The organism is Serratia sp. GW822-FHT06E05 (genome assembly GCF_058799445.1).
In genome coordinates, this window is the sequence record NZ_JBXALM010000010.1 from 1 (window position 1) to 115,343 (window position 115,343).

Genomic DNA, 115,343 nt, shown 5'->3' on the forward strand with positions numbered 1-115,343 from the left:
CATTACCCCACCTACTAGCTAATCCCATCTGGGCACATCTGATGGCATGAGGCCCGAAGGTCCCCCACTTTGGTCCGTAGACGTTATGCGGTATTAGCTACCGTTTCCAGTAGTTATCCCCCTCCATCAGGCAGTTTCCCAGACATTACTCACCCGTCCGCCGCTCGTCACCCAGAGAGCAAGCTCTCCTGTGCTACCGCTCGACTTGCATGTGTTAGGCCTGCCGCCAGCGTTCAATCTGAGCCATGATCAAACTCTTCAATTAAAAGCTTGATTTGCTTCAACTCGTGAAGCGATGCTCGAAAATAACTTTCGTAATAATTCAACTAAATGAATTACTGCTTGGTCACTCTTCAAGACTTGATATTTTTTTGAACCCGAAGGTTCTGGATATCGTCTTGTGGAGTGCCCACACAGATTGTCTGATAAATTGTTAAAGAGCAGTGAGTTAGCCGCCGTAGCTTGCTATCTCGAGGTGGCGTATAATACGCTTTCCTCTTTCAGAGTCAACCCCTAAATTTCAGGATTTTTTCTCTTCGAACCCCGGAGACTCTGTGAAGTTGTTCACATGTTCCGTGTCGATGGAGGCGCATTATAGGGAGCCGGTTCAGAATGACAAGGATTAATATTCACTTTTTATCTGACAGCTCACTATTCATGCACAACGTCTATTAAACCCGCTTTTTGATGGCTTCTGGCAGGTCTGCCAGGCTATTTAGCACCCAATCCGCCAGTTTCTCACCTTGTTCAGTGACCGGCTTACCGGTGCGCACCAGAACTTTAGTACCGACACCTGCCGCTATTGCCGCCTGCATATCTTCCGGTTTGTCACCCACCATATAAGAAGCGGCCATATCAATGTTCAATTCTTGCTGCGCTTGCAACAGCATGCCCGGCTCAGGTTTACGGCAGTCGCATGTCTGGCGGTACTCTTCTATTACTGCTTCAGGATGATGCGGACAGAAATAGATACCGTCCAGGTCAACATCGCGATCGGCCAGCGACCAATCCATCCACTCCGTCAGGTACATAAATTGGTCTTCGCTGAACTTGCCACGCGCAATGCCAGACTGGTTGGTCACCAATACTAAAGCAAAGCCCATCTTTTTAAGTTCGCGACAGGCGTCGATCACGCCATCTATAAAGTGGAAATTATCGATTTCATGGACGTAGCCATGATCGACATTAATCGTGCCGTCACGATCGAGGAAAATTGCTGGAACGCTTTGTGTCACCGGTTTGCTCCTGAGGGCCTGAAAACCCGGACAGTATCGCATGTTTTACCCGGTACTGAGAACGGCAGAGAACAGCGTTGATCGTTGACTTAGACGTCTAGACGCCTTAACATCTGATTTATACCTTGGTCCACGCCAAGGTTTACTTTTATCTAGCCACGGGCAACCACGCTAAAATAAGAAGAATATGATTAAACTTTCTAACATCACCAAAGTGTTCCAGCAGGGTTCGCGCACCATTAGCGCGCTCTCTGACGTGACTCTTCACGTCCCTGCCGGGCAAATTTATGGCGTTATCGGTGCATCAGGCGCCGGTAAAAGTACGCTGATCCGCTGCGCCAACATGCTTGAGCGCCCGACGTCCGGCCAGGTGTTGGTTGACGGACAGGATCTGACCTCGCTGTCTGAAAGCGAACTGACACGCGCACGCCGCCAAATCGGCATGATCTTCCAACACTTCAACCTGCTTTCTTCCCGCACGGTATTTGGCAACGTTGCGCTGCCGCTGGAGCTGGACAACACCCCACGGGCTGAAATCAAAAAGCGCGTAACCGAATTGCTGGAACTGGTCGGGTTGTCGGACAAACACGACGCCTACCCGGCCAATCTGTCCGGCGGCCAGAAGCAACGCGTGGCGATTGCCCGTGCGCTGGCAAGCCAACCGAAAGTCCTGCTGTGTGACGAAGCCACCAGCGCATTGGATCCAGCCACTACCCGTTCCATTCTGGAACTGCTGAAAGACATTAATCGTCGTCTCGGCCTGACCATCCTGTTGATCACCCATGAAATGGACGTGGTGAAACGCATCTGCGATCAGGTTGCGGTCATCAGCCAGGGGCAGTTGATTGAAAAAGACAGCGTCAGCGAAGTGTTCTCTCATCCGAAAACGCCGTTGGCCCAGCAGTTCATTCAATCCACATTGCATCTGGATATCCCCGATGATTATGCCAAGCGTCTGGCTCCGGAACGCAGCGGTGGCCGTCAGCCGCTGTTGCGTTTGGAATTCACCGGCCAGTCCGTTGATGCGCCGCTGCTGTCAGAAGCGGCTCGCCGTTTCAACGTCAACAACAATATCATCAGCGCCCAGATGGATTACGCCGGCGGCGTTAAATTCGGCGTGATGCTGGCAGAGCTGCACGGCAGCGATGAAGATGCGCTGGCAACGATTAAGTTCCTGCAGGAAAATCAGGTAAAAGTAGAGGTTCTGGGTTATGTCTGAGGCAATGATTTGGCTAATGGCGCGCGGCGTGTGGGAAACCGTCATGATGACCTTTGTCTCCGGCTTCTTCGGTTTCGTACTTGGCTTGCCGGTTGGTGTGCTGTTGTATGTGACTCGCCCGGGGCAAATCGCCGCCAACAATACGCTATACAGGACGCTGTCCGGGTTAGTGAACGTGTTCCGTTCCATTCCGTTCATTATCCTGCTGGTGTGGATGATTCCCTTTACGCGGATGATCGTCGGTACCTCTATCGGCCTGCAGGCGGCTATCGTGCCGCTGACGGTCGGCGCAGCGCCCTTTATCGCCCGTATGGTAGAAAACGCCCTGCTGGAGATCCCTTCTGGCCTGGTGGAAGCTGCCCGCGCAATGGGCGCAACCCCGATGCAAATCATCAAAAAGGTGCTTTTACCGGAAGCCCTACCGGGCCTGGTCAACGCTGCCACCATTACCTTGATCACGTTGGTGGGTTATTCCGCCATGGGCGGTGCGGTAGGTGCCGGCGGGCTGGGGCAGATCGGTTATCAGTACGGTTATATAGGTTATAACGCCACAGTAATGAATACCGTATTAGTATTACTGGTGGTGCTGGTCTATCTGATTCAGTTCTGCGGTGATCGGATCGTCAAAGCCGTCACCCATAAATAGTTTTTACAGCAACTGCGCTCACACAGCGTATTTCAAATGCGAGTCTAATGAGGAAGGGATATGTCGTTAAAATTTAAATCCATCGCGGCAATCGGCGCACTGATCGGTACTCTGGCTCTGGCAGGCTGCGGTCAGGAAGAAAAAGATCCGAACCATATCAAAATCGGCGTCATTGTCGGTGCTGAGCAGCAGGTTGCTGAAATCGCGCAAAAAGTGGCGAAAGAAAAATACGGTCTGGACGTCGAACTGGTGACCTTCAACGACTACGTGCTGCCGAACGAAGCACTGAGTAAAGGCGACATCGATTTGAACGCCTTCCAGCACAAACCGTATCTGGATCAGCAGATCAAAGATCGCGGCTATAAGTTGGTACCGGTCGGCAACACCTTCGTTTACCCGATTGCCGGTTACTCCAAGAAGATCAAATCTCTGGACGAACTGAAAGACGGTTCTCAGGTTGCGCTGCCAAACGACCCAACCAATCTGGGCCGCTCTCTGCTGCTGCTGCAGAAGGTTAACCTGATCAAACTGAAAGACGGTGTTGGCCTGCTGCCGACCGTGCTGGACGTGACTGAAAACCCGAAAAACCTGAAGCTAGTCGAGCTGGAAGCGCCGCAACTGCCACGCTCTCTGGACGATCAGCAAATCGCGCTGGCGGTGATCAACACCACTTACGCCAGCCAGATTGGCCTGACACCGGCAAAAGACGGCCTGTTTGTTGAAGATAAAGATTCACCTTACGTGAACCTGCTGGTTGCCCGCGAAGACAATAAAGACGCGGAAAACGTGAAGAAATTCGTTCAGGCCTATCAGTCTGACGAAGTGAACGAAGCAGCCAACAAAATCTTTAACGGTGGTGCAGTTAAAGGCTGGTAATCATTAATTACCGAATTTATTCCTATAATTGCAAGACGGGCTCCGGCCCGTCAGACACTGTTAATAAAATCCTTTGCGACTAATGCAACCATTTAGTACTAATAAAAACAAAGGATTATATTCTCTGCATTACCCCAAACACCCGAAAACCACGTTTTTCGGGTGTTTGTCAGAAATCTAGACGGGCTCCGGCCCGTCTTGTTATTTCCACCATAGATTGCTTCAATAGCGCCACTCACATATTCCATCAAGGCAGAGGAATCTCAATGCGTGCTTTACCTCTCTGTTTGTTAGCGCTCGCGCTTGCAGGGTGTTCGTCGCAGCGTTTCGCGCCACCTTCAACAAGCAGCACCAGCAAACCGGTCTCGACCACACCCGCAAAAACCACGCCAGCAGCACGTCCGGCACCGGTTAAACTGTACAAAAGTGCAGAAGAATTAGTAGGTAAGCCATTCCGCGATCTGGGTGAAGTCTCCGGCGAATCTTGCCAGACGACAGTACAGGATTCCCCACCCAATCTGGCCACCGCCCGTAAGCGTATGCAAATTCGCGCGTCCTACATGAAGGCCAATGCCGTGCTGCTGCATGACTGCCAGATTGTCAGCGGCGTTGCCGGCTGTTACCAACAGGCCATTTGCCAGGGCTCTGCGCTTAACGTTTCGTCCAAATGACCGAGTTTGTTTTCAATCAGATCGGCACTATTCGTTCACCGTATAAAGAAAAATTCGCCGTACCCCGCCAGCCGGGGTTAGTCGAAGACGGTGGCGGCGAATTGGTGCTGCTGCCTCCTTATAACCAGCCGGAAGCAATACGCGGCCTTAGCGACTTCAGCCATCTTTGGGTAATGTTCATTTTCCATCAAACCCTGGAAGGTGGCTGGCGGCCAACCGTTCGCCCTCCTCGTCTGGGCGGTAATGCCCGGATGGGCGTCTTCGCAACCCGCTCGACCTTTCGCCCCAACCCGCTCGGCATGTCGCTGATCGAATTAAAAGGCGTGCGCATTCAAGGCGCTGAGGTAGTACTGGAATTAGGCAGCCTGGATCTGGTTGACGGCACGCCGGTGGTAGATATCAAACCTTACCTGCCGTTTGCCGAAAGCCAGCCGCAGGCACGCGCCGGATTTGCCCAAGCCGCACCAGCCGGCGATATGCCGGTGAGCTTTACGGCCGAGGCGGAACAGCAGTTGCTGCAACATCAGCAGCGTTATCCGCAGCTTCGTCGGTTTATCACTCAGGTGCTGGCTCAGGATCCGCGTCCGGCTTACCGCAAGGGGCAACAGGCGGAACGGGATTATGCCGTCTGGCTGCTGGATTTCAACGTGCGCTGGCGGGTGGTGGATCAGCAAACCGAGGTGTTGTCACTCGACCTGCGTTAAAATTCCACCGTCTCTCTTTTGACAACCTGCTCGCACTGGTAAACTAAATCACTTTCGAAAATTTTGGCTGCCCTACTACTGGCAGCCGGTTGCAATTTGCAGTTCTAACGGAACCAAAACACCATGCGTACTAGCCAATATCTGCTCTCCACTCTGAAGGAGACACCTGCCGATGCCGAAGTGATCAGCCACCAGCTGATGCTGCGCGCCGGGATGATTCGCAAGCTTGCCTCCGGTCTTTATACCTGGTTGCCTACCGGCCTGCGCGTTCTGAAAAAGGTTGAAAACATCGTTCGCGAAGAAATGAACAATGCTAACGCGATCGAAGTTTGCATGCCGGTAGTACAGCCTGCCGATCTGTGGCAGGAAAGCGGCCGTTGGGAGCAGTACGGTCCTGAACTGCTGCGCTTTGTCGATCGCGGCGATCGCCCATTCGTACTGGGTCCAACGCACGAAGAAGTGATCACCGATCTGATCCGCAACGAGATCAGCTCTTACAAGCAACTTCCGCTGAACTTCTTCCAGATTCAGACCAAGTTCCGCGATGAAGTCCGCCCTCGTTTCGGTGTGATGCGTTCGCGTGAATTCCTGATGAAGGACGCGTACTCGTTCCACACCTCGCAGGAATCCCTGCAGGCGACTTACGATGCGATGTACGAAGCCTACAGCAAAATCTTCAGCCGCATGGGCCTGGACTTCCGTGCAGTGGATGCCGATACCGGCTCTATCGGCGGTAGCGCCTCACACGAGTTCCAGGTACTGGCCGACAGCGGTGAAGACGATATCGTGTTTTCCACCGGTTCCGACTTTGCTGCCAATATCGAACTGGCAGAAGCGGTTGCCCCGGCTCAGCCACGTGCCGCAGCCAGCGAAGAACTGCGCATTGTAGATACGCCGAATGCCAAGACCATCGCCGAGCTGGTAGAGCAATTCCAACTGCCTATAGAGAAAACGGTCAAAACGCTGCTGGTTCGTGCTAAAGAAGAAAGCGGCCACAAGCTGGTTGCTCTGCTGGTGCGTGGCGATCACGAACTGAATGAAGTGAAAGCCGAGAAGCTGCCACAGGTTGCCGTTCCACTGACCTTCGCCACCGAAGAAGAGATCCGCGCCATTGTCGGTGCAGGCCCGGGTTCACTCGGCCCGGTCAATCTGCAGCTTCCGGTCGTAGCCGACCGCAGCGTCGCGGCGATGAGCGATTTTGGCGCCGGTGCCAACATTGACGGTAAACACTACTTCGGCATCAACTGGGAGCGTGATTTGCCGCAACCACAGGTTGCTGATATCCGTAACGTGGTCGATGGCGATACCAGCCCGGACGGTAAAGGGACATTGCTGATCAAACGCGGTATCGAAGTGGGCCATATCTTCCAACTCGGTACCAAGTACTCGGAAGCAATGAAGGCGACGGTTCAGGGTGAAGACGGCCGTAATCAGGTCCTGACCATGGGCTGCTACGGTATTGGGGTCACTCGCGTGGTGGCGGCGGCTATCGAACAGAATCATGACGATCGCGGCATCATCTGGCCAGATGCTATCGCCCCGTTCCAGGTTGCCATTCTGCCAATGAATATGCACAAGTCCTTCCGCGTGCAGGCGCTGGCGGAAGAGCTGTACAACACCCTGCGTTCCCATGGCATCGACGTGATCCTCGATGACCGTAAAGAACGTCCAGGCGTGATGTTCGCGGATATGGAACTGATTGGCGTGCCGCACTCTATCGTTATCGGCGACCGTAACCTCGACAGCGAAGAGATTGAGTACAAAAACCGCCGTGTCGGCGAGAAGCAAATGATCAAAACCGGCGAAATCGTTGATTTCCTGCTGGGGCAGATCAAACGCTGATCCGCAGAGACAGAAAGCAAAAACCCGCCTAGGCGGGTTTTTTTATGGTCGTTATTTGCTGTCGCAATTTTTGCTGCGGTCGAAAACGAGTTTACCGTCCGGCACCAGCGCCTTTTCAGTCTGCCCTTCTTCCATTGACGGCTGAACACTGAAGTGGCCATTCAACGTCAGGAAGACCGGTTCACCCGGCGTTTTGTAGGCTTTGGCATACCCTTGTTCCAACGCAATGGTATTGTCTACCGGGAACGTCTTGCCCGTGGCGCAGTCTTTAAACACCGCCGCATCCGCCATGTAGGTGTAGCTGCCTTTCAGCGCCATCGGCGTTTTAGGCAAGGCTTTCTCTACCGGATCCAGACGATAATTCAATTTGGACTCGATAACCGCACCGCTTTGGTCCAGCATTTCCAGGCTCTTGCCGGCGGGCCGGAAATAGCGTTTGTCGCCACGGCTGTCCGTCAGCACCAACTTATCGGCGGTTCGTGCCCACTTACCGTAGTCGGCGAAAGTCTGGTCGCCGTCTTTGGTATCACGATAGGTTTCCTGCAGCACGAAAGTGCCGTCTTCATCCAGGAACAGCGAAGTATCCAGGCCGCCGCAGTCTGCACAAGGCAACACGCCCTGATAACTTTGCTGCATTGCCTGTAGAGGCTGTTCCTTTGGCTGATATTGATTATTACATCCCAATAATGAGAGTGCCCCTGCCGCTAAAAACAGGGCTATTGTTATTTTCTTCACAGCTATTCTCCTACTGTGTCCATGTATCCTTAAGTGTGGATTTTGCCGCGCAGCGCTTTCGTTGCGCCTTTACGTACTTTGCCTTCCAGCCGACGTAATTTAGCCCCTTTCGTGGGCTTGGTCGCTCTGCGCGCTTTTTCCACCACCATCGCCTGCTGAATCAGCGCCACCAATCTGGCCAACGCCGCCTCACGGTTTAATTCCTGGCTGCGATATTCCTGCGCTTTAATAATCACCACCCCATCGGCGGTAATTAAATGATTATTCAGGGCCAGCAGCCTTTCCTTATAATACTCTGGCAGGCTGGATGCCCGGATGTCAAAGCGCAAATGGATGGCCGTTGAGGCTTTGTTCACGTGCTGGCCACCCGCACCCTGCGCACGGATCGCCGTCAATTCCAGCTCGTTATCCGGTATGGCAACGCTTCTCGACAGTTCCAGCACCGATCACACCTGCGCCTGTTGCCATTCGGCAAACTGGATTTCCAGACTATTCTGAGCGTCAGAAAGCCAGATAGTTCCCTCTTGCAGCGTGGCCTGCAGCGTCATATTACGGCTGGCCAAGGCCGCCAGCTTGCTTAATTGTTCATCATCCAGGAAACGGATGCTTAGGTTTTTGTGGTTTGCCACTTTGCTCTGCATCGATTGCCACCATACGTGGCCGGCACGCTCCCCGTAGGCGTAAAGCACCACTCGCGGAGACTGATTACAGGCTTTCTTGATGCGCTTCTCATCAGGCAGACCCATTTCGATCCACATTTCCAGCCCGTTATGGTCATTACGCTGCCAGATTTCCGGTTCATCTTCAGCACTCAGGCCTTTGGTGAATACCAGGCGCTCGTCGGCGTGGCAAATCCAGGCCAGCAGGCGCAGCATCATGCGCTGTTCGGTTTCGGAAGGGTGTTGGGCCAGGGTAAGCGTGGCGTCGTGGTAGAAATGACGATCCATATCAGCGATATTGACCGTGGCTTTATAAATGGTAGCTTTCAGCGCCATGGGTGACCTCATAATTATCAGGCGACAGTGTACTTGATTTGGCCCAACCGCTGCCAGGCAAAGCGCAGTGCGAAAGCCGCGCGCAGGTGCTAATAACTCCAGAATAGCTGTGCTATAGTCGTCTAGGATAGAGTCAAGCTCCGAGAGCCTGCGCCTCATCGCTAAAGGGTTTCGATGACGCAGAGGTTCTTAAGGGAGGAAACTGTGCAACAATACTGTGAGTTAGTACGCCGTTTTTACGCCGAGATCGGCAGTGGTGATCGCGGCTACGTGCCTGATGCGTTAGCATGTGTATTAAAGGCATTGGACGAAGTTGCTGCGGATAACGCGCTACCGTCCTCCGTTAGGGAACAGGCGGCTTTTGCTGCCGCTAACTTATTGGTGAGCGACTATGTTGATGAATGATGAGTACCAATCCATCAATTGCGATGACTATGAAAGCCTGGAACTCGCCTGTCAGCATAACTACATACTGAAGCTGGAGTTACGCGACGGAGATAAACTCGAAGGCAAAGCCACCGAGCTGAAATTTACCAAGGGCGTTGAGTACCTGATTATCGATCAGGCCGGCAATGCTATCAGCTTGCGTCTGGATCACATCCTCAGTTTCAGTCATCCGGAAATCGGTACCGTGGTCGTCAGCCTGTCTGACTGATTTTTCGGTAACGCCATCCCAACAGGGCAGCCCAACGGCTGCCCTCGTCATTTAGAGCTTCAGGCTGGTTAGGGTTTAAGGCTGGCATAGTAAGCTGCCAGATCGGCAATATCGTCATCGGACAGCGCTGAAACATAGGCTTTCATCACCTCTGCCTGGCCACCGTTACGTTCGCCTTTCTTATAAGCCTGCAGCGCATGCTCCAGGTACATGGCGTTTTGCCCAGCCAAATTAGGATACATTGGCACCGAGACCTTCCCTTCGGCGCCGTGGCATGCCATGCAACTGGCAGATTTGTCCTTGCCTGCCGCCGCATCCCCCGCCGCCATGGCCGGCAAACTGCACAAACCAACCAACACCGCTATTGCGCTCACAAATTTCATCATTGCTCCTTACGCTCTTATTATTTTTTACGCCACTGCAGCCGCAGGGGTTGCTGCCCCTCGGCGGGTTGTCCGGCCTCGCTGACAAAAACGCCCAGCGCAGCGATAAGTTGGTCATCATAATAGATCAAAGGAGTACGCTCACGCTGCCACGGTGGAATACCCAACTCTTGCCACAGTTTTTTGATCGGCCGGGAATGCGTGCGCCCGAGGATGCGGAGCTTGCCCTGAGCGCTAAAGCGAACGCTCACTTTTTGCAGTGGCTGCGGAGCGTGCAGGACAATATCGCCTTCCCCACTCACCAGCTCACCCAATCCATCCGGCAACATCAGCGGCTCTGATAACGACCACGGCAAGCAGGTTTGGCGTAGTTCGGCCATCAAAGGCAACAGGTATAGGCGCCGACGGAAACGACGGATCTGATATTGCCCCAGCTGTAGCTGAGGTTCGGCATCTTCACGGCTGAGCGCCACTTCGTCCCACAGACGCTGCAACTGTTCGCGTGAGGGCATGCTTGCGCCACGTGCTGCGATCCAACGGCGTAACAAAGCAAAACGTCGGGCCGGCGAGCATCCCAACAAACCGTCAATCGCCAGCGCATTTTCTTCATCGAGCAACGAGTGCAACTGCTCTGCCAGTAGCTCATCCAACAGTTGCTCTTGCTCGGCACACAGGCTGGCGCTACGCGCCGTCGCGGCAGCAAAATGCGGCCAGCGCTGATTCAACAGTGGTAATACCTGCAGGCGCAGAAAGTTGCGATCGAAGCGCGAGTCCTGGTTACTGTCATCTTCAATCCAACTGAGCTGATGCTGCTGGGCATAGGCTTCCAACTGCTGCCGGGAACTGCCCAGCAATGGGCGTAACAAGCCGTTATTTCCCAATGAGGTTTGCGCAGCCATTGCCGACAGGCCCGCCGGGCCGCTGCCGCGCTTTAACGCCAAAAGAAAGGTTTCACATTGATCGTCAAGGTGTTGCGCGGTGAGCAAGGTTTCATCCGCGGCCAGCGTGGCAGCAAAAGCGGAATAGCGCGCCGCCCGGGCCGCGGCTTCGATGCCGTCCTGACGGCTGTCGACCTGCACATATTGCACCGCCAATGGCAGTTGCCAGGCGGCACATTGTTGGCGACAGTGTTCTACCCACCGATCGGCAAAAGAACTCAGGCCGTGGTGCACGTGTACCGCGCGTAGCTGCAACTCCGGCAGCTGTTGACGCAACTGCACCAGCAAGTGCAGCAGTACGCTGGAATCCAGCCCGCCGCTGAATGCCACCAGCAAGTGCCGGCGCGCTCCCAACTGACGGGCAAGCTGTCCAGATAATTGATTGCTATTCATTGATTAGGCTTAATAACGTCCAGATAGCTGCACGTTACCCCCCGCAATACCATCAATCAAGCATTAACCGCACGCAGGTGGCGGCCGGTCAGCAACCACCACATGGCCAACACCGCAATCACTGCGGCAGTACAACCCAATGCCCACCAGCCGATTTGTGAGAACAGGTGCGCGTAGGCCTGTGCGGTCGCTCCGGTTGCCGGATCTTCCGCTGTTTGCCCCGCGATAATGCCCGCCAGATAATTTGCTATCGAGCCGGTGGTCAGCATATAGATCCCCGTCAGTACCCCGGTAGCGCCTGGGATATTCAACCGGGTGATTTGCGCCATGGCGACCGGGTCGATGAACAATTCGGCCAGCCCCATCACGGAAAGCCCGGCGATCATCAGGAACATCGATCCCTGACCGTAGCGGGCATTCAGCGCCATCAGGGTGAAACCGACGCCTATCAGCAGCAAGCCAAAGGCGAATTTCCCCCAAATACGCAGCGTACGGCTACCGCTGCCGTTGCCTCGTACAAGCCAGGCCAACATCACACCGCCAAACATCACGGCAAAGGCATTCACTGACTGGAACAATGCCGTCGGCACCGTCCAGGAAAACCATTGGCGATCGACATAGTGATCGATAAACAGGCTGATGGAACTGCCGCCCTGCTGAGCGAAAGCCCAAAACAAAGTACCCAGCAGCATCAGCATAACGATCTGCCACAGTCCACGGCGTTGCTCTCTCGTAGCCCGGATCATAATCCGCGCCACCATTACCACCGCAGCGGCACACACCAGCATCAGTAATTGCCCCGCCAGACCGTAAATAAACAGCGAGGTAAAGAACAAGGGGGCCAACAACAGCATGGCGCTTAGCCACACCCAGTTCGGTACCTTAAGGGTGTTGGCGCACATCTGCGCACGATCCACCCCGCGTGTATGGGTGAAATGACGGCTGCCAAACAGGAAGATGGCCAGCCCTGCCAGCATGCCGATCCCCGCCAGCGCAAAACCGACGTGCCAGCCATAGCGCTCTGCCGCCAGCCCACAAGCGATGGGTGCCAGAATCGACCCCACGTTGCCGGCGGCATACAGCAGCGAAAAGCCCCCTTCACGGCGCGAGTCTTGCGGTTGGTATAACTCGCCCAGCAGGCAGCTGATATTGGATTTGAACAGGCCGTAGCCGCAGATGATGATCGCCAGGGCCAGATAGAGTGAATGTGTCGAGACGGCGCTCAGACCGAGGACAATGTGGCCCAGCGTCATCAGTACCGCCCCGGCGATTACCGCAACGCGGTTGCCCAGCAGGCGATCGGCAAGCAGGCCGCCCAGGATCGGCGTGACGTAAACCAGAGAGGCATAGGCGCTATAAAGGCTGATAGCGCGGCTATCGGAATAACCAAGTTGATGAGTAAGATAGAGAATAAGTAATGCACGCATGCCGTAAAAGCTGAAATATTCCCAAATTTGTATGGCTACGACATAGTAGATTGCGCGCGGCTGTGAGGGTGTTTTCATGGTTTTCTCCCATCAGTCGGTGAACGACAAAAGGGAGGCGTAAACGCCTCCCCGTTATTTCAGTTATTTATCGTTTTTCAACACCTTCACGGTGTAACGTCCATCCGCCTGACGGTAAGCGCCGTGGATATCAGTTTCGAAGCCCGGATAATGCGCGCCGATTTCGCACAGCATTTGCAGGAACTCCAGTACCGGACGGCTTTCCTCGGTGAGCATTTCACCTGGCATCACCAGTGGAACACCTGGAGGATATGGCAGGATCATGTTGGCATTCACCTTGCCGACCATGTCTTCCAAATAAACCTCTTCCACTTCACCGTGCAGCTCTTTCTGGAACGCATTGAACGGGTTCATGACCAGGGTTGGCAGCACTTCAAATGCGCGGTACATCAGATCCGGCAGGTTGTGCTCAACCACCAGGTTGTGAATGTTCTGCGCCAGATCCTGAATGCGCATGTTTTCATAAAACTCAGGCGCCTCTTTGTACAGTGACGGCAGCATGTTTTTCACCCGCAGGTTCAGGTCGAACGAACGTTTGAAATCAGTCAGGCCGCGCAGCAGGCTGAGGGCTTTGGTTTTGTCGATACCGATGCTGAACAGGAACAGCAGGTTATATGGGCCGGTTTTCTCAACGATGATACCGTGCTCGTCCAGGTATTTAGCAACCAGGCTGGCCGGGATACCAAACTCCTGCATTTCACCCTCTTTACTCATCCCTGGGGTCAGGAGAGTGACTTTGATCGGGTCGAGATACATATGTTCATCGTCGATATTTTTGAAGCCGTGCCAGGCGTTGTCAGACTTCAGCGGCCAGCATTCAGCCTGATCGATGTGTTCTGGCTGCCAGACGTCAAAGAACCAACCTTCGGACTCAACGTTCAGCTGTTTGATTTCTTTACGGAACTTGATAGCACGTTCAATAGAGTCGTTAATCAAACGCTTACCGGCATTGCCTTTCATCATCGCCGCAGCAGTTTCGGTAGATGCCACGATACCGTAGTGCGGTGAAGTGGTGGTTTGCATCATGTAGGCTTCGTTGAAGGTTTCTTCGTTGATATCGCCTTTCACGTGGATCATCGAAGCCTGCGAGAACGCCGCCAGCAGTTTATGGGTGGATTGGGTTTCATAAATCACTTTCCCTTCCACACGGCCGCCGCTCATGCCGCATTTGCCTTTGTAGATCGGGTGGAAATTGGTGTAAGGCACCCAGGCGGAGTCAAAGTGAATAGATTTCACATCCAGCGCGTTCTTAATATGATCGGTGTTGTACAGCAGACCGTCATAGGTAGAGTTGGTGATTACCGCATGCACTGGCCAGGTCGCGTTTGGTGTTTCTTTAACACGTTTGGCGATGGTGTCACGGGCAAACTCACTCTGCGGGATACCACCGAGAATGCCGTAAGCATTACGGGTTGGGCGGAAGTAGATTGGCGTAATATCGCTCATCATCATCAGATGGGTCAGCGATTTGTGGCAGTTACGGTCAATCAATACGGTGCTGCCGGCCGGTGCGGAGTACATGCCGACAATTTTGTTGGCGGTAGAAGTACCGTTAGTCACCATATAGCTGCGTTCAGCGTTGAATACGCGGGCAATATACTCTTCAGCTTCTTTGTGCGGACCGGTGTGGTCCAGCAGTGAACCCAGCTCGGAAACCGAAATAGAAATGTCGGACTTCATGGCGTTGGCGCCAAAGAAATCGTAGAACAGGCTACCGACCGGGCTTTTCTGGAAGGCGGTGCCCCCCATGTGGCCTGGAGTACAGAAGGTGTATTTGCCTTCACGCACATATTTGAACAGCGCTTTGGTCAGCGGTGGCAGGATGGTATCGATGTACTCATCGGTGTTTTGTTTGATCTTGGCAGCGATATCGGTAGCCGCACCCAGCGCATATTCAAAGAAACGCACCTGCATGCGCAGATCGTTCAGGCTGACATCCAGGGTTGAATGCGTATTGGCAAATGCATACAGCGGCATATATTCATTCAACTGGCTGATTTCTTCACACAACTCGAGGTTGTATTTATCCCAGTCGAAAATCACCCCGCACAAGCGTGCATTATTCTCGATCAGCTTTAACAGGTCTTCGCGATCGTTAGGATAGACAACGCGGAAGTCCAGGCTTTCCAATGCTTTGTGCAGTTCGCGGATAGGCTCTTCTTTAAAGTAGACACCCATGTGGTTCATGATAGCTATAACGTTCATAATCATTTCTCCAGGTAAAGCGAGCCCCTTGCCATCACGAGTGACAATTACTGCAAGGGGCTAAATTAAGAAGTGGGTCAGTGCGTGCTTAGTGCGCTTTGGCCGTCGTGTTGCCGTCGAGGGCTACACCGTTGGCTTTGGCGGTCTGACGGGTATTCATTTTGCGGGCGTAGAACATCAGGATGATCAGGCTGATGATGAAGGTACCGGACAGTTCGAACGAGTCGGCACCCATCAGTGCGATGAAGCAGAAGCCACAACCCAGCACCGAGGCAATCAGGCTCAGCAGGTTACGGATATTGACACCTTCGAAGCGGATCAGATCTACGCAGGAGTAGAAGTAAGGCAGCATGGTCAGCAGTACCGCGATACCGGTCAACATGCCGAACAGGTCGGAAGCTTTACCGCCGCCGGAGCTCATGGCCGTAATCAGCACCATCAGCGCAGTCATTTTGCAGCTTGCCAGCAGCAGGCCTTTTTTCGGCACGCCGTTTTTATCGACTTCACCATAAACTTTCGGGAAGTTACCGTCGTTGGCGGCACGTACCCCAGCTTGACCAACCAGCATCATCCAGGAACCAAGTGAAGTGAGGCAGGCAAAGGCGGTGAAGGCAGAAACCATTGGCGCAGCCCAGCCACCCATGATGGTAGAGGCGCTGATAGCGAACGGTGCACCGGAAGCCGCCATCTCAGACGCAGGATACATACCGCTGATGACCTGAGTTGCTGCAACGTAGATGATCCCAGCCAGCGCAGTCCCCAGCATGGTTGCCAGCGGTACGGTACGTTTCGGGTTTTTCACCATGCCGGTGCTTACTGCGGCAGATTCCACGCCGATAAACGCCCACAGGCACAGCAGGATACTTTTGATTACGGCATGGAAATCAGTGGTACCGGAGGTATTCCAGTTAGCTTGATAGGTTGCAGCGTCGAACCAATGCCAGCCTGCTGTCGCAGTCACAATCACCGGGATCAGCACCAATACCAGTCCCATGGTCGTCAAACGACTGACCCATGAACCGCCCAGCAGGTTAATAAAGGTAAACACCCAAACAATAGCAATACAGGCAATACCTGCCGGTACCGGATTATTCAGTGCAGGGAAGAAGGTAGAAAGATAAGAAACCGCGGTGATGCCGATGGCCAAATTACCGATCCAGTTCGCATGGTAATAAAGCACACCGGTTTGGAAACCAAACGCCGGGGAAATTTCACCCGCGTAGGCAATGGGACCGCCCTGTTGAGGATTTTTGGTGGCCAGGCGAGCATATACATAGGCCAGCGACATCGCACCAATAATGGATATTACCCATCCCCAAATAGCGATAGATCCGAGACTTGCCAGGTTCGCGGGTAATAATGCAATGCCGCTCCCCATCATATTACCGGCAACAACACCGGTGCAGGCAATAAGCCCGATTTTCTTGGATGAAGCCATGGTCAGTTTCTCCTGATTTTGATTTCTTATAAGTCCAGGTCGTTATGCAGTTTTGCTAATGACCGGACTTGATGGTCAGGATGCTAAAGAATGGCGTCAGTAAAGTCCTAAAGATAAAGTGATATTACGGTCATGATCATACAAATGATAACTTGAGGTTTTCCATTAACAAATAAAGAGCTAAACACGGCATCAAAAAAAGATAAATATCATTAAAAAACAGCAGGGTAAGTGTGTTATTTTTCACCTACAAACGTGAACAACAGAGAATAAATCACCAACCGATACATTTATTTAATTTAACAAAATCGGCACAATAAATAACACCGCCACTCAAGATATTGAGTCAGCGGTGTTATCGAAGGTTATTCGCCTTGAGTATAGTTATTGAGATAGGGAACGACGGCGTTAATTGAGGTGTGAAATACGGCATTACTGATCCAATGCAGCGTATTTTCTCCAGGACGAAGATTAAAGGCGGTGATATAGGAATCAGCTGCCAGATGGTTATAGCCCTGCATTTCATAAACCTTACCCAGCAATACATAATTCATCCAGGACATCTGTAATTCAATGCCCTTATCAATTGCCTGGTGGGCCTCATCGGTATTCCCCTGCCCCAGCGCTTGTATCGTATGTATTTGCTGAATAATCGGGCTGTCTTTTAACGTCGGCAGCGTATTCAAACGAGCGATTTCAGCCTGCAATTGCGCCAATTGTACGCCGTCAAAGGGTTGATAAGAGTTACGCAATAAATCGGCCAGCGCTTTTTCTGCAGAGAGATAAATAAAATCCGGCGTAATTTTTATCATATCCGCCAGCATATTACTCGCATGGGTCAGTGAGTCGTTATCCCCCTGAATCAAGAGTTGGTGCGCCTGATAATACTGTTGCAAAGCCGGGCCGGAATTCGGCAAAAGCTGGGTCAGGCGCTGCTGCAACTGCGGCGGCCAGGGCTGCTTAAGAGCAGTAGACAGACTGCTGAGGAAATCTTCCTGAATTTTTAGCTGGTTGTCATCGGTCACAAAGTAACGCTTATCCAACATGATGGAACTGTCCGCGTTGTTCACCAGACGCACCGACAGGAAACACTGCTGAGCGCGATAATGGCGCTGATTGACGAACTCAATGGTCAGAGACTTACCCGAACTGCTGGGTCCGGTGTAGTTGTAATTGGTCTGATCATGCACCAGGAAGGTCGAGTAAGTATTCAGCGAGTCCGTCACCACTTCACTCAGGCCAACAACATAAGAGAGCTGCGGCGTCCAGTTGCTGCAACTGTTACCGCCCTGAATACGGATGTCGATATCACGCGGGTTCATCAGCACCGGCATGGTGGATTCCGGTATGCGCTGCGACAAGGTCGCGATGGCAACAAACACCACACAGGCGCTCAACGCAGCAAGAAATGCCAGCCATACCCAGAATGTTGATTGGCGATAAAAACGGGGGGTTGAGGTGACCGACGGCGTTTTTGTCTTGGTTGGTTTGGGCGGCTCATAGGCTACCTCGTCTTCTTCACTGCCGTCGCTGCCATCTTCCGGCTCATGCATGATCACCGCAACCTGCGGCACCGCAGGCGTTGCCACATCGTCCCCTTCACACCACATGACCGGTGCAGCCAGCTTATAGCCGCGTTTGGGTACGGTGATAATGTATTCCGGGCTATTGGTGTCGCCGTCTTTCAGGTATTTGCGCAGCTCGGAAATACTCTGGGTCACCACATGATTGGTGACGATGTTGCGTTTCCATACATTATCGATCAGCTCATCTCGGCTCAGCACCACATCCGGATGCCGGGCGAAATATTGCAGCATATCGATCAGGCGAGGCTCCAACGTCTGTTGGCGCCCGTCACGGCTTATTTTGTTGTCTGCGGGAGTAACTAACCATTCTCCAACGCGAAAAACAGGCTCTTGCATAGTGAACATAACTCAAAAGGGGCGTGCGGCAAGCGCGGGATGATAGCATATGCGGGTGCCGCCTGCGCCGCCTGGTCCCGATTAAGCATTCATAGCTCATATAATTCTAGAGGTAACCCATCCGGATCGCTGAAAAAAGTGAAACGTGACTGGGTGTAAGGATCGATACGCACCGGTTCGCAAACTACCCCAGCATTCTGCAAATGCTGGATGGCCTGCTCGATGTCGTCGACGCTGAACGCCAAATGACGCAAGCCGCAGGCTTCCGGGCGACTGACGCGGGCCGGCGGTGACGGGAAGGAAAACAGTTCGATGGTGTATTGACCGTTGAGCGCCAAATCCGCTTTCCATGAATCGCGCTCCGCACGGTAAAACTCGCCTAATAGGGTGAACCCCAGAATATCGCAGTAAAAATGCTTACTGGCTGCATAATCTGAGCCTATAACTGCGATGTGGTGTACCTGACGTAATGCCAACATTGTGATGCCTCATTGTCTGTCTGATGAGGCAAGGTATCCGGCAGCGGCGGTATCGTCAACGGCAAAAAGCCCCGCTGGATAAGACGGGGCTGTTATTGAGCTATCGGCAATGCAATAGGTCGATCAGGCTTTAAGATCCGCCAATGCCGCACCGTAGTTAATGTGCAGCACCTGCCCATCCACCACCAACGCAGGGACGCTCTGCACCCCGGCTTTTTCCGCATCGGCGATACGCGCCGGCGTTTCGCCCAGATGAACCACGTCCACCTGCACATCCTGGCTCAACAGGCCCAACAACTGCTGCTCTGCGCTCACGCAAACCGGGCAACCGGCATGATAGAAAACGGCCTTAGTCATGATAATTCTCCTTGGTTCTGACTGTTGTGGGTGAACTGCGCACCCATTTAGTTTCGAATCGAAACCAATAGCACAATAAATCCTCCACCATGCCTTGTCAATATAGTTTTTAATCGATACTATTTTACCACACTAGCGAGGATCCCATGTTGACACTGTTTGATTTACTGGAACGACTGAATAGCCTGCAACGCAGCTGGCTGCGGAGTCATGAAGAGCTGGAAAGCCTGCCGCCGGTGCAGCTGAGCGCCTTGTATTACCTGGCACGCTGCAACCATTACTCCAATACGCCGATGGCGGTGGCGGAATATCTCGGCCTGACCAAGGGCACGGTGTCGCAATCGCTGAAAAAGTTGGAAAGTAATGGGATGATCGCCCGTACGGCAGACGAGAAGGACCGCCGCAGCGTCAGGTTAAAGCTGACCGACAAATCGCGCTTGTTGATGGATGCCCTATTCCCGCCAGCCTATTTACAGCAGGCGCAGGATGCCATGCAGCAGGACGGCGGACAGTTGCTGGAATTACTGACGCAGTTGCTGCGTCAGTTGCAAAAACAGGATGATAATGTGGCACTGTTCGGCGAATGTCATCAATGCCGCTATCACCAGCGGCATGACGGGCAGCCATTTTGCGGCCTGACGCAGGAACCGCTGCCGACAAGCAGCGTGAACCTGATCTGCCGTGAGTTTGCTTAAGGCTGCGGTGCTTTGAGTACTTTCACCAGATAACGCCCGTCTTCGGTCAGCTTCGCGCCGTGGATATCGGTTTCAAACCCCGGATAGCGCTCGCCGATAGAACACAACATCAGCAAGAAATCGAGCACTGCTCGGCTCTCTTCGGTGATCATCTCCCCCGGCATCACCAGCGGAACCCCTGGCGGATAAGGCAGGATCATGTTCGCCGCGACTTTGCCGACCAGTTGATCCAACTCGCAGGTTTCCACGTTGCCACGCACCTGCTGCTGGAACATTTGGTGTGGCGTCAGCTTCATTTCTGGCAACACATCAAAAGCCCGCTGCATCAAACCCGGCAGATCGTGCCGACAGATCAAGCTATGGATCCCGGCGGCCAGATCCTGAATACGCATATTACGGTAGAAATCCGGATCCTCGGCATACAGGTCCGGCAGCATGTTCTTCACTCGCAGATTGAGATCGTAAGCGCGTTTAAAGTCGGTCAGGCCACGCAGCAAGCTCATCGCCTTGGTTTTATCAATGCCGATACTGAACAGGAACAGCAGATTATAAGGGCCGGTTTTCTCCACCACGATACCGCGTTCGTCCAGGTATTTCGCCACCAGCGCTGCCGGTATGCCGCTATCTTCTAGCGCGCCAAGCTCATTCATCCCCGGCGTCAGGATGGTGACCTTGATAGGATCGAGATACATGTGATCGCGGTCGGTATTGCCAAAGCCGTGCCAGTTGTCGTCCGGGTTTAGCGGCCAGCACTGCGCTTCGTCAATCTCTTCCGGCTGCCAGATATCGAAGAACCAGCTATCGCTTTCTTCCCGCAAACGCTGCACCTCACGACGGAAATGCAGCGCACGCTCCACCGAGCGGTTAATCAACCTGCGCCCCGGATTACCACGCAGCATCGCCGCCGCGGTCTCCATCGACGCCACGATGCCGTAATTCGGCGAAGTGGTGGTGTGCATCATATAGGCTTCGTTAAAGGTACTTTCGTCATAGTCACCCTTAATGTGGATCATCGAGGCCTGTGAAAACGCCGCCAGCAGTTTATGAGTCGACTGGGTTTCGTAGATCACTTTACCGGGTATACGTTCACCGCTCATGCCGCTCTTGCCGTCATAAATCGGATGGAAATTGGTATAGGGCACCCAGGCGGAATCAAAATGAATTGATGGGACGTCCAGCGTCTGCTTGATGTAATCGGTGTTGTACAGCAGGCCATCGTAGGTCGAGTTAGTGATCACCGCATGGACTGGCCAACTGGCGTTGGCCGTGTCAGCCACCCGAGCGGCAATGCTGTCATGGGTGAATTCACGCTGTGGGATCCCGCCAAGAATCCCGTAGGCATTGCGCAGCGGGCGCAAATAAATCGGCACGATATCGCTCATCATCAGCAGATGGCACAGGGACTTATGGCAGTTGCGGTCGATCAATACCGTGCTGCCAGTCGGTGCCGAATACATGCCGACAATTTTATTGGCGGTAGAGGTGCCGTTGGTCACCAGATAACTTTGCTCGGCGTTAAAGGTGCGCGCAATATACTCTTCGGCCTCCAGGTGAGGGCCAGTGTGATCCAGCAGCGAGCCCAGCTCGGTGACCGAAATCGACACGTCGGCTTTCAGAGTATTGGCACCGAAAAAATCGTAAAACAGGCAACCGACCGGGCTCTTCTGAAAGGCGGTACCGGCCATGTGGCCGGGAGTACAGAAGGTGTATTTCCCTTCATGCACGTAATTGAACAGTGCCTTGGTCAGCGGCGGTGTAATAGTATCGATGTATTCAGCGGTATATTGCTGGATGCGCTGCGCAATATCATCTGCCGCATTCAGGCCGTACTCGAAGAAATACAGCACCATACGCATTTCATGCAGGCTAACGTCAAAGGTGGAATGCGTGTTGATAAACGCATACAGCGGCAGATACTCGTTGAGCTCGTTGATCTCGCTGCACAATTCCAGGCTGTAGTCATCCCAGTCGAAAATCACGCCGCAAATGCGTGCGTTAGCTTCGATCAGCTTCAACAAATCGCCGCTGTTTTTGGGATACACCAGTTGGAAGTTCATCGCAGCCAGTGCGGTGTGAAGCTCGCGGATCGGCTCGTCTTTGTAATAAACGCCCGCTGGGCTCATGATCGCGATGATATTCATCGGCTGCTCCTGTCAGTTAACCACCAAACCTCTATAACAACATGAAAATACTGCGGTGTGTAGACAAAAAAAAACCGCCCGAAGGCGGTTTCTTGCAACGCGTGACAGCACTCAGCAATAGCCGTAGTTCATCAGGCGCTGGTAGCGGCGGTTAAGCAGCTCTTCGGTGTTCAGGCCGTCGAGATCTTTCAGATCGGCCAGCAGCTGCGCTTTCAGCGCTTCCGCCATCGCCGGCACATCGCGGTGAGCAGAGCCCAGCGGTTCCGGGATCACCGAGTCGATCAGCTTCAGCTCTTTCAGCCGCGGTGCGGTAATGCCCATGGCTTCTGCGGCAATCGGCGCTTTGTCGGCGCTTTTCCACAGAATGGAAGCACAACCTTCCGGTGAGATCACCGAATAGGTGCTGTACTGCAGCATGTTCACTTTGTCGCCCACGCCAATGGCCAATGCGCCACCGGAACCGCCTTCGCCGATCACCGTACAGATCACCGGAATTTTCAGGCGAGACATTTCACGCAGGTTATGGGCAATCGCTTCTGACTGGCCACGCTCTTCCGCGCCCACGCCCGGGTAGGCCCCAGGGGTGTCGATGAAAGTGATCAGCGGCATCTTGAAGCGAGAGGCCATTTCCATCAGGCGCAGCGCTTTGCGATAGCCTTCTGGTGCCGGCATGCCGAAGTTACGGCGGATTTTCTCTTTGGTCTCGCGGCCTTTCTGATGCCCGATGATCATCACCGGACGGCCATCCAGGCGCGCAATGCCACCGACAATCGCTTTGTCATCGGCATAGGTGCGATCACCCGCCAGCTCTTCGAAGTCGGTAAAGATGTGTTTGATATAATCCAGGGTATAAGGACGGCGCGGGTGGCGTGCCAATTGGGCAACTTGCCAGGCCCCAAGATCGGAGAAAATCTTGCGCGTCAGCTCAACGCTCTTTTCACGAAGGCGCTGAACCTCTTCGTCCAGATTAATATCTAATTTTTCGTCTTGACGGCTGACTGCAGTCAGCGAGTCAATTTTCGCTTCCAGCTCTGCAATCGGCTGTTCAAAATCAAGAAAATTCAGACTCATAGCATTCCTATTTTAGTCAAATTCCAGTTCCACCTGCTCATTACCTACCAAAGTCCGCAAATCTATCAATAAGCGGTCGGTGGGCGTCACGCGCCAGGTTGCGCCAAAACGCAGCTTGGCCCGCGCATCTTCCCGTTGATAGTAAAGATGCACTGGAATCGTCCCCGAGCGATGGGGTTCCAAAGACTGACGGAGACGGTTCAAAAGCTGGTCATCAATTTGCCTGTCCGTCAGCGAGATAGCAAGTCCGCGAGCGTATTTTTCACGGGCTTCACTGATATCCATTAGCTCGCGGGCGGTCATTTTAAGCCCGCCGCTAAAGTCATCAAAGCTGACCTGTCCACTGGCGATCAGGATACGGTCTTTTTCCAATAAATGCTGGTATTTTTCTAACGCATCGGTGAATAACATCACCTCCAGACGGCCAGAGCGGTCATCCAGAGTACAGATCCCGATGCGGTTACCGCGCTTGGTGACCATAACCCGCGAGGCGATCACCAGCCCAACGGCGGTGGTCATTTTGCCCCGATCCGTCGGGTGCATATCTTTCAAACGCTGGCCACCGGCGTAGCGTTCGATCTCCTTCAGGTACTGGGTGATTGGGTGGCCGGTGAGGTACAACCCCAACGTTTCCCGTTCACCGTCCAGCACCACCTGCTCCTGCCAGCGGGGCACGTTGGCGTAGGATTGCTCCACTTGCTCAGGCGCTTCCGCCAGTACGCCAAACATGTCCACCTGGCCGATCGCTTCGGCTTTGGCATGCTGATCGGCCGCTTTTAACGCATCGGGCAAAGAGTTCATCAATGCGGCGCGGTGTGGCCCAAGACGGTCGAACGCCCCGGACATGATCAGCTTTTCCAGAATGCGGCGGTTAATTTTTTTGATGTCAGAGCGCGCGCACAGATCGAACAGGTCTTTAAAGTAGCCCTGTTCACCGCTGTTGCGCGCTTCCAGAATGGCTTCAATCGGCCCTTCCCCGACGCCTTTGATGGCGCCGATACCGTAAACGATCTCGCCTTCATCGTTAACGTGGAAATGGTACTGGCCGCTGTTGATGTCCGGCGGCAGGATTTTCAGCCCCATACGCCAGCACTCATCCACCAGCCCCACCACCTTATCGGTGTTGTCCATATCGGCGGTCATTACCGCCGCCATAAACTCGGCCGGGTAGTGTGCCTTCAGCCACAGCGTCTGGTAGGACACCAACGCATAGGCGGCGGAGTGCGACTTGTTGAAGCCATAACCGGCGAATTTTTCCACCAGATCGAAGATTTTTACCGACAGTTCGCCGTCGATGCCGCGTGCTTTTGCCCCATCCTCGAAACCGCCACGCTGCTTGGCCATTTCAACCGGGTTCTTTTTACCCATCGCACGGCGCAGCATGTCCGCGCCGCCCAGCGAATACCCGGCCAGTACCTGGGCAATCTGCATAACCTGTTCTTGATACAGGATAATGCCGTAGGTCGGCTCCAGCACCGGCTTGAGCGACTCATGCTGCCACTGGATATCCGGGTAGGAAATTTCTTCGCGGCCGTGCTTGCGGTCGATAAAGTTATCTACCATGCCTGACTGCAGAGGACCAGGGCGGAACAGCGCCACCAGTGCGATCATGTCTTCGAAACAGTCGGGCTTCAGACGTTTGATCAAATCCTTCATGCCGCGCGATTCAAGCTGGAAGACCGCGGTGGTCTCCGAACGCTGCAGCATGTCGAAGCTTTTTTTGTCTTCGAGCGGGATGGCGGCGATATCAATCGGCTCCAGCCCGGTTTTGGCGCGCCGGGCGTTAATCATTTCCAACGCCCAGTCGATGATAGTCAGGGTACGCAAGCCGAGGAAGTCGAACTTCACAAGCCCGGCGTATTCCACGTCGTTCTTGTCGAACTGGGTAACAGGATGCTGCCCCTCGGCGTCACAATACAACGGCGCGAAGTCGGTGATTTTAGTCGGCGCGATCACCACGCCCCCGGCGTGTTTACCGGCGTTACGTGTGACCCCTTCCAGCTTGCGCGCCATGTCGATCAGCGCTTTGACTTCCTCATCGGCCTCGTAAATTTCCGGCAGTTGGGGTTCGGCAGCAAAGGCTTTTTCCAGAGTCATGCCCGGATCGGGCGGCACCAGTTTGGAGATGCGGTCGACGAAGCCATAGGGGTGGCCCAGCACGCGACCCACGTCGCGAATAACCGCTTTCGCCGCCATGGTACCGAAGGTGATGATTTGCGATACCGCCTCACGGCCGTACATATCCGCCACGTGCTCAATCACCAGATCGCGTTTTTCCATGCAGAAATCGACGTCGAAGTCGGGCATCGAAACACGTTCCGGGTTAAGGAAGCGTTCAAACAGCAGGTCAAATTCCAACGGGTCAAGATCGGTGATTTTCAGTGCATAGGCTACTAAAGAACCGGCACCGGAACCACGCCCCGGGCCAACCGGCACGTTGTTATCCTTTGACCACTGGATGAACTCCATCACGATCAGGAAGTAACCCGGGAAACCCATCTGGTTGATCACGTTCAGTTCAATATCCAGACGTTCATCGTATTCAGGGCGGCGTTGAGCGCGCACCTCTGGGTCTGGGAACAGGAGCTCCAGGCGATCTTCCAGCCCTTCCTTCGACTTGAGGATCAGGAAGTCCTCGGTGCTCATATCACCGGTCGGGAACTGCGGCAGGAAGTACTCGCCGAGGCGAATAGTCACGTTACAACGCTTGGCGATCTCTACGCTGTTGAGCAACGCTTCCGGGATGTCGGCAAACAGCTCGCACATCTCGTCTTCGTTACGCATGTATTGCTGCGCCGTATAGTTACGTGGGCGCTTGGGATCGTCCAGCGTGAAGCCGTCATGAATGGCGACGCGGATTTCGTGGGCGTCAAAGTCATCCTCGACCAGAAAGCGCACGTCGTTAGTGGCCACCACCGGCAATCCGCGTTCAGTGGCCAGCGCCACTGCGGCGTGCAGATAGTTTTCTTCGTCCGGCCGACCGGTACGGATCAGTTCGAGGTAATAGCTGTCAGGGAAGTATTGCTGATAGAACTCCAGGCACTGCTCCACCTGCGGCTGGTTGCCGCGCAGCAGAAACTTGCCGACGTCCCCCTGGCGCGCGCCAGAGAGCAAAATCAGCCCTTCACGGTGCTCAATCAACCAGTCCCGATCAATAGTCGGACCGGCGGCACCGTAACCACGCTGATAAGCGCGGGAAATCAGCAACGTCAGGTTTTGGTAACCTTCATTATTGGCGGCCAGCACGGTGAGCTGCGCCAGCTCATCGCCCAGCACTTCGCTTTGCACATGAAAATCCGCGCCGATGATCGGTTTGATCCCGGCGCCGTGCGCGCTGCCATAAAACTTCACCAGACCACACAGGTTGGTAAAGTCGGTAATTGCCAAAGCAGGCATGGCTAACGCGGCGGCTCTCTTCACCAACGGCCCAATCTTGGCCAATCCATCTATCATGGAGTAGTCGCTATGAACGCGCAGGTGAATAAAACGAGGTTCGGCCATATCCAGATACCTGAATCTAGGGGCTCAGCGGACTGAACCCGGGTTAACGCTATCGCTTGTCTGGCCCGGATAACCAGGCCTGCAGATTACAGCCCCAGCGCCCTTCTTACCGGGGCAAAACTGCGGCGGTGATGCTCGGTCGCACCCAGAGCGGCCAGCCGCTCCAGATGGAAGGCGGTCGGGTAGCCCTTATGCTGCGCAAAACCGTAATCGGGGAACACAAGATCCAACTCGGCCATTTCGCGGTCACGCGTTACCTTAGCCAGAATGGATGCCGCGCTGATTTCCGCCACGCGACTGTCTCCCTTCACGACCGCCTGCGAACGCATCGGCAATTTCGGGCAGCGATTACCGTCGATCAATACCATGTCCGGCGCGATATGCAAACCGGCCACAGCACGCTGCATCGCCAGCATAGTGGCATGCAGAATGTTCAGTTGGTCGATTTCTTCTGGCTCAGCGCGGCCCAGGCTCCAGGACAGCGCTTTCTCGACGATCTCGTCATACAGCGCCAGGCGGCGCTTCTCACTGAGCTTCTTCGAGTCCGCCAGGCCAACGATCGGCCGTGCGGGATCGAGGATCACCGCAGCGGTGACCACTGCGCCAACCAAAGGGCCACGGCCCACTTCGTCCACGCCTGCAATTAGCGTGGCGACAGGATAGATGAAGGGTTCAATCATGCTTTTGCCAGCTCCAACACAGCCTGAGCGGCCTGTTCATCGGCACCGCAACGGATGCTTTGGTGCAAGGTCAGGAAAGTCTGTTTCAGTTCGTCAGTTTGCGGGCCGTCTTCCAGCAGCGGCATTACCGCCGCCGCCAGCTTATCCGGCACGCAGTCATGCTGCAGCAGTTCGGTGACGATTTCACGGCCTGCCAACAGATTAGGCAGCGAAACATACGGCGTCTTCACTAACCGCTGCGCCAGCCAGAAGGTGAACGGTTTCATGCGGTAACCCACCACCATCGGACATTTGGCCAGCATGCACTCCAGTGCGGCGGTACCTGAAGCCAGTAATGCCGCGTCGCTGGCAACCATCGCCTCACGCCCTTGGCCGTTCAGCAGATGGACACGTAGCTCTGGCGCCACTTCAGCTTTGATCCGCTCGAACTGTTCGCGTCGTTTGGCGTTAACCAGCGGCACCACCAGCTCAAGGTCGGGATAACGGGTACGCAGCAACTGCGCCGTTTTCAGGAAATCGGCGCTCAGCATCTCAACTTCTGCGCTTCGGCTGCCCGGCAACAGGGCCAGACAACGCGCATCGGGTGCGATGCCAAGCGTAGCGCGCGCAGCCAATTTGTCCGCCTGCAGCGGCATGGCATCAGCCATGGTGTGGCCGATAAACCGGCAGGGAACGTTAAAACGATCGTAAAACGCTTTTTCGAAAGGGAGAAACGCCAGCACCAGATCGGTGGCTTTGCCAATTTTGAAAACGCGCTTTTGACGCCAGGCCCAGACGGACGGGCTGACATAGTGAATAGTGCGAATGCCGTGTTGTTTCAGACGACCTTCCAGGGTGATATTGAAGTCCGGCGCGTCGATACCCACAAACACGTCCGGCTTCAGATCGCTGAACCGGCGGGTAAGATCCTTACGGATCTTTAACAGGCGTGGCAGGCGCTCAAGCACCTCCACCACGCCCATTACCGCCAGCTCTTCCATTTCGTACCAGGTTTCACAGCCTTCAGCCTGCATCAGCGGGCCAGCGACGCCAACAAAACGCGCGTCGGGGACTTGCGCCTTAAGCGCACGGATCAAACCGGCGCCAAGAATATCACCGGAGGTTTCTCCGGCGACCAATCCGATAGTCAATGGGCGATTTTGCATAGGTCAGCGAATAATACCGCGGGTTGAGCGGCCAAAGAAATCCAGGAACTGCTGCACCACCGGCTGCTCTTTTGCCAGGGTTTCGATTTCTGTTTTCGCTTCATCCAGCGTTTTCTCGCTGCGATAAAGGATCTTGTAGGCGTTACGGATTGCCTGCATTTGATCTTTATCGAAACCACGACGCTTCAGGCCCACGGCGTTAACGCCGAATGGCGTGGCGTGGTTACCCTGCGCGATGACAAAAGGAGGCACGTCTTGGGCAACACCGGAACAACCGCCCACCATCACGTGGGTGCCGATGATGCAGAACTGGTGGATAGCCGTCATGCCGCCAATAATGGCATGGTCGTCAATTTCCACATGCCCGGCAAGCGTAGCATTGTTCGCCAAGATACAGGAATTACCCACCACACAGTCGTGCGCAACGTGCACGTTAACCATCAGCAGGTTGTCATTACCTACCTTGGTCAACCCTGTGCCCTGCGCTGTGCCGCGATGAATGGTCACGCTTTCGCGAATGCGATTGCGATCGCCAATCTCGACACGCGTAGGTTCGCCCGCGTATTTCAGATCCTGATTCACTTCACCAATAGAGGCAAATTGATAGATCTGGTTGTCGCGACCGATTTTGGTCAGGCCATTCACCACAATGTGGGACTTCAGTACCGTGCCTTCGCCGATTTCCACCTGGGAGCCGACGTAACAGAAGGGACCGATGTGCGCACCAGCGCCGATAACGGCACCTTCTTCAATAATCGCGCTAGGATGGATAAAGGCGGTTTTGTCGATCACGGATTAAGCCTCCCGGCTGCGCGCACACATCATGGTTGCTTCGCAGACAATTTTGCCGTCGACGGTTGCCACGCCTTTAAAGCGCGTCAGACCACGACGTGTTTTCTCAAAGGTGACTTCCATGATCATCTGATCACCAGGCACGACCGGGCGTTTGAAGCGGGCTTCATCGATACCGGCGAAGTAATACAGCTCGCCCGGTTCCAGTTTGCCGACGCTTTTAAACGCCAGAATACCTGTGGCCTGCGCCATGGCTTCCAGAATCAATACGCCTGGAAAAATCGGCTTACCAGGGAAGTGTCCCTGGAAAAACGGCTCATTTACAGATACGTTCTTCACCGCACGCAGGAATTTGTGCTCCTCAAACTCGAGGACGCGATCAACCAGCAAGAACGGGTAACGGTGAGGAAGCAACTCTAAAATTTCTGCAATATCCAGAGTATGAGTGTCAGTAGTCAAAATACTCTTCCTGTCTCTAAAAACTGATGGCATCAACAACACGGCCTGCGCTGACCCCAAAAGGAGATCATCATGCAGGCCGCAAATTAACAACTCTTTGCGCTTTTGGTCTCATGACCAACGCGTTTCGTTTTGTACCCAGTCAGGCGGGCGGTAGTGATTAGTCTTTTCCGACTTTTCGTTCGACAGCTTTTAAGCGCTTGCTAATCTCATCGATATTCATCACCAACGCAGCGGTTTTACGCCAAACTTTGTTGGGTTGTAACGGAATGCCCGAAGAGTATACCCCAGGTTCGGTGATTGGTCGCATAACCATTCCCATTCCGGTGACAACAACCTTGTCGGCGATCTCCATGTGACCATTGATCACGCTGGCTCCACCGATCTGGCAGTAGCGGCCGATTTTCAGGCTGCCCGCCATGATAACACCGCCGGCAACGGCAGTATTGTCGCCAATCACAACGTTATGTGCAATCTGGCATTGGTTGTCGATGATAACACCATTCCCGATCTGGGTGTTATCCAACGCGCCGCGGTCAATGGTGGTGCAAGCGCCGATTTCGACGCGATCGCCGATAATCACCGTGCCCAACTGAGGAATTTTAATCCAGTTGCCGCGTTCGTTGGCATAGCCGAAACCATCAGCACCAATCACGGTGCCCGATTGGATCAGACAGTGCTGACCGATCTCGACTTCATGATAAATCGTTACGTTAGCCCACAGACGCGTTCCTGCGCCAATGCGTGCACGTTTGCCGATAAAACAGCCCGGACCGATAACCACGTTATCGCCAAGGACTGCGCCCGACTCGATCACCGCATTTGCTCCGATAGCCACGTTCTGCCCCAAGGTGGCTTCAGGGGAAATAACCGCGCTAGGGGCGATATCCTGGGCCGGAGAGGGAGTGGTGTCCATCAGTTGCGCCATGCGCGCGTAGGTCAGGTAAGGGTTTTTAACCACCAGCGCCGCAGAACGGCAGTGTGGTAAATCCGCCTCGGTAAGCACGACTGCGCTTGCCTGGCAGGAAGCCAGCTGCTCTTGATAGCGGCTGTTTGACAAAAACGTGATTTGGCCAGCCTGTGCCGAATGCATAGAAGCAATGCCGGTGATGACGAGATCGCCATCACCGTGCAATTGTGCATCCAACTGCTGCGCTAAATCAGCCAGTCGAATAGAAGGCATGTTGTTATTTAACCTGTTTCAGCACGTCAGCAGTAATGTCTTTAGAAGAACCTGCGTAGGCAACGGCGTTAGCATCGATCACTACGTCATAGCCTTCTTTGCTGGCAACAGATTTCACAGCGTCCTGAATACGGCTCAGGATTTTGTTACGCTCTTCCATCTGGCGGCGACGGTTGTCCTGCTCAAAAGCCTGGGCTTTCTGAGAGAACTGCTCGCGCTGTGCCATCACGTCTTTTTCAAGCTTGCTGCGATCGCTGGCTTTCATGGTAGCGCCATCACGCTGCAGACGTTGCATTTTGGTCTGAAGGCTACGCTCCATGTTCTGAAGCTCACCCGCACGGCCTTTGAACTCGTTTTCCAGCTGTTTAGCTACGGTTTCACGAGCCGGCAACTGTTGGAAAATGCTGGAGACGTTAACTACAGCGATCTTATCTGCTGCCTGAACGCCAGCTGAAGCAGCCATTGCTAAACCGAGGCCTGCGGCACACAACCACTTTTTCACTATAAACTCCTTACCATCACCCATTTGTGCCATATGACACTTGAAGTACACAATCTGCCAGACTTATCCCGCAAAACAATGAGAATCATCTCTGTGTTTTGACAGGCGCCTGGCATTTGCGATTCTTAATAACTGCTTATGCCCAGAAGCTCGACCTGTTACCAGGTCTTACCAATGTTAAATTGGAACTGTTCGGACTTGTCGCCTTCGTATTTCTTGATCGGGTTGGCATAAGAGAACACCAATGGCCCCAAAGGTGACATCCACTGCAAGGCGATACCGGCAGAAACGCGGATATTGCTCGCTTTACTGTAGTCCGGAATATCGTACATGCTGGTTTCGGAAGAGTTCTTCCAGTTGGTATCCCATACGGTACCCGCGTCCATGAACAAGGAAGTACGCACTGAGTTAGCGTATTTCTCGCTGATGAATGGCGTCGGCGTAATCAGTTCCATACTGGCGACAGCCATGGCGTTACCACCAACCGCATCGTCCGAATTACAAATCGGCGTGCCGTTGCTGCAGCTATACGAGTTGGAATTGTAGTACGCCGCTTTTGGACCGATGGTGTTCGAACCGAAACCACGCACGGTGCTGGAGCCGCCGGCGTAGAAGTTCTCGTAGAACGGCATTTCCTTGCCGCCCAGACCATCTGCATAACCCAGACGACCACGACCCAACAGCACCCAGGTGCGATCGTCGTTGATTGGGACGTATTGCACGCTGTCCAGCGTCAGTTTGTAGTATTCGTTATCCGACCCTGGAATGGTCACTTTACCATTCAGGGTGGTACGGTTACCCGACGTTGGGAAATAACCACGGTCCAGGTTGTTGTAGGTCCAACCCAGGTTCAGCGTGAAGTCATCCGCAGAGTAGCTGGCACGGTCAGTCTTGTTCGGATCCAGACCCATGGAGTCCAGATAACGCCACATGGCAACCTGCGGCTGCATGTTAGACAGGCCGTTATGTACGTAACCCAAACCGGTACGCAACGAGTTGTTTTCGTTGATCGGGAAGCCCAAGGTACCGTCTATGCCGTAACTCTTGTTGGTATAGTCGGACAGGTCCGCGTCATCCGCTTTAAAGTCGTTGTAGAAGATACGCCCACCCAAACTCACACCGTCAACGGTGAAGTACGGGTTGGTTACCGACAGTTCGGTGTAAGTCTGGTAGTCGTTTTTGGTGCCGCTGATACCGACGGAATAGCCAGTACCCAGCCAGTTGTCCTGCTGGACCCCCGCCTGGAAGCTCACGCCGCTCTCGGTGCCGTAGCCGACGCCGAAGTTGAAGGTACCGGTGTTACGCTCTTTCACTTTGTAAGTGACGTCTACCTGATCCGCAGTGCCAGGCACGCGCTGGGTTTCCACATCTACCGTTTCAAAATAACCCAAACGGTTCAGACGTTCTTTACCCTGCTCGACCTGAGCGTTGCCCAACCACGCACCTTCCATCTGACGCATTTCACGGCGCAGTACGGAGTCTTTACTGGTGTCGTTGCCTTCGAACTTGATGCGACGCACATAGAAACGGTTACCCGCATCAATGTTTACGTGCAGCTTCACGGTTTTATCCGCATCGTTAATTTCAGGCTGTGTAGAAACACGCGGGTAGGCATAACCGTAACGGCCCAACATCGTTTTGATGTTGTCTTCCATTTTGGTCACTTTGCTGCCGTTATACAGCTCACCCGGTTCAATCTTGGTCAACTGAGCGACTTCCGCCGAGTGACCGGCCAGATTGCCGTTCACCATCACGCCGGTGAGCTTGTACTGCTCGCCTTCAGTGATGTTGATGGTGATGTAGATGCCTTTTTTGTCCGGCGTCAGGCTGACCTGAGTCGAATCGATATTAAAGCGCGCGTAGCCGCGGTCCAGATAGAAACTGCGCAGGGTTTCAAGGTCACCCGCCAGCTTTTGTTTCTGGTATTTGCGATCGCCAACCAGGTTCCACCACGGCACTTCATCACGCAGTTGGAAGCGTGAAATCAGCTCATCGTTAGTGAAGGCATGGTTGCCGACAATGTTGATTTGTTGAATCTTGGCGGAAACCCCTTCCGTGAACACCAGTTTCAGGTCGACACGGTTACGCGGCAACGGCGTGACAACGGCTTTCACCGAGGCGCTGTATTTACCGACGCTGTAATAGAAGTCTTCCAGCCCTTTTTCAATGCTGGATATCGTGGTGCGGTCAAGCGCTTCGCCAACCCGAACGCCAGAGGCCTCCAGGTTTTGCTTGAGCATGTCATCCTTCACCGACTTGTTGCCGGAGAAAGTGATGCTGGCAATGGTAGGGCGTTCCTTAACCTGAACAATCAGCGTATTACCATCGCGCAGCACGCGAACGTCCTCGAAGTTGCCAGTGGCAAACAAGGCACGGATGGTATTACTGATATCATCGTCAGAGACGGTATCGCCTACGCGAACCGGCATGTTGAGTAACGCCGCACCGACGGCGACTCGCTGCAGGCCTTCGAAATGAATATCTTTCACTACGAACCCGTCTGCACCGTATACGGTGGCGCTGCCAAACAGCAGCGACGCTATGAGCAACTTTTTCATCGCCATCGTTGTTATGCGTTCTTCCTAACCTATCCCCGCCCCTAAAGGCGAGAAAAATCATTGAAAAGTGCAAGACCCATTAAAAGCACCAACACGATCGAACCTATGCGGTAACTGTAGTCCTGTACTCGCTCGGAAACCGGCCCACCCTTCAGCTTTTCTATCGCCAGGAAGAGGAGATGCCCACCATCTAACACCGGTAATGGGAACAGGTTGATGATACCCAGGTTGACACTGATCAACGCCAGGAACATCAGATAATACACTAACCCGACCCCGGCTGACGCCCCTGCTCCCTGTGCAATCGAAATCGGGCCACTCAGGTTGTTCAGCTTTACATCACCGGTTATTAATTTACCCAGCATTTTGACCGTGAGGCTCATTAGCTGCCAGGTCTTGTCCCCAGCCTGATACAGCGCTGGGAAAGGTCCATACTGGCGAATCGTTTTATACTCGTCCGGCAGCGGCAGCACTTTCGGAATGATGCCGGCGAAACCCACCGATTTGTCTTTTCCCACCGGCTTTGTATCCGGTATCAGCGTCAAAGACAAGGGGGCGCCGTTTCTTTCAATCTCTAAAACCAGCGGTTGCCCAGGGCCGTTGTGGATCCGTTTAACCAACGTTTGCCAACGACCCAATAGCTGACCGTCGACTTTAACGATCCTGTCCCCCGCTTGTAAACCCGCCTTTTGTGCCGCCGACCCCGATTGCACTTCGGCAAGGACAGATTCTATCTGTGGGCCGCGCGGAATAATACCCAACGCTACCACGGGATCTTGTTTGTCCGGCTCGAAATTCCACTGGCGTAAATCCAGGGTTTTAGTAACTACCTGAGAAGAGCCAAACGGCGCGATACCGACTTCGGTTTGCGCGTCGCCGATCTTCGCCACCAGCGCCAGTCGAACTGATTCCCAATCAGGCGTTTCGATACCGTCAACGGACTTAAGTTCCATTCCAGGTGAAATTTCAGCGTGGGCGGCAATCGACTGAGGCGATATTTCACCAATCACAGGACGGAAGCTGGGAACGCCGATAATAAATACCAGCCAGTAAGCAAGAATAGCAAACAGGAAGTTGGCGATAGGTCCAGCGCTGACGATAGCGGCGCGCTGCCACACGGTTTTGTTGTTAAATGCCTGATGACGGAATTCCGGAGCAACCGAGTCAACCCGCTCATCAAGCATCTTCACGTAACCGCCCAGCGGGATCAGGGCAATAACGTATTCTGTCCCCTGACGATCAGTACGGCGCCATAGGGCACGGCCAAAACCAATGGAGAAGCGTTCTACACGGACACCGCAGCGACGGGCGACCCAAAAGTGCCCGAACTCGTGCACGGTGATCAAAACACCGAGTGCAATAAGAAATGCGACTAAGTTCCAGAGCACGCTACCCATAATCCCTTCACTCCCCGTCGTTGACGGATTAAAACACTAACAGCATCAGGCAGGCAAATACAGGCACTGCTGCGGTCAGGCTATCGATACGATCCAGTATACCGCCATGACCCGGTATCAAATGACCACTGTCTTTGATACCCGCTTCGCGTTTGAACATGCTCTCGGTAAGATCGCCCAGCACGGAAGCCAGTGCGGCAATCACCGAACAAATCAGTAAGGTGGTCGGCACGATATTCAACGGCGCGTAACGGCCAAACAACCAGGATATCAGGGCCGAGGTAATCAGACCGCCGATGAGTCCCTCCCAAGTTTTCCCTGGAGAAACTTTAGGCGCCAGCTTATGCTTGCCAAACAGCTTGCCGAACATGTAAGCGCCGGAATCCGCGCCCCAAACCAGCAACATCACATACAGTAGCCACCAGGAGCCGGTGAAGTGGTTTTGTTCATAGCCGAACTGACGCAACGACAGCATGCCCCAGAAGAACGGAACTATGGTCAGCAAACCAAAAATCAGACGTATTGGACGCGAATTACGCCACAGCGCGGCAGACCCCGGATAAAACAGCACCAGCAACAACGCCGCCAACCACCAGACCAGTGACAGCCAAAGCGGTCCACCTACCTGAGGCAGGTGGACCGACTGATGGTAGGCCGGAATGCTGAGCATCATCAGCGCCAGCAGGAAGCCGCACAATATCGCCAGCCAGATGCGCTGCGAGCGGGAGGTAAAACCGGCCAGTTGGCCCCACTCCCAGGCTGCCAGCATGCACACAACCAGCGTTACCAGGGCAAAGCCCACCGGCGGCAGCAAGAACAGCGCCGCGATAACAATCGGGATTAAAATCAGAGCCGTTATGAGGCGATACTTCAGCAAAAGTTCCCCCTAGGACGCATTGGCGCCGATAGGTGTTGTTCCCCCGAAGCGACGCTCGCGTTGTGCAAATGCATTCAGCGCACCTTCAAAGACAAGTTCATCAAAATCAGGCCAGAGTACATCAGTAAAGTAAAGTTCGGCATAAGCAATTTGCCACAGCAAGAAGTTACTGATGCGGTGTTCACCGCCAGTGCGGATCACCAGATCCACCGGTGACAAGTCGCTCATGCAGACTCGCTCACCCAGTAATTCTTCGCTAATTTGATCCGGACGCAGCAAACCATCCTTCACCTGCTCAGCCAGTTCCCTTACTCCCTGAATGATATCCCAACGGCCACCGTAGTTGGCGGCAATGTTGAGCGTCAGGCCATCGTTATTTTCTGTCAGTTGCTCGGAGCGGCGGATCCGCTCTTGCAAACGCGCGCTGAAACGGCTGATGTCGCCGATCACCCGCAGTCTGACGTTATGTTTATGCAGGCTTTTTACTTCACTGTCCAAGGCTCGGACGAAAAGCTCCATGAGGGCGGAGACTTCCTGCACCGGACGGTTCCAGTTCTCGCTGCTGAAGGCATAAAGCGTGAGCGCATCTAAATGGTTGTTGGCAGCAAAACTGACCGCGCGACGAACCGATTTCACCCCTGCTTTATGACCGAAGACACGTAACTTACCCTGACGTTTAGCCCAGCGCCCGTTACCGTCCATGATAATGGCAACATGCCGTGGCCCCAAAGTGGACGGATTAGCCTCTTGTTGATTTGCGGACGACATAACTCGTACTTATTTCCTCAATAGAAATACAACTGCCCTTCCGGAACATCAGGCCCTTACGCGCAAAAAAAGCCGTGTGCCCGACACGGCTTTTCAGTCTGCCCTGCGACAGCCGGTAATTTCCGCTGCGCCATTGGCGTTCGAGATATCAATCGGGCCAGAATTCAACGGTATAACCGCTGACAAGTGGCGCAGACTATATCACCTCAGCCGGGCCTGAACAAACAACCCCACTGCGGCACGCGTAATTTACGAACAAAATAGGATAAATGCCGCTATCAGTTACGCAGTGATTTAACCAACCCAACCGCAACCTCACGTGCCTGACGATCTATTTCTAAGACCGCATCAATGCAGGACGGTTCCTGCAGTGACAGCCGTTCGACTACTTTTTGGTTCACCGTCGCAATATCGGTAAAGCGAATCTGCTCCTGCAGGAAAGCCGCCACGGCAACTTCATTGGCCGCGTTCAGTGCGGTGGTTGCCGCCTGCCCGGCGTCAAAGGCCTCTATGGCCAGATACAGGCAGGGATAGCGTTCCCGTTCAGGTTCGGCAAAGGTCAGCGAGCCGATACGGCAAAAATCCAGCGCTTCCACACCGGAGTTTACCCGCTGCGGGTAGGCCATTGCATGAGCGATCGGCGTACGCATATCCGGCGTGCCCAACTGGGCCAACACGCTGCCATCAGTGTAGCGCACCATTGAATGGATCACCGACTGAGGATGCAGAATCACTTCCATTTGTTCGGCCGAGGCGTTAAACAGCCAGCGGGCCTCGATATATTCCAGTCCTTTGTTCATCATGGTGGCGGAATCCACCGAGATCTTGCGCCCCATCGACCAATTGGGATGGGCACAGGCCTGATCCGGCGTCATCGTGGCAAACTGTTCCAGTGGCGTGGTGCGGAACGGACCGCCAGAACCGGTGAGCACGATGCGCGACACACCATGACTGTCTAATGAAGAGTATCCCAACTGACGCTGAATGCTCTCAGGCAAACTCTGAAAAATGGCGTTATGTTCGCTGTCCAGCGGCAGCAACTGCGTCTGACTTTTTTGCACCGCGTCCATAAACAGCCGCCCACAGGTCACCAGCGACTCTTTGTTCGCCAGCAGCACCTGCTTGCCTGCGCGAATTGCCGCCAGCGTTGGTAGCAACCCGGCAGCGCCGACGATGGCGGCGGTGACCTGATCAACGTCATCCAACGCCGCCAAATCACAAGCGGCCTGCTCGCCCGCCATCACCTCGGTGGCAACGCCATTTTCCGCCAGCAGGATGCGCAGTTCACGCGCTGCGCCTTCGTCTGCCATCGCGGCATAGGTCGGACGAAATTCCATGCACTGCTGCGCCATAACCGCTACGTTATGGCCGGCAACCAGCGCTTTAATCGCAAAACGGTCGGGGTTTTCCCTGACCACGGCCAGGGTACTGGTCCCCACTGAGCCGGTGGAGCCAAGAATAGTCAGTTGCTTCATGAGCTCACTCTGAATAACTGTCTGATGAGATCGGAGGTGCTCCAGTGTGTAACCTTCGCCACCGCTTGTCCATGATCAATCAGCACGATGAAACGGGATCTGCGCCACAAAAAATAAAGCGCCGCCCAGGCGACGCTTTTTTTCTGCGCGATGCTGATTAGAATTCCATCAGCTCTTTTTCTTTGTCCGCCAGCGCGGCATCGAGCAGCTTGATGTAGGCGTCGGTCATTTTCTGAATGTCGTCCTGAGAACGACGATCTTCGTCTTCGCTGATTTCTTTGTCTTTCAGCAACGCCTTCACTTTGTCGTTGGCGTCACGGCGCACGTTACGCACGGCAACACGGCCCTGCTCGGCTTCACCGCGCACCACTTTGATCAGGTCTTTACGGCGCTCTTCGGTCAACGGAGGCAGCGGAACACGGATCACGCTGCCGGCTGAGCTTGGGTTCAGGCCCAGATCAGACGCCATGATGGCCTTTTCTACCGCTGAACCCAGGGAGCGATCAAACAGGTTGATTGCCAGGGTACGGGAGTCTTCTACGGTCACGTTAGCCAACTGACGCAGCGGCGTTGCAGAACCGTAGTATTCCACCATGATGCCGTCCAGGATGCTTGGAGAAGCACGGCCGGTACGGATTTTGCTGATTTGGTTTTTGAATGCTTCTACGCTTTTTTCCATGCGTGAATCAGCATCTTTTCTGATTTCATTAATCACGTTGCAAACCCTTGGAAGCTGGAGACTTGGCAGGCCATACCACAGTATAGCCCGTGAATTTTACTCAAGGAGAGCGCATAACGCACCACGTTACCCGCTCCCGCTAAATTGGGCAGAACAGCCTTATTTGCTGATCAGCGTGCCTTCGTTCTCACCCATCACCACCCGGCGCAACGCACCTGGCTTGTTCATGTTGAATACGCGAATCGGCAGACCGTGATCGCGGGCCAGCGTAAACGCCGCCAGATCCATCACTTTCAGCTCGCGCTCCAGTACATCTTGATAGGTGATATGTTCGTACAGCGTTGCATCCGGATTTTTAACCGGATCAGCGGAGTATACACCATCCACTTTAGTCGCTTTCAATACCACGTCCGCTTCGATCTCGATCCCGCGCAGACACGCAGCAGAATCGGTGGTGAAGAACGGGTTGCCGGTACCGGCGGAGAAGATCACCACGCGGTTATTACGCAGCAGGCTGATCGCCTCGGCCCAGCTGTAGTTGTCGCACACGCCGTTCAACGGAATGGCTGACATCAGGCGGGCGTTCACATAGGCACGGTGCAGTGCATCACGCATAGCCAGGCCGTTCATCACGGTAGCCAGCATTCCCATGTGGTCGCCCACTACGCGGTTCATGCCGGCCTGCGCCAGGCCCGCGCCGCGGAACAGGTTACCGCCGCCAATAACTACACCGACCTGAATTCCCAGTTCGACCAGCTCTTTAACTTCCTGAGCCATGCGATCCAAAACGCTAGCGTCGATACCAAAACCTTCTGCGCCTTGCAGGGCTTCGCCACTCAGTTTGAGCAGAATACGCTGATATACGGGTTTTGCATTGGTTGCCATGGTGTTCTGTCCTAAGAAGCAGTATTAGTATTGGGGATTTCAGCCGATGAAGTGCGCCTGTGATGAGTATCATGCCACAGGGCCTGCCACCGGTGTAATTCTGGCTGGATAAAATGGAACCGCCTGACGGCGGCTCCATTATACCCTTCATCTTTCACGTTGCCGCTGCGTTGGTTGCCTTCACTTACCCCAGTCACCTGGTGAACCAGGCTCCTGGGAGTTCGCTCAGTTGCCGCCTTGCCGCACCGCGAAATCTATCGGGTATACAGTCATTAAGACTGCTTGCTCATTGCAGCAACTTCAGCAGCAAAGTCATTTGCCGCTTTTTCGATGCCTTCGCCCACTTCGAAGCGGATGAAGTTAACGACGTCAGCGTTGTGCTCTTTCAGCACCTGGCCAACGGTTTTGCTTGGTTCGATAACGAAAGGCTGACCGGTCAGAGAAACTTCGCCGGTGAATTTCTTCATGCGGCCTTCAACCATTTTCTCAGCGATTTCTTTCGGCTTGCCAGACTGCATGGCGATGTCCAGCTGAACCTGGTACTCTTTTTCTACCACTTCAGCAGACACATCTTCAGGCTTAACGAATTCTGGCTTGCTCGCCGCAACGTGCATGGCGATTTGCTTAACCAGCTCTTCGTCAGCGCCTTTAGCCGCGATCAGAACGCCGATACGTGCGCCGTGCAGGTAGCTGCCCAGCACTTCGCCTTCCAGGGAAGCCACGCGACGGATGTTGATGTTTTCACCGATTTTGGCAACCAGCGCTACACGTTCTTCTTCGAACTGTGCTTTCAACACTTCAACGTCAGTGATTTTGCCTGCAACAGCAGCGTCCAGCACTTTGTCAGCGAATGCCTGGAAACCGGCATCTTTAGCAACGAAGTCAGTCTGGCAGTTTACTTCCAGGATCACGCCGTAGTTGCCTTCGATCTTGGTTTTGATCACGCCGTCAGCAGCTACGTTGCCTGCTTTTTTCGCCGCTTTGATCGCGCCAGATTTACGCATGTTTTCGATTGCCAGCTCAATGTCGCCGTTAGATTCGACCAGAGCTTTTTTGCAATCCATCATGCCAGCGCCAGTACGCTCGCGCAGTTCTTTTACCAGAGCAGCGGTAATATCAGCCATTTCTTTTTCCTCGGTTATCTCACGTAGAGACAGTTCTCATTCAGATAAGCAAAGGGGGCCAATAAAGGCCCCCCTAACCAACATATTCAATACCTGGTTAATAAGGGCTCAGTGACGAGCTTGCCTTATTATTCAGCTTCTACGAAGCTTTCTTCCGCTTGAACGGCCAGATCTTGAGAACGACCTTCACGGACGGCGGCAGCAACGGCAGTCAGGTACAATTTGATTGCACGGATTGCATCGTCGTTACCAGGGATGATGAAGTCAACGCCGTCTGGATCGGAGTTGGTATCAACGATAGAGAATACCGGGATACCCAGGTTGTTGGCTTCTTTGATCGCGATGTGTTCGTGATCGGCATCGATAACGAACAGAGCGTCAGGCAGACCACCCATGTCTTTGATACCACCCAGGGAGTTTTCCAGCTTGGCCAGTTCGCGAGTACGCATCAGCGCCTCTTTCTTGGTCAGCTTGTCGAAGGTGCCATCTTGAGACTGGATTTCCAGATCTTTCAAACGTTTGATTGACTGACGAACGGTTTTCCAGTTAGTCAGCATGCCGCCCAACCAGCGATGGTTCACGAAGAACTGATCGCAGGTGTTAGCATATTCTTTTACCGCTTCGCTTGCTGCGCGCTTAGTACCAACGAACAGGATCTTACCTTTACGGGAAGAGATCTTGGTCAGTTCAGCCAGTGCTGCGTTGGCCATTGGTACAGTTTTTTCCAGGTTGATGATGTGAACCTTGTTACGTGCGCCGAAGATGAAAGGCTTCATTTTCGGGTTCCAGTAACGGGTCTGGTGACCAAAGTGTACACCAGCCTGGAGCATGTCGCGCATGGAAACAGTTGCCATGATTAAACCTCTATAGAGTGAGTTGGGGTTATGCCTCCACGTATCCCATAACGCCGACCCTGGCGGTGATAAATCACCTCAGGGCACCCCGGCGGATGTGCCGATACGTGTGTGTTATTTACACAATGTGAGTGCAGTTAAAGTATTTTCGGCCTTTCCCGTCCTTATCGCAAGGACCAAGACGCGGATCTGCCGGCGCGCTTTATACCATAAACCCACCCCGGACACCAACTTTTGTTGCCACAGTCGTCATCGTCGAGAAATCAAATTTGGCAGCCTCAGGCCGGACTGATACCATAAGAGACTGCTTCTTATTATTTCTTTCTGTTGTCGGCGAACACGACACCTGCGGACGAATTTCATGGCAATCTCAATTAAAACACCTGATGACATCCAAAAAATGCGCGTGGCCGGCCGTCTGGCTGCCGAAGTGCTGGAAATCATCGAGCCGCACGTCAAGCCTGGCGTGACCACCGGCGAACTCGATCGTATCTGTCACGACCACATCACCAACAAGCAGCAGGCGATTTCCGCCTGTCTGGGCTACCACGGTTTCCCGAAATCCGTGTGCATCTCGGTTAATGAAGTGGTCTGCCACGGCATCCCGAGCGATGACAAGGTTCTGAAGGACGGCGACATCGTGAATATCGACGTTACCGTGATCAAAGAGGGTTTCCACGGCGACACATCCAAGATGTTCATCGTCGGCAAACCGACCATTCTGGGCGAGCGTCTGTGCCGCATCACGCAGGAAAGCCTTTATCTGTCGCTGAAAATGGTGAAGCCTGGCATCCGCCTGCGCACTCTGGGCAAAGAGATCCAGAAATTCGTCGAAGCCGAAAACTTTTCCGTGGTGCGCGAATACTGTGGCCACGGCATTGGCGAAGTGTTCCACGAAGAACCGCAGGTGCTGCACTATGATGCCGACGACGGCGGTGTGGTACTGCAACCTGGTATGGCCTTCACCATCGAGCCAATGGTCAATGCCGGTGATTACCGCATCCGCACCATGAAAGACGGCTGGACGGTAAAAACTAAGGATCGCAGCTTGTCGGCGCAGTATGAGCATACTATTGTGGTCACAGATAACGGCTGCGAGATAATGACGTTGCGCAAGGATGACACCATCCCCAACATCATTACGCACGAGATGTAAGCGCCGCGGCGTATTGCCGCGATGCATGATGTCACAGGCCGGCTTTTGCCGGCCTTTTTTATGGGCTGCGTACTATGTCTGAAAACTTTCGCCAACAAGACACCTCGGTCATTCCACGACAGGCCGTGCCGGAGCAGCCTGAATATCCCAACGCCTATGGCGATGAGGAGCTCAACTGCGTCGCGCTGAAACAGCGCCTCGAACAGTTCCAACTGTGGCTGGCAGAAGCGTTCAATGCCGGCTCCAGCGCCGAAAGCCTGGTCGCCGCCCGCAGCGACTTTATCGATCGCCTGCTGCGTCGCCTGTGGGTGTTCTACGGTTTCGAAGATATTCCGGAAACCGCTTTGGTGGCGGTCGGCGGTTATGGTCGTGGCGAATTGCACCCGCTTTCGGACATTGACGTGCTGGTGCTGAGCCAGCGCCGGCTGAATGAACAGCAATCCCAGCGCGTGGGGGAATTTATCACCCTGCTGTGGGATCTCAAGCTGGAAGTGGGCCACAGCGTACGCACGCTCGAGGAGTGCCTGCTGGAGGGCCTGGCGGATCTGACCGTCGCCACCAACCTGATTGAATCACGCATGATCTGCGGCGATGTGGCCTTGTTCCTGCAAATGCAAAAGCACATTTTCAGCGACGGCTTCTGGCCCTCCCCCCAATTTTTCCACGCCAAGTTGGTCGAACAGCAAGAGCGCCACCAACGCTACCACGGCACCAGCTACAATCTGGAGCCGGACATCAAGAGCAGCCCCGGTGGCCTGCGGGACATTCACACCCTGCTGTGGGTAGCGCGCCGTCACTTCGGCGCCACTTCGCTGGACGAAATGGTCGGCTTTGGTTTTCTGACCCAGGCCGAACGCAACGAGCTTAACGAATGCCAAAGCTTCCTGTGGCGCATTCGCTTCGCGCTGCATCTGGTGTTGCCCCGCTACGATAACCGACTGCTGTTCGATCGCCAGCTTAACGTGGCGCAGTTGCTGCGTTATGAGGGGGAAGGCAACGAGCCGGTCGAGCGCATGATGAAAGATTTTTATCGCATGACCCGCCGCGTCGGCGAACTGAACCACATGCTGCTACAACTGTTCGATGAGGCGATTCTGGCGCTGGACGCCACGGAAAAACCCCGGCCGTTGAACGAAGATTTTCAATTGCGTGGCGACCTGATCGACCTGCGTGACGAAACGCTGTTTATTCGTCAGCCGGAATCGATCATGCGGATGTTCTACCTGATGGTGCGCAACCGCGAAATCAAAGGCATTTACTCCACCACAGTCCGCCAGCTGCGTCATGCCCGCCGCCATCTGAAACAGCCGCTGTGCACCATTCCGGAAGCGCGCGATCTGTTTATGGCCATCCTGCGTCACCCAGGTGCCGTTTCGCGGGCGCTGGTGCCGATGCACCGCCACAGCGTACTGTGGGCCTATATGCCGCAGTGGGGCAAAATTGTCGGGCAAATGCAGTTCGACCTGTTTCATGCCTACACCGTCGACGAACACACCGTTCGCGTCCTGCAAAAACTGGAAAGCTTTGCCGATGCCGAAACGCGGCCACGTCACCCGCTGTGCGTTGAGCTGTATCCGCGCCTGCCGAACCCTGAACTCCTGCTGCTGGCGGCGCTGTTCCACGATATCGCCAAAGGCCGCGGCGGCGACCACTCGATCCTCGGCGCGCAGGACGCGTTGGAGTTCGCCGAGCTGCACGGTTTGAATTCCCGTGAGTCTCAACTGGTGGCCTGGCTGGTTCGCTGCCATTTACTGATGTCGGTCACCGCCCAACGGCGCGACATTCAGGATCCGACGGTGATTCAGCAGTTTAGCGCCGAAGTGCAGAGTGAAACCCGCCTGCGTTATCTGGTTTGCCTGACCGTAGCGGACATCTGCGCCACCAACGAGACCCTGTGGAACAGCTGGAAACAGAGTCTGTTGCGTGAGCTCTATTTCGCCACCGAAAAGCAGCTGCGCCGCGGCATGCAGAACAGCCCTGATTTGCGCGAACGCGTGCGTCACCACCGCCTGCAAGCGCTGGCGCTGCTGCGCATGGACAATATCGACGAAGAAGCACTGCACCGCATCTGGAGCCGCTGTCGTGCCGATTACTTCCTGCGCCATTCGCCGAACCAATTGGCCTGGCACGCACGCCATCTGCTGGCCCATGACTCCACCCAGCCGCTGGTGCTGGTCAGCCGCCAGGCGACACGCGGCGGCACCGAGATTTTCATCTGGAGTCCGGATCGCCCATACCTGTTTGCCGCCGTGGCCGGCGAGATGGATCGTCGCAACCTGAGCGTGCACGACGCACAGATCTTCACCAATCGCGACGGCATGGCGATGGATACCTTTATCGTACTGGAGCCGGATGGCAGCCCGCTGGCGCAGGACCGCCATGCGGCGATCCGCCACGCGTTGGTACAGGCCATTACCCAGCGGGAATATCAGCCGCCGCGCGTGCGCAGGCCGTCCTCCAAGCTGCGTCATTTCAGCGTGCCGACCGAAGTCAGCTTCCTGCCAACCCATACCGACCGCCGCAGCTATCTGGAACTGACCGCGCTCGATCAGCCAGGCCTGCTGGCCCGGGTAGGCGAAGTGTTCGCCGATCTCGGTTTGTCACTGCATGGCGCGCGCATCTCCACCATTGGCGAGCGGGTTGAGGATTTATTTATTCTGGCCGACAGCGATCGACGCGCCCTTAACCCGGAAACGCGCAGAAAGTTGGAACAACGGTTGACAGAGGCCCTCAATCCAAACGATAAATTGTGATACAAGTAACCTTTTCGTAGACAACATCAGGACAGAGAACAGCATGCAGCAATTACAAAACGTTATTGAAAACGCCTTCGAGCGCCGCGCGGAAATCACCCCGGCGAACGTAGACACCGTAACGCGCGAAGCGGTAAACCAGGTGATCGGCCTGCTGGACAGCGGCGCCCTGCGCGTTGCCGAGAAGATTGACGGTCAGTGGGTAACGCATCAGTGGCTGAAAAAGGCCGTGCTGCTTTCTTTCCGCATCAATGACAACAAAGTGATGGACGGTGCAGAAACCCGTTATTACGACAAAGTGCCAATGAAATTCGCCGATTACGACGAAGCGCGCTTCCAGAAAGAAGGCTTCCGCGTAGTGCCACCGGCGACCGTTCGCCAGGGCGCATTCATCGCCCGCAACACGGTTCTGATGCCATCCTATGTGAACATCGGCGCTTACGTTGACGAAGGCAGCATGGTGGATACCTGGGCTACCGTCGGCTCTTGCGCGCAAATCGGCAAGAACGTTCACCTGTCCGGCGGCGTCGGCATCGGTGGCGTACTGGAGCCTCTGCAGGCCAACCCGACCATCATTGAAGACAACTGCTTCATCGGTGCGCGTTCAGAAGTGGTTGAAGGCGTGATCGTAGAAGAAGGTTCCGTAATTTCCATGGGCGTATACCTAGGCCAGAGCACCCGCATTTACGACCGCGAAACCGGTGAAGTACACTACGGCCGCGTGCCTGCCGGCTCGGTGGTGGTTTCCGGCAACCTGCCGTCCAAAGATGGCTCTTACAGCCTGTACTGCGCGGTTATCGTCAAAAAAGTCGATGCCAAGACGCGCGGTAAAGTCGGCATTAATGAGTTATTGCGCACCATCGACTAAATTAAGATAGCGGGTGAATCACCCGCTATTTTTTTGTCTTCGTTACGTGAGCAGTCACAGTCTCTGGCGTGGTTATTCGCCATAATCCCAGACCGTGGAATAAAGTCTATTTATAAGGTGGCGCTATTATGTATGACAACCTGAAAAGCTTAGGAATCAATCAACCGGAAGATGTCGATCGCTATAGCCTGCGTCAGGAGGCCAATAACGACATTCTTAAGATTTATTTCCGCAAGGATAAAGGCGAGTTCTTTGCCAAAAGCGTGAAGTTCAAATACCCGCGCCAACGCAAGACCGTGGTTGCGGACAATGCCGGCCAGGGTTACAAAGAAATCCACGAAATTAACCCGAACCTGCGTTACGTGATTGATGAGCTGGATCAGCTGTGCCAGCGGGACCAGGTTGAAGTGGATCTGAAACGCAAAATTCTTGATGACCTGCGTCATCTGGAAGGCGTGGTTTCCCACAAGATTGCCGAGATCGAATCCGATCTGGAAAAACTGACCCGCGGTAAGTAAGGGTTCAGCGAACTGGATCTACTGGACTTCATTTTTACCCTATGAATTTCAAGTTGCAGCTAACAACGCTGCAACTTGAAAGGCAACGGGTAATTCTATTTCAGCAATGTGGCCCACTGCTCGACCCACGGGCAGGAAACCACTTCCGGCTCCGGCTGTTCCATCGCATCGATTTCCAACACCTCACCTACGCGAGTTGCTCCTTGTTCCTGCAACAATGCATCAAATGCGCGCCCTGCACCGCAGAAGTTATCGTAGCTGCTGTCACCCAACGCGATCAGTCCGTAACGCAGCTCTGGCTGGTAGCCGACCCGATCGCGAATAGCATGGAACAGCGGTGCAATGCTGTCCGGCAAATCGCCCTGACCCGTGGTGGAGGTAATTACCAACGCGTAATGCTGACGGTAAAACTGCCAGGCTTCAAGCGTGCCCTCCTCGAACAGTTTGACCTCATGCCCCTGTTCGCTGAGGATATTTTCCGCTTCTTCCGCCACCAGCAGTGAGTTGCCGTAAACCGTTCCCACGAAGATTCCAACCTGAGCCATTGCTCCTACTCCCTTAAATACCTTTAGAAATGATCAGTTATCCTGACCGCTAGCTGAAGGAAACTCAACCCTGGCAAGCTCAGGGATACTCTCCGCCCAGCCAAACTGTGACATAACGCCCTGCCAGGACTCGTCCCAGCGAGCGGAAATCTGCAGCGGCTCACCGGTCACCGGGTGATTCAGTTGCAGGTGACTGGCATGAAGCATCAGGCGTGAACAGCCGAAATGCTCCGCCATGCCGCGGTTCTGACGCAGATCGCCGTGCTTGCTGTCACCGATGATGGGATGGCGGATATGCACCATATGGCGCCGCAACTGGTGCTTGCGGCCATGCTCCGGTTTCAGTTCAACCAGGCTGTAGCGCGCGCTGTCGTAACGGCCAATCGCCACCGGCATCTCTGCCTGCGCCAGCGGCCGATAATGGGTGACTGCCGGCTGCGGCCCCTTGTCCGCAGAGGCAAACTTGTCGGCAATTTTGTCCAGCTCTTCCGTCAACGGGTAATCGAGGGTATCGCCTTCCAGCACGTAACCGCGGACCACCGCATGGTAGGTTTTCTGCATCTGATGCTGTTCAAGCTGCTGCGACAACAGCCGCGCCACCTCGCTGGACAACGCCATCAGCAATACCCCAGATGTAGGACGATCAAGGCGATGCACGGTAAACACGTGCTGGCCAATCTGATCGCGCACGGTCTGCATCACAAACCGGGTTTCATGGCGATCCAGCCAGCTGCGGTGCACCAGCCAACCGGACGGCTTGTTCACCGCCACCAGGTGCTCATCCTGATACAAAACCTCAATCACAATCTCTTTTCCTACGTAAAAGCCCAGATTCCGGCGCGAGTATACAGGAGTGCGTCAGGGCTAGTTAACCCATTCGATGGTCACCAGACGACTATCGGCCCGGCCGCGATCGTCCACCGCCCGAATGCGGTACTGCCCATTGTTGATCGGCCGCCAGTCGATGGCCTTTTTGCTGGCGCTGCTACCGAGATAGATATCGTCAACAAACCAGTACACCGTTTTGCTGTCGGCATCGGTCACTGCGTTGAAGGCAATTTTATCGCGACCCTGCTGCGATTGCCGCAGGGTATAGGTGGTGTTTTTAAGCGGCGAGGTGATGCGCGGCGCATTACCCCCGACGGCAATACCGTTGTCCTTACAGCGATTTATCGGCGGTGAACGCTTAGGCAACCCGGCCTGAGCGAACACGTTGGCCAGATCGGAAGGCCAGAACTCAAACACTTCAGTGCGGGTTTGTGCCTGGTCATAGGGCGGACAGGCCACCTCACCGCTGTGAATATCCAGCACCACCGGCCGATAAACGCTGTCGACCTTGATTGGTGACTTGCCGGGAATAAACCAGGTTTTGCCCTTTTGCTGGCACCAGGGGGTGGGTAAATCGCCGCTGGCCAGACAAATATCCACCCGCCGCAGCCGCTTCGGAAATGGCTGCCGGGGCTCCCGCAGCGTGGGATAGCTGGCATGCACACTGTCGATAATATTGAAGAATAACGGAGCCGCTGCATCGGCGCCCACCAGGGCATTATTGCCGCGACTGTCGAAGTTCCCCTCCCACACCACCAGCACATAGGGCCCGAAAATCCCTACGCTCCAGGCATCGCGAAATCCCCATGAGGTCCCGGTTTTCCAATAGACCGGCAGCGACGATGAACGCTGCGCCAAGGTATCTCCCGGCCGTCGGTGTTGCCGCAGCATATCCAGCGTAATAAAACTGGCCTCTTCGCTAAGCAAGCGCACCGCCGGCGTCTCCACATCGCTACTCAGCATGCGTAACGGACGCAATGCGCCGCGATTCGCCAACAGAGCATAGAGCTTCGCTAGTTCCTGAGCGGTAACCTCACCGCCCCCCAATACCAGCGACAAGCCATAGTGATTCTCGCTGGCCATATTCTCGACGCCGGTCAGGCGCAGGAACTGATAGAACGTCGGCTGCCGCAGTTGCGACGCCACGTACACAGCGGGAATATTGCGGCTAAAATTCAGCGCATCGGTGGCGGTTACCGGCCCAAGAAAACGCCGGTCAAAATTCTCCGGCGCGTAGGCACCAAATGAGGAAGGTACATCTTTCAGGATGGTCATCGGATGCAGCACGCCTTGCTCCATGCCCAGGGCATAGATAAAGGGCTTCAGGGTCGAACCGGGCGAACGCTTGGCATGGGTCCCGTTCACCTGCCCTTGGATCTGGCGGTTGTAATAGTCTGCTGACCCCACCAGCGCCCTGACCCCCATATCGCGGCTGTCCACCAGCAGCACTGCAGCATTGTGGATCCCACGGCTCTGATTACGGGCGATAAAGGCATTTACCTGTCGTTCGACCAAACGTTGCAGTCCGACGTCCAGCGTGGTGTCGACGCGGCTATTACGCTGCACCAACTGCTGAGTCTGTTGACGAAGTTGCTCGATAAAGTGCGGTGCAATATAGGGCATCTGCTCGGGTTGACGCAGCGCTAGCGGGAGCCGAAACAGGGCCTGTTGACTGCTGTCGGTCGCGTAGACTTGCTGCCAGCGCTGGAACAAGCGGTCGCGCGCCTGCGTCAGGGCAACACCCAGCACGCCCGTTTTCGGTTCCAGACGGTAACTGGGTGACTGTGGCAATACGGCCAGGGTTAACGCTTCCGGCAGTGTCAGGTCTCGCGGTGGCTTGGCGAAGTAGATCAGGCTGGCAGCACCGATGCTTTCGATATTGCGACCGTAAGGAGCGTAGTTCAGGTAGGCTTCCAAAATATCGTGCTTGGAGTAGCTCAGTTCTAGCTGTATCGCACGCGCCACTTGCAGCAGTTTGCCACCCGGCGTACGGGTGTTAAGATGCCAGCGCATGCGCGCCAGTTGCATGCTGATGGTCGAACCGCCCTGCATCCTGCCACCGGAAACATAGCTGCGCCAGAAGCCGCGCGCCAGGCTAACGGGGTTAAAACCGGGGTTGTAGTAAAACCACCGATCCTCATGCAGCAGCAGACCACGCACCGCCAAAGGTGAAATATCCTCCAGCGGAGTCCATAGCCGGTAACGATCGTCGTTGGCCAGCGTGATGCGCATCAGCGTACCTTGGCGATCATAGTAGGTGGAGGACAGCGGTAATTCTTGCGCCAACGGTGGGTGCGGCCATAACCGAATGGCACCAAGCACCAGCGCGAGCAGAAAGACCGCCATCAGGCTATTCTGCAGCCAGGGTGTTTTCAGGATTTTCATCGGATCTCAACGCTCTGGCGTCGGGCGGATATCCGCCCGACGCCAGTCACGGCTTATTTATTTTCCGCCGGCACCACCACCAGTTTACCGCTGCCGACCGACATGGCCTGTACTTCACGGTCATACATGGCTTCGCCATAGGCCGGTGGGATAATAAAGCTGCCGGTATTCGTCGCTTTGATCTGGTAAACGAACTCCTGTACGTCGGTGCTGGCACTGCCGTAAATGATCACCCGATCTTCACGAATGTCGCTGTAATCCGGCGCCCAGCTGGATCCTGAAGCCGCCAGCGGTGACTGCCAACCGCTGCTTGGCGCTTCCGCTTCGCTGTCCTCGTCAGCGGCAGGTTCCGGCGGCGTTTGCTGCACCACTTCGAACCCGCCCGGCAATAGATCGACGATCGCCAGATTGCTCAGCCCCTCTTTAGCATTAGCACGGATTTTCAGATGTACATTGACCTTCTGGCCCAGCGTTACCTGCGTGACCGGCTTACCCTGCTCATCGGTGTAATCGCGGGTGATTTCCAACCCGCGTGCCAGCGCTTTTTGTGGCGCTGCAAGGTCATAACCTGCCTGAGTCACCGAGTACCAGGCCGGCGCATCACCGCTGTTGGTAAAGCGGACAGCGGCGGCATCAGCGGTAAACTGCCCTTTGGCAAACAGCCCCTGCAGCTCGGCTATACGCTGTGGTGCTGCATTGCCGCCTTTACCAATCTGCGCAATGTCCAGCGAACCCGCGTTGGCTGACTGCGCCACCTGGGCCGAATAGCTCTCCAGCGCCAATATGCTCATCGCGGAAGAGTAGGTGGTGTAGCGCTCTTCTTTCAGCGCCTTCACCATGTTCTCCAACACCTGCGGCGGAATCGATGCCACCTTTTCCGGGAAATGGCGGGTAATCAAATACAGCCGCGTCGCATCCTGCACCAGCGGATCAAAGTAATTCTGCGTCCACCAGGCGTTGTCATAGGCTTTGCTCAACTGCTGCCAGCTTGGCTGCAATAGTGCGACGGCCTCGTCATCCATCTTCAGCAATTGATAAGACGATGCCAGATACAGCGCGCTCAGATCGGTTTTCCAACTGTCCGGATAGCGTTTTTGCAGCGTATCCTGCACCATTGCCAGCGCATTGGTGGTCACCTCGCCTTGCCGCGTCAGCAGATAGATAGCCCAGCTGCGCAAACGCAGCCGATACAGGTCATCAAAGCCGCTGGCCGCCAATTCACGCAGTGCGCCGTTGGCCTCCTCAAGCATCCCCTCCGGCAGCGCATACCCGGCTTGTTTCGCTTCCAGCAGATACTGGACCACATACGGCGTAACGAAAGGATCGGCATCCGGCGATGACCGCCAGGCGCCAATGGCCCCGCTGTCATTCTGACGAGAACGCAACACGCCGAGCAGGTTGCGTAGCTGTTTGCTAACCTCGGACTGGCTCAGGCCCCCCGCCATTTCCGGATGACGGCTCTGCAGGATCAGCGGAATAGAGCGGCTGACGATCTGCTCGGAACAGTAGTAAGGGTAGTCTGCCAGGTATTGAGCCAGCCCGTTGGTCAGCACCAGCGGTGAATGGGAAACCGCCGCCTGACGCTGCGCATAGGCGTCAAACATCTGACGCAGGCCTTCGACGTTTTGGCTGCCGCCGCTCATCCGCCCCATTACCGTTTGGGTTCGATACGGCATAGCCGGCCGCACCGAGGTGCTGACCGTGCGGCGGCTGCTCTTGTCGCCATAGCTGGCGTCAAACACCAAAGGCGCATCCCCCAGCGCAGATTTGGCACGCAGGCGGAAGTTAACCACACCCTCGCGTTTTTCCGCCAGTGACAGGCCTTGCACGGCGTTGCCCACTACATCCAACTGAGGAGGCAGCGTCAAGTGCACGCTTACCGCCACCGGTTGACCGTTCAATCCTTCGAGGTTGTTACTGACGCCCACGCTGACGTCAAACTCATCGCCCGGTGCCACCATCGCCGGTACGTTTGGCGTCATGATGAAGTTGTCCCGCACCGTCGCGGCGGTTTGCGCCTTGCCGATCTTGTCCGGCGTGACCGAGATAGCCATGACCCGGATCTTACCGTTGAAGTAATCCGGGACCGGATAGACGAACGCCTTCTCGCCGTTCACCTCGGTGATACCTGACCAGTAAGCGACCGGCTTATCACGCTTGCGTTTGAACGGGTTCAGGTTGAGATCCAAACCTTCCCCCGCATCGCCGCCCGGAGCCGCCGTCAACGCCATCAGCTTACTGAACTCCGGCAGGATCAGATCGAGAATTTGCGAACTGGTGACGCTCAGTTCACGCTTGCTGAAGAAGAACTCCAGCGGATCTTTTAAGCGGTAGCGAGCGACCTGCAGGATCCCTTCATCGACGGCGAACAGCGCCACCTGCTGCGGGCCATCGGTTTTCACCGTCATGGTCAGATCTTCGCCTGGCTTAATCACCGTTGGCGCTGTCACTTCCAGCCCATTCTGCCGTGCGCGGGTGCTGATTTTGAATGGCATAACGCCGTAACTGAGCGGGCTCATAAAGATTTCGCTGGAGTTGACGTCGCGCACAAATTGCACGTTGATATAGCCGTTACCCTCCATGCCAGCTGGCAGGCGGATTTTTTGTACCGAACTAGTGGTATCGCTATGGAACCACTGCCAGGCGTAAACGTGATCTTTCTCGATGGTGATCAGACCGCTGCCGGTGTAAGGCGCGTTGATCGACACCTCTATTTCTTCGCCAGGTTGATATTCCGCCTGGTTCAGCTTCAATTTCAGTTCCGCATTGCGATCCAGCGAACGACTAAGGTTGGCATTCCCGGCCACGCTGTAGGCTACGCGATTGAGCACCTTGCCCTGCGCATCTTCAATCACCAACACAAAATCGCCCGGCTTGTCGGTCGCAAGCTGCAGGTCATTACCCTGTTCACTCAGCGCCAACGGCTGCTCCGACAGCGACACTTCCTTCAACTTGGATTGATATTTGTAAACGCCGGAGTCCTGCTTGGTCAGCACGGAAATATATTTCTGCTCGATCAGCACCAGCTTCAGATCCGCAAGGGCAATCTGTTTGAGCGACGGATCTACGGCAATCACATTTAGATGACGCGCTGCATCGCGGTTAATATAGCCAAGATCCCCATCCGCCTTCACGCCGACAAGATAATCATAAGGCGATACCAGGGTTCTGGCGGTAGCCGCCACCGAACGCCCGCCGCCTGCGGCAAAGGCTTCCGACAACAGTTGCAACTGATAAGTGGCGTCGGCATAGCCTTTGAGATCCAGCGGGATGTTAGCCGCGCCCTGCTCGTCGGTGGTGCGGTCTTCCAACTCGGTTTCGAAGCCGTCGCTGTTCTGCCGGTTTTCGTAGAAGGCGTAGTCCGGGAAGCGGTCAAAGCTCGGATACATGGGGCGCAGCGTCAACCTGGAAGTGACGCGACGGTCTTGCGCCGGCGTGCCAAACAGGTTCTGCACGTCAATATTGGCTTTCAATTCAGAAGGTTTCACCCAACCCTGTTGCCGGTTTGGCGTCAGCTCCAGCTTCACCTTCAGTTGATCCGGCTCAAACTCTTTAACATTGACGGAGGTATGACCAAGCAGCGTTGAGGTGTCGTGGTTTTTCCCCACCAGATACAGATAGACGTTCCACTCGCCGGTGGGTGAATTCTCATCGGTGGTGTAGCTCAGCTCGTTGAACCCGCTGGCGCCCAACGTCAGCGGCACCGTGGTCATCAGCTTATCGCGCGGATCGCGGATTTCAGCACGTACCGGTACGCCGGCCAGCCCCACGCCCCAATCGGCGGCACGGGTGATCAGGCCAACATTAAAGGTATCTCCCGGCCGGTAAACGCCCCGATCGGAGAACAGATAGCTACTGAGCGCACGCGGATCGGTCGGGGTCTGTTCGCCGGCAATGTCGAAGCGCGAGAAATCCAACCCGCGATCGTTATAGCTGCCGGTCGGCAAGAAGGAAACATCGCCCTCCTTTTCCACCAGGAACATCACCGGCTGGCGTTCATTGGTGTAAACATCAAGCGCCGGGAAGCGTACGTGGCCGTTGGTATCGGTGATTTGACTGAGCAAGGTTACGCCGTTTTTCGCGATCACCGACACTTTCGCGCTGCCGACCGGTGCGCCACTGTGAATCGATTGGACAAATACATCGCGCGTTTTGTCCTGGGAGCTTTTGGCGACGATGCCCAGATCGGTCACTACCACAAAACGTGAATCGCCGACCTCAGCTTGATCGTCGCTTTCTTCCTCAGACTCATCCGCTCCAGCCTCTTCCTCCACCGGTTTCCTGTTTGGCTGCCATTCGGACAGCGTCAGCAAAAACACACCGCGGTGAGAATCAGGATTGGTGGACAAGTAGCGGGAAAGATCGATGCCCTGATAATTCACCACGCCCGGCTGGTCATTATTGAGCGCGGTCTGGTATTTAAAATGCTCGGTAAAATATTCGTCATCAAGCCGGTTAAACTCGGCGGAAGAGTATTCCCGGCTTTTGAAAGAAACGATGTGCTGCAGTTGGCTTGGGATCACCCGTTTGATATCCAGGCGCAGGCCCGCCACGTTGCGCGCGGCAACGCTGATCTGCTTATCGCCGTTGACCGACAGGAGCGACCCTTGCGACATGAACTGCAGGGATTTCGGGAACTCCGGCACCTCAATCACCCGGTAGGCCTTTTTCGGCATTTTGTAACCGCCGTTGGAGACCAGCTGATTGTCGATCTCAAGCAGCATGAAGCGATGTGCCGGGGCATCGAATTTGAAGCTGAACTGCGGCTGGTAGCTCTCTTCAGCTTCGTTGAGCGTGAGATTCAGCGGCGTTGACTGCGCCAGCACATTCTTGGCGACGCTGTCAGTATCCCACTGATAAAAATCATTCGGGTCTTTAGCGGCTTCAGCATCGCTGGGATCGTGCTGTGGCAGCAACCAGGCCTTGGTCGCGCGCACCAGCTCTTTATCCTTGACGGCGTCGCTGAAAGCGACGATCAGGGCCCGCTGCCCCTTGGCACCCTCGGCGTCAACCACCTGGGCGCTGGCATCGCTCAGCGCCAGGCTGTACAGCGTCGGCACCGTGACCCGGTTGCTTTTCACCTCGTCGATGGCGTTGGCGGGCACCGTCGCTTTGATGCCCTTGCCGACGGTCAGGTGCACCACACCGCCCTGATCCAGCGCCTGCAGCGGCTCTGAGTGGATCCAGGCGTTGAGTTTTTTCTCGTCGTAGACCAGCGAGAAGTTAAGCTTTTTCTCCGACTTGGCGTTGCCTTCCTTCAATCCCAGCGAGACCTGTTTTTCAAAGCTGGTGACGTCCAACGGCGCATTGAACTTCAGATTAAAGATAGCGCTGCGCTTCTTCGGATCCTGCGGGTCCTGGTAATACTCGGCCTGCCCCAGTTGGTAATTAAAAGCGGGCACGTTAAAGGTGTAACGGGTATTGGCGAGCTTGATCTGCGGCGCCAGCAACGTGGCAGGATCGAGATTAACCTGGTAATGCGTGCCCATCGGCAGCGGTTTTTTCGGCGTAAAGACCAGGGTTGAGGCGTCGTTCCAGATCCACTGGCCCTCGGCCTGCGGCTTAAGCGTCACGCCTTTGGTCACCGCTTTACCAACGTCGGTCAAAGGCGCCGCCGAGTGACTGAACGTCAGGCTTAGCTTCTGCGGTGTCGGCTTCTGAACCGCGTAGTTTATCGCTTCAGGGCCAGCGGCCTGCACGTCGGTTTGCTGGTACACCATGGGTGCCGGCTCGATCGGTTGCGGTCGGTTCAGCCACCAGTGCCAGCCGTAGACAGCGCCACCGGCGATACACAACAAAACCAGCAACGCCAGACTGATGGCTTTCGGGTATTTGCTTACGCCGCTTTCCAGCCGCAAAAACGCCCGTTTCACACCGCCGGACAGCGCAGTCCACCAGGCAGGCGCACTCCAGGCAAGATTACCGATCAGCGGCCTGAATAACCGGCCCAGTAACGCCAGGCTCAGTGCCAGCAGGCGAAATGCGCCCTTGATTAACGTAAAAGGCAGACGAAGGATAAACTTTAATAAATCCATTATTGCAGCACCTTATAATCCTTTGCAGATCCCCGGATAAACGGCCAAGGTTTATCGGGTTCGAAAGACGCCGCCAAATGCTTTGTCCTGGCGTCTGCGCTAATACACCCATCTGCCGCCTGGCGAAAATCAGCGGCCACGTCGGAATATAATTACGACTCTTTATTCAGCATGTTATCCAATTTCTGCAGCACAACCAGCAGCGGCATGCAGTTGGGGTCATTATCTTTCAGCGCCTCTTCAAAATAAGGCGTGATGGCGAAACGCGTCGGCAACGGCGCATCCGCGTCCAGCAGCGCGTACATACGCGGCAGAAACACCCATTGCAGCCAGGCTTCGGCCGACATGCTGTCTACGCAGAAAGGTTCAGTGCTGGCGAAGGCCTCAGGCTCAGGCGGCGCGGCCTGCCAAAGAGCCAGATCGCGCATTGACTGCTCAATCGCCTGCAAACTGTGGCGAACCTGATTATTTATACTCATCTGCATTCCCGATCTATTTTCATGATGAAGATTCAGCCATGTGGCTGAAAAGCGGCAAAGCATAGCATTTTTATAGTCCAAATTCGGCTGACTTGACTAGCACGGCCGTTTTTATCTGGTGGCGTCCAGCGCCCCACGGCACAATAGGCCCACCGACTAAACCAAACAGATTAGACACATGCCTGCGATCACAAAGACAAAAAACCACGCCACGCCCGGCAAAGCCATGCTGGCTTCGGTCACCGGCTACGCCATGGACGGCTTTGACCTGCTGATCCTCGGCTTTATGCTGCTGGCCATCAGTATCGAAATGGGATTGAGTTCTTAAACAGGATTGATAGCGATACGCTGGGGACGATTGGTTAACAACTGAGATGAATTTGAGACGGATTAAGTTTGAACAGGGTTAAACATGATGGATGCTTAAACAGGAAGTCGTAAAGGTTGAGGGCACTGCGCTAACAGTGCCCTCGGTTCGTTTTATAGCTATCCCGCTACACAGTGTGCTCCCTGCTCAATCCTTGAAAACTTTTCCTGCGGTCATCCTGACCAAACCTTCCTGGCGTTGTCCCGTAGCATCGTCCTGATGCGGTTCCTTAGTCTTCATGACCCGCCAACCATCCTTTGCTGGCTCTCAATCTCCATCCTGGAGGTGTCCCTGGTTTCAGTCCTGAAACATCCTGGCATCTCCTGACGCCGTCCTTCGCTCTTCACTGAGCGCATCCACGTCTTCATCCTGAAGCTGCATCATCCTGATGCTTTCCAGCTCCACCGTATCCCTTCCGGTGAACATAAGATCGCTTAATTATCCCGGGTTCACAAGGGCTTACTGGCAGGCGTGCTACAAATTAATGCTAAGAGTTATCCTAAAGAAAAACTAACCAATTGATCTGGATAACAATAAAATGCTTCTAACCGGCAGTGAGCCAAAAATTAAAAGCGATCTCTCACAACGCTTGTGAGAGATCTCGCACACGCAACGCGGTCAAATTAGCATCAATCTTCTATCCGCGGGCGCAATGCATCGAGGAAATTGCCCAGCGACGTGGCCAGCAGGGTGCGCTTATCGCTGCCAAATTGCTCCAGCACCACATTCCCACTGACGTTGCACAAAGAGACCAGGGTCATTTCTGATTCGGTGGTTGCCAGGAACAGCGTCGGGGGCAGTTTCAAACGTTTTTGCGTTACCAGATGACCGATCAGGTTTTCCTGCAGGCGGATAAAATCGTCTTCGCTCCACACCTGCAGCAAGGTCAAATGATGTTCGCCGAACTGCGCACCCATATCGCCAGCATACTGCTGGGTATAAAACAGATTGATGTCCGGCTGCAGACGAAGCTCAAGCGCAGTCTCTACCTTTTCCAGCGTTGCGGCCGGGGTGAATGGTTGCGGCAACCACAGCGCCTGGTCATCACGGTTTTCGACCAGGCAGGGCGACGGCACGCCGTACAGCTCCTGACTTGCCGGCGCATGACCGCGCTCCTGCTGCCAAAGCTCAACATAACGCTGGGTAAATTCACGCAGGGCGTGCGGTACATCGTGGTCCATATTTTTTCTCGCATACGGTAAACTGGCGACCATTGTACCTATCTCTCACCAAGGTGACAGCAGATGTCCTCCAACCAAGCCCCCTCCCTGTCGGAACTGACGCTGGGCAAAGCCTGACAATCTACGCACTACGCACGTTGCCCCCGTCGCGGCGGACAGGACATCAATCCCTGGCGCAGCAAAACGGACTTTGTCCCGTCTCGAGGTCGTCCGACACGCCAATAGTGCGAAACATTGCTCAACAACTGAGCTAACGAGTGGTTTGTGTTGGTAAAAATCGGGGGACGGCGGTAAGGTTAAATCAGGTGCGCCGGGCATTCCGGTCGGGTTTTGCCGCCGTGCCCTGACAATAACGAGATGCTGTTCTGCTGCGTATGGATTACTACTGCCCCGTTCCGGGTGCAAAGGAGTTACCTTGATTACACACATCAGCCCGCTTGGCTCTATGGATTTGCTGTCGCAGCTGGAAGTAGACATGCTGAAGCGTACCGCCAGCAGTGATCTATACCGTTTGTTCCGCAACTGTTCGCTGGCCGTTTTGAACTCCGGCAGCCAGACCGACAACAGCAAACAGCTGCTGTCACGCTACGAAACCTTTGATATCAACGTGCTGCGCCGTGAGCGCGGTGTGAAACTCGAACTGGTTAACCCACCGGAAGACGCCTTTGTCGACGGTCGAATTATCCGCTCGCTGCAGGCCAACCTGTTCGCCGTGCTGCGCGATATTCTGTTCGTTCACGGGCAGATCGACAGCGCCGGCCGTTTCCAGCATCTGAATCTGGAAAACTCGGCCCACATTACCAACCTGGTGTTCTCTATCCTGCGTAACGCCCGTGCGTTGCACCTCGATGAGGATCCTAACCTGGTGGTGTGCTGGGGCGGCCATTCGATCAATGAAAATGAATACCTTTATGCCCGCAAGGTCGGCAGCCAACTGGGCCTGCGCGAGCTGAATATCTGTACCGGCTGCGGACCGGGTGCCATGGAAGCGCCGATGAAAGGCGCCGCCGTGGGCCACGCCCAGCAGCGCTACCGCAACAGCCGTTTTATCGGCATGACCGAACCTTCAATCATTGCCGCAGAACCGCCAAACCCGCTGGTCAATGAGCTGGTTATCATGCCGGACATCGAAAAACGCCTGGAGGCCTTCGTCCGTATTGCCCACGGCATCATCATCTTCCCGGGCGGCGTTGGCACGGCGGAAGAACTGCTGTATCTGCTGGGTATTCTGATGAACCCGGAAAACAGCGAACAGGTCTTGCCGCTGATCCTCACCGGGCCAAAAGAGAGCGCCGACTATTTCCGCGTGTTGGACGAGTTCATCATGAACACGCTGGGGGACGAAGCGCGCCGCCATTACACCATCATCATCGACGATCCGGCCGAAGTGGCGCGGCAGATGAAAAAAGCCATGCCGCTGGTGAAAGAAAACCGCCGCAATACCGGCGATGCCTACAGCTTCAACTGGTCTATTCGCATCGCGCCGGATCTGCAATTGCCGTTTGAGCCGAGCCATGAAAATATGGCGAATCTCAACCTGTATCCGGACCAGCCGGCCGAACAGTTGGCCGCTGCGCTACGCCGCGCGTTTTCCGGCATCGTCGCCGGCAACGTGAAGGAAAATGGCATTCATGCCATCGAGCAGTTCGGCCCGTACAAGCTGCACGGAGAACCGCAGATGATGAAACAGATGGACAGCCTGTTGCAGGGCTTCGTTGCTCAACACCGTATGAAGCTGCCGGGCAGCGCCTATGTGCCCTGCTACGAAATAGTCGCTTAATGAACTCTCCGGGGCGGCCTAATAACCGCCCTTCTTTTTACCTGACTTTTCCGCCTTTACTCTATATGGATTTCAAGTTGCAGCCAGGCGGTAAGCGTGTTCATCCCCGGAGCTTACTTGGGGGGGAGTACGTGAAGTCAGCAACGTTGCAGCTTGAAAGACGACGAGTTAATGCCTATACACCTACTGATTGTCGACGCCCTCAACCTCATCCGCCGCATTCACGCCGTGCAGGGGTCTCCCTGTGTCAACGCCTGCCAGCACGCCGTGCAACAGTTGATCCAGCACAGCCGCCCAACGCACGCGGTGGCGGTATTCGACGAGGACGATCGCAGCGAAAGCTGGCGTCATCAGATCCTGCCCGACTATAAGGCCGGACGTTCGCCGATGCCGGAGAATCTGCAGCAGGAAATGCCGCAGCTTCGCCAGGCGTTCGAGGCTCTCGGCGTTGCCTGTTGGCACTCACCAGGCAATGAAGCGGACGATCTGGCGGCAACGCTGACGGCCAAAGTCGCCGGCGGCGGCCATCAGGTCACTATTGTGTCCACCGACAAAGGTTACTGTCAGTTGTTGGCACCCAGCGTGCAAATCCGCGATTACTTTCAAAAGCGCTGGCTGGATATGCCGTTTGTGCAGCAGGAGTTTGGGGTATCGCCACAGCAGTTGGCGGACTACTGGGGATTGGCGGGGATCAGTAGCAGCAAGATCCCTGGCGTAGCCGGCATCGGACCGAAAACGGCGGTGTTGCTGTTGCAGCAGGCAGGTTCGCTGGACGGGCTCTACCAGGCCCTGGAGCAGGTGCCGGAGAAATGGCGCGGTAAACTTCAACAACACCGCGACATGGCTTATATCAGTAAAAAGGTCGCCACCTTGCGCACCGACCTGACGTTAACCGGTAACCTGCAGCAACTGCGGTTACCGGCATAAACCAGGGCGCTGCAGAAAGCGCCCTCTCAATTAATCACGCTCGTCGCGACGACCAGCCACGGCAGACCACATACGGCGGACGTGCACGGTAACTTCTTCACGATCGTGGTACAGCTGCTTGGCATGGATTTGCGAGCTGATGCCCGCCGCATCCAGCGCTTCCCTGATCGACTGCAGGTTCTGCGAAACCTCTTCGTAGCGTTTTTTCATCGGCAACTTCAGGTTGAAGATCGCCTCGCGACACCAGCCTTTCACCAGCCATTGGATCATCAAGCTGGTCACCTTCGCAGGTTTTTCCACCATGTCACACACCAGCCAGTAAATCTTGCTGCTGGAAGGTTCATATCTGAACCCGTCGGCGCGGTGATGGGTTACCTGTCCGGTATCCATCAGGCTTGGCGCCATCGGGCCATTGTCCACCGCGTGCACCATCATGCTGCGTTGCACCAGTTGGTAGGTCCAACCGCCCGGACAGGCCCCCAGATCGACCGCATGCATGCCGCTGGCCAAACGCTCGTCCCACTCATCGGCGGGGATAAACACGTGGAATGCCTCTTCCAGCTTCAGCGTAGAACGGCTTGGCGCGTCGGAAGGGAATTTAAGGCGCGGAATGCCCATATAGAACGGTGAGTTGTTGTTGCTGAAGGAGTAACCGACATAACAGCAACCCGGCGCGATAAAGAACACGTGCACCACCGGACGGGTTGCATTCTCACGGGCCATCAACACTTTCTGCTCACGCATCGCGGCGCGCAACGGCACCGTCAGTTTGCGGCAGAACTTCATCAGCTCTTTGCTTTCGTTGGTGTCCGGCACTTCTACTCGCAGCTCACCACCGCGATCCACCACGCCAATCAGCATGCCGACAATCGGTGATACGCGATCTTCCGGCGGCAAATCACGCAGCAGCTCGCCCACCACCAGCATCTGGCGGGCAAAAATCAGCTCGCGGAACGGAATTTCTCGCGCCAGGCGATCGGCATCGTCCGGCTGATAGCACTCAAAAAGCACGTAGCCGCTGTTGTCCTTCACTCTGGCGAAGCCAAACACTTCCAGCTCGGCAGCCTTGGCGGTAATTTCCGCCGCACACTCTTTTTCAAAACCCTGGCGGCAATACAACGCAATCTTATTCATGGCGCTCGGCCTTTTTCCTCAGACGCAAAGCGCCAATCAACATCAATACCCAACCGGCCAGGAAACACACGCCGCCAATCGGCGTGATATAGACCCAGACCTTCAGGTGCGACAGCGCCAGACAGTACAGGCTGCCGCTGAACAGTACGGTACCGAGCGCCAATAACGCCCCGCTCCAGTAAAACCACAGGCTGACACGGCGTTGCATCGCCACTGCCAGTGCCAGGATCGTCAGGGTATGAAAGCCCTGATATTCCAGCCCGGTACGGATCCAGGCCATCTCGTTAGCGCCCAGCGTGCCACTTAATACATGTGCGCCAAACGCGCCCAGAGCAACAAATACAAAACCGCTGATAGCAGCAAAAATCAGCATTGAACGACTGCTCATCGTTATTTACCTTTATTGAAGAAAACCGGCGGCGAAAAAACGGCGACCGGCCTTATTGTTCGTAGCGAAAGCGGAACTTTTCTTGCTCGCTGGCTGCCCGCGCCAGGATCCACTGACGAAAGGCGGCTATTTTACCCAGTTCTGCCTGGCTGTCATGACATACCAGATAAAAAGCATTTTTACTGACCAGAACGTCGTTGAACGGGCATACCAATCGCCCGGCTTCGATCTCGGTCTGCGCCATCACGTTATTCACCAGGGCAATTCCCTGCCCATGCACCGCAGCCTGAACCACCATGGCACTGTGGCTGAAAATCGGCCCCTGTTGCACATTAATGTGCTGCAACCCCAATTGGCGCGTGTAGGCCAGCCAATCGCGGCGTGAAGTATCATGCAGTAGCGTGTGATAAGCCAGATCGCTCGTCACTTTTAACGCATGTTCCCCGGTAAGCAAGCTAGGGGAGCACACCGGCAGCAGATATTCCGCGTATAAACGCTCGGCACGCAACCCGGTCCAATTGCCACGGCCATAGAAAATCGCCACGTCGACATCGTCGGCAAGCTTATCTTCTTCACGATCCACCGCCTGGATACGCACATCAATTCCCGGATAAGCTGAGTTAAAGCCAGACAAACGCGGCACCAACCATTGAATGGCAAAACTCGGAGGCAAACTGACGGTTAATGCCCCCTTCGCGCTGCGCGCTTGCAGCTTGCGAGTCGCTTCGTTGATCGAGGAGAAGATCTCCTTGATATCCAGATAATAACTTTGCCCTTCTTCCGTCAGCAACAGCGAGCGGTTGCGGCGCCGAAACAGCTTCAGGCCGAGGAAGTCCTCCAGCGACTTGATCTGGTGGCTCACCGCGGCCTGGGTGACAAACAGTTCTTCAGCCGCTTTGGTAAAACTCAGATGACGGGCAGCCGCGTCAAATACCCGCAGTGCATTAAGAGGTGGTAAGCGTTTAGACATTTATTAGCTACTTTTGTGTAACAATATTCCGAGTGATTCGGCATAAAAAATCAGGCGGCGTGGTGTGCGGTGCAAAAGGCACAGAACAACAAAGCGCTACCATTAGTTTTTTTAATCCGAGCCATTATAAATTGTCCGTTGAGCATGCGCCAGCAAATACCTATAGTGGCGGCACTTCCCGGGCCGGAACGAAAAGGGAGTGGGTGTCGAGGACGCCGATGAACTTTTGGCTTGTGGTTGTGATGTTGTGTTTGCAAATTGTCTGGCAATCCAGACGTGGTAGCTAAGCTACTGTTTTTTCACTTCCTGTACATTTACCCTGTCTGTCCATAGTGATTTTATGCAGCACCGCAAGCTTTGCGGTGCTTTTTTTTGCCTGACGTTTACTGGTTGCTTTCAACCATTTCTTTCACGTCGGAGCGGTTGATCTGCTGCTCAACACCGTTGGCATCTTTATAGCTGATCATCCCGGTGTCATTGTCCACTTTTGGCTTGCCGTCAGCGACAATAGTGCGCCCATCATTGGTGTGCATCACGTAATTGCTGGAGCATGCTGCCAGGGTGAACGTAAGCATCAGAGCAGAGATAACTGCGGCTGTCTTCTTCATTGTGGACTCCTTGTAGTTTTAAATGCTGTAAAAAACCCTTTCTATTATTCAACGCCATTATTTAGCGCGTACTTATTAGCATAACAAACTTTCCCAAGATTGCCAGGCGATAAGTCCTAATGGTCGTGATAGCTTGTCTCCAGCCGTAAAATAAGACAGGATCAGTGATTGACTCCAGCCAGTGATAATCAGGGTATGACACCTTTTAATCCCATCGACTTCCGTAATCAGTTTCCTGCGTTGCAGCAGGCGGGCATTTATCTCGACAGCGCCGCCACCGCATTAAAACCTCTGGCGGTCATCGCCGCTACGCAGCAGTTTTATCGTGACGATGCGGCAACGGTGCATCGTAGCCAGCATAGGGCCGCACAGGACCTGACCGCCCGTTTCGAGCAGGCGCGCCAACAGGTCGCTACTCTGATCAACGCCCCTTCAGCCGATGATATTATCTGGACCCGCGGCACCACCGAAGCCATCAACCTAATAGCGCAGAGCTATGCTCGCCCACTGCTGCAACCGGGTGACGAAATTCTGGTGAGCGAGGCCGAGCATCACGCCAATCTGATCCCCTGGTTGATGGTGGCAGAGCAAACCGGAGCTCGGGTGGTAAAACTGCCCCTTGGTGCAGATCGCCTGCCGGACCTGACATTGTTGCCTGGCCTGCTCAACGCCAAAACCCGTCTGCTGGCACTGGGGCAAATGTCCAACGTCACCGGCGGCTGCCCGGATCTGGCGTATGCCATCACTTTGGCCCACCGCGCCGGCGCACGCGTGATGATCGACGGCGCGCAAGGCATAGTGCACTGCCCTGCCGATGTTCAGCGGCTTGATATTGATTTCTACGCTTTCTCCGGCCACAAACTCTACGGCCCAACCGGCATAGGGGCGCTGTACGGCAAGAGCGAGTTATTGGCGCAAATGGCACCGTGGCAGGGCGGCGGCAAGATGCTGACCCAGGCATCGTTCGAGGGGTTCACGCCGCAAAAACCTCCTCACTGCTTTGAAGCTGGAACGCCCAATATCGCCGGCGTGTTGGGGTTAGCCGCCGCACTGGAATGGCTTTCCAACCAGGATATGTTGGCTGCCGAACGCTACAGCCGTTGCCTGGCCGATAACGCCGAACAAAGGTTGGGGGGATTATCGGGCTTTCGCAGCTTCCGTTGCTCAGGCTCCAGCCTGCTGGCATTCGATATTGCCGGCATCCACCACAGCGACATCGTCACCCTGCTGGCAGAACAAGGTATCGCCGTGCGTGCCGGCCAGCACTGCGCCCAACCGCTGATGGCGGCGCTCGGCGTCAGTGGGACGCTGCGCGCCTCCTTTGCACCTTATAACACCCAGGAAGATGTCGATGCTTTGGTCGCAGCCCTGATCAACGCCATCGATCTACTGGCCGACTAGACTGAATGAACACCGGAGACGCTATGCTTGCCCCCCATCCCTTTGGCCGTGAAATCACCGCCGGGGCGCTAATCGAAAAATTTACCGCGCTGAAACAGTGGGAAGATCGCTATCGCCAACTGATTATGTTGGCAAAACAGCTGCCCCCGTTGCCGGAAGCATTACGTGCAGCGGAAATGGAATTGAGCGGCTGTGAAAACCGGGTCTGGCTGGGGCATCAGTTGCAGGCGGACGGGACGCTGCATTTTTATGGCGACAGCGAAGGTCGCATCGTACGAGGCCTGTTGGCGGTGCTGCTGACGGCGGTGGAAGGAAAAACGCCGCAACAAATCGCGGCGATGGACCCCTTGGGGTTGTTTGATCGGTTGGCGCTACGCGCCCAGCTCAGCGCCACCCGAGCCAGTGGACTGGAAGCGCTGGCTGCCGCAGTGAAAGCGATTGGCGCCCGCTACGCCTGACGCGCGGCTTTGGCTACCATCTTTTTCAGCGCGTGGGAAACGGCGACAAAGCCAAAGGTCGCGGTAACCATGGTTGCCGCGCCGAATCCCGCACTGCAATCCATTCGTTTTGGCCCCTCTGCGGTGCTGCGCGACGCGCAAACGCTGCCATCCGGCTGCGGATAAACCAGGGGTTCGCTGGAAAACACGCAGTCGATGCCCAGCTTGCCCTTGCTGTTCTTCACCACGTTGAAATCATTTTTCAGCCGCTCACGCAGCTTGGCCGCCAACGGATCCTGTATGGTTTTCGCCAGATCGACCACCGCAATCTGGGTCGGGTCTATCTGTCCACCGGCCCCCCCGGTGGTGACCACAGGTATTTTGTAGCGTCGACAATAAGCCAGCAGTGCCGCCTTCGGCCGCACGCTGTCAATCGCGTCAATGACGTAGCTGAAATTGTTATCGAGCAGCTCGGCAACGTTGTCCGCCGTAATGAAATCGTCAATGCAGGTCACCCGACACTCAGGGTTGATCGCCAGAATGCGCTCCGCCATTACTTCCGTTTTTGACTGCCCGACATGTTGGCGTAGCGCATGAATTTGACGGTTGGTGTTGGTGACGCAGACATCATCCATATCAATCAGGGTGATAGCGCCGATGCCGGTACGCGCCAGCGCTTCTGCCGCCCAGGAGCCCACGCCGCCGATGCCAATCACGCAAATGTGCGCCTGGGCAAACAGCGCCAACGCCTGCTGACCGTATAAACGTGCCGTGCCGCCAAAACGCTGCAGATAGGCTTCAGAATAGGCTGTGCTCATAACGCTTTTATTACCTTAACTTTGCAAATGATAAGGGCCGGAGGATCCGGCCCTTAAGATTATTGACAAAGGGGGATAAAAGCGTGGTTTTTCCCCCTTTGTGTTATCAGCCGAAAATCAATAAATTGATTTTCCTGATTATTTTCAAAATCTTTAGCGCCTGCCACCAAACATTATATGTTTGTCTGCAGTCTCGAGGGCCGGAAGATCCGGCCCTTGCGGGTCAATATCGGTATACCCGTCGCCTTTCAAGCCACAGTCATACGACCAGCCTGAAATTTATCGGGTAAAGCCTGATGCCGTTAACGGGTGACCAACAGCGAACCGCTGGAGGCGGAGCTGGTCTGGCTGGTAAACAGCGGCGCGTTTACGTTGGCGCCTTTGAGCACCCAAACGCGGCCATAGTGGTTGTAATAACCCGCCGAGTGACCGGCGTCAGCCCCGATGCCCTGGTACATATCGAAGTGCTGGCCTTTGATCGCCCCACCCACGTCCAGCGCCACCATCAGACGCATCTCATATTTTCCCGTGAATTTGCCCTTGTTGTCCAGCAGTGGTACCTCCGCCAGCAGCGTGGTGCCCGCCGGGATCAGTGAACGGTCGGAGGCCACCGAGGCTTTGGCGATCAGCGGCACCGCACTGGCACCCCGTACCGGTGCAAAGGCCTCCGGACGGAAGAAGACAAAGGAAGGGTTTTGTTCCAGCAGCTCACGCACTTCTGCCGCGCTGTGGGTATCCGCCCACTGACGAATCGCCTGCATCGACATATCTGCCTTCGCCACTTCACCGCGATCGATCAGCACCTTGCCAATGCTGCGATAAGCATGGCCGTTCTTGCCACCGTAGCCGAAGAACACCAACGGTTGGCCGTTGCCGTAATCCACATAGCCACTGCCCTGGACTTCCATCATAAAGTTGTCCATCAGGGAGTTGGTGTACGCCACGATATAACGGTCATCCAACGCGCCTGAGTAAATGCCCGCGCGATCGGGCAGGCGGCCTTTTCCTTTTGGCGGCATGCGGTACAGCGGATAACGGAACTCACCCTGCTGGGTATAGCGCGCCTGCACTACCGGCGTGTAGTAACCGGTAAACTGAACGTTGCCGTAGTTGTCTACGCCTTCCATCTGGTAAGCGCTGAGGCCGTACTGGTTCAGATTGCGCGTATCGGCGCCGGAGGCCATCCAGTTCTGTACTGCCTGATAGGTAGTGTTGTTGCGATTAAAAAGTGAAGGAGAGGCGTATTTAATCTCCATCAGTTGATCTGAATAATCCTTGGCATTTACCGGAACCCCTTTCGCGTTGGGTTGATTCACCAACTCCAGCGACTGATCCAGGCGTCCATCCTTATATTGCTGTCCCCGATCGGTCGGCTTTGACGAACAGCCTGCCAGTATCGCTACCATTAACCCGCCCAGCAGGTATTTGCCCCAACGTCCTTTCATCGCGCACACTCTCAACTGATATGATCTACCGGCGAACGATAACAAACGCCCATAGATAAAGGAATCGCCCCCTATAAAAAAAGCCCTCGGCCGGATAATGATGAAAAAGAACGCAAGTTGCGGACTTATTCGACAGAAAGGCTGTTTTAGTTCAATAAAATGCAAAAAGGGTTGCAACAAAACGCACGGAGAGTATAGTGCGCTTCCATCGGACGCGGGGTGGAGCAGCCTGGTAGCTCGTCGGGCTCATAACCCGAAGGTCGTCGGTTCAAATCCGGCCTCCGCAACCAACCGATACTGCAAGAGCAGTATCAAGTAAGTGTTGGATTCGATGAAAAAAGTATTATACGGACGCGGGGTGGAGCAGCCTGGTAGCTCGTCGGGCTCATAACCCGAAGGTCGTCGGTTCAAATCCGGCCCCCGCAACCAACCGATACTGTACCAGCGGTATCTTATGAAAGTTGGTTTTCGATAATACAAGCATTAAGACGGACGCGGGGTGGAGCAGCCTGGTAGCTCGTCGGGCTCATAACCCGAAGGTCGTCGGTTCAAATCCGGCCTCCGCAACCAATCTTAATGATCACAGACAAGCACCTTAACGGGTGTTTTTTTGTATCTGAAATCCACCAATCCCGATTTTACTCCCGCGAACAACGCCCTCTCCCTAACGTCAATGAAATCAATTTAGCACACTCGATCAATCATAATGACTTTCACGTTTTTGCAACCACATCCCCCCAATGGCTAACGCCGATACCACCGCCGGCACCGCCGCAAGCAGCAACAGATCGGATGCCATCCAATGGCGGGCAATCAGTGCAGCCCCCAATAGAGGCCCGAGCATCGAAGCGCCCCGCCCTATACCCAGCCCCCAACCTAAACCGGTTGAACGCAAAAATGTCGGGTAACCGCCGGCAGCCAGCGCATTTACCCCCGGCATGCCGCCGACGACGAAAACGCCCGTAACAAAGACCGAGCTGAATAGTATCAGCAGATTTTTCGGCTCAAAACCTATCGCAGCTATTGAAAGGGCCGCAATTGAAAAGCCGGTGATAAGCACGCTGTAAGCCCCGAATTTATCAATCAGGCGACCCAGCGCCAGGGTGCCTAAAACCCCGCCAAACTGTAATGCTCCCGTGGCCAAATTGGCGATTTCCAGCGACAGGCCCGCATCCTTGATCAGGGTTGGCAGCCAATTTGCCAAAAAATAGAGATCGATAAGATTCATAAAATTCACCAGCCAAAGCAGCAAGGTGAACGCGGCACGGTTATCTCGAAAGAGATCAGCCACCGTGGCTTTGGCGCGCTGCATGCCAACATGGCTGTTGGAAAGATCGACGCTCATGGCCTGCTGCTCCGGAAACACTTTTCGCAAGGTTGAACGAATTGCCGCTTCTCCCTTTCCGCATCTCAACATCCATTGTGCCGACTCCGGCAGGTAAGCCCACATAGAAATCGCCAGGATAATCGGCAAAAGCCCCCCGAGAATAAAAATAGCCTGCCAGCCAACGAGCGGGATCAGCAAAGCCGCGGTAACGCCACCCAGCCCACCGCCGATCGCAAAAAAACAGGTTATCGCGGTGATATAGGTCGCTCGCTGGCGTAAGGGGCTGTATTCGACAACCAACGCAATACAGTTGGGCATCACGCCGCCTAAGGCTATACCGGCAAGGAAACGGAACGCCATCAGTTGGTTAACATTCTGGGCGAAGGCAGAACACAGGGTGAATACGCCAAAAATGAGCGTGGCAGAAATGATGGACGGCCTACGCCCGATGCGATCGGCCAGCCAGCCCAGAGCAAAGGCACCGATGGCAATGCCGGCCAATCCGGCGCTAAACACCGGGCCCAGCACCGCGGTTTCCAGCGACCAGGCATCCCGAATGGCCGGTGCGGCATAACCCATAGCCTGGATATCGAAACCATCACACAGAAGACAAAGCGCGCACATAGTCAGCAACAGCACTTGGCCGCGACGCGTCCCCGTGCTGTCTACCATTTCCTGAATGCTCTGCATTCCTTCGTTTGCGGACATTGACACGGGATATCCTTTTTTATGCGAATAAAATATATTTTTTAATAGAATATATTTTTTATCCCCTGTCAATCTGCAACACGGATTTTGCGCGCTGGTGTCTCAGAGTGTGAGCGAGTCGACGAACCTGGATCTGGAGCCTTAGCAGATGAGGAATGGGGAGTCACTCTTATTGCAGCCAACCATTGGCTTGACGATTGCCGGTGAAGGGGCAACGAAATGGGTGCTGCCGATAGGATTTGCGAGCTTTTCGTCGCCATTTTCAGGGACAATCAGGGATAGGAAGACTTGGCAAAACATTTGCCGCTGGGGCAAACTCCGGCTTGTTCAGGAATACAGTTATTGCGAAAGCGCAGCGGTCTGCAGATCCCCGCCGCCGCTCTCTAGCTGCGTGCAACCGCACCGCCGTTAGCAAAATACGCTTTGATACCTGCGAGAATAGACTCCGCCACCTGCTGCTGGAAATGGGTAGTACGCAGTTTGCGCTCTTCCTCTATGTTGCTGATAAACGCCGTTTCAACCAGGATAGAGGGGATATCCGGCGCCTTTAACACCGCAAAACCGGCCTGATCGACGCGATTCTTATGCAAACGGTTAATTTTGCCCATTCGGTTAAGCACTTCCTTGCCGAATTTCAGGCTGTCGTTGATGGTTGCGGTTTGTAGCAAATCAAACATGGTGTGATCCAAATAGCGATCGCCGCTTTTGCTGACACCGCCGATTTGGTCCGATTCGTTCTGGGTCTGCGCCAGGAACTTGGCCGCCGAGCTGGTGGCCCCCTTGGTCGACAGCGCAAATACCGACGAACCGCGCGCGGCACGGTTGGTGAAGGCATCCGCATGGATCGACACAAACAGATCGGCGCGCTGCTTGCGTGCCTTAGCCACCCTCACCTTAAGCGGAATGAAGACGTCCTCATTGCGCGTCATAAATACCTTCATGTTCGGCTCACGCTTGATTAAGGTGCTCAGGCGACGGGCAATCTGCAGTACGATATCTTTTTCACGCGTTTTGAATTTGCCAATCGCACCGGGATCCTCACCACCGTGGCCGGGATCCAGCATGATGACAATAGGCCGATCGCGCCCTGCTTTACCGGCCTGCGGTGCTTCCGCCGGTAAAGTGCGCTCAAGATCGCCCTTGTTGTAATCTTCCAGTAACGCCAGCAGTGGATCATAGTCTTCGCCGCTGCCGCCCTTGCTCGGGTACAGATCCATCACCAGACGATTGCGGTATTCCGGCACCGGCGCCAATGTAAACATGTGGGGCGTGACGCTGCGTTTAAGCTCCAGCACCAGCCTGACGGTGTTTTGATCGAACTGGCCGACACGCGCCTGTTTCAGGTAAGGATCGTCGTCGCGTACCTGGCCGACAATGCCCTTAAGCACGCTGTTGAGCTGCACGCCCTCGATATCCACCACCACGCGATCGGGATTGGTCAACGCAAACTGTTTATATTTCAGTTCAACGTTAGATTCGAGCGTCACTCGGGTATAGGTAGACGAAGGCCAGACACGTACGGCGATGACGTGCGACGAAGCGGCGACGCCCACCCGACTCACACTCAGCAACCAGCTAGCGGCAACCCCCTGCAATAAACGACGGCGGCCCAGATTGTGATTTGAGTTTGGCATGCGACTCCGGCAGTGGTAACAGATTAAAACAGATGAAAAAAACACCAGTAAACGGGAATGCCGAAAACTTTAACCAATCATTCCGGCGCTGTCATCAGAAAATCTTTTTATGGTTTTTCAATTTATTAACGATTCAGCGCCCTTAGCAAAGAAATAGAGACAATTTCCCACTTGCCATCAGGCCAATAAAAGAATAAAAATACAAAAATACCGTATAAATATGCAAAATGAGGTTTGGCCGTGAAGGAACGTAGTACAGAGCTGGTCCAAGGATTCCGTCACTCAGTTCCCTATATCAACGCCCACCGTGGCAAGACGTTTGTCGTCATGCTTGGAGGGGAAGCCATCGAACATGAGAACTTTTCCAACATCGTCAACGATATCGGGCTGCTGCATAGCCTGGGCATTCGTTTGGTGGTGGTCTATGGCGCACGGCCGCAAATCGACGTTAATTTGGCGCAGCATAATTACGAACCGATTTATCACAAACATACGCGCGTTACCGACGCCCACACCCTTGAGCTGGTTAAACAAGCAGCAGGCCTGTTGCAACTGGATATCACCGCCAGGCTATCAATGAGCCTCAACAACACACCGCTGCAGGGTGCGCATATCAACGTGGTCAGCGGTAACTTTATCATTGCCCAACCGCTGGGTATCGATGACGGTGTGGATTACTGCCACAGCGGTCGCATCCGTCGTATTGATGAAGAAGCCATTCATCGTCAGCTCGACAGCAACGCCATTGTGCTGATCGGCCCGGTTGCCGTTTCGGTTACCGGCGAAAGCTTTAACCTGACGTCAGAGGAAGTGGCGACCCAGTTGGCCATCAAGCTGAAAGCCGAGAAGATGATCGGCTTCTGCTCGTCTCAAGGGGTCACCGATCAGGAAGGCAATATCATTTCCGAACTGTTTCCCAACGATGCGCAGAAACGCATCGAAGAACTGGAAGAGAGCGGTGATTACCATTCCGGTACCGTGCGCTTCCTGCGCGGCGCGGTAAAGGCCTGTCGCAGCGGCGTACGCCGCAGCCACCTTATCAGCTATCAGGAAGACGGCGCTCTGGTGCAGGAATTGTTCTCACGCGATGGTATCGGCACCCAAATCGTCATGGAGAGCGCGGAACAGGTGCGTCGGGCCACGATTAACGACATCGGCGGCATCCTCGAACTGATCCGTCCGCTTGAACAGCAAGGCATTTTGGTTCGCCGCTCACGTGAGCAGTTGGAAATGGAGATCGACAAGTTCACCATTATTGAACGCGATAACCTGACCATCGCCTGCGCGGCGCTGTATCCGTTCCCGGAAGAGAAAATCGGCGAGATGGCCTGCGTGGCGGTGCACCCGGATTACCGCAGCTCATCACGCGGTGAAATGTTGCTGCAGCGGGTGGAGAGTCAGGCGCGCCAGATGGGCCTGCGTAAACTGTTCGTGCTGACCACCCGCAGCATCCACTGGTTCCAGGAGCGCGGGTTCACCCCGGCGGAAGTTGACGTGCTGCCAATGCAAAAACAGGCGCTGTACAACTACCAACGCCGTTCCAAAATTCTGCTGGCCGATCTGTAACCCGTGGCGGGCGCAGCATATGAACTGCGCCCCAAGCTCTCTCTTAACCCGTTATCTGTAACCGCTCTGCCAACCCACTGCGGCGTTGGGTCGGGGTGCGGATCGCCCGTAGTAAAACGGCTTCGGTGGCATACAGAGAAAGCTGCTTCCTCGCCCGGGTAATCGCGGTATACACCAGTTCGCGGGTCAGCACCGGCAAGAAATGATTGGGCAGTACCAGTACCGTATGATCGAACTCCGAGCCCTGCGATTTATGCACCGTCATCGCATAGGCGGTTTCATGCGCCGGTAAACGGCTCGGCTGCACCGACTTAATGCTACCGTCCGGCAGTTGGAAATGAACGCGCAGCTCGCCGCTCTCATCTCGCAAAGCAATACCGATATCACCGTTGAACAACCCCAGCGCGCTGTCATTACGCCCAATCATCACCGGACGCCCCGGATACCAGCGCCCCGCAGTTCCTGGCTTACGCTGGATCAAACCGGCGCGTTGCAGTCCCGTTTCAATCCGCTCATTCAACCCGGCAATACCGAATGGCCCCTCTCGTAGCGCGCATAGCACCTGGAATTGGCCAAACGCAGCCAGTATCGTCACCGCGTCAGCACCTGTCGCCACCTGCTGCAGATAATCACGATAGCCCGCCACGCACGCATCCAAAAGTGCCTGATAGTCTTGCGTTTCCGCCAACGGGTGCCCCGTAACGTCACTGAAATTGCCGCCCAGCGCCCATGCTGCCTTCTTGCCATCCCCGGCATTTACCGCAAAGGCCAGTTGACCAATGCCCGAGTTGGCATCAAAGCGATAGCTCTTGCGCAGCAGGCACAGGCTGTCGCGCACGGCTGCCTCCGCCTCGGCACTTTGCCCCTGCAGCAGACAACCCGTCAGCCGCGAGAGCTGTTCTGCCCGTGCCACGCTATAACCTTGCTCGGCAAAGCGGCAGATATCGCCCAGCACCGCGCCAGCCTCAACCGAAGACAGCTGATCGCGATCGCCCAGGAAAATCACCCGCGCCTGAGCAGGCAAAGCGGCAATCAGGCGCGCCATCATCGGCAGGTCAACCATAGAGGCTTCATCGACCACCAGTACATCCAGATGCAGCGGGTTGCCACGGTGATAACGCATACGCTGGCTATTGGGCTGAGCGCCTAGCAGACGGTGAAGAGTGGAGGCTTCGGTTGGGAACAGCGCACGTTGCTCCGGCGTTAGCGCCAGTTGCCTGCCGGCGCTGCCTAAGGATTCGGTCAAGCGCGCCGCCGCTTTACCGGTGGGTGCCGCCAACTGAATGCGCAAACGTCGGCCTTCGGCAAGCTGCACCAACGCGGCCAACAGCTTGGCCACGGTGGTCGTTTTACCGGTGCCCGGTCCGCCGGAAATGACGGCAATGCGCCGCGTGGCGGCCACCGCGGCGGCAATTTTCTGCCAGTCCGGTTCGTCGGTCGCTTCGCCAAATAATTGATCGAGAATGGTGCGTAGCTCGGCTTCTTCAACCGCCTGATGGAGGCTGTCACCGCTGATAAAATCGGCAACCTCACCTTCGTTCTGCCACATGCGCTGCAGATACAAACGCTGCTGTTGCAACACCATCGGCATCGCCGTGCTGCCATCGCCAACCGCCGCACTGGCGGACAGGCGCTGCTGCCAGTCGGTCAGATCGGGCTGCCCGGCCGCCAACCACACAGCCTGCGCCAGCTCTGGCTGACGTCCGTCAAAAAGATTCTCCGGCAACAACTGTTCCAGCATCAGGCAAACATGGCCGGCACCCGCCTCGGCGCTGAGGCAAGCGGCAGCCAATAAAATATCCGGCTGGTCCGCTGTGGCCACCACACGGGCAAACTGTAAATCCAGCGGGCGCAGCACGCCGAGTGCCTGCGCCTGTTCAAGTAAAGCTATCATGGCTCATCCTCTGCCGTAATGGCCTCGCCGCTGAACAACCTGTCCATACCTTCGACTAACGCTTGCTCTGGCCGACAGGCGAAGATGCCGTTGCCTGGATGCTGCGCATCCACCCCGCGCAGGAACAAATAAATCACCCCGCCGAAGTGCCGTTGATAGTCGTAGTCCACCAGCCGATGGCGCAGATAACGGTGCAGCGCCAGGGTATATAACTGATACTGCAGATCGTAACGGTGTTCTGCCATCGCCTGCTCCATCGCCGGCCGGGTATAGGCACTGCTGTCCTCGCCCAACCAGTTGGACTTGTAATCCAGCAGGTAGTACTTCCCCTGCCAGCAGAACACCAGGTCAATAAACCCTTTCAACATTCCCTGCACCTGTTGGAAATCCAGTGCCGGACAGCGAGCAGAAAGCGGATCGTAGTTTTTCACCAGGGCATCCAACTCACGGGCCTGCAACAGCCTGTCGATCGGCAGATAAAACTGCAGTTCCGCCTGCTTTTGCGGCGGCGCCAATGCCGACAGCACGACACCGGCATCATTGAGCGGAGTGTTAAGCAACACCTGCATCCACGCCAGCAGTATCGGCTGCCAGTGTTCGGCAAAGCCTTGTTGTTGCAGTTGCTCCAGCAGCCACTGTTCATCGAGCGGTTGGGTAAAATCGAGCGTTTCAAACAGGCTGTGCAAGAAAGTCCCCGGGGTAGCACCGCGAGGGAAAGTGTGCGGTGTGAGCGCTGGCTCACTGTCTTGAGCTTGCTCGCCTGCGGCATCAACATCCAGCCGCGGCAATAAATCCTGCATCAGGCCTGCGCCGTGCTGTTGCAAGCCGGTATAGCTGGTCACTCGCCAAAAATCCTGCACCTGACGTGAAAAACCTTTGGCGGCCAGTTCGCTCAATTCCGGCGTTTGCGGCAACCAGGGCTGTTCATCCAGCGTGTCGACCAGCGACAGCGCAACGCCCTCCCTGACAAGCTGTTGCAGGCATTGCTGCAGATAGGCCGCATCGCCGGCCTGGCCGGCTTGCACCAGATAACCCAGCGCACTGCGGTGTAAATCGGTATCCCCCTGCTTCTTGCGGGTGCCTTGGATCAGCGGCGCAATACCGATGCTGCAGTGATACACCGAACGGGTCAACGCCACGTACAACAGGCGTAAATCCTCCGCCAGTCGCTCCTCCTCCGCCCATTCGATACTTTCTTCATCGGCGTTGAGGTCAAGCAAAGCCTGGAAGCTCTGGCGATCGTGATACAGCACCTGCTGCTGTTGGCGGAAATTACCGACGAACGGCAGCCACACCAGATCAAACTCCAGCCCTTTGGATTTATGGATGGTGATCACCTGCACCAGATGGCGATCGCTTTCCAGACGTAGCTGTTGGTTGTCAGACTGACGATTGGGTTGGGCAATCTGCTGCGCCAGCCAACGTACCAGCGCATGCTCGCTGTCGAGCTGGGCTGAGGCTTCCTGCAACAGTTCCCCCAAATGCATCACGTCGGTCAATCGACGCTCGCCACCCTGCGTGGCCAACAGGTTTTCTGCCAGATGGCGCTGCTTCATCACCTCGCGCAACATCGGCAATACTCCCCGACGCAGCCAGAGGGAGCGATAGCCGTCAAACTCGTCGACCAGCCTATCCCAGGCGCGCTCATCCTGATTCAAACTGTCCAGCACCAATGCGTCCAATCCCATCAGCCCGGTCGCCATAGCGCTGCGCAAGGTTCGCTCCTGCTCCGGTGCCAGCACGGCCTGCAGCAACCACAGCAAATCCTTGGCCTCTGGCGTATCAAACACGCTATCGCGGTTGGACAAATAAACCGAAGGAATGGCCAGCGCACTGAGTGCATCGCGAACTAACGCCGCCTCGTTACGGCTACGCACCAGCACGGTAATGTCTGAAGCCTGCACCGCCCGGCGTTTATCGCCATCCACCAGCCAAGCCTGCTGCTGTTGCCCGGCGCTGAGCCAGTCACGGATTTGTGTGGCACACAGGCGCGCCATCAATTGTTGGTACTCACTAACGCCAACACCTTCTCCCTGCTGCAGCCAGAATTGCATTGCCGGTTGCGGTTGGTTTTGCAGTTCAAAAGCCAAGCCCCGGTTTTTTGCGGCGGCGGCCACGTCAATAAAGGGAATTTGGCTGAACAGGAAGGGTTTTTCCACCTGAGCAAACAGATGGTTAACGCTGCCGACCATTGCCGGTGACGAGCGCCAGTTGGTCTCAAGCGTATAGTGGGCGCTTACCTCTGAGCGGGCTCGCATATAGGTAAAGATGTCGGCACCGCGGAAGGCATAAATCGCCTGTTTCGGGTCGCCTATCAGCAGCAGGCCGCATTCGGGGCGGCCAACGTAAAGCTTTTGGAAGATACGGTATTGCTGCGGATCGGTATCCTGGAATTCATCGATCATCGCCACCGGATAACGCTGACGGATCGCCTGCGCTAACCGATCGCCGCCTTCACTGTGCAGTGCGCTATCCAAACGGCTGAGCAAATCGTCAAAGCCCAACTCAGCTCGTTGACGCTTTTCTTGCTGAATAGAAAGGCGAATCTCGCTCAATGCCCGCGCCATGATCAAATCTCGCAGCGTCAGCGGTTCATCAAAAAGTTCGTCGATAGCCACAAACAGCGGATGACGTGGCGGCTCGCCTTTTTTGGTTTTATCCAACAGCACCGACTGGCGGAATTTCTCCAGCTCTTTCGGTAGCTGATAGTCCTGCGTTTCCAGCACCGTCCATTCGCCCACCTTATGCAGCCAGTTGGGCAGATGTTTGGTGCTGTAGCTGCGCTTGTCCACGCCGGACTGGCTAATTAAGGCTTCCAGATCGCCCGCGGCCGACACCCACTGCGCTTTAATGGCGTCAATGCGCGCCACGATTTGCTCATGGCGCATCAGCACCGTTTCGTCATCTTTCGGCGGTCGTCGTAACAGCGGCGCTTCGCCATGCAAATAACCGGAGAGATCGGCCAGCAGGGCTTCCGGGCCGCTCCATTCCTGACTTACCGCCCGGGCCACGCCCAGCGGCAACGGGTAACAATGGCGACGCCAAAAATCCGCACAGGCCTGGCGACGCAGCGGCAACTCATCCTGCACCAGAGTCTGCTCAAACAGAATGCCGGACTCGAAGGCGTTATGGGTCAGCATACGCTGACAGAAACCGTGGATGGTGTATATCGCCGCTTCGTCCATCTGCCGCTCGGCCGCCAACAGCTGCGCAGCGGCGTCGGGCAGATCTTTAATCTCCGCCATCAACGAGGTAAATAACGGATCCTTGCTACGGCCACGGACACAGGCAATACGCAACCCATGGATATTGCTGCGAATACGTCCACGCAACTCCTCGGTGGCGGCCTCGGTAAAGGTCACCACCAGGATCTCCTCTACCGTCAGCGGCCGGGGAAAAGCCGCCGCCTGGCCCAGGCCAAGCAGCAGGCGCAGATACAGCGCCCCGATGGTAAAGGTCTTGCCGGTCCCCGCCGAGGCTTCTATCAGCCGTTCGCCAAACAGCGGCAACGTTAGCGGATCAAGCCGCTGCGGGGTAGTCTCTGTCATGGTGTAGCGACCTTACGCGGCATAGTTTGCTGCAGTGCGGACGCATTAGGATAAGTCACCCACTCCGGCTGCACGGCATAATCCGCCTTCTCCTGGCCGCTGCCGCTCACCTGCGACAATACCGCCAGACCCTGCGGCTGGATCACCGCCTGATGGAAATAGTCCGCCAATTTGACCGGCGTCAGTTGCTTGATCTGTTCAATCAGCTTATGGCGGGTATCAAACGCAAAATTGCCGCGATCGAAGTCATTGGCAAAACGGCCAGCCTCTTCACTCAGGGTTTGCGGGCGCTGTTTCAACTCGTTGATCATCGCCTGCTTATACTGTTCAAAGTCGGCCGGTTTCATCTCACGCAGGCGTTTTTCGGTTTTCGGGTAGAAATCCTGATAGCGCTGGTACAGATATGCCGGCTGCTTGCTGTTGCTTTGCAACAGGAAACCAATCCCCCACTGCCGCCCCACGGACATCGGGAAAGCAAATACCGCATAGCCCAATTGCTCTTGGGTACGCAACTGGCTGTAGAACCACGGCTGAATAATCTGGCCCAACAGCGAGCTGTAGGCCATGCCGGTCACTTCGTCATAGCCGGTCGGCACATAGACCGCTGCCAGCGCCGAGTCGGTGCTGCTGCCGGCACGCTGCAGGTTGGCCAGCTGTTTTTTAGCCACTTCAACGTCTTCGCCGTGCCACCATTCAATACCGGTACACCCCAGACGGTGTTTCAACGTGGAGGCCAGCGTATCCACCTGTTGCTTGCTCATATTGCCCACCACCAGCAACTCCGGTGTCGCATCGGCCAGCAGACTGTCGCGGTAGGCCAGCACGTCTTTCAGCGTCAGGGTTTTCAACACCTCACGGCGCTCGCTGCGTTCGGAGTACGGCACGCGGGAAACCATCTGCACCGGCTGAATCGCCAGTTCGAAGGCTTTGCCCTTTTCGGCAGAATCCAGTTGCTCCAAATACCAGGATTTGGCCTGCGCCAGTTGGTCTTCCGTCGGCGTGAAGCTGGAGTACCCCTCAATCAACGACGTCAGCAACTGCGGCAGACGCTGAGTGAAGCCGTTGGCGTTGAATTGCAGACCGTTGTTCGGTGAAGTAGAGAAACTCAAGCCGCCAACCGAGGCCTGATAGCTCAGTTGATCCAGCGAAATTCCCGCCAGATAGTCGGTCAACGAGAACAGCACCTGGTTGCGCGCCGAGTCCATGGTTTTTGCATTGCGGAATGCCACTGTAACGTCGGCTTTAGGCTCGTCGGCGAAGTAGCGGCTCGGCATATACAATACGCGCAGGCCCGGTTGGTCGACCACCATCTCCGGTTTTTTGAACTCGTGCGAAGGCTTGGTCAGACTGAAATCATCAGGAATATACGGGTTCAAGGCCGGTAACGACAGGTTGATCCCCTTGCCCAGTCGCTGCCACTGCTCGAAGCGCTGTGGCGTAATCTTATCGACCTGATAAGGCGCATTAACGAAGTAGGCCGTTTTGTTGTGTGGTTCATTCGGGCTGACAAACCAGATGCGTGCGTTTTGCGGCGTCATGGCGTCCAGACGCTCGGCAATCGCTTTGGCGTCATAGCGGTCGGCCAGATAAGGCGCATCCAGCGTATGTTCGACCGGCACGCGCAGCATGGTATCCACCAGCCATTCGATATAATCCATATCACGGGTGATCGAGGGATAACGGAAATCCAGGTTCAATACGTGGGAGATCTCATCAAAATAGCTTTGCTTGATGCCTTCGCTGCGTAACATCTTCAGGTAATTGAAAATTGCGGCAACCACCTCGTCACGTTTGGCCAGGCCTTTATCGGTCAGCGAAACGCTGATAGAAAACACCCCGCCGTTGCGATCGACCATAGGATCGGCCCCGGCATTGATTGCATCCGCCAACCCTTGCTTCTGTAGCCAGTCCGACAGCGTGTTTTGGCTGCGGTTGCCAATCAGGTAAGCGATATAGGTATCAGTTTTACTGCGGAACTCAGCGCTGTTGTTGTCGATGCGGAACTCGACCTTCAACTGCTTGCGCGGCTGGGCCGGCACATAGTGAATAATGATCCCCTGTTGCTCAGGCGTGACGGCCGGGACGGTTATCGGCGGTACGCTGGCATCATGGTTAGGTACGCGGCCAAAGGTTTTGGCCGCCAGTTCAGCCAATGCCGGCAAGGGTTGATTGCTATACAACACCCCCATCATCAGATTGGCGGAATAATAGCGTTGATAGAATGCGGTCAGCTCGTCGTGCAGCTTGCTGCCGGGCTTGTCTTTCAGGGTATCGAGGTTACCGCCGGAAAAACGCGCACTCGGGTGAGCCGGGTTTAGCGTTTCCGCCCCGACCTGCGCCATGCGCATACCGTCACGCGAACGTGCCATCGTCAGTTCGGCATTCACTGCATTACGTTCGCGATCGGCATTGCCTGGATCCAATATCGGCTCGGCAATGGCATCCGCCATGCGGTCTACCGCCGGGGCCAGCGCATCGTTTTCCACTTCCAGATAGAATGCGGTGCGGTAAGAGGCGGTGCTGGCGTTATGGCTGCCACCGTGTTTCTTCAGAAACTCGGACAGGTTTTCCGGCTGCGGATAGCGCTTGGATCCCATCAGCACCATGTGCTCCAGGTAGTGCGCCAGCCCAAGCTGGCTGTTCGGATCCTCCAGCGAGCCCACCGGCAGCGCCAGCGCCGCCAGCGATTTTGGTGCCTGAGCATCGGACACCAGCAGCACGGTCATGCCGTTCGTCAGTTTGATCGCCTGATACTGACGCGGATCGTGATCGCTTTTGTTGATCTTCTCCGCCAGCGGTTGCCATCCCTGTGCGGCCCAGCTCAACGGTGCCCAAAACATAACCAATAATACTAACCCGGTGATGCGGGCCAACTGTCTGCGCATATCCAAAATAAACCCCTATTCTGACGCCATCGCGCCAAATCCCTGACGTTGACGGCGTACATCAAAACAACACAACACAATAATATCTATATGCTTGTACGTTATGTAAGACCGGAGCTGACCCCGATAGTTGAATATAACCCTAATTATTTTTACCACCTCCCGGCAATCAGTACCACCGGGGGATTGTTACCCAAGGTTATGTCGCGCAACCGGCAGCAGGTAACGTTCTGTTTCGGCCAGAATTTGCGCTAAAGAAGGATTATCCAACTGCCGGAATACCCGCTGCACATAAGGGTCTTCGCCTTCTCCCGGAATGCGCTGATCGCCCTGCCAGGTCTGCAGCAGCTTGGCTCGAGCCTTGATTTGCACCTCTTCATCCCAGTCAATCTGCTGCGTTTCCTGCTGGTAACATTGGCTTAGCCAAGCCCAGCCGCTTTTGTTCAGCAACAGCAACGGCTGACACAGACCACGCTGATAACCGGCCACCAATTCGGCCAGTTGCTCATGGGCATCCTCTGCGCTCAGGGCGGCAAAACGCCAGGCTGCCCCTTTGCGACCGTAAATACGGCTTTCCCCTGTGCCACCGGCGCAGCAGTACACCAGATGCTCCAGCCACAGCAATATCCCATCGACGGCCGACAGGGTGGATGGCCGCCAACGTAACAGCCCGTCTTCCTGAACCTGATGCAACCAGCCGCTAATGCGCACGCCGGCAATGTCGATATCCAGTTCAAGACTGTGCCCTTCGCTACGCTCTGCCCGCACCTGCTCAGCCAGTTCAGCCATCTCTTCCTGCTGCTTCTGCCAATAAATTTCACCGAATGGGCCAAAGGGTAATCCGCCGGCGGCACGAACTCGCTGAAACAGGCGCGTGGCGTCCTCACCGTCAATCAGGGTATTCAACAGTTGGCTGTTGAACTGATAACGGCTGAGATTATCCAGGGTAAAGGGCTCTTCATCCGGCAGTTCGGTTTCTTCCAGAATGAAGCTGACCCCCAGACGGAGTTGGAAGAAGGCGCGGATAGGGTGGCGATAGAATCGCAGCAAGTCATCCAGCAAGATCTGGGTTTGTGCTTCCGGCAGCAGAGGCTGATTGAACGGTGGATGAGCAGCCCCTTTTCCGTCGGCGGCCGGCAGCCATTCCGCGGCGTAGCTCTGATCTTCGGTACCGGGCAGGAAATTCTCGGCGGCAAACGGCATGCGCGAGTGCCAGTTAAGCAAGTGCTCACCCACGCGTTTTGCACTGCCATCGGCGTCCAACGCTTCATCCCCCGGCAGGCAGTAGCTCTGTTCAAGGTATTCCAGCAGCTCGGTCACCAACACCGAAGGGTAACGTTCGCTGTTATCCTGAATGGAACGGCCAATAAAGCTGATATACAGCCGTTGCTGCGCCGACAGTATCGCCTCCAGGAATAGATAGCGGTCATCATCACGGCGGCTACGATCGCCACGCTTGACCTGCTGTGCCATCAGATCAAAGCCTAACGGCGGCAATGTACGCGGATAAACACCGTCGTTCATGCCCAGCAGGCACACCACTTTAAACGGGATGGAACGCATCGGCATCAGGGTGCAGAAATTGATTTGCCCGGCCAGGAAACGCTGGCTGATCCGCTCCTGATCGAGGCGTGACGCCAGTTCATCACGCAGGATGGATAGTGGCACCTCATCGGGATAACGGGCCGCCAACCCGAACTCGAACAGCTTGTTCCACTGCTGCTCAATCAGCGCCAGCACCACTTCGGTTTCGCCGTCCTGCTCAAAGAAGGTCTCCAGCAGTTGGCGGCACAGCGGCTGCCATTCCGGCAGCGTACGCAGTTGCCCCAGTCGTTGCCGCCAGCGGCTCAACGCCGCCAGCAGCTCAGCTAGCTGCCCAGCCAGCTCGGCGACCAATCCGCTCGATTCGTCGTAGGGCAAGACCCCCTGCCAGTCACCGGCATTGCTGTCCATGGCGTAACCCAACAGCATACGCGTAATGCCAAATTGCCAGGTGTGCTGTCCAGTGGCGGGCAAATCCAGTTCGCGCACGTTGTCGTCATCCAGGCCCCAGCGTACGCCGGATTCCCCGACCCAATGGCGCAACAGACGCAGGCCCTCTTCCCGGATGGAGAATCGCGCCGCCAGTGCGGGAACCTCCAGCAGTGCCAGCACCTGCTCTGAGGTAAAACGGCTCTGCGGCAGATCCAACAGCGAGATAAAAGCCTGCAGCGCCGGGTGGGCCTGGCTGGCTTTGCGGTCAGAAATGGCAAACGGCAGGTAGCGTTCTGGGGAGGCATTGCCGAATACCGCCTGGATATAAGGCGTGTAATTGTCGATGTCCGCCACCATCACAATAATGTCGCGCGGCGTCAGCTCAGGGTCATCCGCCAACATGCTCAATAACTGATCGTGCAGCACCTCAACTTCACGCTGCGGGCTGTGGCAAGCGTGCAGGCTGATGGAGCGATCGGCAGGATCCAGTCGTCGTTTGGTGGCGCTGCTTTCCAGCGTTTCCGGCGTGGTGCCGATAACCGCACTGTTCTTCAGCTCCAACATATCGTACTGAATGCCATGCAACAGATTGTCCGCAGGGATATCGACAAATGCGAAAACTTCCTGCGCAGATTCGATCTGCGAAAGCAAAAAGTGGTGGTCGCGTCCCAACTTGCCCCATGAGGCCAACAGCGGGTTCGGCAGGTCTTGCTCACCGGCTTCATTAAACAGTGCGGCGGCATTTTCAGGATCTTTGAATAACGCATATTCGGTTTGATCCTGATAATGGCGTCGTTTGCGGCTCTGCAATTTCGCCAGAAATGATTGACTCTGAATATCTCCCCAGTAGTAGCGGCAAGGGTTAGTGAACATCAGGTGGACGTCAATGTGCCTGCCCAGCGCCTGGAGGGCCTCCAGATAGACCGGCGGCAATGCCGAAATGCCGCAGATAAAGACCCGTGGCGGCAATCCCGCCGGGGGCTGCTGTGCCTTTTCCAGCTCGTTGATAAAACGGCGATACAGGTTGGCGCGATGCCATTCCGGCTGCCCCAATTCCGCGGTGTACTCTACCAGGCACGCCCACAGCGGGGCCTGCCATTGCTGCGCTTCCGCCAGTCCGTCAACGCGTTCGCCCTTCTGCCAGCTTTCCAGCCATTGCGGGCGATACACCAGGTATTGGTCAAACAGGTCAGCCACCCGACCGGCCAGCTGGTGAATTTTACGTTTGTCATCGTCGTCGGTGAGGTAATGCTGCAGTGGAGCAAATTCAGGCTGGGTGAGTAAATCGGGCAGCAGCCACATCAGCTTCCAGGTCATGGCGTCTTTGCTGAAGGCGCTCTCTTTCGGGATACCCGGTAACACCCGGGTAAACATGTCCCAGATGAAGGTAGCCGGCAGGGGGAAAGCAATGTTGGCGGCGATGCCGAACTGCTCCGCCAGTTGCATCTGCAGCCACTGCGCCATACCGGGGCTCTGCACCAGCACCACTTCCTGTTGGAAAGGATCGGCCAAGGGCTCTCTGGCTATCAAAATGCTGGTCAGCGTTTTTAACACGTCCAACTGATTGGAGTGATAAACCTTAAACATTGGGCGCTCCCTTAAAACAAAATATGTGCCAGCTCACTGGCGCATGCAGTACCAACGACTGAGTTCCGCCCACTGCTGTTGGGGCGTTTGTATTCTTACCACTAACCGCTGACAGGCAGGCTGTGGGCTGCTCAAGCTGGTCTCACGCCGCCAGCCGGGTGCCAGTGGCGGCAGCCCGGCATCCATGCGACCGGTAGCGGCGAACACTTCCAGATGCTGGTGCGCCAACGACCACGCCTGTCGATACTGCCACTGACGCTGGAACGACTGCAACAGCACCTGATGATACTGTAACAACCCCAGTAGCGACACCGCGAACAGCAACGCGGCAATCAAGACCTCCGGCAAGCTGAAGCCCCGCTGGCGCCATAAGGTTGCGTCAGATGCATCAGTTGGGTTAATCCTCACAGTCCGCCTGCTTTTTTTCAGGGCAAAAATCCAGCCACCCGCCGGTTTCTGCTCTGAGCGCAATCTCTCCGGTTGCGCCCTCAGGTTTGCTCCGTTGATATAACCGCAAAGGCTCTGCGCCATTCATCGGTGCTTCACCACGCACCAGGACAATACCCGCCTGGGAGGATAATTTTGCGCAGGCGCGTAGCGCGTCGGCTTGCCGGCACCACCAGCCATTGACGCTCAATTGCCCGCGAGGCCAAGTCTGGGCCACACCCCAACTGAGCGCGGAAGCGGCCTGATTGTAAGCCCGTAAATAGCGCTTCTCGTCGGTCGCCAATAACAAAGCGCTATCCAATTGCCGGTGCTGGGCATTCAACAGCATCAGCCCCATCACCAACAGCATCATTACGGCCGCCAGGGTACTGCCGCCTCGTTCGACACTAATGTTCATGGCAGAGAAGCCATATTGACCGCCCAGACCAGGCTGCGCCGTATACCGTCGTCCGCTTTCGCACGGCCGCTCAGCGCCAGCGTAGCCCAGGTTTTTCCGTTTTCACCCAGGTTGGTCTTTACGCTGAAGGCTTCGATACGCACTTCGTCGTTATCGATCAGACGTTCCCAGCCACCGCCCCGACAATGATTAATACCCCGCTGCCCTTCCAACATCCCCTGGCGCAGGCGATAACCGAAATAGTCGGCATCGGCGCCGAAAGCCTCCCAATGGCCGTTACGACTGATGTCATAGGCGATAATCACGCAACTGCCCGCCGCTTCTCCAGGAAGGTGGCTAAGCAGTATTGGTTGCCCACGGCACTGACCGGCGCAAAACCCCGCACGGCGCAGATCTTTCTCGATGCCGAAGGCCAATTGCCGCAGTACCGACTCCAGCCGGTAGTGCCTGCCGACATCGACGCTGTGTTGACGTAAAACCGGATAGGTTTTGGCGGCAGCAAGCGCAATCAGGCTGCCGAACGTCAGCGCCAACATCACCTCCGGCAGCGTAAAACCCCGCTCTAAGGCTGACATAGCGCAACCCCCCTGATGCTCACCCCTTCGCTGCACAGTCGCAGTCGCCCCTTGGCAGAAAGCACCAACCTCAGGCTGCCTGCACCGTTGCTAAGCACAATATGCCCTGCCTGCGCATTATTGCGCAGGCCATAAAACCCCATCTCTTTTTGGGTATGGCCTGTCAGCCGCACATCAGGGTAATGCGGCTTGAAGATGTCATCGTCGAGTGCAGCGCAATTCGCAGGCGTTTGACCTTCACCGATACACCAGGTCGTTCCGGGTTTAATCCCCAGCAGCGCCGTGCGGTTGTGCCAGTTGGCATCAGCCTGCAACCGGTTGAGAAAAGCCAGCAGTTGTTGTGCAGTGTGTTCCAACCGCAAAGCCTGCTGATAATGACGCCAGTGGCTGACACCCCAGCCCGTCAGCAGACCCGCCAGGGTAATCACCACCAGCAGTTCTATCAGCGTCATGCCGCGCTGGCCATCGGGGTTAAAATTCATCTCGTCGTTCATGGCGGCCAGTGTAATCAGGCCCGCAACAGGGTAAAGGGGGGCTTTTTGGCCTTGAAGCGCACCGCGCAGGCTTTCTATGCAACTGGTGAACAAGCACAACAAAATGCGATGCAGTGCGCAGAGAGGGGCGGCAGAAAAAAATAAGGGCGCAACCTGTGCGCCCTTGGGGGTAACTTATGCGGAGAAAATCAGATAGCAACCGGTGCTTTGATTGGGGGATGCGGATCGTACCCTTCGATTTCAAAGTCTTCGAAACGGTAATCGAACAGCGATGCCGGTTTGCGTTTGATCAAAAGCGTTGGCAAGGCACGCGGTTCACGGGTCAGCTGCAGCTGGGTTTGTTCCATATGGTTGCTGTACAGGTGGGTATCGCCGCCTGTCCAGACGAAATCACCCACTTCCAGATCGCATTGCTGCGCCATCATATGCACCAACAGCGCGTAGCTGGCAATGTTGAACGGCAGGCCGAGGAACACATCGCACGAGCGCTGGTACAGCTGACAGGATAATTTTCCGTCCGCCACGTAGAACTGGAAGAACGCATGGCATGGCGCCAGCGCCATCTGGTCCAATTCACCCACGTTCCAGGCCGAGACTATGATGCGGCGTGAATCCGGATCCTGTTTCAGCTGGTTCAGCACCGTGGTCAACTGGTCGATCTGACGGCCGTCTGCGGCTCCCCATGCACGCCACTGTTTGCCGTACACCGGGCCAAGGTCGCCGTTCTCGTCGGCCCACTCGTCCCAGATACTGACCTTGTTTTCCTTCAGGTAAGCCACGTTGGTGTCGCCGTTCAGGAACCACAACAGTTCATGGATGATCGAACGCAGGTGACATTTTTTGGTGGTCACTAACGGGAAGCCTTCCTGCAAATTGAAACGCATCTGGTGGCCGAAAATCGACAGCGTGCCAGTGCCGGTACGGTCGGCTTTAGGGGTGCCCTCGGCGAGCACTTTGTTCATCAAATCCAGATACTGTTTCATTTGTTCCTCACGACAGTTGTTGCTGCGGGCGGCGACGATACGCCCAAATCATCATAATAATACCGGCCACCACCATAGGAACGGACAGGATCTGCCCCATGCTGATTACGCCGTCGAACAGGCCGAGCTGGGCATCCGGCTGACGGAAAGCTTCGACGATAATGCGGAATACGCCATAACCAATCAGGAACAGGCCGGAAACGGCGCCCATCGGCCGCGGTTTGCGAATAAACAGGTTCAGAATGATAAACAGCACCACGCCTTCCAGCAGCAGTTCATACAGCTGGGACGGGTGGCGCGGCAGCACGCCGTATTGATTCAGGATCGGCAGCAGTTGCGGATCGGCGGCGGCAAGCGCTACGTCTTCCGCGCGTGAACTTGGGAACAGCATCGCCCATGGCGTATCGGTGGTAACACGGCCCCAGAGTTCGCCGTTGATAAAGTTGCCCAAGCGGCCGGCACCCAGGCCGAAGGGGATCAACGGGGCAATAAAATCAGAAACCTGGAAGAAGGTGCGTTTGGTACGACGAGCGAACCAGAACATCACCAGAATAACCCCCATCAGGCCGCCGTGGAACGACATACCGCCATCCCAGACTTTGAACAGATAGAGCGGGTTATCCAGGAACAGCGGCAGGTTGTAGAACAACACATAGCCAACGCGGCCACCGACGAACACACCGAGGAAACCGGCATACAGCAGGTTCTCTACTTCATCCTTGGTCCAGCCGCTGCCCGGTTTGTTGGCACGGCGCACCGCCAGCCACATGGCAAAAACGAAGCCAACCAGGTACATCAGACCGTACCAATGCAGAGAGACCGGACCGATAGAGAAAATCACCGGATCAAATTTAGGAAACGCCAGATAGCTATTGGTCATCTATCACCACAACATGTCTATTATTCTTCCCCATCCGGGGGCGGCAGGTGCCAAACGCGGTGAAACGCAGCAGGAGCACTTTTTCCGTTGCTTTCAACACAGTGAGGAGGCGGATAATAGCATAAGCTTAAGCGTCTCCGGACTGGACTGCTGGGAAAAGTTCTGTAAAAAAATCAGTCAGCCTGCGGCGTTACTTGCCACCGCGGATTAACCCGCCCATGCCGCGCCGCTCCATAAACGCCGCCACCTGATGGCGCACCTCAGTGGTCATTTGAGCACTGAGTACACGCTGCGCCAGCACTTCGGCGTCGGAGAGCTCAATATGCCGCAGCAGATATTTGATCCGCGCCACGCTACGTCCGTTCATGCTCAGGTTGCGGTAGCCCATGCCCACCAGCAGCAAAGCCCCCATGGGATCGCCGGCCAGTTCACCGCACAACCCCACCGGCAGCCCGACGGCCTGGGCCTGAACGACAATCATCTTGAGCACCTGCAGCATGGAAGGATGCAGGCTGTCGTATAGCGAAGCCACTCGGGTATTGTTGCGATCCACCGCCAACAGGTACTGAGTCAGGTCGTTGGTACCGACCGAAATAAACTCCACCCGCCCGGCCAGATGCGGGATCAGGAAGATCATCGACGGCACTTCAAGCATTACGCCAAGTTTGGGTTTGGGAATTTCATACCCCAGCACTTCTTCTACTTCCCGCCCAGCGCGGTCGATCAGGCGTCGGGCCTCGTCGATCTCTTCCAGACTGGTGATCATCGGCAGCAAAATGCCCAGATTGCCGGTACCGGCATTGGCACGCAGCATGGCGCGCACCTGGATCAGGAAGATTTCCGGCTGATCCAGGGTGATGCGGATACCGCGCCAACCCAGACAGGGGTTTTCTTCGCTGATAGGCATATAAGGCAGCTGCTTATCGGCGCCGATATCCAGCGTGCGCAGCGTCACCGGCTTGTTCGGATAGAGCTGCAACATACCCTGATATTGGGCGACCTGTTCCTCTTCGGAAGGGAAGCCACTCTGCAGCATAAATGGAATTTCGGTACGGTAGAGGCCGACGCCATCGACGCGCCCTCCCAGCAATTGCTCGTGTTCCGGGCTAAGACCGGCGTTGAGCATCACCTGCACTCGCTCGCCGCTTTTGAGCTGAGCCGGCTGTTCGACATCGTCTTCCGCCAATCGGCTTAATTCCAGCTCTTCGCTGATCAGCCGCTGGTATTCCTGCACCAGCACCGGCTCAGGATCAACCAGCAGCTCGCCGCGATAGCCATCGACAATCAGCAGGCGCTGGCTGAGCAATGCAGGCTGGATATCCGCCCCCATCACCGTCGGCACACCCATCGCCCGCACCAAAATAGCCGCGTGTGAGTTGGCGGCACCGTCGCGGACCACCACGCCGACCAGCCTGTCCTGTGGCATTTCGGCCAACAGGGTAGCGGTCAGTTCATCGGCTACCAGCACAAAACGCGCCGGCCACTGGGTTGCGCCCTGAGTGGTATCGTCGAGGTGGAATAAAAGACGCTGACCGAGCGCGCGCAGATCGCTGGCGCGCTCGCGCATGTAGGTGTCTTGCAGGCTGGCGAACTGGGCGGCAAAGACTTCGATCACCTGTTTCACCGCCCATTCGGCCACGGAGCCGGCATCGATCTCGGCGAAGAGTTCGCGCTTGAGACGGGCGTCGTTCAGCAGGTGAGAGTAAAGATCGAAAATCGCCGCGCTCTCTTTTTGCGAGCTGGCGGCAAAGCGCTTGCTGAAACGGCGGAATTCCGCCCCGGCTTCTTCCAGCGCCTGGGTCAGGCGTTCACGTTCGCTGGCGGTATCGAGCGTTGAGGCCTTGTAAACCTGATCGAGTGACGGCTGGCTGCTGTCCTGCCAACCTTCAGCCACTGCCACGCCTGGCGATGCCGCCAGCGCACGAATGCGCGTCTGGCGATACTGGCCAAAAAGAGCGTTAAGCTGCGATTGGGATAGGATACCGGCCATTTGCGTGGCCAGCGTCACCATAAAAGACTCTTCGCTTTCGTCGAACTGGCGCAGCTCACGCTGCTGAACCACCAATACGCCCAGCAGTTGGCGGCGATGAATGATCGGCACGCCGAGGAAGGATCGGAACCGATCCTCCTTCACCTGGGGAATATATTTGAAGCTGGGGTGGCTCTGCGCGTCCGCCAGGTTAATCGGCTCCGCACGGCGCCCAACCAGGCCGACGATGCCTTCATCAAAGGCCAGTGCGATAGTGCGCCCACGCGGTTTTTTTAACCCGCGTGTCGCCATCAGGTAATAACAGCGGCGGTCATTGTCTGCCAGATAGATGGAACAGACTTCCGTATCCATTGCCAGACAGGTTTCATTGACCAAAAGATCCAGCGCATCAGTCAGGCTGGCCGCCGCGGCCACCTTCTCAACAATTTCTCGCAAGCGCGTGAGCATAGTCGGCTTAACTTAACCTCTCTTCCGGCGATAAGCGGGGGTCTGCCGCTGCGCTGCCTGCTCCTGCATCGGCATCACGGTGACGGCGAATTCTTTCATCACCCGGCGGTAAACGTCGCGTTTGAACGACACCACCTGGCGCACCGGATACCAAAAGCTCACCCAGCGCCAGCCGTCAAACTCCGGCGTGCTGCTGCGTTGCATATTGATATCAGCGTCATTGCACATTAACTGCAAAAGAAACCATTTCTGCTTTTGGCCGATACAAACCGGCTTTGTGTCCCAACGCACCAAACGTTTTGGCAATTTATAGCGCAACCAGTTGCGGGTTGAGGCCAGGATACGCACATCCTTTTTGCTCAGCCCCACTTCTTCGAACAGCTCACGGTACATTGCCTGTTCTGCGGTTTCACCGGGGTTGATCCCCCCTTGGGGAAACTGCCAGGAGTGTTGACCGTAACGGCGAGCCCACAGGACTTGCCCCTGACGATTACAGATTACGATACCAACATTCGGGCGGTAGCCATCATCATCGATCACCGGACTACCTCGATAAGCTTAAATTCGCATAGATACCCTGATTGTTTCACACAAGCTACAGGCGGTAAACCACTGCTTTGCGGCGGTGCAGACCGGATAACATTGGGATAACTCACAGATAATGGCAAAGTTATAAACATGCGAAGCCGTTTACACGCGGTTTTATTCACTTTTTCTGTGGATAGGTGTGTGAAGAACTCAAGGGATAAGCCGGTAAAACTCCGGCGAACTCAAAATCACCATAAAAACAAAAACAAAAATATATCACTAAAAACATAAAGTTATCTATTTATCAACAACCCTACACAGAGTAAAAATGTGATCTATATCCGTTTAGGATCTTACCCTGGCGAAAGATCCACCAACGTCGTTTTTATCCACAGATTATCCGTGTGAGTTACGCACAAAACGGACAATTTCGCAAAAAAAAACCTGAGTCAAGGCTGTAAATCGAACCAGTGATCGGTAAAAATTTGGGTTATCCCATAAATCTGTGGATAAATAGGTGTAAGATCCTGTTTATTGTCGGTGGCTTCAGGTGCACAAGCGTCGCCCTGAATTTTTCCTCCGTCATGTAGCGGGAAAAAAGTCATGGAAAATCATGCTACTATTATTCTTTTCCCCAGACCTTACCCACCAAGGTTCGCTGTGTACAAATACAGTACATTTTTCAACCAAATCTAGCAGGTTCGCATTATGGCGTTTTTATCTCCTCTGCCCCCTCCTCCAGAAAATGAACAGCAACTGTTTGAACGGGCGCAGCAGCTTGCCGGCTGTCAGTTGGGAGAACTGGCGACACGTGCGCAGTTGCCTATTCCCAAAGACCTGAAGCGGGATAAAGGATGGGTTGGCATGCTGCTGGAGCAGTATCTTGGCGCCATGGCCGGCAGCAAGCCGGAACAGGATTTTCCCGAGTTGGGCATCGAGCTGAAAACCATCCCGATAGACGCCGCCGGCAAGCCGCTGGAAACCACTTTCGTCTGCGTAGCGCCCTTGACCGGCAACAGCGGCGTCACCTGGGCCAGCAGCCACGTACGCCATAAGCTGGCGCGGGTGCTGTGGATCCCGGTGGAAGGCGAGCGGCAGATTCCGCTGGCACAGCGGCGCATAGGTTCACCACTGTTGTGGAGCCCGAACGAAGAAGAAGAAGAGATGCTGCGCCGCGACTGGGAAGAACTGATGGATTTGATTGTGCTTGGCCACGTAGAACGGATCACCGCACGACACGGTGAAGTGCTGCAACTACGCCCCAAGGCGGCCAACAGTAAAGCCCTGACCGAAGCCATCGGCGAACAAGGTCAGCCGATCCTCACATTACCGCGCGGTTTCTATTTGAAAAAAAGTTTCACCGCCGCGCTGCTGGCAAGACATTTCTTAATCTGATCGCTTTTGTTTAGGCTGTGTTTAGCTAACAGTGTCGCCGTATCAATAAACGCGTATAATTCAGCCTTTGCTTTTTATTAAGGTGTGGCTAGGCAATGTTCGAATGGATTATGGATCCCAATGCCTGGTTAGCGTTAGGTACGCTGACCATTCTTGAGATCATTCTGGGTATTGATAACATTATTTTCCTTTCCCTGGTGGTGTCTAAACTGCCGAAAGCCCAGCAGAACAAGGCGCGTCGCATCGGGCTGGCCGGCGCAATGTTAATGCGTCTGGGGCTGTTGGCCTCTATCGCCTGGGTGATCCGTCTGACCCATCCGCTGTTTACCATCATGGATCACAGCGTTTCGGCTCGCGATCTGATCCTGCTGCTGGGCGGGCTGTTCCTGATTTGGAAAGCCAGTAAAGAGATCCATGAAACCATCGAAGGGTCGGACGAAGAGCACCACACTAAAGTGCACGGCTTCTTCGGTGCCATCGTGCAGATCATGCTGCTGGATATCATTTTCAGCCTGGATTCAGTGATCACCGCGGTAGGCCTGTCCGATCATCTGTTTATCATGATGGCAGCAGTAGTGATTGCCGTGGGCGTTATGATGTTTGCCGCCCGGCCGATTGGCGAGTTCGTTAACCGTCACCCTTCGGTGAAAATGCTGGCGCTGGCATTCTTGATCCTGGTGGGCTTCACCCTGATGCTGGAAAGCTTCCAGGTGCATGTACCTAAAGGCTACATCTACTTTGCGATGTTCTTCTCGATGTCGGTAGAAGCGCTCAATCTGATGCGCAGCAAGAAAAAACCCGCCTCTGAGTAATCCCCCAACGGGAGCGAGCGTAAGCCGCTCCCGTTAATATTTTTGTATCCCCCGCACAGTTTCAATGTCACTTTCTCTTACAGAGATAAGGACTTATCCGAAACACGATGCATCTATAGTTTGCTAATCTAGAAAGAAGCTTCTTTTTGCATACATAACTGAGGATCCGCAGGATGAAAAAGTGGGTAATGGCAGTGTCTGCGTTGGTGATGGCCGCCGGGTTGGCGGGATGCTCCAGCGATTACGTGATGGCGACCAAAGACGGCAATATGATCCTGACTCAGGGCAAGCCAGAGATTGACCAAGATACCGGCCTGATCAGCTATAAAGACGAAAAAGGCAACCATCGCCAGATCAACGGCGATCAGGTTTCACAGGTCATCGAACGCTAGTTTCCCGATCGGCTATCGCCCCCGCGTTGCGCGATAGCCCTCCCCGCACTGAATCCACTTCCCCCATCTTCTCGGCTTGGTTATAGTCGGCAAAGGCGAGATCACCGCCTTGCAGATTGTTTGGCTCCTGTTTTATCGGGTGTATAGCCCGTAAGCGCTAACACGAAAGGAAGGCCGTTAATGCAATACCACCGTATTCCCCACAGTTCTTTAGAAGTGAGCGTGCTGGGACTGGGCACCATGACCTTTGGCGAACAGAACAGTGAAGCCGATGCCCACGCGCAACTCGACTATGCATTAGCCGCTGGCATCAACCTGATCGATACCGCAGAGATGTACCCGGTACCGCCCCGCCCTGAAACCCAGGGGCTGACCGAACAGTACATCGGCAGTTGGATCAAGGCTCGCGGCAACCGTGAGAAACTGGTGCTGGCCAGCAAAATCGCCGGGCCGGTGCGCGGAACTGACAGCAGTATCCGTCCGCAGCAGGCGCTGGATCGCAAAAACATCCGTGCCGCGCTGGACGCCAGCCTGAAACGCCTCAACACCGATTATCTCGATCTCTACCAGTTGCATTGGCCGCAGCGCGCGACCAACTTCTTCGGTAAGCTCAACTATCAGTACACTGACGAAAAGGCTACCGTCACCCTGCTGGAAACGCTGGAAGCGCTGACCGAGCAGGTGCGCGCCGGTAAAATTCGTTATATCGGGGTGTCTAACGAAACGCCTTGGGGCGTGATGCGTTACCTGCAGTTGGCTGAAAAGCATGAGCTGCCGCGCATCGTCTCAATTCAGAACCCCTACAGCCTGTTGAACCGCAGTTTTGAGATTGCTCTGGCGGAGATCAGCCAGCACGAAGGCGTCGAACTGTTAGCCTATTCCAGCCTGGCGTTCGGCACCCTGAGCGGCAAGTATTTGAACGGCGCCAAACCGGCCGGTGCGCGAAATACGCTGTTTAGCCGCTTTAATCGTTATTCGGCCCCGCAAACGCAGTTGGCGATTGCCGAATACGTCGCATTAGCCAAAAAACACGGGCTGGATCCTTCGCAGATGGCCCTGGCCTTTGTTCGCCAGCAACCCTTCGTTGCCAGTACCCTGCTGGGCGCCACCACGTTGGAACAGCTGAAAACCAACATCGACAGTTTCGACCTGGTGTTGAATGAAGACGTGCTTCAGGGGCTGGAAGAGATCCACACCCGCTTTACCATTCCTGCACCCTAAATAATCAGGGGCGCCTAAACCGCGCCCCTTTGATTATTTTGCCCGTCGTTGCGACAACCACAGCACGCCGATCGCCAGCGCGAAAACCACACCGAAACCGATCCCCACGCCGACCACCGGTACGCTGACTTTTACCGCCAGCGAATAGAGCCCGAGCATCAACAGCATGGCGGTGTTCTCGCCAAGGTTTTGCACCGCGATCGCGTTGCCTGCCCCCACCGATTTTTTGCCTCGTTCTTGCAACAACGCATTCAACGGCACCACAAAGAAGCCGCCCAAGACGCCGATAATCAGCAGTACCGCATAGGCGCTAAGCAGGGTAGTTTGCAGCGCGAATATCGCCACCGCTACGCCAATCAAGATCCCGGCCGGCATACAGCGTTTCACGGTCTCGAGCGTAACAAAGCGAGCCGCGGCACCGGCGCCAACCACAATCCCCACCGCCACCATGGCATTCAGCAACGTCGGCGTGGCGTTATCGGCGATACCCAGCGCCACCGGCACCCACAGCACCAACAGAAAGCGCAGCGTGACCCCAGCGCCCCAAAACAGGCTGGTACCAATCAATGAGAAACGGGTTTGCCCATCGCGCCACAGCACCACACAGGCGTTGAAGAAAGCGCGAGTCATGGCGCGTGGCGTCCATGACGTCGCCGGATGTGCCGCAGGCAGGCGCGGAATATACAGGTTGGCGATCACCGCCGCTGCGTAAACCAGCGCACATACCGCCAGTGCGGCGACTACGTGCCAGTCTGCCAGGATGCCGCCGGCCACCGAGCCCAGCAGGATCGCCGCGATAGTGGAGGCCTCCATCAGGCCGTTGGCCTTGACCAGTTTCTCACCGCTGGTGATCTCACCCAAAATCCCATATTTGGCCGGTGAATAAGCTGCGGCACCCACGCCTACCAGGCTATAACCGAGGAACGGATCCAACCCGAAACAGATCACCAATGCGCCGGCCAGCTTCAGGCCGTTGGCCACCATCATCACCCGCCCTTTCGCAAAGCTGTCGGCAATCTGGCCGACAAAAGGCGCGAGAATGATATAGGTGGCGACAAACGCCATCTGCAGAATCGGCTGGCTCCAGTCGGGATAAAGCTGTTGTTTGATCAGCGCCAGCGTGGCGAACAGCAACGCATTGTCACCGAACGCAGAGAGAAACTGTGCGCAAATGACGGCAATCATGCTGCGCGAAAGCAAGGGTGAATCAGTGTTCGACGACGGGTTCATCAGACAGTCTCCGGCTGTTCAGCCATTTTACGCAGGGTCACAAAATCCGGTTTGCCACTGCCCAGCACCGGCAGCGTTTTCAACAGGCGAATATCACGCGGTACCGCCAGTTCAGGGCTGCCCAATTCACGCGCTGCCCGCAGCAAGGCTTCGCGGGTTACGCTTGCATCGGTAGTGAACAGCACCAGCGCCTCGCCCTTACTGCTGTCACTTTTCACCGTAGCGGCGTGCAGACCTTCCGGCGATACGCGCTGTGCCAGCAGCTCCACGCTTTCCAGCGAGACCATTTCGCCCGCCAGTTTGGCAAAGCGCTTCACCCGACCGCGGATCACACAGTAGCCCTGTTCGTCCAGCGTGACGATATCGCCGGTATCGTACCAGCCCGGCTGCAGGTTGCCCTGTTCATCCTCTGCCGCTGGCGGCTCCAGCTCGCCCGGATGCTCCACCCGCAGATAGCCTTTCATGATATTCGGCCCACGCAGTTGCAGGCGTCCACCGTTCTCAATACCCGGCACCTTCATTAAACGCGCTTCCATATTCGGCATGATGCGCCCGACGGTACCCACCTTGGCCGCCAGCGGCACGTTGATTGACACCACCGGCGCACACTCGGTCACGCCATAGCCTTCCAGGATGCGAATACCGTATTTGTCCTGATAAATCTGTTTGGTGCTGTCCGCCAGCTTTTCCGCACCGGCTACCACATAGCGCAACCGGGCAAAGTCATACGGATGAGCAAAACGCGCATAGTTATTGAGGAAAGTGGCCGTGCCGAACAGCACGGTGCAGTTACGGTCATACACCAGCTCCGGCACCACGCGGTAATGCAGCGGACTGGGGTAGAGGAAGATGCGGCTGCCGGTCATCAACGGGGTCAACAGCCCGACCGTCAAACCAAACGAGTGAAACAGCGGCAGCGACGACATAAAACGGTCGCGCGGAGTGAAGTCGGCAATGGTACGGATCTGCTCAACGTTGGCCAGCAGGCTGGCGTGGGAGTGCACCACGCCCTTCGGATTGCCCTCCGACCCCGAGGTGAACAAGATCAGTGCCGCATCGTCAGGCTGCTGCGGCAGCATGGCGCGCGCGGGTTGGAACAGATGACGCAGGATCCACAGCTTGTCCGCCAGGGTCACGGTATCTTTCAGATCCTCCAGATACACCCAGTTGGCCTCCGGCACCTGCTGCGGCAAATGTGTCAGCTTGCCTTTTTCCAGGAACTGGCGTGAGGTGACGATGGTTTTAAGACTGGCGGCGAGCATGGCGCTTTTCAGGCCGTTGGAACCCGCGGTGTAGTTGAGCATCGCCGGGATACGGTTGCGCAGCGAGGCGCCAAAAATCGCCGCGGCGGTAATGGTGGCATTCGGCAATAGCATGCCGACATGTTCGCCCTCGGCGGTAAAGCGCTGCAGGATACGGCTGACGCCCAGCGCTTTTTTAATCAGTGTCTGGTAGCTGTCTTCCTTGAAGTTGATATCTTCAATGCACGGCTTGCTCCGACCATAGCGATGCTGCGCCGCCAGCAAAGCGCGGAACAGGGTCTGTGGCTCGCGCGTGTCCATACGCGCCTTCATCATGATCTGGTGCAAACGATCGCCGGCCAGCATGCGACGTTCTCGGGCGCGTGGCGCGACCGGCATCGGCAATGACGTCGGCGGTAAAATACGGATGCTGATCTGCGGGAACCAACGGATCTTGAATACCCCGGCCATACGCCCAAAAGGGCTGAATTCGGCGCCATCAAGCCGTATCGGCACCACGGTCGCCCCCGATTTGGCGGCAATAAACGCGGCACCATCATAAATTTTCATCAGTGAGCCGGTCACGGTAATGCGCCCTTCGGGGAACACCACGATGGGCCGCCCTTGCTCAACCATGCGCACCAACTGTTTGATGGCCATCGGCTTGGTGGGATCGAGCGAAACGAAATCGATATAAGGCCGCAACCAGCGCATAAACCAGCGATCGCCAATGCTGGCGTAGACGGCAAACACCGGTTTGATCGGCAAAAACAGCGCCAACAGAATACCATCGAGGAAGGAGATGTGATTGGGCGTAATCAGCAGCTTTTTCTGATCGAAATGTCGGGCGTCGCCCTCAACGCGTACCCGGTACAGCAGGCGGAACAGCACCCGCAGCATTGAAAAGATCATGCCCTTCTCCCTTTGCCCAAGATGAGCGTAAATGGTTGTAGGGAAAAGAATACTATATGGCAGGCAAAAAAAAACCTACGCATCCGCGTAGGTTGGTGCAATTGAAAATGGCTTCAACATACAGAGTATGCTGATTTCTCACCAATCAATACCTCTGGGATCACCTACTCTAGAGAGGTGGCGATTAAGAAACTACCGATCAATCGCAAGAGTTTTGCTCTAAATGCAACCAGCTGTAAATTTCCCGCGATGTACTGAAATAACTCAATGAAATGTAAATAGTCCTGCGGAATAAAAATACAAAATCAGATTTTACGCAGGCGGGACGGAGGGGGATCGGGCAAAAAAAAACCTACGCATCTGCGTAGGTTGGTGCAAATTAATATGGGCTCAACAAACAAGTTGCTGAAACTCACCAATCAATACCTCTGGGACGTTTAATTTACCGCGTTGAGCCGAAAACCAGCCAGCGGCCAATCGAAACATTAGGGCGCAAAGTGTAACCAGCGGTGTATCCCCACGGCCTTTCAAGCCACAGCGAGCTCGCCTTGCCGTGGGGCTGGATGTTTATCGTACGCTCACTTCTACCAGGCAGCTCATGGCGTTCGGCCCTTGAGTCAATGGTGAGGTACCGATATCCAGCGTTAACACGTTCGGGTTGCCGGATTGTTCCACCTGCAGGCGCTCGGCACCAAAACCTGGGTCAAACCAGGCGCCGGTTGCCATCAGCACTACGCCCTGGGTGACGCCGTCGGTGATCGCAACGCCTGCCAGGCAATTGCCACGCGCGTTGCTGATCTGTACCTCCGCCCCCTCGACAATGCCGCGCCTGGCTGCATCTTCCGGGTGCATATACAGCGTTTCGCGCCCGGCCGTTTTATTGCCCTGCGCCAACGGCGCCGGATCCATCTGGCTGTGCAGGCGATCGCTCGGTTGGATGGATATCAGGTGCAATGGCCACTCTTTGGCTTCCGGTGCCCCCAGCCACTCGACTGGCGGCTGCCACTGCGGATGCGGGGCAAAATCGGCATAGCGATAACCGGCGATTTTCTCGCTGAACAACTCAATCTTGCCGCTCGGCGTTTGCAGCGGATTGGCCTGCGGATCGGCACGAAAATCGTCGAAGAACACGAATTCTTTCGCCGGTGCCGGCAGCTCGACGTAGCCTTTGCGCCAGAAATCCTCAAACTCGGGCCATTCTACGCCGGTCCCCGCCTGCGCCTGGCCGCATTGTTGATAGATAGATTCGATCCAGGCCCGCTCGTCGCGGTTTTCGGTGAACTGCTCACGGTAACCGAGCCGCTCCGCCAGATCGGCAAAAATATCAAAGTCGTTACGTGCCTGATGCTGTGGCGCAATGGCCTGATGCATCGCCAATACGTAGCGATCGCGCGATGAACCGCCGATATCGTTACGTTCCAGCGAGGTGGTAACCGGCAGCACGATGTCCGCCATCTTGGCCGCTGGCGTCCACCAGATATCCTGCACAATCACCGTATCCGGTTTCTGCCAGCCTTCCACCAGCCGGTTTAGCTGCTGGTGATGATGGAACGGGTTGCCGCCGGCCCAGTGCACCAAATGAATATCCGGATACTGGTGCGTCTCGCCACGGAACTGATAGGAGCCGCCGGGTTGCAACAGCATGTCGCAGATACGCGCCACTGGGATGGCCAGCCCGCAAGGGTTGGCGCCGACCGGCATCATGGGCCCCGGCGTGTCCACCCGCGGGTTGCCGACGCCGTTCATCGAGCCGTGACCAAAGGAGAAACCGCCCCCCGGCAGCCCCACCTGGCCGAGCATCGCCGACAGGGCAATCATCATCCAGTAGGGTTGTTCACCGCGATGGGCGCGCTGAACCGAATAGGAGCAGGTGATAAAACTGCGCACACCGATCAGTTGCTGCGCCAGCAAACCGATACGCGCCGCCGGAATGCCGGTGATGGCACTGGCCCATTCAGGCGTTTTCGCCACGCCGTCGTCGGTGCCGCGCAGATAATCCGCCAACTGGCTATAGCCGGTGCAGTGGCTATAGAGGAAAGCTTCATCCTGAGCGCCACGGCGCTGGATTTCATACGCCAGTGCCAGCATCAGCGCCACGTCGGTATTCGGGCGAATTGGGATCCATTCGGCATTAACAAATTCCGGGCAGTCATCACGCATCGGGCTGATGTTGATCACCGGAGTGCCTTTTTTCACCAGCTTTTGCAGCCAGGGTTTGAGCGAGTGCTCCGCCGCACCGCCGGAAGAGACCTGGGCATTTTTCAACGCCAGGCCGCCGAAGGCCACAAACAGCTCGCAGTGCTCAACCACGCTGGGCCAACTGGTGACACGGCCGGTCAATGGGGTGAAAGTGCCGATCACATACGGCAGGAAAAACTGGGCCGCTCCCCAGCTGTAGTTGCCCAACTGATCGACACCGCCGCCGCCAGCAAAATAAAAACGGCGCACCAGCGAACGAGCGTGGTGCAGGCGCCCGGCAGATGACCAGCCATAGGAACCGGTAAACAAGCCGGAGGGGCCGTAGCGATCGCGCACGCGCCGGTTCTCTTCCGCCACCAGATCGAGCGCCAAATCCCAATCCACTTCGACAAAATCCTCGCGGCCACGTAGCGTACGGTCGCTGCCTTCACGCTTTTGCAGCCAGGAACGGCGCACGGACGGCTTGCGGATGCGCTTGTCGGAATAGGCCATCGGCGCGATGGAGTCGAGCATTGGGGAAGGATCCGGATCGTCGGCAAACGGCTCACAACGGATAAGCCTGCCGTCTTCAACCACGGCGGTATAGGCGCCCCAGTGAGCGAGTTGCGGATAGCGTTTAATCGACATGGTGTTCTCAGCCAAGAATGGATGCCCAAAAATAGCATTAGCCGATGCGCCGCGCCAAAGCACAAATGGCTCTATCACTGAGCGGCACAGGTCTAAGCTCGGGGTAAATTGCCCATATCTGCAACAGCCGCCACAAGTTACGATCGCCAGCGCTTGCAGCCCCGGGCTTTTTCCGCAAGACTGAGGGATGTAAGCGATTACCCAGGATGTATGACAGATATGGCTACCATAAAGGATGTTGCCAGGCTGGCGGGTGTTTCCGTGGCCACGGTATCCCGCGTAATAAACAATTCTCCCAAGGCCAGCGAAGGCTCTCGCACCGCTGTGCTGGCCGCGATGGAACAACTGCAGTATCACCCAAACGCCAATGCCCGCGCGCTGGCACAGCAATCGACCGAAACGCTCGGGCTGATCGTTTCCGACGTGTCCGATCCCTTCTTTGGTGCCATGGTCAAGGCCGTGGAACAGGTGGCCTACGCCACCCACAATTTCCTGCTGATTGGCAACGGTTACCACGAGGCAGAAAAAGAGCGTCAGGCGATTGAACAGCTGGTACGCCACCGTTGTGCCGCATTGGTGGTACATGCCAAAAAGTTGACCGACCGTGAGTTAAGCGGGTGGATGCAGCAGATCCCGGGCATGGTACTGATTAACCGCACGCTGCCGGGCTTTGAATCGCGCTGCGTGGCGCTCGACGATCGCTACGGTGCCTGGCTGGCGACCCGCCACCTGATCCAACAAGGGCACCAGCGTATTGCCATCATCTGCTCCACCCACCAAATTTCCGATGCGGCGGACCGTCTGCAGGGCTATCTCGATGCATTGCAGGAGCACGGCATTGCGGTAGATGAAAAACTGATTGCCTACGGCGAGCCAGACGAGATTGGCGGCGAACAGGCGATGACCGAGCTGCTCGGGCGCGGTAAAAACTTCACCGCGGTCACCTGCTACAACGACTCAATGGCCGCCGGTGCCCTTTCGGTACTGAGCGACAACAGCGTGGATGTGCCGGGGCAGATGTCGCTGATTGGTTTCGATGACGTGCTGATTTCACGCTACCTGCGGCCGCGTCTGACCACTATTCGCTATCCGGTGGTGGCCATGGCAACCCAGGCGGCCGAACTGGCGCTGGCACTGGCCAACAATCAGCCGCTGCCGGAGATCACCAACATGTTCAGCCCGACGCTGGTGCGCCGCCATTCGGTGGCCAGCATCAATAACGTTTACGAGCAGAACTAGATCAACTCCCGGTGATACAGCCGCACCGGGCGATCGGGGTAATCCAGCGCATCGCCGATGTAGCGCCAGCCATGGCGCTCATAATAGCCGCTAAAGTCACTGTAGAGATAAAGCTCACTGAAGCCGGTGCGTCGGGCGTAGTCTTGCACATGCTGCTGCAACCGCAGCCCCAGACCGCTGCCGCGCTGGCTTTCGTCGACATACAGCGCCGCCAGCCAGGGCGTCAGATCCTGCCGGCTGATCAAGTCGCAGCGCCATAAGCCGACGGTGCCAACCACTTTATCGTCCTGCAGGGCGATAAAAGTAATGGGCAAATCGGCTCCGCACAGCCCGCTGTCCACCACGCTGGCGAAAAATGCCCGGCTGCTTTCGCTGCCAAACGCCTGCCACAGCCAATCAATCACCTGACCGCGATGCTGTGGATAATCCGCCAGAAGCCTAATCTCAGTCATCTCTTCTCTCTTTTCCCATTGTCTGGCATCAGTCTACGGACGTTGCGCCACAACACAATCCCGGCGGAAAAATCCCACGCAGCCAAGGGGTAAGCCTATGCTAGACTGAGCGATATTTACCACAGCGGATGTTGAAAGGGGTAAGCCACTGATGATCACCATGTTGGATGTTTCCATTCGCGCGGGGGTATCCAAAGCCACGGTTTCACGCGTGTTAAATGGCACCGGCCAGGTGAAAAAGAGCACCCGCGATGCGGTGTTCAAGGCCATGGACGATTTGGGTTACCGCCCGAACTTCCTCGCCCAATCGCTGGCAAACAAAAGCTCCAACAGCATTGGCCTGGTAGTGTCCAATTTCGACGGCCCCTACTTCGGGCGCCTGCTTCGTCGCGCAGCCAAGCTGATCGAGGCCAGTGGCAAACACCTGATTGTGACCGACGGCCACGACACGCCGGAAGATGAACTGCAGGCGGTACAGCTGCTGGCGGATCGCCGCTGTGATGCCATCATCCTGTATACCCGTTTCATGTCAGAAACTGCGCTGATGAAGCTGCTGGACAGCCTGCCGGTGCCGATCATGGTGATCAATCGGGATCTGCCACAGGCGCGCGCACGCTGCGTGTTCTTCGAACAGCAAAAGGCGGCCTTCCATGCGGTGGATTATCTGATTAGGCAGGGGCATCGCGAGATCGCCTGCATTACCGGCCCCATCGCCACGCCAACAGCACAGGCGCGGCTGGCAGGTTATCAACAAGCGTTAGAGCAGCACCATATTGCCTTCAACGAAGCCCGCGTGGCCTACGGTGACAGCAGCGTGCAAAGCGGATATCAGGGCACCCGGCGTTTGCTGGCCGATCATATCGATTTCAGCGCGCTGTTCGCCTGCAACGACGACATGGCGGTCGGCGCGATGAAGGCGCTGCACGATGCGGGCAAACGCCTGCCGCAGGATGTCTCACTGTTCGGCTTTGACGACGAGCCCAGCGCCGCCTATTTGCAACCCGCACTATCTACCGTGTATCTGCCGATCGACGTAATGATCGAAGCCGCCATCAGCCAGGCTTTTCGCCTGATCAATGGGGAAGACACACAGCCACTCACCCCGTTCACCGGCGAACTGCGGCTGCGTGAATCGGTGCTCCCCGGGCCTTACGCCGACTGATCCCTCCGGGCGCTGTCGTTGAAACCACGATGCGCCCAAAAGCATCAGATCATTTCCAGCGCAATCAGCTCTTCGATGGTCTGGCGACGACGGATCAGGCGCGGTTCACCGTTCTCAAACAGCACTTCCGGCAGCAGCGGGCGGCTATTGTAGTTTGAAGACATAGACGCGCCATAAGCACCGGTGTCATGGAACACCAGATAATCGCCAACCTGCACCGGCGGCAGCTCGCGGGTTTCAATACCGCCCCCGGCCTGCTGAGTAAAGACGTCTCCGGATTCACACAGCGGTCCGGCAATCACGGTTTCACGCAGTGGCTGATGTGCGGTATCGCGACCGTCGGCCGGCAGCAGGGATATGTGGTGATAGCTGCCGTACATTGCCGGACGCATCAAATCATTAAAACCGGCATCCACCAGCACAAAGTGCCGGCTGCCCATGTCTTTCACTGCCCGTACCTCGGCGACCAGCACACCGGCTTCCGCCATCAGGAAACGGCCCGGTTCGATCTCCAGCTTCACCGGATGACCCAAATGTGCGGCAATACGCTCGCGGGCGCTGTTCCACAAACCAAAATAGTGTTCGGTATCAATCGCCTCTTCGCCGTACTGATAGGGGATCGACAGCCCGCCTCCGGCAGAAATCGCACTGATGTCCTGGCCGAGGTCGATCACCTGTTGCACCATGGCGTCACACACGCGCTCCAGATGCTGGTAGTCCACCCCCGACCCTATATGCATATGCACGCCAATCAGCTTCAGACCGTATTGCTGAATTTTTTCCACCGCCTGCGGTAAGTCGGCATACCAAATACCGTGCTTGCTGTTCTCACCGCCGGTATTGGTTTTCTGGCTATGGCCGTGACCGAAACCTGGATTGATGCGCAGCCACACCGGATGCCCGGCAGAGACCTGCCCCAACTGTTCCAGCATGTCGATCGAACCGACGTTGACCGGGATTTTCAATTCGCTGACGCGAGCCAGAGTCGCGTGATCGAGCACATCGGCGGTAAACACGATTTCGCTTGGTTCGCCACCCGGCTGAAAACCGGCCTGCAATGCACGCTCAATCTCGCCTAACGACACAGAGTCCACCTTGACGCCCTGCTCACGCATCAGGCGCAAAATATGAATATTCGAGCAGGCCTTCTGGGCAAAACGGATCACGTCAAAATGCCGCAATTGGCTGATGCGCTCGCTGATAATCGCTGCGTCATAGGCCCACACAGGGCAACCAAAGCGCTGAGGCAGCGCCAATAGGTTAGCGGCGTTAAGAGCGGTAGAAGTGTCGTGCAAAGCGCGTGGCATAGTGATGTTCCCGGTTCGAAAATGGTATGCCCTCAATATTGCCGCACTCTTTCTCGGGTGGAAAATATCTATTTAGCCAGAGTCTATTCATTTATGATATGGCTTTGCTCATGATGGAGCCGCCCGATGCACGCGATAACCCTGCGCCAGATTGAAATCTTCTATGCGGTGATGACGACCGGCAATCTGACTGAAGCCGCCGCGCTGCTGCAAACCTCGCAGCCCACCGTCAGCCGCGAGCTGGCGCGCTTCGAGAAACTGATCCAACTGCAGTTGTTCGAACGGGTGCGCGGGCGATTATCCCCCACGGTACAGGGCCTGAGGCTGTTGGAAGAGGTTCAACGTTCCTATTACGGTCTGGATCGCATCGTCAATGCCGCCGCCGGTATCCGACAATTTCAGCAGGCGCAGCTTTCGATTGCCTGCCTGCCGGTATTTTCACAATCGCTGCTGCCGGCGGTGTGCAAACCCTTTATCGATCGCTATCCGGAGGTCAGCTTCAGCGTGATACCGCAGGAATCACCGTTGCTGGAAGAGTGGTTATCGGCGCAGCGCCACGATTTGGGCCTGACGGAAAATACCCTGACTCCGGCGGGCACCGAGCGAATGACCTTGATGACGCTGAACGAAGTGTGTGTCTTGCCGGCCGGGCATCCGCTGCTGGCGAAAAAGCGGCTGACGCCGCAGGATTTTGCCGGACAAAACTTTATCAGCCTGTCGAACACCGACAGCTATCGCCAACTGCTGGATTCGCTGTTCAGTGAGGAAGGGGTTAACCGCCGGCTGGTGATGGAAACCCACAGCGCAGCGTCGGTCTGCGCCATGGTTAAAGCTGGCGTGGGGGTTTCGATAGTCAATCCGCTAACGGCGTTGGACTACGCCAACAACGGTGTGCATATACGGCCATTCAGCGTTGACGTGCCCTTTACCGTTAGCCTGATCCGGCCGCTGCACCGCCCGTCGTCGGCGCTGGTCACGGCCTTTACTCAACATTTGCAGCAACAGGCACAAACGCTGCCCGCCCGTCTGGCCGCCGTGATTACGCGCTAGCCGGGCGCTTGGCGCGGCTGAACGTCACCAGACACAGTACCAGACCCAGCAACGCGATCCCCGCAGCGGCCAGCGGTACGCTGGTCAAGCCCAACCCTTGCGCTATCACGACACCGCCGACCCAGGCACCAATCGCGTTACCGACGTTGAACGCGGCAATGTTCAGCGTGGACACCAGATTTGGGGCCTTTTTACCGTAGGTCACCACGTTGATTTGCAGCGCCGGTACGGCGGCGAACGCCGCAGCGGCCCACAGGAACAGGGTAATTTCAGCCGGTACCATCGAATGGCTGGTCCAACTGAACAATGCCGCAAAGCAGGCGATCACCAGGAACGTACAGGTCAGCGTCAACGGCAAGCGCCAGTCCGCCAAACGTCCACCCAGGATGTTGCCCAGCGTCAGACCAACTCCCATCAGCAACAGCGTCCAACTGACGCCATGAGAAGAAACACCCGTCACCTCAGTCAGTAACGGGGCAATATAAGTAAACAGCGCGAACATCGATGCGGCAAAGGCCACGGTCATCAGCAATGACAGCCAAATACCGCCGCCGCGCAACGCCGCCAGCTCTTTTTTCAGATCCGTCGGGGCCTCGTCCTTCACGCTGGGCAGCTTGCTGTACAGCGCCAACAGAGAGAGCACGCCAATGACCGCCACCGCCCAGAACGTCGAACGCCAACCCAGCGCCTGACCCAGTGCGGTACCCAGCGGCACGCCGAGCACGTTGGCCAGCGTCAGGCCGGTGAACATCAATGCCACGGCTGAAGCCCGGCGGTTTGGCGGCACCAGATTGGCCGCAACCACCGCGCCAATACCGAAGAAGGCACCGTGGCACAAGGCGGTGATAATGCGCGCCAGCATCAGGAAGTCATAGCTGTACCCCAGGGCGCACATAATATTGCCGAAGATGAAAATCACCATCAGCAGCAACAGCGTTTTTTTGCGCGGCAGCTTCGCGGTCAGCAAGGCCATGATGGGTGCACCGATAGCCACGCCAAGGGCATAGCCGCTGATCAGCCAGCCGGCAGAAGGAATGGAGACCTGCAGATCTCCCGCCACTTCAGGCAGCAACCCCATGATCACAAACTCGGTGGTGCCAATAGCGAATGCACTTAATGCCAGTGCGAGCAGAGAAACAGGCATGCGGAAAGCTCCCAGTCAACAAAGCCCCGGTGTCAGGCACTCGGGGCCGGTAAAAACACATAAAATTGACGGGCAGCCCGGCAGGCTGCCCGCGAAAAAGGGTCAGAGAGGGCGTTCAAAGAGCGGAGTTAACTGCTTAACCCTATAATTATTAAGTCTTATTCACGCTTTTCACGTTACAGAAATAGCACGCAATCCCGCGTAAAAACCAGTGGCAAAACGGCAGCTGCGCACAAAAAGCCATGCCTGGCTCGCTAACTGGTTGAATGCGCTGATGATGAAAAATGTGTAAAAATGTTACCTGTGTGTTAACGCTATCAGCGCAGCGTCGTCTGCCAATCCGGATCGTGGGCAAACCACTCCACCAAAAAGTCCAACATGGTGCGTAATGTCGCCGGCATCTGGCGGCGTGAGGTATAGATACCGTAGATCCCCATCGACTGGGGCCGGTAATCCGGCATCAGCTCAATCAGTTCGCCACTGGCCAGTAAAGGGGCTGCAGAATAGTAAGGCTGCATGGAAATACCCGCGCCTTGTACCGTGCCCGCCATCAACACCACCGATTCGTTGGCGCTCAGGTTGCCGCTGACCGCGACCGCCGATTTCACACCCTGAAGGTCAAAATGCCACAGGCTTTTACCGAAGTAGGAATAAGTCAGGCAGTTATGCAGCGCCAAATCCTGCGGATGACGCGGCGTGCCGTGTGCCGCCAGATAGGCCGGGGAAGCGCAGACCACGGAAGCACAGGAGGATAATGGCCGGGCGATGAGATTGGGATCCAATTCGTTAGTGATGCGTAACGCCAGATCGATACGCTCCTCCACCAGATTTACCGTGCGATTGTTCATTTGCAGATCTACTGCAACCTGCGGATGGCGTTTCAGGTATTGCGCCACCGCGCCCACCAGCGCCGTCTGGCCCAGCGATTGTGAACAGGTAATGCGTAACAGGCCACGCAGTTCATCACTCTGCTCCCCTTCGACCAAATCGATTTCGCCCGCCAGCGCCAGCATCTGTCGACAGCGTTCCAGCGTGCGCTCACCGGCGTCAGTCAGACTAAGCTTACGAGTAGTGCGATGCAGTAAACGCGCGCCGGCCCATTGCTCCATTTGTGCCAGATAACGCGTCACCATCGCCCGCGACATTTCCAACGTTTCCGCGGCGGCAATCATGCTGCCACGGTCGACGATGGTGATAAAAACCTCAGCAGCGGTAATGCGATCCATGATTCGTCCGATTTACGCAATGAATAGTTGCTCATTATCCGGTTTTTCTATCGCTTTATGCAACCTAACATCTATACAACATTAATCGCATCCCAAGGACCTCTACCCATGTTTAAGAAATCATTGTTGACCCTGGCCTTTGCCGGCATCGCCACAGTAAGCACCTTCGCTACCGCCGCCAACACCCTGACGATGGAAGTGTATAACCCAGGTGAGAAAAGCGTGTTCCCGGTGTCTTCCGAAATCATCAGCGGCAAACACGAAGTCGCACTGATCGACGCCCAGTTCCAGCGTAACGACGCGGAAGCCCTGGTGAAAAAGATCAAAGCGACCGGCAAGAAGCTGACCACCGTATACATCAGCCATTCAGATCCGGATTTCTATTTTGGTCTGGACGTCATTAAAGCCGCATTCCCTGAGGCTAAAATCATCGCGTCACCGGGTACCATTGAAGAAATCAATGCCACCAAAGACGGCAAAGTGGCGTACTGGGGCCCAATCTTGAAGGACAACGCGCCGAAAGCGGTGGTGGTGCCTCAGGCGTTGCAGGGTGACAGCTTCACCGTAGACGGCCAGAAAGTGGAAGTGAAAGGCCTGACCGGCCCGACGCCGGAACGCACCTACGTGTGGATCCCAGCGCTGAAAGCGGTCGTGGGCGGTGTGCCGGTAGCCGGCGACAATATCCATCCGTGGATTGCCGATAACCAAACCGTTGAATCCCGCGCACACTGGCAGCAAACGCTGGAAGGCATCAAAGCGTTGAAACCGGAAGTCGTGGTCCCTGGCCATTTCCTGCCGGGCGCAGACCAGACGCTGAAGTCTGTCACCTTTACCCAGAACTACCTGACCACGCTGGAGGCTGAACTGCCAAAAGCCAAAGATTCTGCGGCACTGGTGGCGGCAATGAAAAAGCATTACCCGGATCTGAAAGACGAATCCAGCCTGGAACTGAGCGCCAAAGTGCTGAAAGGCGAAATGAAGTGGCCGCAATAAGCACGCCGAAACACCCAGGCCAAGGCGTTACTGCTACCCAGCCGCCGCAAAGGCGGCGGGTATAACGAGGAAAAGACATGACCGGTACGACTCTGCACTACATTTTCGATCCGCTGTGTGGCTGGTGCTATGGCGCAGCCCCGCTGGTGAAGGCGGCCAAAACTATTCCAGGGCTAACCATCGCCCTGCACGCCGGCGGTATGATGACCGGCAACAACCGCCGCCAAATCACGGATGAATGGCGCAATTATGTGATCCCGCATGACAAGCGCATTGCGGAGTTAACCGGCCAACCCTTTGGCGAAGCTTATTTCAATGGATTGTTGCGTGATACCACCGCGGTGATGGACTCGGAGCCGCCGATTACCGCCATACTGGCAGCGCAAGCGCTGGCGGGACGCGGGCTGGATATGCTGCACCGCATTCAGGAAGCACATTACCAGGAAGGTCGCCGTATCGCCGACACGCCGGTGCTGGAAGCGCTGGCAAAAGAGCTGGGCTTGCCCTCTGCTCCGTTTATCGCCGAAATGCGGTTTAACACCGGTGCGCCAACCGCGCAGCACATCGCGCAAAGCCGGGCATTGCTTGCCAAGGTTCAGGGCCAGGGGTTCCCAACTTTCGCTCTGCAAGACAGCGAAGGACAGCTGCGCCAGATCCCGGCGGGCAACTATCTGGGCAACGTTGAGGCCTGGAAAGAGTTATTGAGCGGCGCCGCTACCTGGGCCTAATACCTGTTACGGCTGCCGGGTGTTCAAAGTATTGGATGCCCGGAGCTGATTATTCAACCCGTACAAAGTGTCCTTCCGCACGCACGTTAAAACCGAAACCACAATCCCCCTCGGTGTGCATGTCCAGACCATCGCTACCGAACTGCATCGCCACATCGCACGCCATCACATCTTCCGGTTCCCGCTGACGGTATACTGCTTTGTCGTGCTCTATCGGCAACGTCTGAGTGAACTCCCCCATATTCGGCCCGTAATACAAGCCCATCTGTGGCATGTAATAACCGGAATAACTGATCAGCCAGCGTCCATCCTGTGGCTTGACCTCCACCTCGTTCCAGACGCCGCGCCCGGCATATTGCCAATAGACTCCGCCCGGCCCGGTAAGTGGCGCTCGTTTCGCCAGCCGCTCCTGCAACAGCTTGAGATTATGCCGGGATTTACTGTCCTGCGGTGCCAGAGCTAAATAGGCACGCGCCTTAAGCAGCTCGCCCGCGTGTATCAGCGCCAGCGCTACGTTGTTATAAGCAGTGGCCGTTGCCTGGCTATCCAAACCGCAGAACTCACTCCAGGCGGCCTGATCGCGGAAAATATCTGCGGCGCGTGGGTAATCGCCACGCTGATAGGCATTTTTGCCCAACTCGGCATAGCTTGCGACCTTGTGACAATCGGCATCAATATCCGGCTCGTCAATCTGCGCCATCGCCTGGTCGCAGGCAAGCGCACCATAGGCCAACAGCAGGGGAACCCACGCCTTCATCACTTATCCTTTCCGCAGTAAACGAGCCAAATTTCGGCGCCAGTATAACCGCCAACCGTCACCGCATCACCCCTGACGATTCAGCCGCGATATTTCAAACGGTTAGCGGCGTTAAAACTGCTTACAGTCAACGTTTGTTTGTTACCTGTCCCCGGCCCATGCTGAAAAAAAGATTAAACCTGCGAGGGTCCATGAACGCTATCCCCACCCCCAAAAACGCCGTCTGGCAACTGATTAAACCCTTCTGGGTCTCGGAAGAGAAACTGCGGGCCTGGGCGATGCTGATCGCCATCATCGCCTTGTCACTGGGGTTGGTGTACATCAGCGTGCTGATCAACCAGTGGAACCAGGTGTTTTACGACGCGCTGCAAAATAAAAATTACCCGGTATTCAAGGCGCAGCTGTGGCGCTTTACCTATCTGGCGCTGATTTTCATCGTATTGGCGGTGTTTAAAATTTACCTGACACAGGGCCTGCAGATGCACTGGCGGCGCTGGATGACCGAAAAATTCATGGGTAAATGGCTGGCGCATCAGGCGTATTACCATACCGAACAGCAGCAAATCGTCGATAACCCGGACCAGCGTATCGCCGAGGATCTCAACGTGCTGACCCAATACACGCTGTCGCTTTCGTTGGGGTTACTGTCCAGCCTGGTGACGCTGTTTTCTTTTATCGCCATCCTGTGGCATGTCAGTGGCCCTATTACCTTTGTCATCAGCCAGCACGCTATTACCCTACCCGGCTATATGGTGTGGTTCGCTCTGCTGTACGCCGGACTGGGATCACTGCTGATTTGGTGGGTCGGCAAACCCTTGGTACAACTGGGTTTTAATCAGGAGCGCTATGAAGCGAACTTTCGTTTTGGGCTGATCCGCATCCGCGAAAATAATGATGCCATCGCGCTGTATCACGGCGAGCCGCATGAAGCACAGCAGTTAGGCGGGCGCTTTGAAGCCATCCGTGCCAACTGGTGGTCAATCATGCGCATCACCCGGCGGCTCAATATTGCCTCCAATTTCTACAGCCAATTCGCCATTGTCTTTCCGCTACTGGTGGCAGCCCCACGCTATTTTTCCGGTGCCATCCAAATGGGTGGAATGATGCAGATTGCCTCCGCTTTTGGGCAAGTACAGGGCGCTCTGTCCTGGTTTATCGATGCCTTTACCGATCTGGCCACCTGGAAAGCCTGCGTTAACCGTCTGGCCGGTTTTAACGCCGCCGTGGATCAGGTGCACCATCAACAGCGCGGCATTCAATTGCAGCCGGAGAATGAACAGCCGATGGTCCTTGACCGCCTCAGCCTGCAATTGCCGGACGGCCAACGCTTACTGGAGCCGACCTCAATGACGCTCAAACGTGGCGATCGGGTGCTGATCGTTGGCCCCTCCGGCTGCGGTAAATCAACCCTGTTGCGCGCCATTGCCGGTATCTGGCCGTATGGTTCCGGTGCGATTGGGCTCGACGCCGCCAGCAGTACGTTATTCCTGCCGCAACGCAGTTATATTCCGATCGGTACGCTGCGAGAGGCGCTCAGCTATCCGCATCTTGCCGCCGAGTACAGCGATGAACAGCTGCTGAAAGCCCTGGATAACTGCCGCCTTAAACACCTTCAGCGCTGGCTGGATACCAGCGCCAACTGGAGCCAACGCCTGTCTCCAGGTGAACAGCAGAGATTAGCCTTCGCCCGTGCGATTCTGACCCGCCCGGACATTTTGTTCCTCGACGAAGCCACCAGCGCGCTGGACGACGAAACCGAGCAACTGATGTACTGCCTGTTGGTGGATGAATTGCCGGATGTGACGCTGGTTAGCGTGGCGCACCGCAACAGCGTGGCGAAATATCATCAAAGCTGCTGGCGCTTTAGCCGCGCGGAAGAAAGCCAACCGGCACGCATGGCACTCAGCCCATTGCCGGTTGCCGGCTAAGTGCCCGGGCGCAGCCTGTACGGTTGCGCCCGGCTTTACTCAGATGCCATCGGCCTGAACGTCCTCGCATTTCACCCGACGCCTTTCGTGCCACAGGCTGGTCAGCCCACGTTTGCCGCACGCCAACGCCACTTCGCGAAACTCATCCAGGCTTAGCCCATCGCGTTCCAGCATCATTTCCGCTGCCAGCTGCATATTTACCCCGGTCAGCACTTCGCAATCACCGCGCTCGTCCGCCAGTTCGCTGGCGCAGCGGAACGGCGATCCGCCGAGCATATCGGTGAGAAACACCACGCCGTCCGCCTGCGCCACTTCGGTTAGCGCCGCATTAAGGGCACCCCTTAACTGAGCGGTGCTCATCTGCTCCGGGAAATTGACCGCGACGCAATTTTGCTGCGGCCCCACCACCTGTTCTACCGCCTGCAGCAGGCCACTGGCAAAGCTGCCGTGGCCGGTA

General features: G+C 55.7%; 93 protein-coding genes, 3 tRNA genes, 1 rRNA gene and 2 pseudogenes (1 of these 99 running past the window's edge). 33 read left to right on the forward strand and 66 right to left on the reverse strand.

Translation table 11 applies throughout. The features are described 5' to 3' along the window. Together AC1RKC_RS19760 and gmhB are read right to left on the reverse strand one after the other, a co-directional pair. Positions 1-265, reverse strand: a 16S ribosomal RNA gene (locus AC1RKC_RS19760); the annotation flags it as partial. Between the two features lie 406 nt (positions 266-671). Next, positions 672-1,235, reverse strand: a complete 564-nt coding sequence (gene gmhB / locus AC1RKC_RS19765; RefSeq protein ID WP_048759140.1) for a D-glycero-beta-D-manno-heptose 1,7-bisphosphate 7-phosphatase — start codon at positions 1,233-1,235, stop codon at positions 672-674. A 187-nt stretch (positions 1,236-1,422) separates the two neighbouring features. Between gmhB and metN the strand changes: the two genes are divergently transcribed. The 6 genes from metN (at position 1,423) to proS (ending at position 7,193) form a co-directional block, all read left to right on the forward strand. Further along, on the forward strand, positions 1,423-2,454 hold the full coding sequence (metN, locus tag AC1RKC_RS19770; protein WP_020828330.1) for a methionine ABC transporter ATP-binding protein MetN: 1,032 nt from the start codon (positions 1,423-1,425) through the stop codon (positions 2,452-2,454). After that, positions 2,447-3,100 (forward strand): methionine ABC transporter permease MetI, encoded by a 654-nt coding sequence (locus AC1RKC_RS19775; protein WP_020828331.1) that lies wholly within the window; start codon positions 2,447-2,449, stop codon positions 3,098-3,100. The genes metN and AC1RKC_RS19775 overlap by 8 nt, the downstream gene beginning before the upstream one ends. Positions 3,101-3,160: 60 nt before the next feature. Beyond that, positions 3,161-3,976: a MetQ/NlpA family lipoprotein gene (locus AC1RKC_RS19780; RefSeq protein ID WP_020828332.1), complete on the forward strand. Its 816-nt coding sequence runs from the start codon at positions 3,161-3,163 to the stop codon at positions 3,974-3,976. Between the two features lie 266 nt (positions 3,977-4,242). Next, a complete protein-coding gene (gene rcsF, locus AC1RKC_RS19785; RefSeq protein ID WP_020828333.1) occupies positions 4,243-4,647 on the forward strand; it encodes an Rcs stress response system protein RcsF in 405 nt (134 codons plus the stop codon). Beyond that, entirely contained in the window at positions 4,644-5,351 is a 708-nt protein-coding gene (gene tsaA, locus AC1RKC_RS19790; RefSeq protein WP_020828334.1) for a tRNA (N6-threonylcarbamoyladenosine(37)-N6)-methyltransferase TrmO, read from the forward strand. Before rcsF ends, tsaA begins: the two co-directional genes overlap by 4 nt. Before the next feature lie 123 nt (positions 5,352-5,474). After that, positions 5,475-7,193, forward strand: coding sequence for a proline--tRNA ligase (gene proS / locus AC1RKC_RS19795; RefSeq protein ID WP_116691870.1), 1,719 nt, complete (start codon positions 5,475-5,477; stop codon positions 7,191-7,193). A gap of 51 nt (positions 7,194-7,244) precedes the next feature. Here the strand turns inward: proS and nlpE are convergent, their stop codons facing one another. From nlpE to AC1RKC_RS19810, 3 genes are read right to left on the reverse strand one after another with little or no spacing between them, the layout of a single operon-like run. Next, positions 7,245-7,928, reverse strand: coding sequence for an envelope stress response activation lipoprotein NlpE (gene nlpE / locus AC1RKC_RS19800; protein ID WP_044553096.1), 684 nt, complete (start codon positions 7,926-7,928; stop codon positions 7,245-7,247). Positions 7,929-7,957: 29 nt separating this feature from the next. Further along, positions 7,958-8,371, reverse strand: coding sequence for an alternative ribosome rescue aminoacyl-tRNA hydrolase ArfB (gene arfB, locus AC1RKC_RS19805; protein WP_261136648.1), 414 nt, complete (start codon positions 8,369-8,371; stop codon positions 7,958-7,960). A gap of 3 nt (positions 8,372-8,374) precedes the next feature. Further along, the gene (locus AC1RKC_RS19810) at positions 8,375-8,923 is read right to left on the reverse strand and encodes a YaeQ family protein (protein ID WP_020828338.1); all 549 of its coding nucleotides are present in this window, start codon (positions 8,921-8,923) and stop codon (positions 8,375-8,377) included. Between the two features lie 204 nt (positions 8,924-9,127). Between AC1RKC_RS19810 and AC1RKC_RS19815 the strand changes: the two genes are divergently transcribed. Then, a complete protein-coding gene (locus AC1RKC_RS19815) occupies positions 9,128-9,328 on the forward strand; it encodes a YaeP family protein (RefSeq protein ID WP_041415645.1) in 201 nt (66 codons plus the stop codon). Next, positions 9,321-9,578, forward strand: coding sequence for a Rho-binding antiterminator (gene rof, locus AC1RKC_RS19820; RefSeq protein ID WP_234530279.1), 258 nt, complete (start codon positions 9,321-9,323; stop codon positions 9,576-9,578). Before AC1RKC_RS19815 ends, rof begins: the two co-directional genes overlap by 8 nt. A gap of 68 nt (positions 9,579-9,646) precedes the next feature. On the opposite strand, the gene AC1RKC_RS19825 is transcribed toward rof, so the two are convergent. From AC1RKC_RS19825 to AC1RKC_RS19860, 8 genes are all read right to left on the reverse strand, one after another. Continuing rightward, complete coding sequence (locus AC1RKC_RS19825; protein ID WP_162838000.1) at positions 9,647-9,964, reverse strand: c-type cytochrome; 318 nt, start codon at positions 9,962-9,964, stop codon at positions 9,647-9,649. A 17-nt stretch (positions 9,965-9,981) separates the two neighbouring features. Continuing rightward, positions 9,982-11,292 (reverse strand): tRNA lysidine(34) synthetase TilS, encoded by a 1,311-nt coding sequence (gene tilS, locus AC1RKC_RS19830; protein WP_493092770.1) that lies wholly within the window; start codon positions 11,290-11,292, stop codon positions 9,982-9,984. A gap of 56 nt (positions 11,293-11,348) precedes the next feature. Continuing rightward, on the reverse strand, positions 11,349-12,797 hold the full coding sequence (gene dtpD, locus AC1RKC_RS19835; protein WP_048759154.1) for a dipeptide permease DtpD: 1,449 nt from the start codon (positions 12,795-12,797) through the stop codon (positions 11,349-11,351). A 63-nt stretch (positions 12,798-12,860) separates the two neighbouring features. After that, positions 12,861-15,002 (reverse strand): lysine decarboxylase CadA, encoded by a 2,142-nt coding sequence (locus AC1RKC_RS19840; protein ID WP_020828344.1) that lies wholly within the window; start codon positions 15,000-15,002, stop codon positions 12,861-12,863. A gap of 88 nt (positions 15,003-15,090) precedes the next feature. Beyond that, positions 15,091-16,440 (reverse strand): cadaverine/lysine antiporter, encoded by a 1,350-nt coding sequence (cadB, locus tag AC1RKC_RS19845; protein ID WP_020828345.1) that lies wholly within the window; start codon positions 16,438-16,440, stop codon positions 15,091-15,093. 365 nt (positions 16,441-16,805) lie between these two features. Continuing rightward, the gene (gene cadC, locus AC1RKC_RS19850; protein ID WP_261138824.1) at positions 16,806-18,362 is read right to left on the reverse strand and encodes a lysine decarboxylation/transport transcriptional activator CadC; all 1,557 of its coding nucleotides are present in this window, start codon (positions 18,360-18,362) and stop codon (positions 16,806-16,808) included. An 89-nt stretch (positions 18,363-18,451) separates the two neighbouring features. Next, on the reverse strand, positions 18,452-18,841 hold the full coding sequence (locus AC1RKC_RS19855; RefSeq protein ID WP_020828347.1) for a VOC family protein: 390 nt from the start codon (positions 18,839-18,841) through the stop codon (positions 18,452-18,454). A gap of 123 nt (positions 18,842-18,964) precedes the next feature. Beyond that, on the reverse strand, positions 18,965-19,198 hold the full coding sequence (locus AC1RKC_RS19860) for a glutaredoxin family protein (RefSeq protein WP_020828348.1): 234 nt from the start codon (positions 19,196-19,198) through the stop codon (positions 18,965-18,967). 149 nt (positions 19,199-19,347) lie between these two features. Between AC1RKC_RS19860 and AC1RKC_RS19865 the strand changes: the two genes are divergently transcribed. Next, a complete protein-coding gene (locus AC1RKC_RS19865; protein ID WP_081667737.1) occupies positions 19,348-19,893 on the forward strand; it encodes a MarR family winged helix-turn-helix transcriptional regulator in 546 nt (181 codons plus the stop codon). Here AC1RKC_RS19865 and AC1RKC_RS19870 read toward each other — a convergent pair. The 18 genes from AC1RKC_RS19870 to rpsB form a co-directional block, all read right to left on the reverse strand. Then, positions 19,890-22,034 carry a lysine decarboxylase LdcC gene (locus tag AC1RKC_RS19870; protein WP_176984333.1) on the reverse strand — a complete coding sequence of 715 codons (2,145 nt, stop codon included), beginning with the start codon at positions 22,032-22,034 and terminating at the stop codon, positions 19,890-19,892. The two genes, AC1RKC_RS19865 and AC1RKC_RS19870, sit on opposite strands and share 4 nt — an antisense overlap. 111 nt (positions 22,035-22,145) lie before the next feature. After that, positions 22,146-23,105 (reverse strand): acetyl-CoA carboxylase carboxyl transferase subunit alpha, encoded by a 960-nt coding sequence (gene accA / locus AC1RKC_RS19875; RefSeq protein WP_020828351.1) that lies wholly within the window; start codon positions 23,103-23,105, stop codon positions 22,146-22,148. 12 nt (positions 23,106-23,117) lie between these two features. Beyond that, on the reverse strand, positions 23,118-26,606 hold the full coding sequence (dnaE, locus tag AC1RKC_RS19880) for a DNA polymerase III subunit alpha (RefSeq protein WP_493092769.1): 3,489 nt from the start codon (positions 26,604-26,606) through the stop codon (positions 23,118-23,120). Positions 26,607-26,692: 86 nt separating this feature from the next. Further along, positions 26,693-27,286 (reverse strand): ribonuclease HII, encoded by a 594-nt coding sequence (gene rnhB / locus AC1RKC_RS19885; protein WP_020828353.1) that lies wholly within the window; start codon positions 27,284-27,286, stop codon positions 26,693-26,695. Then, entirely contained in the window at positions 27,283-28,431 is a 1,149-nt protein-coding gene (gene lpxB / locus AC1RKC_RS19890; protein ID WP_046372777.1) for a lipid-A-disaccharide synthase, read from the reverse strand. The genes rnhB and lpxB overlap by 4 nt, the downstream gene beginning before the upstream one ends. 3 nt (positions 28,432-28,434) lie before the next feature. Continuing rightward, entirely contained in the window at positions 28,435-29,223 is a 789-nt protein-coding gene (gene lpxA, locus AC1RKC_RS19895; RefSeq protein WP_020828355.1) for an acyl-ACP--UDP-N-acetylglucosamine O-acyltransferase, read from the reverse strand. 3 nt (positions 29,224-29,226) lie between these two features. Next, positions 29,227-29,682: a 3-hydroxyacyl-ACP dehydratase FabZ gene (gene fabZ, locus AC1RKC_RS19900; protein WP_017893789.1), complete on the reverse strand. Its 456-nt coding sequence runs from the start codon at positions 29,680-29,682 to the stop codon at positions 29,227-29,229. Between the two features lie 160 nt (positions 29,683-29,842). Further along, positions 29,843-30,865, reverse strand: a complete 1,023-nt coding sequence (gene lpxD, locus AC1RKC_RS19905) for a UDP-3-O-(3-hydroxymyristoyl)glucosamine N-acyltransferase (protein WP_044553121.1) — start codon at positions 30,863-30,865, stop codon at positions 29,843-29,845. A gap of 4 nt (positions 30,866-30,869) precedes the next feature. After that, positions 30,870-31,367 carry a molecular chaperone Skp gene (gene skp / locus AC1RKC_RS19910; RefSeq protein ID WP_020828357.1) on the reverse strand — a complete coding sequence of 166 codons (498 nt, stop codon included), beginning with the start codon at positions 31,365-31,367 and terminating at the stop codon, positions 30,870-30,872. A 158-nt stretch (positions 31,368-31,525) separates the two neighbouring features. Further along, on the reverse strand, positions 31,526-33,931 hold the full coding sequence (gene bamA, locus AC1RKC_RS19915; protein ID WP_020828358.1) for an outer membrane protein assembly factor BamA: 2,406 nt from the start codon (positions 33,929-33,931) through the stop codon (positions 31,526-31,528). A 35-nt stretch (positions 33,932-33,966) separates the two neighbouring features. Continuing rightward, complete coding sequence (gene rseP / locus AC1RKC_RS19920) at positions 33,967-35,322, reverse strand: sigma E protease regulator RseP (RefSeq protein WP_020828359.1); 1,356 nt, start codon at positions 35,320-35,322, stop codon at positions 33,967-33,969. A 28-nt stretch (positions 35,323-35,350) separates the two neighbouring features. After that, on the reverse strand, positions 35,351-36,199 hold the full coding sequence (cdsA, locus tag AC1RKC_RS19925; protein WP_116691861.1) for a phosphatidate cytidylyltransferase: 849 nt from the start codon (positions 36,197-36,199) through the stop codon (positions 35,351-35,353). 9 nt (positions 36,200-36,208) lie between these two features. Beyond that, entirely contained in the window at positions 36,209-36,967 is a 759-nt protein-coding gene (gene ispU / locus AC1RKC_RS19930; protein WP_048759170.1) for a (2E,6E)-farnesyl-diphosphate-specific ditrans,polycis-undecaprenyl-diphosphate synthase, read from the reverse strand. Between the two features lie 278 nt (positions 36,968-37,245). Further along, entirely contained in the window at positions 37,246-38,442 is a 1,197-nt protein-coding gene (ispC, locus tag AC1RKC_RS19935; RefSeq protein ID WP_115058145.1) for a 1-deoxy-D-xylulose-5-phosphate reductoisomerase, read from the reverse strand. Positions 38,443-38,599: 157 nt separating this feature from the next. Further along, entirely contained in the window at positions 38,600-39,157 is a 558-nt protein-coding gene (gene frr, locus AC1RKC_RS19940; RefSeq protein WP_020828363.1) for a ribosome recycling factor, read from the reverse strand. 123 nt (positions 39,158-39,280) lie between these two features. Beyond that, on the reverse strand, positions 39,281-40,006 hold the full coding sequence (gene pyrH, locus AC1RKC_RS19945) for a UMP kinase (protein ID WP_004952223.1): 726 nt from the start codon (positions 40,004-40,006) through the stop codon (positions 39,281-39,283). Between the two features lie 272 nt (positions 40,007-40,278). Next, positions 40,279-41,130, reverse strand: coding sequence for a translation elongation factor Ts (gene tsf / locus AC1RKC_RS19950; protein WP_020828364.1), 852 nt, complete (start codon positions 41,128-41,130; stop codon positions 40,279-40,281). Between the two features lie 128 nt (positions 41,131-41,258). After that, complete coding sequence (gene rpsB / locus AC1RKC_RS19955; protein WP_020828365.1) at positions 41,259-41,984, reverse strand: 30S ribosomal protein S2; 726 nt, start codon at positions 41,982-41,984, stop codon at positions 41,259-41,261. Between the two features lie 361 nt (positions 41,985-42,345). Here rpsB and map point away from each other — a divergent pair, with 361 nt between their 5' ends. The 4 genes from map to AC1RKC_RS19975 all read left to right on the forward strand — a co-directional run bounded on the left by map (position 42,346) and on the right by AC1RKC_RS19975 (position 47,279). Further along, complete coding sequence (map, locus tag AC1RKC_RS19960; RefSeq protein ID WP_020828366.1) at positions 42,346-43,140, forward strand: type I methionyl aminopeptidase; 795 nt, start codon at positions 42,346-42,348, stop codon at positions 43,138-43,140. A 74-nt stretch (positions 43,141-43,214) separates the two neighbouring features. Continuing rightward, positions 43,215-45,893, forward strand: coding sequence for a bifunctional uridylyltransferase/uridylyl-removing protein GlnD (gene glnD / locus AC1RKC_RS19965; protein ID WP_020828367.1), 2,679 nt, complete (start codon positions 43,215-43,217; stop codon positions 45,891-45,893). 43 nt (positions 45,894-45,936) lie between these two features. Continuing rightward, positions 45,937-46,761 (forward strand): 2,3,4,5-tetrahydropyridine-2,6-dicarboxylate N-succinyltransferase, encoded by an 825-nt coding sequence (dapD, locus tag AC1RKC_RS19970; protein WP_020828368.1) that lies wholly within the window; start codon positions 45,937-45,939, stop codon positions 46,759-46,761. 128 nt (positions 46,762-46,889) lie between these two features. After that, positions 46,890-47,279: a DUF3461 family protein gene (locus AC1RKC_RS19975; protein ID WP_006318690.1), complete on the forward strand. Its 390-nt coding sequence runs from the start codon at positions 46,890-46,892 to the stop codon at positions 47,277-47,279. A gap of 95 nt (positions 47,280-47,374) precedes the next feature. Here the strand turns inward: AC1RKC_RS19975 and AC1RKC_RS19980 are convergent, their stop codons facing one another. The 5 genes from AC1RKC_RS19980 to AC1RKC_RS20000 form a co-directional block, all read right to left on the reverse strand. Continuing rightward, entirely contained in the window at positions 47,375-47,824 is a 450-nt protein-coding gene (locus AC1RKC_RS19980; protein WP_020828369.1) for a flavodoxin, read from the reverse strand. A gap of 33 nt (positions 47,825-47,857) precedes the next feature. Continuing rightward, positions 47,858-48,628 carry a tRNA pseudouridine(65) synthase TruC gene (gene truC, locus AC1RKC_RS19985; RefSeq protein WP_020828370.1) on the reverse strand — a complete coding sequence of 257 codons (771 nt, stop codon included), beginning with the start codon at positions 48,626-48,628 and terminating at the stop codon, positions 47,858-47,860. Between the two features lie 60 nt (positions 48,629-48,688). Then, positions 48,689-51,037, reverse strand: coding sequence for a penicillin-binding protein 1C (gene pbpC / locus AC1RKC_RS19990; protein WP_493092768.1), 2,349 nt, complete (start codon positions 51,035-51,037; stop codon positions 48,689-48,691). Positions 51,038-51,090: 53 nt separating this feature from the next. After that, positions 51,091-57,072 carry an alpha-2-macroglobulin family protein gene (locus tag AC1RKC_RS19995; RefSeq protein WP_493092767.1) on the reverse strand — a complete coding sequence of 1,994 codons (5,982 nt, stop codon included), beginning with the start codon at positions 57,070-57,072 and terminating at the stop codon, positions 51,091-51,093. Between the two features lie 152 nt (positions 57,073-57,224). Further along, positions 57,225-57,551, reverse strand: coding sequence for a YqcC family protein (locus AC1RKC_RS20000; RefSeq protein ID WP_170868555.1), 327 nt, complete (start codon positions 57,549-57,551; stop codon positions 57,225-57,227). Between the two features lie 178 nt (positions 57,552-57,729). Between AC1RKC_RS20000 and AC1RKC_RS20005 the strand changes: the two are divergent. Then, positions 57,730-57,876: pseudogene (locus AC1RKC_RS20005) on the forward strand (MFS transporter); the annotation flags it as partial. Positions 57,877-58,547: 671 nt separating this feature from the next. On the opposite strand, the gene syd reads toward AC1RKC_RS20005, so the two are convergent. Continuing rightward, positions 58,548-59,099, reverse strand: coding sequence for a SecY-interacting protein (gene syd, locus AC1RKC_RS20010; protein ID WP_493092765.1), 552 nt, complete (start codon positions 59,097-59,099; stop codon positions 58,548-58,550). A gap of 129 nt (positions 59,100-59,228) precedes the next feature. Between syd and queF the strand changes: the two are divergent. The 3 genes and pseudogenes from queF to xni all read left to right on the forward strand — a co-directional run. Continuing rightward, a pseudogene (queF, locus tag AC1RKC_RS20015) lies at positions 59,229-59,324 on the forward strand (NADPH-dependent 7-cyano-7-deazaguanine reductase QueF); the annotation flags it as partial. 190 nt (positions 59,325-59,514) lie between these two features. Continuing rightward, complete coding sequence (ppnN, locus tag AC1RKC_RS20020) at positions 59,515-60,879, forward strand: nucleotide 5'-monophosphate nucleosidase PpnN (protein ID WP_004952240.1); 1,365 nt, start codon at positions 59,515-59,517, stop codon at positions 60,877-60,879. 171 nt (positions 60,880-61,050) lie between these two features. Continuing rightward, positions 61,051-61,806 (forward strand): flap endonuclease Xni, encoded by a 756-nt coding sequence (gene xni, locus AC1RKC_RS20025; protein WP_046372767.1) that lies wholly within the window; start codon positions 61,051-61,053, stop codon positions 61,804-61,806. Positions 61,807-61,836: 30 nt separating this feature from the next. Here the strand turns inward: xni and rlmM are convergent, their stop codons facing one another. The 4 genes from rlmM to AC1RKC_RS20045 all read right to left on the reverse strand — a co-directional run bounded on the left by rlmM (position 61,837) and on the right by AC1RKC_RS20045 (position 64,906). Beyond that, positions 61,837-62,940: a 23S rRNA (cytidine(2498)-2'-O)-methyltransferase RlmM gene (gene rlmM, locus AC1RKC_RS20030; RefSeq protein ID WP_020828379.1), complete on the reverse strand. Its 1,104-nt coding sequence runs from the start codon at positions 62,938-62,940 to the stop codon at positions 61,837-61,839. Continuing rightward, a complete protein-coding gene (locus AC1RKC_RS20035; protein ID WP_020828380.1) occupies positions 62,933-63,328 on the reverse strand; it encodes a DUF423 domain-containing protein in 396 nt (131 codons plus the stop codon). Before AC1RKC_RS20035 ends, rlmM begins: the two co-directional genes overlap by 8 nt. A gap of 52 nt (positions 63,329-63,380) precedes the next feature. Beyond that, positions 63,381-64,298, reverse strand: coding sequence for a transcriptional regulator GcvA (locus tag AC1RKC_RS20040; protein WP_020828381.1), 918 nt, complete (start codon positions 64,296-64,298; stop codon positions 63,381-63,383). Between the two features lie 383 nt (positions 64,299-64,681). Continuing rightward, complete coding sequence (locus AC1RKC_RS20045; protein ID WP_004952250.1) at positions 64,682-64,906, reverse strand: YgdI/YgdR family lipoprotein; 225 nt, start codon at positions 64,904-64,906, stop codon at positions 64,682-64,684. Between the two features lie 195 nt (positions 64,907-65,101). On the opposite strand from AC1RKC_RS20045, the gene csdA reads away from it, so the two are divergent. Then, positions 65,102-66,307 (forward strand): cysteine desulfurase CsdA, encoded by a 1,206-nt coding sequence (gene csdA, locus AC1RKC_RS20050; protein ID WP_261440402.1) that lies wholly within the window; start codon positions 65,102-65,104, stop codon positions 66,305-66,307. A gap of 23 nt (positions 66,308-66,330) precedes the next feature. Further along, positions 66,331-66,765: a cysteine desulfurase sulfur acceptor subunit CsdE gene (gene csdE, locus AC1RKC_RS20055; RefSeq protein ID WP_048759189.1), complete on the forward strand. Its 435-nt coding sequence runs from the start codon at positions 66,331-66,333 to the stop codon at positions 66,763-66,765. Here the strand turns inward: csdE and tcdA are convergent. Together tcdA and mltA are read right to left on the reverse strand one after the other, a co-directional pair. Beyond that, positions 66,756-67,562 carry a tRNA cyclic N6-threonylcarbamoyladenosine(37) synthase TcdA gene (gene tcdA, locus AC1RKC_RS20060; RefSeq protein ID WP_020828384.1) on the reverse strand — a complete coding sequence of 269 codons (807 nt, stop codon included), beginning with the start codon at positions 67,560-67,562 and terminating at the stop codon, positions 66,756-66,758. The two genes, csdE and tcdA, sit on opposite strands and share 10 nt — an antisense overlap. Positions 67,563-67,864: 302 nt before the next feature. Continuing rightward, positions 67,865-69,007: a murein transglycosylase A gene (mltA, locus tag AC1RKC_RS20065; protein ID WP_493092764.1), complete on the reverse strand. Its 1,143-nt coding sequence runs from the start codon at positions 69,005-69,007 to the stop codon at positions 67,865-67,867. A 213-nt stretch (positions 69,008-69,220) separates the two neighbouring features. On the opposite strand from mltA, the gene AC1RKC_RS20070 reads away from it, so the two are divergent. The 3 genes from AC1RKC_RS20070 (at position 69,221) to AC1RKC_RS20080 (ending at position 69,577) form a co-directional block, all read left to right on the forward strand. After that, positions 69,221-69,297: transfer RNA gene (locus AC1RKC_RS20070), tRNA-Met, on the forward strand. A 62-nt stretch (positions 69,298-69,359) separates the two neighbouring features. Continuing rightward, positions 69,360-69,436 (forward strand) — tRNA-Met (locus AC1RKC_RS20075). Between the two features lie 64 nt (positions 69,437-69,500). Then, positions 69,501-69,577: transfer RNA gene (locus tag AC1RKC_RS20080), tRNA-Met, on the forward strand. A 127-nt stretch (positions 69,578-69,704) separates the two neighbouring features. Here AC1RKC_RS20080 and AC1RKC_RS20085 read toward each other — a convergent pair. After that, positions 69,705-71,114: an MFS transporter gene (locus AC1RKC_RS20085; RefSeq protein ID WP_493092749.1), complete on the reverse strand. Its 1,410-nt coding sequence runs from the start codon at positions 71,112-71,114 to the stop codon at positions 69,705-69,707. Positions 71,115-71,425: 311 nt separating this feature from the next. Next, a complete protein-coding gene (gene amiC, locus AC1RKC_RS20090; RefSeq protein WP_046372763.1) occupies positions 71,426-72,676 on the reverse strand; it encodes an N-acetylmuramoyl-L-alanine amidase AmiC in 1,251 nt (416 codons plus the stop codon). 240 nt (positions 72,677-72,916) lie between these two features. Here amiC and argA point away from each other — a divergent pair, with 240 nt between their 5' ends. Then, positions 72,917-74,242, forward strand: coding sequence for an amino-acid N-acetyltransferase (argA, locus tag AC1RKC_RS20095; protein WP_041414902.1), 1,326 nt, complete (start codon positions 72,917-72,919; stop codon positions 74,240-74,242). Positions 74,243-74,285: 43 nt separating this feature from the next. On the opposite strand, the gene recD is transcribed toward argA, so the two are convergent. The 12 genes from recD to rppH form a co-directional block, all read right to left on the reverse strand. Continuing rightward, on the reverse strand, positions 74,286-76,136 hold the full coding sequence (gene recD, locus AC1RKC_RS20100) for an exodeoxyribonuclease V subunit alpha (RefSeq protein WP_129983692.1): 1,851 nt from the start codon (positions 76,134-76,136) through the stop codon (positions 74,286-74,288). Beyond that, positions 76,133-79,684: an exodeoxyribonuclease V subunit beta gene (gene recB, locus AC1RKC_RS20105; RefSeq protein ID WP_493092748.1), complete on the reverse strand. Its 3,552-nt coding sequence runs from the start codon at positions 79,682-79,684 to the stop codon at positions 76,133-76,135. The genes recD and recB overlap by 4 nt, the downstream gene beginning before the upstream one ends. After that, entirely contained in the window at positions 79,681-82,569 is a 2,889-nt protein-coding gene (ptrA, locus tag AC1RKC_RS20110; protein WP_261440370.1) for a pitrilysin, read from the reverse strand. Before ptrA ends, recB begins: the two co-directional genes overlap by 4 nt. 189 nt (positions 82,570-82,758) lie before the next feature. Then, positions 82,759-86,130 carry an exodeoxyribonuclease V subunit gamma gene (gene recC / locus AC1RKC_RS20115; protein ID WP_493092747.1) on the reverse strand — a complete coding sequence of 1,124 codons (3,372 nt, stop codon included), beginning with the start codon at positions 86,128-86,130 and terminating at the stop codon, positions 82,759-82,761. A gap of 33 nt (positions 86,131-86,163) precedes the next feature. Next, positions 86,164-86,538, reverse strand: coding sequence for a prepilin-type N-terminal cleavage/methylation domain-containing protein (locus AC1RKC_RS20120; protein ID WP_048760808.1), 375 nt, complete (start codon positions 86,536-86,538; stop codon positions 86,164-86,166). Next, a complete protein-coding gene (locus tag AC1RKC_RS20125; protein ID WP_493092746.1) occupies positions 86,528-86,974 on the reverse strand; it encodes a YgdB family protein in 447 nt (148 codons plus the stop codon). Before AC1RKC_RS20125 ends, AC1RKC_RS20120 begins: the two co-directional genes overlap by 11 nt. Then, on the reverse strand, positions 86,971-87,549 hold the full coding sequence (locus AC1RKC_RS20130; RefSeq protein ID WP_048760803.1) for a prepilin peptidase-dependent protein: 579 nt from the start codon (positions 87,547-87,549) through the stop codon (positions 86,971-86,973). The genes AC1RKC_RS20125 and AC1RKC_RS20130 overlap by 4 nt, the downstream gene beginning before the upstream one ends. Then, positions 87,537-88,043, reverse strand: a complete 507-nt coding sequence (locus tag AC1RKC_RS20135) for a prepilin peptidase-dependent protein (RefSeq protein WP_046372755.1) — start codon at positions 88,041-88,043, stop codon at positions 87,537-87,539. Before AC1RKC_RS20135 ends, AC1RKC_RS20130 begins: the two co-directional genes overlap by 13 nt. A gap of 188 nt (positions 88,044-88,231) precedes the next feature. Next, a complete protein-coding gene (gene thyA / locus AC1RKC_RS20140; RefSeq protein WP_020828397.1) occupies positions 88,232-89,026 on the reverse strand; it encodes a thymidylate synthase in 795 nt (264 codons plus the stop codon). A 7-nt stretch (positions 89,027-89,033) separates the two neighbouring features. After that, entirely contained in the window at positions 89,034-89,906 is an 873-nt protein-coding gene (lgt, locus tag AC1RKC_RS20145; RefSeq protein ID WP_020828398.1) for a prolipoprotein diacylglyceryl transferase, read from the reverse strand. A 190-nt stretch (positions 89,907-90,096) separates the two neighbouring features. Further along, complete coding sequence (ptsP, locus tag AC1RKC_RS20150) at positions 90,097-92,343, reverse strand: phosphoenolpyruvate--protein phosphotransferase (RefSeq protein ID WP_020828399.1); 2,247 nt, start codon at positions 92,341-92,343, stop codon at positions 90,097-90,099. A 12-nt stretch (positions 92,344-92,355) separates the two neighbouring features. Then, the gene (rppH, locus tag AC1RKC_RS20155; protein ID WP_012146527.1) at positions 92,356-92,883 is read right to left on the reverse strand and encodes an RNA pyrophosphohydrolase; all 528 of its coding nucleotides are present in this window, start codon (positions 92,881-92,883) and stop codon (positions 92,356-92,358) included. A 696-nt stretch (positions 92,884-93,579) separates the two neighbouring features. On the opposite strand from rppH, the gene mutH reads away from it, so the two are divergent. From mutH to AC1RKC_RS20175, 4 genes are all read left to right on the forward strand, one after another. Further along, positions 93,580-94,266, forward strand: coding sequence for a DNA mismatch repair endonuclease MutH (gene mutH, locus AC1RKC_RS20160; protein ID WP_046372754.1), 687 nt, complete (start codon positions 93,580-93,582; stop codon positions 94,264-94,266). Between the two features lie 95 nt (positions 94,267-94,361). Next, complete coding sequence (locus tag AC1RKC_RS20165; RefSeq protein ID WP_020828401.1) at positions 94,362-95,078, forward strand: TerC family protein; 717 nt, start codon at positions 94,362-94,364, stop codon at positions 95,076-95,078. A 173-nt stretch (positions 95,079-95,251) separates the two neighbouring features. Further along, positions 95,252-95,470: a YgdI/YgdR family lipoprotein gene (locus AC1RKC_RS20170; protein WP_020828402.1), complete on the forward strand. Its 219-nt coding sequence runs from the start codon at positions 95,252-95,254 to the stop codon at positions 95,468-95,470. A gap of 180 nt (positions 95,471-95,650) precedes the next feature. Next, positions 95,651-96,691 carry an NADP(H)-dependent aldo-keto reductase gene (locus AC1RKC_RS20175; RefSeq protein ID WP_020828403.1) on the forward strand — a complete coding sequence of 347 codons (1,041 nt, stop codon included), beginning with the start codon at positions 95,651-95,653 and terminating at the stop codon, positions 96,689-96,691. A 33-nt stretch (positions 96,692-96,724) separates the two neighbouring features. Here AC1RKC_RS20175 and lplT read toward each other — a convergent pair whose 3' ends face one another. The 3 genes from lplT to AC1RKC_RS20190 form a co-directional block, all read right to left on the reverse strand. Beyond that, the gene (gene lplT, locus AC1RKC_RS20180; protein ID WP_261136620.1) at positions 96,725-97,921 is read right to left on the reverse strand and encodes a lysophospholipid transporter LplT; all 1,197 of its coding nucleotides are present in this window, start codon (positions 97,919-97,921) and stop codon (positions 96,725-96,727) included. Then, positions 97,921-100,074: a bifunctional acyl-ACP--phospholipid O-acyltransferase/long-chain-fatty-acid--ACP ligase gene (gene aas, locus AC1RKC_RS20185; RefSeq protein ID WP_046372752.1), complete on the reverse strand. Its 2,154-nt coding sequence runs from the start codon at positions 100,072-100,074 to the stop codon at positions 97,921-97,923. The genes lplT and aas overlap by 1 nt, the downstream gene beginning before the upstream one ends. 567 nt (positions 100,075-100,641) lie before the next feature. Then, positions 100,642-102,900 carry a molybdopterin guanine dinucleotide-containing S/N-oxide reductase gene (locus AC1RKC_RS20190; RefSeq protein WP_490635409.1) on the reverse strand — a complete coding sequence of 753 codons (2,259 nt, stop codon included), beginning with the start codon at positions 102,898-102,900 and terminating at the stop codon, positions 100,642-100,644. 219 nt (positions 102,901-103,119) lie between these two features. Here AC1RKC_RS20190 and galR point away from each other — a divergent pair, with 219 nt between their 5' ends. After that, complete coding sequence (galR, locus tag AC1RKC_RS20195) at positions 103,120-104,139, forward strand: HTH-type transcriptional regulator GalR (RefSeq protein ID WP_020828407.1); 1,020 nt, start codon at positions 103,120-103,122, stop codon at positions 104,137-104,139. Here galR and AC1RKC_RS20200 read toward each other — a convergent pair. Next, the gene (locus AC1RKC_RS20200; protein ID WP_046372750.1) at positions 104,136-104,591 is read right to left on the reverse strand and encodes a GNAT family N-acetyltransferase; all 456 of its coding nucleotides are present in this window, start codon (positions 104,589-104,591) and stop codon (positions 104,136-104,138) included. The two genes, galR and AC1RKC_RS20200, sit on opposite strands and share 4 nt — an antisense overlap. A gap of 151 nt (positions 104,592-104,742) precedes the next feature. Here AC1RKC_RS20200 and AC1RKC_RS20205 point away from each other — a divergent pair, with 151 nt between their 5' ends. Then, positions 104,743-105,753, forward strand: a complete 1,011-nt coding sequence (locus AC1RKC_RS20205; RefSeq protein ID WP_046372749.1) for a LacI family DNA-binding transcriptional regulator — start codon at positions 104,743-104,745, stop codon at positions 105,751-105,753. Between the two features lie 44 nt (positions 105,754-105,797). Here AC1RKC_RS20205 and lysA read toward each other — a convergent pair whose 3' ends face one another. Continuing rightward, entirely contained in the window at positions 105,798-107,060 is a 1,263-nt protein-coding gene (lysA, locus tag AC1RKC_RS20210; RefSeq protein WP_046372748.1) for a diaminopimelate decarboxylase, read from the reverse strand. Positions 107,061-107,186: 126 nt separating this feature from the next. Here lysA and AC1RKC_RS20215 point away from each other — a divergent pair, with 126 nt between their 5' ends. After that, positions 107,187-108,110, forward strand: coding sequence for a LysR family transcriptional regulator (locus AC1RKC_RS20215; RefSeq protein ID WP_046372747.1), 924 nt, complete (start codon positions 107,187-107,189; stop codon positions 108,108-108,110). Here AC1RKC_RS20215 and AC1RKC_RS20220 read toward each other — a convergent pair. Together AC1RKC_RS20220 and AC1RKC_RS20225 are read right to left on the reverse strand one after the other, a co-directional pair. Then, a complete protein-coding gene (locus AC1RKC_RS20220) occupies positions 108,100-109,254 on the reverse strand; it encodes an MFS transporter (RefSeq protein ID WP_046372746.1) in 1,155 nt (384 codons plus the stop codon). The genes AC1RKC_RS20215 and AC1RKC_RS20220 overlap by 11 nt on opposite strands. A gap of 317 nt (positions 109,255-109,571) precedes the next feature. Next, the gene (locus AC1RKC_RS20225) at positions 109,572-110,480 is read right to left on the reverse strand and encodes a LysR family transcriptional regulator (RefSeq protein WP_129983676.1); all 909 of its coding nucleotides are present in this window, start codon (positions 110,478-110,480) and stop codon (positions 109,572-109,574) included. A 108-nt stretch (positions 110,481-110,588) separates the two neighbouring features. On the opposite strand from AC1RKC_RS20225, the gene AC1RKC_RS20230 reads away from it, so the two are divergent. Both AC1RKC_RS20230 and AC1RKC_RS20235 read left to right on the forward strand, forming a co-directional pair. Continuing rightward, a complete protein-coding gene (locus AC1RKC_RS20230) occupies positions 110,589-111,473 on the forward strand; it encodes an MBL fold metallo-hydrolase (protein WP_020828416.1) in 885 nt (294 codons plus the stop codon). Between the two features lie 77 nt (positions 111,474-111,550). Continuing rightward, positions 111,551-112,201 carry a DsbA family protein gene (locus AC1RKC_RS20235; protein ID WP_020828417.1) on the forward strand — a complete coding sequence of 217 codons (651 nt, stop codon included), beginning with the start codon at positions 111,551-111,553 and terminating at the stop codon, positions 112,199-112,201. A 49-nt stretch (positions 112,202-112,250) separates the two neighbouring features. Here AC1RKC_RS20235 and AC1RKC_RS20240 read toward each other — a convergent pair whose 3' ends face one another. Continuing rightward, positions 112,251-112,958 (reverse strand): tetratricopeptide repeat protein, encoded by a 708-nt coding sequence (locus AC1RKC_RS20240; protein WP_046372745.1) that lies wholly within the window; start codon positions 112,956-112,958, stop codon positions 112,251-112,253. 191 nt (positions 112,959-113,149) lie between these two features. Between AC1RKC_RS20240 and AC1RKC_RS20245 the strand changes: the two genes are divergently transcribed. Continuing rightward, positions 113,150-114,886, forward strand: a complete 1,737-nt coding sequence (locus AC1RKC_RS20245; RefSeq protein WP_046372744.1) for an ABC transporter ATP-binding protein/permease — start codon at positions 113,150-113,152, stop codon at positions 114,884-114,886. 39 nt (positions 114,887-114,925) lie between these two features. Here AC1RKC_RS20245 and agaF read toward each other — a convergent pair whose 3' ends face one another. Next, on the reverse strand, positions 114,926-115,343 hold the 3' portion of the coding sequence (agaF, locus tag AC1RKC_RS20250) for a PTS galactosamine/N-acetylgalactosamine transporter subunit IIA (RefSeq protein ID WP_020828420.1). The gene runs 17 nt beyond the window's last position; the window shows 418 of its 435 coding nt (coding positions 18-435); the start codon falls outside the window, past its right edge; it ends in the stop codon at positions 114,926-114,928.

Bases quoted from the DNA above. Each gene is read 5' to 3' on its own strand.
- lpxD (WP_044553121.1), bottom strand. From the start codon at position 30,865: ATGCCTTCTATTCGACTGGCTGATTTAGCGCAGCAGTTGGATGCACAA.
- lplT (WP_261136620.1), bottom strand. From the start codon at position 97,921: ATGAACCCGTCGTCGAACACTGATTCACCCTTGCTTTCGCGCAGCATG.
- AC1RKC_RS20200 (WP_046372750.1), bottom strand. From the start codon at position 104,591: ATGACTGAGATTAGGCTTCTGGCGGATTATCCACAGCATCGCGGTCAG.
- AC1RKC_RS19995 (WP_493092767.1), bottom strand. From the start codon at position 57,072: ATGGATTTATTAAAGTTTATCCTTCGTCTGCCTTTTACGTTAATCAAG.
- recC (WP_493092747.1), bottom strand. From the start codon at position 86,130: ATGTTTAAGGTTTATCACTCCAATCAGTTGGACGTGTTAAAAACGCTG.
- cadC (WP_261138824.1), bottom strand. From the start codon at position 18,362: ATGCAAGAGCCTGTTTTTCGCGTTGGAGAATGGTTAGTTACTCCCGCA.
- lysA (WP_046372748.1), bottom strand. From the start codon at position 107,060: ATGCCACGCGCTTTGCACGACACTTCTACCGCTCTTAACGCCGCTAAC.
- xni (WP_046372767.1), top strand. From the start codon at position 61,051: ATGCCTATACACCTACTGATTGTCGACGCCCTCAACCTCATCCGCCGC.
- ptsP (WP_020828399.1), bottom strand. From the start codon at position 92,343: ATGCTCACGCGCTTGCGAGAAATTGTTGAGAAGGTGGCCGCGGCGGCC.
- AC1RKC_RS20230 (WP_020828416.1), top strand. From the start codon at position 110,589: ATGTTTAAGAAATCATTGTTGACCCTGGCCTTTGCCGGCATCGCCACA.
- AC1RKC_RS20135 (WP_046372755.1), bottom strand. From the start codon at position 88,043: ATGAACGACGAGATGAATTTTAACCCCGATGGCCAGCGCGGCATGACG.
- AC1RKC_RS19870 (WP_176984333.1), bottom strand. From the start codon at position 22,034: ATGAATATCATCGCGATCATGAGCCCAGCGGGCGTTTATTACAAAGAC.
- rpsB (WP_020828365.1), bottom strand. From the start codon at position 41,984: ATGGCAACTGTTTCCATGCGCGACATGCTCCAGGCTGGTGTACACTTT.
- recB (WP_493092748.1), bottom strand. From the start codon at position 79,684: ATGACAGAGACTACCCCGCAGCGGCTTGATCCGCTAACGTTGCCGCTG.
- AC1RKC_RS20130 (WP_048760803.1), bottom strand. From the start codon at position 87,549: ATGTCAGCCTTAGAGCGGGGTTTTACGCTGCCGGAGGTGATGTTGGCG.
- ispU (WP_048759170.1), bottom strand. From the start codon at position 36,967: ATGTCGTCCGCAAATCAACAAGAGGCTAATCCGTCCACTTTGGGGCCA.
- AC1RKC_RS19855 (WP_020828347.1), bottom strand. From the start codon at position 18,841: ATGTTGGCATTACGTCAGGTACACCACATCGCAGTTATAGGCTCAGAT.
- pbpC (WP_493092768.1), bottom strand. From the start codon at position 51,037: ATGAAAATCCTGAAAACACCCTGGCTGCAGAATAGCCTGATGGCGGTC.
- pyrH (WP_004952223.1), bottom strand. From the start codon at position 40,006: ATGGCAACCAATGCAAAACCCGTATATCAGCGTATTCTGCTCAAACTG.
- AC1RKC_RS19780 (WP_020828332.1), top strand. From the start codon at position 3,161: ATGTCGTTAAAATTTAAATCCATCGCGGCAATCGGCGCACTGATCGGT.
- dnaE (WP_493092769.1), bottom strand. From the start codon at position 26,606: ATGGCCGAACCTCGTTTTATTCACCTGCGCGTTCATAGCGACTACTCC.
- tsaA (WP_020828334.1), top strand. From the start codon at position 4,644: ATGACCGAGTTTGTTTTCAATCAGATCGGCACTATTCGTTCACCGTAT.
- AC1RKC_RS20035 (WP_020828380.1), bottom strand. From the start codon at position 63,328: ATGAGCAGTCGTTCAATGCTGATTTTTGCTGCTATCAGCGGTTTTGTA.
- mltA (WP_493092764.1), bottom strand. From the start codon at position 69,007: ATGAAAGGACGTTGGGGCAAATACCTGCTGGGCGGGTTAATGGTAGCG.
- AC1RKC_RS20240 (WP_046372745.1), bottom strand. From the start codon at position 112,958: ATGAAGGCGTGGGTTCCCCTGCTGTTGGCCTATGGTGCGCTTGCCTGC.
- AC1RKC_RS20165 (WP_020828401.1), top strand. From the start codon at position 94,362: ATGTTCGAATGGATTATGGATCCCAATGCCTGGTTAGCGTTAGGTACG.
- AC1RKC_RS20245 (WP_046372744.1), top strand. From the start codon at position 113,150: ATGAACGCTATCCCCACCCCCAAAAACGCCGTCTGGCAACTGATTAAA.
- tilS (WP_493092770.1), bottom strand. From the start codon at position 11,292: ATGAATAGCAATCAATTATCTGGACAGCTTGCCCGTCAGTTGGGAGCG.
- lgt (WP_020828398.1), bottom strand. From the start codon at position 89,906: ATGACCAATAGCTATCTGGCGTTTCCTAAATTTGATCCGGTGATTTTC.
- map (WP_020828366.1), top strand. From the start codon at position 42,346: ATGGCAATCTCAATTAAAACACCTGATGACATCCAAAAAATGCGCGTG.
- AC1RKC_RS20040 (WP_020828381.1), bottom strand. From the start codon at position 64,298: ATGTCTAAACGCTTACCACCTCTTAATGCACTGCGGGTATTTGACGCG.
- AC1RKC_RS20220 (WP_046372746.1), bottom strand. From the start codon at position 109,254: ATGCCTGTTTCTCTGCTCGCACTGGCATTAAGTGCATTCGCTATTGGC.
- AC1RKC_RS20000 (WP_170868555.1), bottom strand. From the start codon at position 57,551: ATGAGTATAAATAATCAGGTTCGCCACAGTTTGCAGGCGATTGAGCAG.
- AC1RKC_RS19825 (WP_162838000.1), bottom strand. From the start codon at position 9,964: ATGATGAAATTTGTGAGCGCAATAGCGGTGTTGGTTGGTTTGTGCAGT.
- ptrA (WP_261440370.1), bottom strand. From the start codon at position 82,569: ATGCGCAGACAGTTGGCCCGCATCACCGGGTTAGTATTATTGGTTATG.
- amiC (WP_046372763.1), bottom strand. From the start codon at position 72,676: ATGCCAAACTCAAATCACAATCTGGGCCGCCGTCGTTTATTGCAGGGG.
- AC1RKC_RS20170 (WP_020828402.1), top strand. From the start codon at position 95,252: ATGAAAAAGTGGGTAATGGCAGTGTCTGCGTTGGTGATGGCCGCCGGG.
- csdE (WP_048759189.1), top strand. From the start codon at position 66,331: ATGCTTGCCCCCCATCCCTTTGGCCGTGAAATCACCGCCGGGGCGCTA.
- bamA (WP_020828358.1), bottom strand. From the start codon at position 33,931: ATGGCGATGAAAAAGTTGCTCATAGCGTCGCTGCTGTTTGGCAGCGCC.
- csdA (WP_261440402.1), top strand. From the start codon at position 65,102: ATGACACCTTTTAATCCCATCGACTTCCGTAATCAGTTTCCTGCGTTG.
- AC1RKC_RS19980 (WP_020828369.1), bottom strand. From the start codon at position 47,824: ATGGCTCAGGTTGGAATCTTCGTGGGAACGGTTTACGGCAACTCACTG.
- AC1RKC_RS19775 (WP_020828331.1), top strand. From the start codon at position 2,447: ATGTCTGAGGCAATGATTTGGCTAATGGCGCGCGGCGTGTGGGAAACC.
- AC1RKC_RS20235 (WP_020828417.1), top strand. From the start codon at position 111,551: ATGACCGGTACGACTCTGCACTACATTTTCGATCCGCTGTGTGGCTGG.
- aas (WP_046372752.1), bottom strand. From the start codon at position 100,074: ATGATCTTTTCAATGCTGCGGGTGCTGTTCCGCCTGCTGTACCGGGTA.
- syd (WP_493092765.1), bottom strand. From the start codon at position 59,099: ATGGACCACGATGTACCGCACGCCCTGCGTGAATTTACCCAGCGTTAT.
- mutH (WP_046372754.1), top strand. From the start codon at position 93,580: ATGGCGTTTTTATCTCCTCTGCCCCCTCCTCCAGAAAATGAACAGCAA.
- galR (WP_020828407.1), top strand. From the start codon at position 103,120: ATGGCTACCATAAAGGATGTTGCCAGGCTGGCGGGTGTTTCCGTGGCC.
- AC1RKC_RS19840 (WP_020828344.1), bottom strand. From the start codon at position 15,002: ATGAACGTTATAGCTATCATGAACCACATGGGTGTCTACTTTAAAGAA.
- AC1RKC_RS19810 (WP_020828338.1), bottom strand. From the start codon at position 8,923: ATGGCGCTGAAAGCTACCATTTATAAAGCCACGGTCAATATCGCTGAT.
- rof (WP_234530279.1), top strand. From the start codon at position 9,321: ATGAATGATGAGTACCAATCCATCAATTGCGATGACTATGAAAGCCTG.
- thyA (WP_020828397.1), bottom strand. From the start codon at position 89,026: ATGAAACAGTATCTGGATTTGATGAACAAAGTGCTCGCCGAGGGCACC.
- dapD (WP_020828368.1), top strand. From the start codon at position 45,937: ATGCAGCAATTACAAAACGTTATTGAAAACGCCTTCGAGCGCCGCGCG.
- dtpD (WP_048759154.1), bottom strand. From the start codon at position 12,797: ATGAAAACACCCTCACAGCCGCGCGCAATCTACTATGTCGTAGCCATA.
- glnD (WP_020828367.1), top strand. From the start codon at position 43,215: ATGTCTGAAAACTTTCGCCAACAAGACACCTCGGTCATTCCACGACAG.
- rcsF (WP_020828333.1), top strand. From the start codon at position 4,243: ATGCGTGCTTTACCTCTCTGTTTGTTAGCGCTCGCGCTTGCAGGGTGT.
- AC1RKC_RS20125 (WP_493092746.1), bottom strand. From the start codon at position 86,974: ATGAACATTAGTGTCGAACGAGGCGGCAGTACCCTGGCGGCCGTAATG.
- AC1RKC_RS19975 (WP_006318690.1), top strand. From the start codon at position 46,890: ATGTATGACAACCTGAAAAGCTTAGGAATCAATCAACCGGAAGATGTC.
- AC1RKC_RS20190 (WP_490635409.1), bottom strand. From the start codon at position 102,900: ATGTCGATTAAACGCTATCCGCAACTCGCTCACTGGGGCGCCTATACC.
- recD (WP_129983692.1), bottom strand. From the start codon at position 76,136: ATGATAGCTTTACTTGAACAGGCGCAGGCACTCGGCGTGCTGCGCCCG.
- AC1RKC_RS19860 (WP_020828348.1), bottom strand. From the start codon at position 19,198: ATGACTAAGGCCGTTTTCTATCATGCCGGTTGCCCGGTTTGCGTGAGC.
- AC1RKC_RS20045 (WP_004952250.1), bottom strand. From the start codon at position 64,906: ATGAAGAAGACAGCCGCAGTTATCTCTGCTCTGATGCTTACGTTCACC.
- AC1RKC_RS20175 (WP_020828403.1), top strand. From the start codon at position 95,651: ATGCAATACCACCGTATTCCCCACAGTTCTTTAGAAGTGAGCGTGCTG.
- rlmM (WP_020828379.1), bottom strand. From the start codon at position 62,940: ATGAATAAGATTGCGTTGTATTGCCGCCAGGGTTTTGAAAAAGAGTGT.
- AC1RKC_RS20215 (WP_046372747.1), top strand. From the start codon at position 107,187: ATGCACGCGATAACCCTGCGCCAGATTGAAATCTTCTATGCGGTGATG.
- tsf (WP_020828364.1), bottom strand. From the start codon at position 41,130: ATGGCTGATATTACCGCTGCTCTGGTAAAAGAACTGCGCGAGCGTACT.
- cadB (WP_020828345.1), bottom strand. From the start codon at position 16,440: ATGGCTTCATCCAAGAAAATCGGGCTTATTGCCTGCACCGGTGTTGTT.
- AC1RKC_RS20225 (WP_129983676.1), bottom strand. From the start codon at position 110,480: ATGGATCGCATTACCGCTGCTGAGGTTTTTATCACCATCGTCGACCGT.
- AC1RKC_RS20205 (WP_046372749.1), top strand. From the start codon at position 104,743: ATGATCACCATGTTGGATGTTTCCATTCGCGCGGGGGTATCCAAAGCC.
- rnhB (WP_020828353.1), bottom strand. From the start codon at position 27,286: ATGATTGAACCCTTCATCTATCCTGTCGCCACGCTAATTGCAGGCGTG.
- lpxB (WP_046372777.1), bottom strand. From the start codon at position 28,431: ATGCAAAATCGCCCATTGACTATCGGATTGGTCGCCGGAGAAACCTCC.
- accA (WP_020828351.1), bottom strand. From the start codon at position 23,105: ATGAGTCTGAATTTTCTTGATTTTGAACAGCCGATTGCAGAGCTGGAA.
- metN (WP_020828330.1), top strand. From the start codon at position 1,423: ATGATTAAACTTTCTAACATCACCAAAGTGTTCCAGCAGGGTTCGCGC.
- proS (WP_116691870.1), top strand. From the start codon at position 5,475: ATGCGTACTAGCCAATATCTGCTCTCCACTCTGAAGGAGACACCTGCC.
- rseP (WP_020828359.1), bottom strand. From the start codon at position 35,322: ATGGGTAGCGTGCTCTGGAACTTAGTCGCATTTCTTATTGCACTCGGT.
- tcdA (WP_020828384.1), bottom strand. From the start codon at position 67,562: ATGAGCACAGCCTATTCTGAAGCCTATCTGCAGCGTTTTGGCGGCACG.
- ispC (WP_115058145.1), bottom strand. From the start codon at position 38,442: ATGAAGCAACTGACTATTCTTGGCTCCACCGGCTCAGTGGGGACCAGT.